The 110,033-nt window shown below is 49.3% G+C and carries 90 protein-coding genes, 1 tRNA gene and 3 pseudogenes; 60 read left to right on the forward strand and 34 right to left on the reverse strand.

All coding sequences use genetic code 11. The annotated features are described in order from the left end of the window. Nucleotides 1-230 precede the first annotated feature (230 nt). The gene (locus tag WC959_07745; protein MFA5689025.1) at nucleotides 231-479 is read right to left on the reverse strand and encodes a hypothetical protein; all 249 of its coding nucleotides are present in this window, start codon (nucleotides 477-479) and stop codon (nucleotides 231-233) included. 637 nt (nucleotides 480-1,116) lie between these two features. Beyond that, entirely contained in the window at nucleotides 1,117-2,223 is a 1,107-nt protein-coding gene (gene asd, locus WC959_07750) for an aspartate-semialdehyde dehydrogenase (GenBank protein MFA5689026.1), read from the reverse strand. A gap of 74 nt (nucleotides 2,224-2,297) precedes the next feature. Between asd and WC959_07755 the strand changes: the two genes are divergently transcribed. From WC959_07755 to tilS, 4 genes are all read left to right on the forward strand, one after another. Further along, nucleotides 2,298-3,173, forward strand: coding sequence for a CPBP family intramembrane glutamic endopeptidase (locus WC959_07755; protein MFA5689027.1), 876 nt, complete (start codon nucleotides 2,298-2,300; stop codon nucleotides 3,171-3,173). A gap of 97 nt (nucleotides 3,174-3,270) precedes the next feature. Beyond that, nucleotides 3,271-4,233, forward strand: coding sequence for an ROK family protein (locus tag WC959_07760; GenBank protein MFA5689028.1), 963 nt, complete (start codon nucleotides 3,271-3,273; stop codon nucleotides 4,231-4,233). A 35-nt stretch (nucleotides 4,234-4,268) separates the two neighbouring features. Further along, nucleotides 4,269-5,540, forward strand: a complete 1,272-nt coding sequence (gene serS / locus WC959_07765; GenBank protein ID MFA5689029.1) for a serine--tRNA ligase — start codon at nucleotides 4,269-4,271, stop codon at nucleotides 5,538-5,540. Nucleotides 5,541-5,616: 76 nt separating this feature from the next. After that, on the forward strand, nucleotides 5,617-6,855 hold the full coding sequence (tilS, locus tag WC959_07770) for a tRNA lysidine(34) synthetase TilS (protein MFA5689030.1): 1,239 nt from the start codon (nucleotides 5,617-5,619) through the stop codon (nucleotides 6,853-6,855). Nucleotides 6,856-6,918: 63 nt separating this feature from the next. Here tilS and WC959_07775 read toward each other — a convergent pair whose 3' ends face one another. Both WC959_07775 and WC959_07780 read right to left on the reverse strand, forming a co-directional pair. Further along, nucleotides 6,919-8,142, reverse strand: a complete 1,224-nt coding sequence (locus WC959_07775) for a DUF1015 family protein (GenBank protein ID MFA5689031.1) — start codon at nucleotides 8,140-8,142, stop codon at nucleotides 6,919-6,921. A gap of 70 nt (nucleotides 8,143-8,212) precedes the next feature. Further along, nucleotides 8,213-9,505, reverse strand: a complete 1,293-nt coding sequence (locus WC959_07780) for a class II aldolase/adducin family protein (GenBank protein MFA5689032.1) — start codon at nucleotides 9,503-9,505, stop codon at nucleotides 8,213-8,215. Between the two features lie 181 nt (nucleotides 9,506-9,686). Here WC959_07780 and WC959_07785 point away from each other — a divergent pair, with 181 nt between their 5' ends. From WC959_07785 to WC959_07845, 13 genes are all read left to right on the forward strand, one after another. Then, nucleotides 9,687-10,442, forward strand: a complete 756-nt coding sequence (locus WC959_07785) for a DeoR/GlpR family DNA-binding transcription regulator (GenBank protein MFA5689033.1) — start codon at nucleotides 9,687-9,689, stop codon at nucleotides 10,440-10,442. 140 nt (nucleotides 10,443-10,582) lie between these two features. Beyond that, nucleotides 10,583-11,965, forward strand: a complete 1,383-nt coding sequence (locus tag WC959_07790; protein ID MFA5689034.1) for a dihydrolipoamide acetyltransferase family protein — start codon at nucleotides 10,583-10,585, stop codon at nucleotides 11,963-11,965. Between the two features lie 82 nt (nucleotides 11,966-12,047). Beyond that, nucleotides 12,048-13,397, forward strand: coding sequence for a dihydrolipoyl dehydrogenase (gene lpdA / locus WC959_07795; GenBank protein ID MFA5689035.1), 1,350 nt, complete (start codon nucleotides 12,048-12,050; stop codon nucleotides 13,395-13,397). A gap of 31 nt (nucleotides 13,398-13,428) precedes the next feature. Then, nucleotides 13,429-13,803 carry a four helix bundle protein gene (locus WC959_07800; GenBank protein ID MFA5689036.1) on the forward strand — a complete coding sequence of 125 codons (375 nt, stop codon included), beginning with the start codon at nucleotides 13,429-13,431 and terminating at the stop codon, nucleotides 13,801-13,803. Nucleotides 13,804-13,845: 42 nt separating this feature from the next. Next, nucleotides 13,846-16,299 carry a thiamine pyrophosphate-dependent enzyme gene (locus WC959_07805; protein MFA5689037.1) on the forward strand — a complete coding sequence of 818 codons (2,454 nt, stop codon included), beginning with the start codon at nucleotides 13,846-13,848 and terminating at the stop codon, nucleotides 16,297-16,299. Nucleotides 16,300-16,376: 77 nt separating this feature from the next. After that, a complete protein-coding gene (locus tag WC959_07810; protein MFA5689038.1) occupies nucleotides 16,377-17,672 on the forward strand; it encodes a PHP domain-containing protein in 1,296 nt (431 codons plus the stop codon). 80 nt (nucleotides 17,673-17,752) lie between these two features. Next, entirely contained in the window at nucleotides 17,753-18,832 is a 1,080-nt protein-coding gene (locus tag WC959_07815; GenBank protein ID MFA5689039.1) for an SDR family NAD(P)-dependent oxidoreductase, read from the forward strand. 210 nt (nucleotides 18,833-19,042) lie between these two features. Further along, nucleotides 19,043-20,314, forward strand: coding sequence for a zinc-binding dehydrogenase (locus WC959_07820; GenBank protein MFA5689040.1), 1,272 nt, complete (start codon nucleotides 19,043-19,045; stop codon nucleotides 20,312-20,314). A gap of 60 nt (nucleotides 20,315-20,374) precedes the next feature. Next, nucleotides 20,375-20,989 (forward strand): inorganic pyrophosphatase, encoded by a 615-nt coding sequence (locus tag WC959_07825; protein ID MFA5689041.1) that lies wholly within the window; start codon nucleotides 20,375-20,377, stop codon nucleotides 20,987-20,989. A 371-nt stretch (nucleotides 20,990-21,360) separates the two neighbouring features. After that, nucleotides 21,361-22,962, forward strand: a complete 1,602-nt coding sequence (cimA, locus tag WC959_07830; GenBank protein MFA5689042.1) for a citramalate synthase — start codon at nucleotides 21,361-21,363, stop codon at nucleotides 22,960-22,962. Nucleotides 22,963-23,070: 108 nt separating this feature from the next. Next, nucleotides 23,071-25,746, forward strand: coding sequence for a valine--tRNA ligase (locus WC959_07835; protein ID MFA5689043.1), 2,676 nt, complete (start codon nucleotides 23,071-23,073; stop codon nucleotides 25,744-25,746). Nucleotides 25,747-25,858: 112 nt separating this feature from the next. Further along, nucleotides 25,859-26,740, forward strand: coding sequence for a lipoyl synthase (gene lipA / locus WC959_07840; protein MFA5689044.1), 882 nt, complete (start codon nucleotides 25,859-25,861; stop codon nucleotides 26,738-26,740). A 5-nt stretch (nucleotides 26,741-26,745) separates the two neighbouring features. After that, on the forward strand, nucleotides 26,746-27,489 hold the full coding sequence (locus WC959_07845; protein ID MFA5689045.1) for a glycosyltransferase family 2 protein: 744 nt from the start codon (nucleotides 26,746-26,748) through the stop codon (nucleotides 27,487-27,489). 45 nt (nucleotides 27,490-27,534) lie between these two features. Here WC959_07845 and WC959_07850 read toward each other — a convergent pair whose 3' ends face one another. Beyond that, on the reverse strand, nucleotides 27,535-28,449 hold the full coding sequence (locus WC959_07850; protein MFA5689046.1) for a DUF368 domain-containing protein: 915 nt from the start codon (nucleotides 28,447-28,449) through the stop codon (nucleotides 27,535-27,537). 30 nt (nucleotides 28,450-28,479) lie between these two features. Between WC959_07850 and WC959_07855 the strand changes: the two genes are divergently transcribed. From WC959_07855 to WC959_07915, 13 genes are all read left to right on the forward strand, one after another. After that, complete coding sequence (locus WC959_07855; protein ID MFA5689047.1) at nucleotides 28,480-28,821, forward strand: NifU family protein; 342 nt, start codon at nucleotides 28,480-28,482, stop codon at nucleotides 28,819-28,821. A gap of 45 nt (nucleotides 28,822-28,866) precedes the next feature. Continuing rightward, nucleotides 28,867-30,231, forward strand: coding sequence for an argininosuccinate lyase (gene argH, locus WC959_07860; GenBank protein MFA5689048.1), 1,365 nt, complete (start codon nucleotides 28,867-28,869; stop codon nucleotides 30,229-30,231). Nucleotides 30,232-30,850: 619 nt separating this feature from the next. Next, nucleotides 30,851-32,023 (forward strand): right-handed parallel beta-helix repeat-containing protein, encoded by a 1,173-nt coding sequence (locus tag WC959_07865; protein ID MFA5689049.1) that lies wholly within the window; start codon nucleotides 30,851-30,853, stop codon nucleotides 32,021-32,023. Nucleotides 32,024-32,171: 148 nt separating this feature from the next. Beyond that, entirely contained in the window at nucleotides 32,172-33,197 is a 1,026-nt protein-coding gene (locus WC959_07870) for a hypothetical protein (GenBank protein ID MFA5689050.1), read from the forward strand. Nucleotides 33,198-33,618: 421 nt separating this feature from the next. Continuing rightward, nucleotides 33,619-33,834, forward strand: a complete 216-nt coding sequence (locus WC959_07875; GenBank protein ID MFA5689051.1) for a hypothetical protein — start codon at nucleotides 33,619-33,621, stop codon at nucleotides 33,832-33,834. Then, the gene (rpmJ, locus tag WC959_07880) at nucleotides 33,831-33,947 is read left to right on the forward strand and encodes a 50S ribosomal protein L36 (protein ID MFA5689052.1); all 117 of its coding nucleotides are present in this window, start codon (nucleotides 33,831-33,833) and stop codon (nucleotides 33,945-33,947) included. Before WC959_07875 ends, rpmJ begins: the two co-directional genes overlap by 4 nt. Before the next feature lie 17 nt (nucleotides 33,948-33,964). Beyond that, the gene (rpsM, locus tag WC959_07885) at nucleotides 33,965-34,366 is read left to right on the forward strand and encodes a 30S ribosomal protein S13 (GenBank protein MFA5689053.1); all 402 of its coding nucleotides are present in this window, start codon (nucleotides 33,965-33,967) and stop codon (nucleotides 34,364-34,366) included. A 215-nt stretch (nucleotides 34,367-34,581) separates the two neighbouring features. After that, nucleotides 34,582-34,944, forward strand: a complete 363-nt coding sequence (gene rpsK / locus WC959_07890) for a 30S ribosomal protein S11 (GenBank protein MFA5689054.1) — start codon at nucleotides 34,582-34,584, stop codon at nucleotides 34,942-34,944. Nucleotides 34,945-35,027: 83 nt separating this feature from the next. Then, nucleotides 35,028-36,008: a DNA-directed RNA polymerase subunit alpha gene (locus WC959_07895; GenBank protein ID MFA5689055.1), complete on the forward strand. Its 981-nt coding sequence runs from the start codon at nucleotides 35,028-35,030 to the stop codon at nucleotides 36,006-36,008. An 18-nt stretch (nucleotides 36,009-36,026) separates the two neighbouring features. Then, nucleotides 36,027-36,407: a 50S ribosomal protein L17 gene (gene rplQ, locus WC959_07900; GenBank protein ID MFA5689056.1), complete on the forward strand. Its 381-nt coding sequence runs from the start codon at nucleotides 36,027-36,029 to the stop codon at nucleotides 36,405-36,407. A 96-nt stretch (nucleotides 36,408-36,503) separates the two neighbouring features. Next, nucleotides 36,504-37,481, forward strand: a complete 978-nt coding sequence (gene pta, locus WC959_07905; GenBank protein ID MFA5689057.1) for a phosphate acetyltransferase — start codon at nucleotides 36,504-36,506, stop codon at nucleotides 37,479-37,481. Nucleotides 37,482-37,498: 17 nt separating this feature from the next. Beyond that, nucleotides 37,499-38,710, forward strand: coding sequence for an acetate kinase (locus WC959_07910; GenBank protein ID MFA5689058.1), 1,212 nt, complete (start codon nucleotides 37,499-37,501; stop codon nucleotides 38,708-38,710). After that, nucleotides 38,710-39,321: an exonuclease domain-containing protein gene (locus tag WC959_07915; protein ID MFA5689059.1), complete on the forward strand. Its 612-nt coding sequence runs from the start codon at nucleotides 38,710-38,712 to the stop codon at nucleotides 39,319-39,321. Before WC959_07910 ends, WC959_07915 begins: the two co-directional genes overlap by 1 nt. Before the next feature lie 36 nt (nucleotides 39,322-39,357). On the opposite strand, the gene WC959_07920 is transcribed toward WC959_07915, so the two are convergent. Together WC959_07920 and thyX are read right to left on the reverse strand one after the other, a co-directional pair. Beyond that, nucleotides 39,358-40,065 carry a hypothetical protein gene (locus WC959_07920; protein ID MFA5689060.1) on the reverse strand — a complete coding sequence of 236 codons (708 nt, stop codon included), beginning with the start codon at nucleotides 40,063-40,065 and terminating at the stop codon, nucleotides 39,358-39,360. Nucleotides 40,066-40,163: 98 nt separating this feature from the next. Further along, nucleotides 40,164-40,997 carry an FAD-dependent thymidylate synthase gene (thyX, locus tag WC959_07925; GenBank protein ID MFA5689061.1) on the reverse strand — a complete coding sequence of 278 codons (834 nt, stop codon included), beginning with the start codon at nucleotides 40,995-40,997 and terminating at the stop codon, nucleotides 40,164-40,166. A gap of 142 nt (nucleotides 40,998-41,139) precedes the next feature. On the opposite strand from thyX, the gene WC959_07930 reads away from it, so the two are divergent. After that, the gene (locus tag WC959_07930; protein ID MFA5689062.1) at nucleotides 41,140-42,309 is read left to right on the forward strand and encodes an aldolase catalytic domain-containing protein; all 1,170 of its coding nucleotides are present in this window, start codon (nucleotides 41,140-41,142) and stop codon (nucleotides 42,307-42,309) included. A gap of 277 nt (nucleotides 42,310-42,586) precedes the next feature. Here the strand turns inward: WC959_07930 and clpX are convergent, their stop codons facing one another. The 3 genes from clpX to tig are packed head-to-tail and all read right to left on the reverse strand — an operon-like array spanning nucleotide 42,587 to nucleotide 45,770. Beyond that, a complete protein-coding gene (gene clpX, locus WC959_07935; protein ID MFA5689063.1) occupies nucleotides 42,587-43,822 on the reverse strand; it encodes an ATP-dependent Clp protease ATP-binding subunit ClpX in 1,236 nt (411 codons plus the stop codon). Nucleotides 43,823-43,865: 43 nt separating this feature from the next. Continuing rightward, the gene (gene clpP / locus WC959_07940; protein ID MFA5689064.1) at nucleotides 43,866-44,465 is read right to left on the reverse strand and encodes an ATP-dependent Clp endopeptidase proteolytic subunit ClpP; all 600 of its coding nucleotides are present in this window, start codon (nucleotides 44,463-44,465) and stop codon (nucleotides 43,866-43,868) included. 9 nt (nucleotides 44,466-44,474) lie between these two features. Next, nucleotides 44,475-45,770 carry a trigger factor gene (tig, locus tag WC959_07945; GenBank protein ID MFA5689065.1) on the reverse strand — a complete coding sequence of 432 codons (1,296 nt, stop codon included), beginning with the start codon at nucleotides 45,768-45,770 and terminating at the stop codon, nucleotides 44,475-44,477. 644 nt (nucleotides 45,771-46,414) lie between these two features. Here tig and WC959_07950 point away from each other — a divergent pair. The 3 genes from WC959_07950 to WC959_07960 all read left to right on the forward strand — a co-directional run bounded on the left by WC959_07950 (nucleotide 46,415) and on the right by WC959_07960 (nucleotide 48,354). Then, nucleotides 46,415-47,011 (forward strand): MotA/TolQ/ExbB proton channel family protein, encoded by a 597-nt coding sequence (locus tag WC959_07950; GenBank protein MFA5689066.1) that lies wholly within the window; start codon nucleotides 46,415-46,417, stop codon nucleotides 47,009-47,011. A 185-nt stretch (nucleotides 47,012-47,196) separates the two neighbouring features. Then, nucleotides 47,197-47,601, forward strand: a complete 405-nt coding sequence (locus WC959_07955) for a biopolymer transporter ExbD (GenBank protein ID MFA5689067.1) — start codon at nucleotides 47,197-47,199, stop codon at nucleotides 47,599-47,601. 18 nt (nucleotides 47,602-47,619) lie between these two features. After that, a complete protein-coding gene (locus WC959_07960) occupies nucleotides 47,620-48,354 on the forward strand; it encodes an energy transducer TonB (protein ID MFA5689068.1) in 735 nt (244 codons plus the stop codon). Here WC959_07960 and WC959_07965 read toward each other — a convergent pair. The 11 genes from WC959_07965 to purD all read right to left on the reverse strand — a co-directional run bounded on the left by WC959_07965 (nucleotide 48,341) and on the right by purD (nucleotide 64,609). Further along, the gene (locus WC959_07965; GenBank protein MFA5689069.1) at nucleotides 48,341-50,554 is read right to left on the reverse strand and encodes an NADP-dependent isocitrate dehydrogenase; all 2,214 of its coding nucleotides are present in this window, start codon (nucleotides 50,552-50,554) and stop codon (nucleotides 48,341-48,343) included. The genes WC959_07960 and WC959_07965 overlap by 14 nt on opposite strands. A gap of 280 nt (nucleotides 50,555-50,834) precedes the next feature. Beyond that, a complete protein-coding gene (gene rpiB / locus WC959_07970) occupies nucleotides 50,835-52,520 on the reverse strand; it encodes a ribose 5-phosphate isomerase B (protein MFA5689070.1) in 1,686 nt (561 codons plus the stop codon). Nucleotides 52,521-52,523: 3 nt separating this feature from the next. Next, nucleotides 52,524-52,982: a low molecular weight protein arginine phosphatase gene (locus WC959_07975; protein ID MFA5689071.1), complete on the reverse strand. Its 459-nt coding sequence runs from the start codon at nucleotides 52,980-52,982 to the stop codon at nucleotides 52,524-52,526. A gap of 111 nt (nucleotides 52,983-53,093) precedes the next feature. Continuing rightward, the gene (locus WC959_07980) at nucleotides 53,094-53,801 is read right to left on the reverse strand and encodes a SprT family zinc-dependent metalloprotease (protein ID MFA5689072.1); all 708 of its coding nucleotides are present in this window, start codon (nucleotides 53,799-53,801) and stop codon (nucleotides 53,094-53,096) included. Further along, nucleotides 53,802-56,891, reverse strand: coding sequence for a type I restriction endonuclease subunit R (locus WC959_07985; protein MFA5689073.1), 3,090 nt, complete (start codon nucleotides 56,889-56,891; stop codon nucleotides 53,802-53,804). After that, nucleotides 56,878-57,933 (reverse strand): virulence RhuM family protein, encoded by a 1,056-nt coding sequence (locus tag WC959_07990; GenBank protein MFA5689074.1) that lies wholly within the window; start codon nucleotides 57,931-57,933, stop codon nucleotides 56,878-56,880. Before WC959_07990 ends, WC959_07985 begins: the two co-directional genes overlap by 14 nt. Further along, entirely contained in the window at nucleotides 57,917-59,695 is a 1,779-nt protein-coding gene (locus WC959_07995) for a restriction endonuclease subunit S (protein ID MFA5689075.1), read from the reverse strand. Before WC959_07995 ends, WC959_07990 begins: the two co-directional genes overlap by 17 nt. Next, nucleotides 59,689-62,133, reverse strand: coding sequence for a class I SAM-dependent DNA methyltransferase (locus tag WC959_08000; protein MFA5689076.1), 2,445 nt, complete (start codon nucleotides 62,131-62,133; stop codon nucleotides 59,689-59,691). Before WC959_08000 ends, WC959_07995 begins: the two co-directional genes overlap by 7 nt. A 3-nt stretch (nucleotides 62,134-62,136) precedes the next feature. After that, complete coding sequence (locus WC959_08005) at nucleotides 62,137-62,763, reverse strand: L-threonylcarbamoyladenylate synthase (protein ID MFA5689077.1); 627 nt, start codon at nucleotides 62,761-62,763, stop codon at nucleotides 62,137-62,139. Between the two features lie 53 nt (nucleotides 62,764-62,816). After that, nucleotides 62,817-63,341, reverse strand: a complete 525-nt coding sequence (gene purE, locus WC959_08010) for a 5-(carboxyamino)imidazole ribonucleotide mutase (protein MFA5689078.1) — start codon at nucleotides 63,339-63,341, stop codon at nucleotides 62,817-62,819. Between the two features lie 2 nt (nucleotides 63,342-63,343). Beyond that, nucleotides 63,344-64,609 carry a phosphoribosylamine--glycine ligase gene (gene purD, locus WC959_08015; protein ID MFA5689079.1) on the reverse strand — a complete coding sequence of 422 codons (1,266 nt, stop codon included), beginning with the start codon at nucleotides 64,607-64,609 and terminating at the stop codon, nucleotides 63,344-63,346. Nucleotides 64,610-65,097: 488 nt separating this feature from the next. Between purD and WC959_08020 the strand changes: the two genes are divergently transcribed. Together WC959_08020 and WC959_08025 are read left to right on the forward strand one after the other, a co-directional pair. Beyond that, nucleotides 65,098-65,172 (forward strand) — tRNA-Thr (locus WC959_08020). Between the two features lie 302 nt (nucleotides 65,173-65,474). Next, nucleotides 65,475-65,810, forward strand: a complete 336-nt coding sequence (locus tag WC959_08025) for a toxin-antitoxin system HicB family antitoxin (protein MFA5689080.1) — start codon at nucleotides 65,475-65,477, stop codon at nucleotides 65,808-65,810. Between the two features lie 15 nt (nucleotides 65,811-65,825). Here WC959_08025 and WC959_08030 read toward each other — a convergent pair whose 3' ends face one another. Then, a complete protein-coding gene (locus WC959_08030) occupies nucleotides 65,826-66,164 on the reverse strand; it encodes a hypothetical protein (GenBank protein ID MFA5689081.1) in 339 nt (112 codons plus the stop codon). Between the two features lie 235 nt (nucleotides 66,165-66,399). On the opposite strand from WC959_08030, the gene WC959_08035 reads away from it, so the two are divergent. The 7 genes from WC959_08035 to aroQ all read left to right on the forward strand — a co-directional run bounded on the left by WC959_08035 (nucleotide 66,400) and on the right by aroQ (nucleotide 74,217). Beyond that, entirely contained in the window at nucleotides 66,400-67,251 is an 852-nt protein-coding gene (locus tag WC959_08035) for a patatin-like phospholipase family protein (GenBank protein ID MFA5689082.1), read from the forward strand. Between the two features lie 74 nt (nucleotides 67,252-67,325). Then, nucleotides 67,326-68,537: a tryptophan synthase subunit beta gene (gene trpB / locus WC959_08040; protein ID MFA5689083.1), complete on the forward strand. Its 1,212-nt coding sequence runs from the start codon at nucleotides 67,326-67,328 to the stop codon at nucleotides 68,535-68,537. Nucleotides 68,538-69,062: 525 nt separating this feature from the next. Continuing rightward, nucleotides 69,063-69,578, forward strand: coding sequence for an alpha-L-rhamnosidase C-terminal domain-containing protein (locus WC959_08045; protein MFA5689084.1), 516 nt, complete (start codon nucleotides 69,063-69,065; stop codon nucleotides 69,576-69,578). A 13-nt stretch (nucleotides 69,579-69,591) separates the two neighbouring features. Continuing rightward, a complete protein-coding gene (locus tag WC959_08050; protein ID MFA5689085.1) occupies nucleotides 69,592-72,246 on the forward strand; it encodes a beta-galactosidase in 2,655 nt (884 codons plus the stop codon). A 335-nt stretch (nucleotides 72,247-72,581) separates the two neighbouring features. Beyond that, nucleotides 72,582-73,001 (forward strand): Gfo/Idh/MocA family oxidoreductase, encoded by a 420-nt coding sequence (locus WC959_08055; GenBank protein MFA5689086.1) that lies wholly within the window; start codon nucleotides 72,582-72,584, stop codon nucleotides 72,999-73,001. Further along, the gene (locus tag WC959_08060) at nucleotides 72,998-73,201 is read left to right on the forward strand and encodes a hypothetical protein (protein ID MFA5689087.1); all 204 of its coding nucleotides are present in this window, start codon (nucleotides 72,998-73,000) and stop codon (nucleotides 73,199-73,201) included. Before WC959_08055 ends, WC959_08060 begins: the two co-directional genes overlap by 4 nt. 560 nt (nucleotides 73,202-73,761) lie before the next feature. Beyond that, on the forward strand, nucleotides 73,762-74,217 hold the full coding sequence (gene aroQ, locus WC959_08065) for a type II 3-dehydroquinate dehydratase (GenBank protein MFA5689088.1): 456 nt from the start codon (nucleotides 73,762-73,764) through the stop codon (nucleotides 74,215-74,217). Between the two features lie 287 nt (nucleotides 74,218-74,504). Here aroQ and WC959_08070 read toward each other — a convergent pair whose 3' ends face one another. From WC959_08070 to WC959_08080, 3 genes are all read right to left on the reverse strand, one after another. Then, nucleotides 74,505-74,804, reverse strand: coding sequence for a 4-fold beta flower protein (locus WC959_08070; GenBank protein ID MFA5689089.1), 300 nt, complete (start codon nucleotides 74,802-74,804; stop codon nucleotides 74,505-74,507). Nucleotides 74,805-74,910: 106 nt separating this feature from the next. Next, nucleotides 74,911-76,593, reverse strand: a complete 1,683-nt coding sequence (gene recN, locus WC959_08075; protein ID MFA5689090.1) for a DNA repair protein RecN — start codon at nucleotides 76,591-76,593, stop codon at nucleotides 74,911-74,913. Between the two features lie 258 nt (nucleotides 76,594-76,851). Continuing rightward, the gene (locus tag WC959_08080) at nucleotides 76,852-77,043 is read right to left on the reverse strand and encodes a type II toxin-antitoxin system HicB family antitoxin (GenBank protein MFA5689091.1); all 192 of its coding nucleotides are present in this window, start codon (nucleotides 77,041-77,043) and stop codon (nucleotides 76,852-76,854) included. A 152-nt stretch (nucleotides 77,044-77,195) separates the two neighbouring features. Between WC959_08080 and WC959_08085 the strand changes: the two genes are divergently transcribed. Beyond that, the gene (locus tag WC959_08085) at nucleotides 77,196-78,932 is read left to right on the forward strand and encodes a carbon starvation CstA family protein (protein MFA5689092.1); all 1,737 of its coding nucleotides are present in this window, start codon (nucleotides 77,196-77,198) and stop codon (nucleotides 78,930-78,932) included. A gap of 22 nt (nucleotides 78,933-78,954) precedes the next feature. On the opposite strand, the gene WC959_08090 is transcribed toward WC959_08085, so the two are convergent. From WC959_08090 to WC959_08105, 4 genes are all read right to left on the reverse strand, one after another. Next, entirely contained in the window at nucleotides 78,955-79,890 is a 936-nt protein-coding gene (locus WC959_08090; protein MFA5689093.1) for an endonuclease/exonuclease/phosphatase family protein, read from the reverse strand. Nucleotides 79,891-79,893: 3 nt separating this feature from the next. Further along, nucleotides 79,894-82,080 (reverse strand): ATP-dependent RecD-like DNA helicase, encoded by a 2,187-nt coding sequence (locus WC959_08095; GenBank protein ID MFA5689094.1) that lies wholly within the window; start codon nucleotides 82,078-82,080, stop codon nucleotides 79,894-79,896. 650 nt (nucleotides 82,081-82,730) lie between these two features. Continuing rightward, complete coding sequence (locus tag WC959_08100; protein MFA5689095.1) at nucleotides 82,731-83,777, reverse strand: SH3 domain-containing protein; 1,047 nt, start codon at nucleotides 83,775-83,777, stop codon at nucleotides 82,731-82,733. Beyond that, nucleotides 83,774-84,565 (reverse strand): TatD family hydrolase, encoded by a 792-nt coding sequence (locus WC959_08105; GenBank protein MFA5689096.1) that lies wholly within the window; start codon nucleotides 84,563-84,565, stop codon nucleotides 83,774-83,776. Before WC959_08105 ends, WC959_08100 begins: the two co-directional genes overlap by 4 nt. A gap of 98 nt (nucleotides 84,566-84,663) precedes the next feature. Between WC959_08105 and WC959_08110 the strand changes: the two genes are divergently transcribed. The 4 genes and pseudogenes from WC959_08110 to WC959_08125 all read left to right on the forward strand — a co-directional run bounded on the left by WC959_08110 (nucleotide 84,664) and on the right by WC959_08125 (nucleotide 89,663). Further along, nucleotides 84,664-85,584 (forward strand): PfkB family carbohydrate kinase, encoded by a 921-nt coding sequence (locus WC959_08110; GenBank protein ID MFA5689097.1) that lies wholly within the window; start codon nucleotides 84,664-84,666, stop codon nucleotides 85,582-85,584. 56 nt (nucleotides 85,585-85,640) lie between these two features. Next, a complete protein-coding gene (locus tag WC959_08115; GenBank protein ID MFA5689098.1) occupies nucleotides 85,641-87,410 on the forward strand; it encodes a TIGR01212 family radical SAM protein in 1,770 nt (589 codons plus the stop codon). A gap of 97 nt (nucleotides 87,411-87,507) precedes the next feature. After that, nucleotides 87,508-89,256, forward strand: coding sequence for a glycosyltransferase family 39 protein (locus WC959_08120; protein ID MFA5689099.1), 1,749 nt, complete (start codon nucleotides 87,508-87,510; stop codon nucleotides 89,254-89,256). Beyond that, nucleotides 89,256-89,663, forward strand: a pseudogene (locus WC959_08125) (glycosyltransferase). Before WC959_08120 ends, WC959_08125 begins: the two are co-directional and overlap by 1 nt. A 332-nt stretch (nucleotides 89,664-89,995) precedes the next feature. Here the strand turns inward: WC959_08125 and WC959_08130 are convergent. Further along, nucleotides 89,996-91,017: pseudogene (locus WC959_08130) on the reverse strand (IS481 family transposase). Between the two features lie 113 nt (nucleotides 91,018-91,130). Here WC959_08130 and WC959_08135 point away from each other — a divergent pair. Further along, a complete protein-coding gene (locus tag WC959_08135; protein ID MFA5689100.1) occupies nucleotides 91,131-91,385 on the forward strand; it encodes a hypothetical protein in 255 nt (84 codons plus the stop codon). 111 nt (nucleotides 91,386-91,496) lie between these two features. Here the strand turns inward: WC959_08135 and WC959_08140 are convergent. Both WC959_08140 and WC959_08145 read right to left on the reverse strand, forming a co-directional pair. After that, nucleotides 91,497-91,811, reverse strand: a pseudogene (locus WC959_08140) (IS1595 family transposase). A gap of 155 nt (nucleotides 91,812-91,966) precedes the next feature. After that, a complete protein-coding gene (locus WC959_08145; GenBank protein ID MFA5689101.1) occupies nucleotides 91,967-92,971 on the reverse strand; it encodes a LacI family DNA-binding transcriptional regulator in 1,005 nt (334 codons plus the stop codon). 113 nt (nucleotides 92,972-93,084) lie between these two features. Between WC959_08145 and WC959_08150 the strand changes: the two genes are divergently transcribed. The 7 genes from WC959_08150 (at nucleotide 93,085) to WC959_08180 (ending at nucleotide 105,263) form a co-directional block, all read left to right on the forward strand. Then, a complete protein-coding gene (locus tag WC959_08150; GenBank protein ID MFA5689102.1) occupies nucleotides 93,085-95,412 on the forward strand; it encodes a glycoside hydrolase N-terminal domain-containing protein in 2,328 nt (775 codons plus the stop codon). Beyond that, a complete protein-coding gene (locus WC959_08155) occupies nucleotides 95,399-96,790 on the forward strand; it encodes a sulfatase-like hydrolase/transferase (protein MFA5689103.1) in 1,392 nt (463 codons plus the stop codon). Before WC959_08150 ends, WC959_08155 begins: the two co-directional genes overlap by 14 nt. Before the next feature lie 11 nt (nucleotides 96,791-96,801). Further along, nucleotides 96,802-98,142, forward strand: coding sequence for an MFS transporter (locus WC959_08160; protein MFA5689104.1), 1,341 nt, complete (start codon nucleotides 96,802-96,804; stop codon nucleotides 98,140-98,142). A 641-nt stretch (nucleotides 98,143-98,783) separates the two neighbouring features. Continuing rightward, on the forward strand, nucleotides 98,784-100,460 hold the full coding sequence (locus tag WC959_08165; protein MFA5689105.1) for a right-handed parallel beta-helix repeat-containing protein: 1,677 nt from the start codon (nucleotides 98,784-98,786) through the stop codon (nucleotides 100,458-100,460). A gap of 69 nt (nucleotides 100,461-100,529) precedes the next feature. Further along, complete coding sequence (locus WC959_08170; protein ID MFA5689106.1) at nucleotides 100,530-101,939, forward strand: sulfatase-like hydrolase/transferase; 1,410 nt, start codon at nucleotides 100,530-100,532, stop codon at nucleotides 101,937-101,939. A 203-nt stretch (nucleotides 101,940-102,142) separates the two neighbouring features. Next, on the forward strand, nucleotides 102,143-103,987 hold the full coding sequence (locus WC959_08175) for a sialidase family protein (protein MFA5689107.1): 1,845 nt from the start codon (nucleotides 102,143-102,145) through the stop codon (nucleotides 103,985-103,987). Nucleotides 103,988-104,408: 421 nt separating this feature from the next. Further along, nucleotides 104,409-105,263, forward strand: a complete 855-nt coding sequence (locus WC959_08180; protein ID MFA5689108.1) for a hypothetical protein — start codon at nucleotides 104,409-104,411, stop codon at nucleotides 105,261-105,263. On the opposite strand, the gene WC959_08185 is transcribed toward WC959_08180, so the two are convergent. Beyond that, nucleotides 105,256-105,492, reverse strand: coding sequence for a hypothetical protein (locus WC959_08185; GenBank protein ID MFA5689109.1), 237 nt, complete (start codon nucleotides 105,490-105,492; stop codon nucleotides 105,256-105,258). The two genes, WC959_08180 and WC959_08185, sit on opposite strands and share 8 nt — an antisense overlap. A 118-nt stretch (nucleotides 105,493-105,610) precedes the next feature. Here WC959_08185 and WC959_08190 point away from each other — a divergent pair, with 118 nt between their 5' ends. The 3 genes from WC959_08190 to WC959_08200 all read left to right on the forward strand — a co-directional run bounded on the left by WC959_08190 (nucleotide 105,611) and on the right by WC959_08200 (nucleotide 108,714). Next, nucleotides 105,611-106,144, forward strand: a complete 534-nt coding sequence (locus tag WC959_08190; GenBank protein MFA5689110.1) for a hypothetical protein — start codon at nucleotides 105,611-105,613, stop codon at nucleotides 106,142-106,144. A 121-nt stretch (nucleotides 106,145-106,265) separates the two neighbouring features. After that, a complete protein-coding gene (locus tag WC959_08195; protein ID MFA5689111.1) occupies nucleotides 106,266-107,177 on the forward strand; it encodes a PEP-CTERM sorting domain-containing protein in 912 nt (303 codons plus the stop codon). A 337-nt stretch (nucleotides 107,178-107,514) separates the two neighbouring features. Continuing rightward, a complete protein-coding gene (locus tag WC959_08200) occupies nucleotides 107,515-108,714 on the forward strand; it encodes an acetylxylan esterase (GenBank protein MFA5689112.1) in 1,200 nt (399 codons plus the stop codon). 11 nt (nucleotides 108,715-108,725) lie between these two features. On the opposite strand, the gene WC959_08205 is transcribed toward WC959_08200, so the two are convergent. Continuing rightward, nucleotides 108,726-109,064, reverse strand: a complete 339-nt coding sequence (locus WC959_08205; GenBank protein ID MFA5689113.1) for an FCD domain-containing protein — start codon at nucleotides 109,062-109,064, stop codon at nucleotides 108,726-108,728. A gap of 80 nt (nucleotides 109,065-109,144) precedes the next feature. Between WC959_08205 and WC959_08210 the strand changes: the two genes are divergently transcribed. After that, the coding region (locus WC959_08210) for an IS481 family transposase (protein ID MFA5689114.1) at nucleotides 109,145-110,033 on the forward strand (889 nt) is incomplete at its 3' end.

The raw sequence follows: 110,033 nt of genomic DNA on the forward strand, positions 1-110,033 counted from the left end.
ACGCGCTGAAAGAGGAGTATAACACACTGGACCCGTTCGATCTCAACCGGCGGATCGAAAAGCAATTACGCCGCATGGAAGAACTGAAAAAACAGGCCGGGAAAACCGCCGCTTGACAAACCATAACAAAAGAACTACCCCATGCCCGTCAACGATCAAAAATCAGCACCCCTTCGGTGTCTTTTTTATATGAGGCAATACGAATGAAAATCAACCAAATTATACTGAATTTAAGCAAAAATTAACTGATTCGGATTCCATTGCTGCTGCTGCCACAGCTTGCGAGCGTGCTTTACATCATTACGAAATTGCTCTTTGGCGTGCAACGTTTTTTTTAATCTCAACCTCAGCCGGTCAAGCTGGTACCATAAGGCGTTGATTCCAATCCGGATTCCCAGGACATCCTTGCACCGGCGCTGCATCTCTTTGAGCGTCAAGTCCGGTTGTTTGCTAATCCTTTTTCTGTAATGTCCGCTCATGCTCGGTTAGTCGTGAACGGCGATAGCCGCCGCGCTGCTTCGACTTAACCGAACCCGTCTGCTGATACTGCTTCCAGTATCGTTCAACCGTACGTACAGAAACTTGAAACCAGTGCGCTGTTGCACCTATTTTTTCTGGCGGCAATAATCCGTTTCTTTAACGGCAGATGATACGTTTGTGTTGTCATTACAGCACCATGACAAATCGTCCTGTACGTCAAATTAAATCAAAAACGCTCTAGAAACATTGTTTGATTGTATCAGCCACGATCCGATCTAACAGTCAACCCTGTCAGAATCGCGATTTTTATCAGGCCGCCGGCGGTACGATTTCTTCCTTTCTATTCAACGCATCGATTTTTCTAACTCAGATTTCTTTTCAATAACGTACAAAAAATTTCGCATAATTGAAAAGAGGTTTTGTTGTGACGCTCGTGAAGTTCGTACGTATGGAAGCACGGGCATCTGAGTCATGTATAGCCGGAAAGGTTCAGCAACAAGACCGGTTGGCTGACGCGACAGACTCACGGGTACCGCAACGAAACCTGTATGCATCTGAAAATCTACGACCAGCCTGATCTCTCAACTTAAAGGCAACTCAGAGATGCTCTTCGATGATAAACCAAAAATATTGTAATTATTTTTCCCGCAGAATACGCAGCATTCGGCGCAGCGGTTCGGCAGCACCCCAGAGAAGCTGATCGCCGACAGTAAATACCGTTAAATATTCCGGTCCCATATTCATTTTACGGATGCGCCCGACCGGCACGGTCAACGTACCGGAAACTGCCGCCGGCGTGAGTCCGGCAAGTGTTTCTTCGCGTGTGTTATCGATAATGTTCACCCACTGATTATCGTTACGGATAATTTCTGTCACATCTTCAACAGAAACATCTTTTGTCAGTTTGATCGTTAGCGCCTGACTGTGGCAGCGCATTGCGCCGATGCGCACACAAAGTCCGTCGATCGGAATCGGTATCACGGTTTGTAGAATTTTATTTGTTTCCGCAAAACCTTTCCACTCTTCACGCGTCTGTCCGTCGTCAACCGGTTTGTCGATCCATGGAATCAGCGATCCGGCGAGCGGTGCGCCGAAAAATTTGGTTTGAATTTTATCGCTGCGCAGGCTGGCGGTTACTTTCCGGTCGATGTCGAGAATTGCCGCCGCCGGATTTGCCAGATCTGCTGTAACAGCCTGATGCAGCGTACCCATTTGAGAAAGCAGTTCGCGCATATTATTTGCACCGGCGCCGGACGCCGCCTGATATGTCATCGAAGAAATCCATTCGATCAGTTCCGCTTTAAACAGTCCGCCGATTGCCATCAGCATTAAACTCACGGTGCAGTTGCCGCCGATAAAATCTTTTTTTCCGGCGGCGATGGCTTTATCAATGACCGGACGGTTTACCGGGTCAAGCACGATGACGGCATCGTCAGTCATACGCAATGATGATGCCGCATCAATCCAAAAACCGTTCCAGCCGGCAGCACGCAATCTGCCGTGGATTTCGCCGGTATAATCGCCGCCCTGGCAAGTGAGAATCACATCCATCGCTGCAAGTGCATCAATATGATAAGCATCTTGCAGAATCGAAGCGCCCTGACCGACATCCGGTGCGGCCTGTCCGGTTTGCGACGTAGAGAAAAACACCGGCTCAATGCCGTCAAAATCCTTTTCCGTCAGCATCCGTTCCATCAGAACTGAGCCGACCATACCGCGCCATCCGATTAAACCAACTTTCATCTGCCTCTCCTGAAAATAAAAGAGAGGTACGATATTTGATTTAAAACAATCATGCAAGCGGCTACTGTGTTCTGATGATGAAACTACCGCTAATGATTGCCGACCTTTTTTCGCCGTCCGGACTGTTCGGCGATTTTAACCTGCAAACGCCGGGTATGATCGCGGCCGGCGTTATTTTTCTGGTTCTGCTCATCACCGGTATTATCGCATGGGTGGTCGTCATGAAGGCAGCGCGCCGGAATCCGGCGGACTGGCAGGAGCTCGCACGCCGGATTGCAGAGCGGTCGCTGAGGTTTTGGATTATTTTTCTGCTCGTCCTTTTGCTCGCCGGACTGTTTTTTGCGATGACATTTATTTACAGACATTATTTCGCAGAAAGAACGCCGGGGCCGCGCGCCATACTGGTTCAGGCGGCTGTATTTCATCTACCGTTTTTGCTGCTGCTGCCGGTGATCCTTAAATTTTCCGGCGCCGGGAAATTTTTTGGCGGCAGATCGCCGAAATTCATTTTTGCCGGAATTCTGTTTTATCTCGCTATGCTGCCGCCGCTCTGGCTGTTCAACATGATGTATCAAGTGATTCTTTATTTCTTAGGGCAGGACATTTCCTTGCAGGACATCACCGTGATGCTTGCGGCGGATGCGGTGTGGCCGGTGCGTGTACTGCTTTTCTTGTCCGCCATCATCATCGCGCCGGTATTTGAAGAAGTCATTTTCCGCGGCATCCTGCTGCCGGTGGCAATCCGCTATACCGGCAAATGGCTCGGAATCATTTTAATTTCACTGATCTTCGGCGCGCTGCATTTTCATCTGCCGTCATTCGGCGCGCTTGTGCTGCTCTCCGTTGCGCTCAGCCTTGCCGCTGTTCGCACCGGCTCGCTGCTCGTACCGATCACAATGCACGCGGTCTTCAACGGAATAACAATGATTCTGCTGATGATTATTTCATAGCGAGAGGAACGGAGCCGCATTATATGCTTTCCGCTTTAAGTTTTTCCAGCGAACATGATAGAAACTGGCGCTTTGTTTTCTTTAGAGGAGATGGACGATGAATTTTTTAGGCATTGATATCGGCGGCACAAAAATCGCGCTGTCGATCGGTAACGAAAATGGCGGGATTATTGCGAGTCAGCGTATTCCGACCGATCCGCACAATGCGCTGGCAACGCTGAACTGCGCCGCCGAAGTGATCGAAACCATTTTAAACGACGCCGGTTTAACCGCCGACCAGATCGAAACGATTGGAATCACCTCGCCGGGACCGATGTCGTCCAGAGAACGGATGATGTTTGAAACGCCGAATATGAAAGGCTGGACAAATTTTCGCATCGGCGACTTCTTCGAAAATAAATTCCGCCGCCCGACTTTTATGCAGAACGATGCTAACGGCGCCGGGATTGCCGAATATCTTTTCGGCGCATGCAAAGGTCTCGATCTCATTTATCTCACTATGAGCACCGGCATCGGCGCCGGCATTATGATCGACGGCAAAGTCCTTGCCGGCCCGAACGATCTTGGCGGTGAAGTCGGACACAATACGCTTGATATAAACGGCCCGCAGTGCGGCTGCGGGAAATTCGGCTGCTGGGAAGCATTTTGCGGCGGACGGAGATTTGCCGAAGAAATTCGCAACGATATTCTCGCGAACAACATTCAAACCGCAATTCTCAATGAAGCCGGTGGCCATCCGGAATGCATCAGCATGAAAGAAATTTGCAACGCTGTTCGCAAAGGCGATGAGTACGCGTTAAAACGCTGGGACGTATTCATCGAAAAAATGGCGCAGGCCGTTGGCATTCTGCTGCAGACGCTCAATCCGCGCGCGATTGTGATGGGCACTGTCGCCATTCATGACGGCGACCTGTTTTTACCGCAAATGATGGAGCGCCTGCCGAAATATGCGTGGCAGGGCGCCATCGATGTCTGCCGTATCGAAGCCAGTGCGCTCAAAAATATAGGCGAACTTGCCGCGCTCGCCGTTGCACTCGACGGCTGCAACCATTTAAAGTAGGGTATGCGTTCTCGCCTTAAATAAGGATAAAATCAATGTTAGACATCAAACTCATCCGCGAAAATCCGGACGCCCTGAAACAGGCGCTCACTAACCGTAATGCTGAAGCCGATATCGCCGGACTGCTCGAATTTGACCGCATGCGTCGCGCCGCCATCACCGAAGCCGAAGAGCTGAAGCAGCAGCGTAACGATGTATCCAAAAAAATCGGCGCGCTGATGAAAGACGGCAGAAAAGACGAAGCCGCCGCTGCAAAAGAAGACGTACGAAAAACCGGAGACCGCATTGCAGAGCTCGACGAACAGGTGCGCGAACTTGATGCAAAAATTCTCGGTATACTGCTCTTGATTCCGAACATGCCGCTGCCTAGCGTGCCGGCTGGAAAAGATGAAACCGCTAATCCGGTGCTTCGTAGCCGGGGCGAAAAAAAGAAGTTTGATTTTCAAATCAAGCCTCACTGGGATATCGCCGCCGATCTGAAACTCGCCGATTTTGAACGCGGCGCCAAAGTCGCCGGTTCCGGCTTCCCGCTGTACACCGGTCAGGGCGCCAAACTCCAGCGCGCGCTGGTGCAATTCATGCTCGATGTTCACACAACCGAACACGGTTACACCGAAGTGGAGCCGCCGTTTTTTTGTAATAGCGATGCAATGACCGGTACCGGTCAACTGCCGAAATTTGCCGAAGACATGTACCACATTCAGCTCGATGGACTGTATCCGGTGCCGACTGCCGAAGTTCCGGTAACCAATATTTATCGCGACGAAATTATTGATGCTGAACTGCCGCTGAAATTAACGGCATACACGCCGTGTTTCCGGCGCGAAGCCGGTGCTGCCGGGCGCGATACTCGCGGACTGTTGCGCCTGCATCAGTTCGATAAAGTGGAAATGGTCAACTTCGTTAATCCCGGCGAATCTGAAAAGCAGCACGAAATACTCGTCGGTGAAGCCGAAGCCATTCTGCAGAAACTTGGCTTACACTATCGCGTTATCGAACTCTGCACCGGTGATCTCGGCTTTAGCGCCGCCAAATGTTACGACATCGAACTTTGGGCGCCGGGCGTTGAAAAATGGCTCGAAGTCTCGTCCGTCAGCAACTTTTGGGACTATCAGGCGCGCCGCGCGCGCATCCGCTGCCGTGATGCAAACGGCAAAGCGCAGTTCGCACACACACTCAACGGGTCCGGTGTTGCACTGCCGCGACTCGTTGTTGCGCTGCTTGAAAATAATCAGAACGCCGACGGCACCGTTACAGTTCCGGCGCCGCTTCGTCCGTATATGGGCGGTCTGGAAAAATTAGGATAAGCACCACTCATCTTCACTGATTTTCACTAATAAATTGTTAGTGCCGATTCATGTGAATTAGTGGTTAGATCATTCTGTGAGCCTGATTGAAAAAGTCGAATCCATTATTAAGCGGGAAAATTTAATTCCGGCGAATGCAAAACTCGTTGCCGGAATTTCCGGCGGCGCGGATTCCGTGGCACTGCTGCACATTCTCTGCCGGCTCGGTTACTCACCGGCGGCCGCGCATTTGAATCATGGTATTCGCGGAGCCGATGCTGATGCCGACGAAATGTTTGTGAAGAGACTCTGCCGGAAGCTCGATGTGGAGTACATTGCCAGAAAAGTGGATGTTCCGGTGCGGGCAAAAGAGAAAAAGATCTCAGTCGAAATGGCGGCGCGCGAAGCGCGCCATGAATTATTCGGTGAATTTTCCGGCGCACGAATTGCACTGGCGCATCATGCCGATGATCAGCTGGAAACATTTTTTCTGCGCGCCGCGCGCGGCGCCGGTGCCGGCGGACTCGGCGGTATGCGGTTTATTCAAAATATCGATGACGTAACATTAATCCGGCCTTTGCTCGAATTCCGGCGCGCCGGAATTATTGAATGGCTGCAAAACGAAAAAATCGAATGGCGCGAAGATGCGACGAATATCGACGATTCAATTCCGCGTAATTTTGTACGGCATAAAATTTTACCGGCGTTCAGTGAATTGAATCCGCGCGCCGCCGAAAATTTGTTGCGGACCATGTCAATTCTGCGCGAGGAAGAAGATAAAACACCGGCGGCATTGCAGCGCCGGACAATCCGTGACTGGCTGATTGAAAACGGTATTGCGCCGGATTTCGCAACTGTTGAAAAAATTATTCAATTTTCCGCCGGCGCGTCCGGAACAAAATTTCTCGATATTAACGGTGTTCGATTAGTGAATGAATACGGCGCATTGAAAGTAGACGCGACGCCCTCGTCGCGTCACGCGTGCAAAGAACGCGACGAGGGCGTCGCGTCTACTTTCCAGATCCGCATCAAAGAATCCACCGGAATTCTGCGCGGAAAATGGTGTGCGTCAGTTTCACTGGAAAAAATCGGTGCCAATGAAATGATCATTCGCACGCCGCGCGCCGGCGACCGGATGAATCCGTACGGCATGTCCGGCGCAAAAAAATTGCAGGATATTTTTACCGATTTAAAAATTCCAAGACTCCGGCGCACAAACTGGCCGCTGGTTGAGTGTGCCGGAGAAATTATCTGGCTGCCGGGGTATCGCATTGCACGCGGCTGGGAACTTTCATCCAATTCTGAACCGGCATTACATTTTTTTGCAGAGCAATAGAGAATTTTGACCGGATAGCAGGATTTTTATCCGGGAGTCTAGTCCTTTTATCCTGTCTAAAATTTAGTCCAGCGTATTGACCAAAAATCCGGAGCGGAGTTTCGGTTCGAACCAGGTGCTTTTCGGCGGCATGAGCAGTCCGGCGTCGGCGACGGCCATGAGCTGATCAAGTGTAGTCGGGTAAAGCGAAAATGCGATAACAGCTTCGCCGGAGTCGACGCGATGCTCAAGCCCGGCAGTTCCGTGAATTCCGCCGATAAAGTCGATGCGGTCGCTTTCGCGCGGATCGTCGATGTTAAGCAGCGGCGCGAGAACGCGATCCTGCAGAATGCTGACGTCGAGCGATGCCACCGGATCGTTCGGGAGCGCGGCTTTCGGTTCGAGCAAATACCATTTTCCGGCGATGTACATGCTGACGGCACCGGGACCGTCCGGCACTTTCTGTTCGGCTTTTGTGACGGTGAATGCTTTTTCAAGCGCGGCGAAAAACTCATCTTCCGTTTTTCCGGCGAGATCAAACACCACGCGGTTGTACGGCAGAATTTTTAACTGCCCCGCCGGAAAGATTACGCTGAGGAACCAGTTGTACGGTTCATCGCCGGTGTGATCCGGATTGGCGGCGCGACGCTGACGTCCAACGCTGACGGCGCTGGCGGAACGATGATGTCCGTCCGCAACGTAGAACGCCGGAATCTTACTGAATGCTTCAATGAGTGGCGCAGTGTTTTCAATCTTCCAGATCTTGTGAATGATCTCGTCCGGTGCGGTGATGTTGTAGAGCGGTTCAGCAGCGGCGATGCCGGCCATCATACCGGTTATTGTTTCATCATCGCGATAGGTTAGAAAAACCGGACCGGTGTTGGCGTTCACTTCGTCGACGTGGCGCGTGCGGTCCTGTTCTTTTACCTTGCGCGTTTTTTCATGAATTTTAATCAGTCCGTTTTCATAGTCCTCTATATTACAGGTTGCCACGATGCCGTACTGCGTATGATTTCCCATCTGCTGGCTATAAAGATAGATGCATGGTGAGGTTTCGCGCCGCAGAAAACCGTTCGTTTTGAGGTTTTCAAAATTTTCCTTGGCTTTCGCATAAACAGCGCCGGAATACGGATCTGTGTTTTCCGGCAGATCAATTTCGGAACGGACAACGTGCAGGAACGACAGCGGCCTGCCTTCCGCCAGTTTGTGCGCCTGTTTTGTATCGACCACATCATATGGAACCGATGCAATTTCTCCGGCCTTTGTGTTATCCGCCGGCCGCCATGCCTTGAAAGGATTAATTCTCATGCGGCGCAGTGTAGCGGACTGCCGGGAAAAATAAACGCCAACCTGAAAAATTTATAATCACAGTGTGATGTTAATCCATATGAAATGCTTTGCGCAGGTCGGCGATGATTCCTGCGTTCATCGGAACAGTGCCGCCGATGGGTTTGCTGTTGAGAATGGCTTCAGCTGAACTTTCGAGAACTTCGAGTTTATCAAATGCGCCGAGGACATCTTCGCTGACCACCATCACACCGTTGTTGCACAGCACTGACGCCGGCGTTTCCGGCGTTAAGGTTGCGGTGAGTCTGGCATAGTCGTTAAATGAAGTTTCGAACGGCAGCAGCTGGACGTCGCGCACGAAAATATAACTTTCCGGAATGGTGCGCGTATCAATGGTTTCGTTGCAGAGAGAAAAGGCCATACAGTTGACGGGGTAGGCATTGATAACGGCGTTGATTTCGGGGTGTGCGTCATAAATTGCCTGATGTGCACGTACAGCCCGGCTCGGACGTTTGCCGAATTCTTTTTTGCCTTTGCGGATCATTACGGGATCTTCCGGTTCAATGACGCGCCGGTCGAGCGGGTGAGGCGTAATCAGAAATGAGTCGTTGTCGATGCGCGCCGAAAAACTGCCGGTGCTGCTGGTAAGCAGGCGTTGCTGATATCCGCGCCGGATAAAGCGCGCGAGTTCGCAACGCAGTTCTTTTTCGCGAATGCTCATGCGATCAACGCTGTATTCAAATGGTTCCAGCTTGGTATAACTTTTTTCCTGCAGCTGGAGCTGTGCATCGCTCAGTGTTTGCGGCGTACCGAGCAGATTGGCTTTAATTTGGATTTTGCAGCAGAGTTCCAGTGTTTCAAACCGCTGGAAAGCGTCCTGCAGATTTTCTCCGCCGCAGCAAACGCCATGATTCTCAAGTATCACGCTGTCAAAACCTTCTTTAAATTTTCCGGCAATCTTTGCTCCCAGGTCGGCGCTGCCGGGGATTCCGTATGGTGCAAAGCCGACGAGTCCGTTGGTGTTCCATGCTTCGGGAAACGATTTGGTCTCCGGCACAACATGCGCACAGCTGAATGCCACGAGCGCCATCGGGTGTGCGTGTACAACGGCGCGGATATCCGGCCGTACTTCGTAAATGGCTTTATGAAATGGAAATTCGGATGAGGGCGGATGGCGGCCTTCGATCGTTCCGTTTTTACGGACACAGACAATATCCGCCGGCGTAAGCCGGCCTTTATCAACGCGCGCCGGCGTAATCCAGATATCGCCATTTTCGTCGATAATCGAAAGATTTCCTCCAGACGTTGTGGTCATTTTATATTGATAAATCCGGTCGAGCGTCATGGCCAGTTCTTCGCGCGGGTGCATGAATTCATATTTCACGGGGATCTCCTTGCTTGTAATTGCCGGTCAAGAGTAGTCCTGTTCGATAAATCTGCAATCAAATTAAATGTTCGGTGCGAAAAGAAAGAAACGCATAAAAACACAAAATAGGTGTTGAAATAAAAGTAAATCAATGATTAAGTGAAAGAATAAAGAAACAGAAACGAAAGTAGAGAGTGGCGTGGCGGCGATCTTACCAGAGCGCAAAAAACAGATTCTTGATCTGCTGGCAGATGACAGTGAGATCAGTGTAACAGAGCTGGCGGAACGTTTCGGCGTGACGGCGGTAACGGTGCGCGCGGATCTGGCGTCGCTTGAAGAAGAGGGTTTTATTGTACGCACGCACGGTGGTGCAATGCCGGCGTTTCATCCGAAAATCATCGAGCGCATGCGCGCGAAAAAGGAGATTAAAGCAGCCATTGCGAAAGCGGCGGTGCAGCTGATTGATGACGGTGATACGGTGATCATCAGTGCCGGTACAACGACTGCACTCATTCCAAAATATCTGCTCGGCAAACGCGATATTCATATCGTCACAAATAATACGCTGCTGCTTACCTATGCGCGTGCCAATCCGCAGCTGCGCGTCACGCTCGTCGGCGGGGAATTCCGTCCGGCGGAAGAGGGCATCGTCGGACCGCTAGCGATGCAGGCGGTGGAACAGTTTCATGTGGCGAAAGCGTTTGTCGGTATCGACGGCGCATCGGCGAAACAGGGTTTTACGGCAAACAGTATCGAGAGTGCTGACTTCGTGCGCAAAATGGCGGGACAGGCTGACCGCGTTTATGCCGTCGGTGAATCCAGTAAGTTTAACAACGCCGGTTTTGCAAAAATTTTACCATTTAGCGGCGTCGATGCACTCATAACTGATGCATTCCTGCACGCCAGATTTGAACAAAGTTTTACAGATATGAACGTGAAGGTCATTAAGGCGTAAGGACCGCAGAACACTGAATAACGAATTGCGAATTATAAAGTAACAGATTAATTTTTAAACCGTGAAACAACGCTGACTTAACGCGAATAAAAATTATAAATTGGCAACCGTAAATCGGAAATGCCGAAAAGGAGAATATTATGGCTACAGAAGTTTTAATGCCGCGACAGGGGCAGTCCGTTGAATCCTGCATCATCATCGGCTGGCACGTGAAAGAGGGCGACGCAGTGAAAGCCGGTCAGCCGCTCTGCGAAGTGGAAACCGATAAAGCGACGTTTGAAGTTGAGGCGCCGGTGGACGGGACCGTGCTCGGGATTTTTTATCCGGCGGACGCCGATGTTCCGGTGCTGAAAGTGATCGCCGCCATCGGCGAAGCAGGCGAAGATATTTCCGGACTGCGTCCGGAAGAACCGCAGAATGCCGAACAAAAAACTGCAGAACCGCAGAACAATGAACAAGGGATGTCGAATGATGAAGTGAAGAAAACTTCTGCGATTGGAAACTCTGGATTCGATATTCAAACTTCCGCCGGCAGCGCCGGCGCCGGCGTTTCGCCGCGCGCGCGCAATCTGGCAGTAGAGAAAGGTGTTGATGCATCCGTTCTCGCCGGCTCCGGCCCGGATGGACGGATTATTGAACGCGATGTGCTGGCGGCACTGGACGGTAAAGCGGTGCTATCTCCGGCGGCAAAAACAAAAGTTGCCGCCGGCGGCGCGTTTGCTCCGGCGAGCGGAAGCGGCATCGGCGGGCGCGTTCTGTCGAGCGATCTTTCCGACGTTGCTCCGGAAAATATTGCCGGCGCGATCGCCGAGCTCGATTTCCCCGGCACAACTGAAACAGTTCCGGTAAAAGGCATTCGCAAAATTGTTGCCGAACGGATGCTGGCGTCGCTGCAGAACACGGCGCAGTTAACTATGAACGCATCGGCGGATGCCCGCCCGATGCTCGATTTCCGCGCGCGCTGCAAAGCTGCACCGGAGACCGCCGGCGTCGGCGGGGTCACCATTAACGACATTATTCTGTTTGCCGTCGCGCGCACGCTGCCGGAATTTGCGGAACTCAACTCTCACTGGCTTGGCGATAAAATGGTTCGCTTTGCGGACGTTCATCTCGGCGTCGCGGTTGATACGCCGCGCGGCCTGATGGTGCCGGTCATCCGTTTTGCCAGCCGCTTAACATTGAAGCAGATTTCCGCCGAGGCCAAACGTCTTGCCGTTGCGGCGATTGAAGGCACAATTGATCCGGACGCACTGACCGGCGGAACCTTTACGGTGACGAATCTCGGCGCCGCCGGAATTGAAAGTTTTACGCCGGTGCTGAACGCGCCGGAGGTTGGAATTCTCGGCGTCTGCAGTATTCAGCCGAAGCCGGTGATGAAGAAAGACGGTGGCGTGGAATTTATTCCGCACATCGGATTGTCGCTGACGTTTGACCATTGCGCGGCGGACGGCGCTCCGGCGGCGAAATTCCTCGCCGCACTGCGCAAGAATATCGCGGCATTTGATGTGTTGCTGGTGAGATGAACCGCAGAAGACTGAACAAGGGACTCCAGCTTTAGAAGCTCAGTATTCCTTGTTCAGTGTCTGAAATTCAAAGAGAAAATTTATGAATGAAACATTTGATATCATAATCATCGGCGCCGGCCCTGGTGGATATGTGATGGCGGAGCGTGCGGGACATCGCGGTAAAAAAGTTCTGCTGATTGAAAAGGAAAACCTCGGCGGTGTCTGCCTGAACTGCGGCTGTATTCCAACCAAAACATTGTTGAATTCGGCAAAGCATTTTGTGCATGCGAAAGAAGCGCCGGAGTTTGGCGTGACGACCGGCGCTGTGAAATTCGATCTCGCTAAAGCGATGGTGTGGAAAACGGATGTGATTAAAACGCTGCGCGCCGGCATTGCAGCGATGATGAAAAAAAATAAGGTGACCGTGGTGACCGGCGCGGCGGAGTTTCTCGGCGCGCGCAGCGTGAAAGTCGGCGATACCGTTTATGAAGGCGCAAATATTGTGATCGCTACCGGATCGTCGCCGTTTGTTCCGCCGATCCCCGGTGCGGATCAGCCGCATGTAATGACAAGCACGGGAATTCTGGACATTGAAAAACTGCCGGAAACGCTGACAGTAATCGGCGGCGGCGTGATCGGCGTGGAGTTTGCCAGCTTTTTCAGCAGCCTCGGTGTGAAGGTGGATGTCATCGAAATGCTCGATGAAATTATTCCGTTTATGGATCGCAAGCAGGCGGTGGAATTCCGCCGCGCTCTAAAAGGTAAAATAACTTTTAATCTCGGATGTACAGTGACGGCGATTGACGGTCATACGGTCAAGTTCACGGAAAAGTCCGGTACAGAAAAATCGATTCAGGCGGATATCGTTTTAATGTCCGTCGGTCGCGTACCGAATCTCTCCGGCAACGGTTTTGAAAAGGCCGGGCTCGATTTTGACCGGCGAGGAATCAAGGTTGACGAACAGATGCGCACGAATCTGCCGGATGTATATGCAATCGGCGATGTTACCGGACTTTCACAGCTTGCGCATTCGGCGACGCGAATGGGTGAAGTTGCGTTGAATACAATTTGCGGCGAAAAAGACCGCTTCCGTAAAAATGCAATTCCATGGGCAGTGTATTCGATGCCGGAAGTCGCCGGATGCGGTTTAACCGAAGTCCAGGCGAAAGAGGCGGGGTATAATGTAAAAACGGCATCGCTGCCGCTGACGATGAGCGGCCGGTTTTTAGCAGAGAACGGCAAGCGCGGTCCCGGTTCGGTGAAGGTCGTGAAAGATGCGGACACGGATGTAGTGCTCGGTGTACATATGGTTGGCGCCGGTGTTTCGGAAATGATTTACGGCGCGGCGGTGATGATTGAAGCCGAACTGCGTGCGCAAGATATTCAGCAGATTGTTTTCCCGCATCCGACGGTCGGGGAAGTGATCCGCGATACGATGTTTCAGTTTTAAGAACCGCAGAATGTCGAACAAGGAATATTGAATGTCGAAAGACAGAAAATTTGACCTGGAAGACCGGCTGATTGATTTTGCGACCCGTTGCATCAACGTGTCGGAATCGCTGTCGGGATCCCGCGCCGGAATTCATCTTTCAGATCAACTTGTTCGCAGCGGAACATCTCCGGCGTTAAATTACGGCGAAGCGCAGGCTGCTGAATCGCACAAAGATTTTGTTCACAAAATGAAAGTCTGCCTGAAGGAACTGCGTGAATCATTAGTTTGTTTGAAGATTATTGTAAAAGCCGGTTTGTCGAGTGAAGAACGGTTAGCACCGTTGATTAAGGAGACCGATGAGCTGGTTGCAATTTTTGTTTCCAGTATAAAAACAGCAAAAAATAAAAATAAGGAAATTTCGTAATTCGAAATTCCTTGTTCGATATTCGAAATTGAAAGGGGTTCCATGCCAAAAAGTCAGATTGTTGATCCGAAAGAAGTTCGCAAAGCCGGTGAAATTACATTCACGCCGATTCCGGTGAATCAGTATAAACCGGATTTTAAAAAGGAAACGAAAAAGTACGGTACCGACCGGCTGAAGAAGATGTATTATGACATGCTGATTCTGCGTGAGTTTGAAACGATGCTGAATCTGATTAAAACGCAGGGTGCGTATGAAGGGATTGAATATAATCATCCGGGTCCGGCGCATCTTTCGATCGGTCAGGAAGCGGCGGCGGTCGGTCAGGCGGTGCATCTCGATACCGACGATTATATTTTCGGTTCGCACCGTTCACACGGTGAAATTCTGGCGAAATGTCTATCCGCTGTGTACCAGCTCGACGATGCAGCGCTGACAAAAATTATGGATGAGTTTTTTGCCGGTGAAACCGTGAACGTTGTGAAAGACGGCTCACAGAAATCAGTAAAAGAACTCGCTGAAGATTTTGTACTCTACGGGACGCTCGCCGAAATTTTTGCACGCCGCACCGGATTCAATCGCGGACTCGGCGGTTCGATGCACGCATTTTTTATTCCGTTCGGGTCAATGCCGAATAACGCAATTGTCGGCGGCTCAGGCGATATTTCAGTTGGTTCGGCACTGTTCAAACTGATCAACAGAAAACCGGGCATCGTGATTGCAAATATCGGCGATGCATCACTCGGCTGCGGTCCGGTATGGGAAGGTTTCTGGATGGCGGCGATGGATCAGTACCGCAAACTGTGGGGCAAGGATTTCGGTGCTCCGCCGGTGCTGTTCAACATCATGAACAATCACTACGGCATGGGCGGGCAAACCCGCGGCGAGACGATGGGATATGATAAACTCGCGCGCATCGGCGCCGGAATTAATCCGGAACAGATGCACGCTGAGCGCGTTGACGGATACAACCCGCTTGCCGTTGCCGACGCTACAGAACGGCAGAAAAAAACGCTGCTTGCCGGCAAAGGTCCGGCGCTGCTTGATGTGGTAACGTACCGCATTTCCGGCCACTCTCCGTCTGACGCTTCTTCCTATCGCACGAAAGAGGAAGTGGAACTCTGGGAAGCGAATGACTGTGTGAAACTGTTCCGTGAATATCTCGTCAGCAGCGGTGCATTCACTGAAAGCGAAGCGGATGAACTGAAAGCAAAGGTTGTTGCAAAAATTACAAAAACGCTAAAGCTTGCAACGGATGTGAATGTGTCGCCGTACAGCAGCGTCAACATGATTGAAGATGTGATGTTCTCGAATCTGAAAATTGAAAAGATGGAAGAGCGCACGCCGGACGTGCTGATGCCGCTGGAAGAAAATCCGCGCGTACAGCAATTGAAACGCAAAGAGCGCTTTGCGTTTGATGTGAACGGGAAACCGCACTCTGCGAATAAACTGTATACTTATCGCGACGGAATTTTTGAAGCGATGATTCACCGCTTTTACACCGATCCGACTTTCGTGGCATATGGCGAAGAAAACCGTGACTGGGGCGGTGCGTTTGCCTGTTATCGCGGGCTGACAGAATCTATCCCGTATCACCGTCTTTTTAACTCACCGATTTCAGAAGGCGCGATTGTCGGTTCCGCATGCGGCTACGCGATGAGCGGCGGCCGTGTCTGCGTCGAGCTGATGTATTGCGATTTTATGGGACGCGCCGGCGACGAAATTTTCAACCAGATTTCCAAATGGCAGTCAATGTCCGCCGGCATTCTGAAAATGCCGCTGGTATTGCGGATTTCTGTCGGCAATAAATACGGCGCGCAGCATTCACAGGACTGGACGGCGATGGTGAATCACATTCCGGGACTGAAAGTGTATTATCCGGCGACAACATACGATGCCAAAGGCATGCTGAACCTTGCACTGTCCGGCACCGATCCGGTGATCTTTTTTGAATCGCAGAAAACTTACGGCATCGGCGAAATGTTTGAAACCGGCGGCGTGCCGGAAGGGTATTATGAAACGCCGGAAGGCGAGCCGGCAGTGCGCCGCGCCGGAAAAGATGTGACCATTATAACCGTCGGACCGGTGTTGTATTCCGGTTTGAAAGCGGCGGATATACTGCAAGAAAAATATAATCTTGAAGCGGAAGTGATCGACCTGCGTTTTGTAAATCCGCTGAATTATAACACGCTCATTGAGTCGGTGAAGAAAACCGGCCGCGTTGTGCTGGCTTCTGATGCAGTAGAACGCGGCAGCGCGCTGCACAACATCGCGAACAATCTGGCGCAGTTCTGCTTTGATTATCTCGATGCACCGCCGGTTGTGATCGGCGCGAAAAACTGGATTTCACCGGCGGCAGAAATGGAAACGGATTATTATCCACAGCCCGACTGGATGATCGACGCAATTCATCAGCGCGTTCTGCCGTTGCCGGGACACTCCGTGCAGCATAACTACACTAGCGGCGAAATGCTGCGCATTGCGAAGAAAGGTGTTTAAGAACCGTAGAATATCGAACAAGGAGTTTCGAAATGCGGAGTTCCTTGTTCGGGGTTCGAAATTCTAAAAGAGGACTCATGAGCTTAAATTCCAAATCAGTTGACGAGCGTTTAGCTGTGGTGCGCGCCCTGGGCGAATCTGTGAAAGCCGGAGTGAAGCAGACGGAAGAGGTAAATAATCACGTTCATACGATTTATTCATTCAGTCCGTACTCGCCAAGCGAAGCAGCTGTAAAAGCAGCACAAGCGGGTTTGCAGACTGTCGGCATTATGGATCACGATTCCGTTGCCGGTTGCGCTGAAATGCTGGAAGCATGTAAAGCAGTGAATATCGCCAGCACCGCCGGCTGTGAAATCCGTGTGAATATGGACGGTACGCTGGTTGCAGGACGCAAGACGAATAATCCGGATGAATCGAATATCAGTTATATTGCGCTGCACGGAATTCCGCGCCCGCAGTTCGCGTCAGTGCAGAAATTTCTGCAGCCGATTCATACCGCGCGCATTGCGCGCGACCGTAAAGAAGTTGAAAAGCTGAATGAAATTCTCACTGCGCGTGGTGCACCGGTGTTGGATTTTGACCGTGATGTCGCAGCAATTTCTGAAGCGGCGAACGGCGGTTCGATTACGGAGCGTCACATTCTGTATGCACTGTCGCTGAAACTGATTGCTATGTTCGGCAAAGGTGCGCCGCTGATTCAGTTCATTGAATCGCAAATGCAGATTTTGCTGCCGGAAAAATTAAAAACGCTGCTGAACGACGAAACGAATCCGCATTATGCATACGATCTGCTCGGCGTGTTTAAATCGGCGCTGGTTCCGCTGTTTTTCATTCCATCCGGCAACGACGAATGTATTAACGTGCGCGACGCGGTGAATTTTGCAAACCGCATCGGTGCAATTCCGGCATACGCCTATCTCGGTGATGTCGGCGAGTCGCCGACCGGCGACAAAAAAGCTGAAAAATTTGAAGACGATTATCTCGACGAGTTGATTCCTGAGCTGAAAAAAATCGGCTTTAAAGCAGTGACGTATATGCCGCCCCGCAACACGAAAGAGCAGCTGCTGCGGTTGCAGAAACTTTGTCGAGAAAATGAGCTGATGGAGATTTCCGGTGTGGATGTCAACAGTTCGCGGCAGTCGTTTAACTGTCCGGAATTGCTGGAGCCGGAATTCCGGCACTTGATTACGGCAGCATGGGCGCTGATCGCGCACGAAAAGCTGGCGGCAGAAAATCCGGCGCTGGCGCTGTTCAGCCTCGAAAATCCGCTCGCCGGAAAACCGTTACAGGAACGCATTGAAATTTATGCTGACATCGGTAAACGGATTGATCATAAACATCCGGAAAGCGCTGTAACATTAATTGATTTTTAATTAACCGAAAAAGAACGCAAAGAACGCAAAAATGATCCGTTTATATCCGTGTAATCCGCGATAAAAAACGAGGAGCAAAAATGAATCGTAAAATTTTAGAAATGGCACTACTGCTGCGCGGGCTGTCGTTTGACGGCGAGAAGGGCGATATTGTTGTGTTTAAAGCGCCGCTTGATCGGGCGGATCTCATTTGCCGTGCAGATGAACTCGCTGAAAAATTTAAACCGGACATGCGATCAGTTATCGTCGAGGATATCGGCGGGTTTCTGCTCGGTGAAGATTATGATGCAGCGGCGAACGGCGCTGAAAATCCGGAGAAAGTGACGGGCCGGGCCGGTGTGGTGAATAATAAAGTTTGCGTGGTTACCGGCGGTGCGCAGGGTTTCGGCGAAAGTATTGTACGTGAACTGATTGCCGCCGGTGCGATTGTATTTATCGCGGATATGAATGTTGCCGGTGCCAAAAAGCTGGCGGCGGAATTAAATTCCGTCGCAGAGAAAACGGTGGCATTTGGCGCGGCGGTGAATGTGACGGATGAGGCGTCAGTGAAAGCGATGGTGGATGAGGTCGTTTTAACCGCCGGCGGCATAGACCTGTTTATCAGCAACGCCGGCGTTTTGAAAGCCGGCAGTGTGAAGGAAATGTCGTTGAAAGATTTTAAATTTGTGGCGGATGTCAATTACACCGGCTTCTTCCTTTGCACCAAATACGCCGCGCCGGTGATGGCGGCGATGAATGCGGCAAGCGGGAAATATTACACTGATATTATTACGGTGAGTTCAAAGTCGGCGCTTGCAGGTTCGAATAAAAATGGCGCATATGCCGGGTCAAAATTCGGGACGATCGGGCTGGTGCAGAGTTTTGCGAAGGAGCTGGTGAACGATAATATCAAGGTGAATGCAGTCTGTCCCGGAAACTTTTTTGACGGTCCGCTGTGGAGCGATCCGGAACGCGGCTTGTTTGTGCAGTACTTAAATGCGGGCAAGGTTCCCGGCGCAACAACAGTGGCGGACATAAAACGGTTTTATGAAGCGCAGGTGCCGATGAATCGCGGTTGTGACGGCAGTGATGTAACAAAAGCGATTCTGTATGCGGTTGAACAAAAATATGAAACCGGCCAGGCCATTCCAGTGACCGGCGGTCAGGTGATGTTGAATTGATTGTTTGACCGGATAACAGGATGTTCGGGATAAAAAATATCCAGTAGTAAATCAAATAGTGGATTATTTAACGGTAACGGGAAAACCTGCAGAATTAATTTTGAATTTTTCGGGAAAAAAGGTGAGATGAAACGTAAAGTAAGAGATTAAAAAACATTGGATTAACCGGTGAATATCCTGTTATCCTGTCAAAAAATAAGGAGTTAATTTATGAAGACAAAAGCAGTGCGTTTATACGGCGAAAATGATTTACGGTTAGAAGAGTTTGAGCTTCCAGCAATTAAGGAGTCGGAAATCCTGGCAAAGGTGGTTTCGGACAGCCTTTGCATGTCATCATATAAGGCAGCAGTACAGGGCGCAAAACATAAACGTGTACCGGATAATGTGGCTGAAAATCCGATTATTATTGGACACGAATTCTGCGGTGAGCTGATTGAAGTCGGCGCAAAATGGACTGACCAGTTTAAACCCGGACAGAAATTTACAATTCAAACAGCGCTGGCAGATGAAAATGGGCCGATCGGTGTTTTATCGGCGCCGGGATATTCATATCAGTATGTCGGCGGCAATGCACAGTATGTGATTATTCCGGAAGAGGTGATGAAAAATAATTGTCTGCTGCCGTACAGCGGTGATGCGTTTTATCTCGGTTCTCTTTCTGAGCCGATGTCATGCATTGTCGGGGCGTATCATGCAAATTATCATATTAAACCCGGAACATACGTTCATAACATGGGCATCAAAAAAGACGGAAGCTGCGCGATTCTTGCCGGAGTCGGTCCGATGGGGCTGGGTGCGATTGATTATGCGATTCATTGCGACCGGAAGCCGGCGCTGCTGGTTGTGACTGATATTGACACTGCGCGACTGGCACGCGCAGAGTCACTCTTTTCCGTCGAAGATGCGGCGAAAAACGGGGTGAAGCTGATCTATGTGAATACGGCGGAAGAGGACAAAGGTGTCGATTATTTAAAATCGCTTACGCCGGATGGCGGCGGTTTTGACGATGTATTTGTGTATGCTCCGGTGCGGTCGCTGGTGGAACAGGCGGATAAAATTCTCGGATTTGACGGCTGTCTGAATTTCTTTGCCGGTCCGACGAATCCAGAATTTGTTGCTGAATTTAATTTTTACAATGTTCATTATGCCGCAACTCACATTGTGGGAACCAGTGGCGGGAATAAAGATGACATGATTGAATCGCTGCAGATGATGGGCGCCGGACGACTCAACCCGTCGGCCATGATCACACACGTCGGCGGACTTGATGCCGTGGCAGAAACGACGCTGAATCTGCCGAATATTCCCGGCGGGAAAAAACTGATCTACACGGGCATCAGCATGCCGCTTACGGCGCTCAGTGACTTTGCAAAGAAGGACTGTCCGCTGTGCGGGGAACTGGCAAGGATTGTTGAAAAACACAATGGTCTGTGGAGCCCTGAAGCGGAGAAATATCTGCTGGAAAATGCGCCGGCCATCTAGGTATTGACGATTTCGGATTGCCGATTTAAACAACCGGCAACAAATAACCAACAACGGAATATGTCTTTCCCGAAAACATTTTATCACTGGCGTCCGCATCCATGGCACGGTCTGGATTGCGGCAGTAACGCGCCGGTGGTGGTGAATGCGTATATTGAAATGACGCCTTTTGATTCGGTGAAATATGAAGTGGATAAAACCACCGGATATCTGCGTGTCGACCGTCCGCAGTTGACATCATCAATGCCGCCGACGCTGTACGGATTTATTCCGCGCACCTATTGCGGCATGCGTGTGCAGCAGCTTTCGCCGTCATCTGAAAAAGGCGACGGCGATCCGCTCGACATTTGCGTGATCACCGAGCGCCCGATTAACCGTGGTGAAGTGATTTTGCGCGCACGCATTATCGGCGGTGTGCAAATGATTGATGGCGGCGAAGCAGACGACAAAATTATTGCCGTACTGCACGAAGACCGTTTCTGGGCGAATGTAAATGATCTTGATCAGGTCCCTCAGATTCTGCGTGACCGCCTGCAACATTATTTTGAAACCTATAAGCTTACACCGGGCGGTGAAACCAATGTACAGATCAAAGAACTCTATAACGCTGAACGCGCCCGTACCGTTGTTGAAGCAGCCCGTGCTGATTATACCGAAATGTACGGCGGATACTAATGGATCAAAAACGCCAACCGTCTACCGGTGTTACAAAAATATCCCTTCTCCCTGAAGGATTTACTGTGCACATTTTCCGCCGGTGAAAGATGTAAAAGTGATGGTTACAAATCGACAAGGCTATTGACAGTGCCGGTTTTTTGGGTAGATTACACAGCCATGAACCTGAAACACGACAGAATATTTTTTGCGCCGGCGAATGCCGCCGGTGTTTTCTGCGTGCCTGTAACTGCTGTTATTTGCCAGATTATCAGCATTCAAATTATTATTTCTTAACAAAACTCCGTCGGTATCTTTATGAATTTTCCACCGGACGGGAGTTTGATTCCGGCCGGCCCTTGTGTACTATAACTAATTCGAAAGTGAACAAAATGAATGCAAAAAGAGTAACCGTATATGACACCACACTGCGTGACGGCGCACAGGCGGAGGGGGTCTCGTTTTCTGCCGCGGCCAAGGTTCAGATTGCAAAACGTCTGGATGATTTCGGCGTGGCGTATATTGAGGGCGGCTTTGCAGCGTCAAACCCGAAGGATATGGAGTTTTTCCGGCTGATAAAAAATGAAAAACTGAACCATGCTAAAATTGCGGCATTTGGGTCAACGCGCCGCGCCAATGTTGCGCCGGAAAATGACACCGGGCTGAAGGCGCTGCTGGAGGCGGATACGCCGGTGTGTACAATTTTCGGAAAAAGCTGGCTGCTGCATGTAACAGAGGTTTTGCAGACGACGCCTGAGGAAAACCTGGAAATGATCCGGTCGAGTGTGCGGTTTTTAAAAGAGCGCGGCAAAGAGGTGATTTTTGACGCCGAGCATTTTTTTGACGGGTATAAGGATGATCCGGAATATGCGCTGGCCGCGCTGAATGCGGCGGCAGATGCCGGTGCGGATTGTTTGTGCCTGTGCGAAACAAACGGCGGCACACTGCCGCACGAGGTTGAGGCGATTACAGCGGCAGTAGTGAAACAGTTTAAAACACCGGTGGGAATTCACACGCATAATGACAGTGAATGCGGTGTGGCCAATGCGCTGGTGGCGGTGCGTGCCGGTGCGGTTCAGGTTCAGGGGACAATGAACGGGATCGGCGAGCGCGTTGGAAACTGTAATTTAATCTCGGTGATTTCGAATCTGATGCTGAAAATGGGCTATGCGTGTCTGCCGGAAAAATCAAATCTGAAGCGGTTGCGTGCGCTGTCGCACTTTATTTATGAGCAGGCAAATATGCGGCCGTATACGAAACAGGCGTTTGTCGGCGACAGCGCGTTTGCACATAAAGCGGGCATGCATGTAGATGGTGTACGCAAGGTGGCGCACAGCTTTGAACATGTAAACCCGGAGGCGGTGGGTAACCAGCGCCGGATTTTGATTTCAGAACTTTCCGGCGCAAGCAACATAATTCTCAAAGCGATTGAAATGGGAATCAATGTGGATCGCAAGTCGCCGGAAATCCGCGAAGTGCTGAAGCAGCTGGAGCAGATGGAAAAAGAGGGCTACGAATATGAATCCGCCGATGCATCGTTTCAGATGTTAGTGAAGAAAGTGCTGAAGAAGCACAAGTCGTTTTTCGATTTCGAAAGCTTCACGGTGATAGTGGATAAGCAGGACGCGCGACCGGGCTGCCGCTCAGAGGCAACGGTGCGGTTGCGCGTGAACGGCGAGAGTGTTTCGACGATGGGAACCGGTGACGGTCCGGTGGACGCACTTGACCACGCGCTGCGCGATGCACTGGTAAATTTTTATCCGGCAATTGCCGGTGTTGTACTGACAGATTATTCGGTACGTATTCTCGATCCGGAAGAGGCCACGGCCGCGAAAACGCGCGTACTGATTGAGTCGAGCGACGGCGAAAAAACGTGGGGTACGGTCGGTGTTTCAGATAATATTATTGAAGCCTCGTGGGAGGCGCTGGTTGACAGTGTTGAGTATAAGCTTTTCCTGGAAGAAGAGAAAGTGAAGAACGGAGCACCGGAATGACGGGTTGTGAAATACTCGCGATGATGGGATATTGTTTCCGGGGATTCCCCTTGCTTCACGACTCCGGTCTTTCGCGATTTCACCATTTCAGTGCTCTCCGGAGTTAATATGAATAAACTGTCTAAAACCTATGAAGCCGCCAGTGTCGAAAATAAGTGGTACGCCGCATGGCTGGAAAGCGGAGCGTTTCACGCTGATGTGAATTCGACGCAGCCGCCGTGGAGCATTGTGATTCCGCCGCCGAATGTCACCGGAATTCTGCACATGGGACACGCGCTGAACAATACGATTCAGGATGTGCTGACGCGCTGGCACCGCATGCAGGGATACAATGCGCTGTGGGTTCCCGGTACCGATCACGCCGGCATTGCAACGCAGAATGTGGTAGAGCGCAAGCTCGCGCAAGAAGGCAGAAGCCGCTACGACTTCACGCGCGAAGAATTTATTGCGCGGGTCTGGGAATGGAAAGAGCAGTACGGCAACACGATTGTAAATCAACTCAAAAAACTCGGTGCATCGTGCGACTGGGACCGCGAGCGTTTTACGATGGATGAGGGTCTGAACAAAGCGGTGCTCGAAGTATTCTGCCGGCTGTATGAAAAAGGGCTGATCTATCGCGGCAACCGGATTATTAACTGGTGCCCGCGCTGTGCTACCGCGCTTTCTGACGAAGAAAGCGAGCACGTTGAAAGCGAAGGTGCGTTGTATTACATCCGTTACGCGCTGAAAAAAGGTAAAGGTAAAGTGACCGTGGCAACGACGCGTCCGGAAACGTTGCTTGGTGACGTTGCGGTGGCTGTCAGTCCGCGAGATCAACGTTATTCCGATTTAATCGGCAAAGCATTACTTCTGCCGGTGCTCGGCCGTGAAATTCCGGTCGTTGCTGATGAGTTTGTTGATCCGGCATTCGGTACCGGTTGCGTGAAAGTTACACCGGCGCACGATCCGAATGATTTTGATATCGGACAGCGCCACAACCTGCAGCCGGTTAATGTGATGAATCCGGATGGTACAATGAATGCAGAGGCCGGGCCGTACGCCGGCCTGGATCGTTTTGAATGCCGGAAACGGCTCATCGAAGATTTACGGTACGGCGGCGTACTTGAAAAAATTGAAAAGCACATGCACTCAGTCGGGCACTGCTACCGCTGTTCAACGGTAGTCGAGCCGCGCCTGTCACCGCAATGGTTTGTGGATATGAAACCGCTGGCAAAACCGGCGATTGAGGCAGTGCGCAGCGGCCGCGTAAAGTTTGTGCCGGAACGCTGGACAAAAGTTTATCTCGAATGGATGGAAAATATTCGCGACTGGTGCATTTCGCGCCAGATCTGGTGGGGACACCGCATCCCGGTGTTCTACTGCGATGCGTGCAATCATCAGTGGGTCGCCAAAGAAAGCCCGGCGGCGTGTCCGAAATGCAGTTCCAATAAAATCCGGCAGGATGAAGATGTACTCGATACGTGGTTTTCATCGGCGCTCTGGCCGTTCAGCGTTTTCGGCTGGCCGGATCAAACGGAAGATTTAAAACGTTTTTATCCGACAAACACGCTCGTCACTGCACCGGATATCATCTTTTTCTGGGTCGCGCGTATGGTGATGACGGGGCTTGAGTTCATGGGCGAGGTGCCGTTTGATACCGTGTATATTCACGGCATCGTGCGCGACGAGCAGGGACGTAAAATGAGCAAAAGTCTCGGCAACTCGATTGATCCGATCAGCGTGATTGACAAATACAGCGCCGACGCACTGCGGTTCAGTTTAATGATGCTCACCGCCACCGGGCAGGACGTATACATCAGCGATGAGAAATTTGAAGTCGGGCGCAACTTCTGCACCAAAATCTGGAATGCCGCGCGTTTTATGCAGATGAATGCGACATCCGAAGCAGTGATTGATCCGGTACAAATCGATTTCAACATCATAGAGCTGAGTTCCGACGATCAGCACATCCTCTCTAAGCTGAGCGAAGCAATTCGTAACACCACCGGTCATCTTGAGCGCTACCGGTTTAACGATGCTGCGCTGTCGATGTATGATTTCATGTGGCATCACTATTGCGACTGGTATGTTGAATATTCAAAAGGCGTGTTCCGCAGCAGTGATGCCAAACGCAAACAGGACGTTGAGCAGGTGATGCATTATGTATTCTCCACTGCGCTGCGTCTGCTGCATCCGTTCATTCCATTTATCACCGAAGAACTGTGGCATGGCATGGGCTACAATGTTTCCGTTGACTCTATTCAGGTTGCCGAGTGGCCGCATGCGCTTTCGTATGAAACGCTGAAAACGTGGGGCATTGACAGCGCGACGGTGAACTATGTGGATGCAAAGCACGATCTGATTCGCGTTGGCCGTACACTGCGCAGTGATTATACTCTGACGCCGAAACAGCTGGCAAAATTTTATATTCGTCCGGCACAGGATCGCATCGGCAAACGTCTAATTGAAGACATTCAATCTGTTGCCGGACTGCTCGGCGCAGAGAGCATTGACGTCGATCGCGACTTTATACCGGCCGGCGCAATGCCCAGTGGAATCAGCCAGCTTGGAACCGTGTATATGTCTATTGAAGGACTGATTGACACGGACGCCGAAATTGCAAAACTGAAAAAACAGCTCGAAACAGTAGAGAACGGTATCAGTGGAATCACCAAAAAACTTTCCAACGAAAATTTTGTCAGCAAAGCGCCGGCGGAGATTGTCGCCGGCGAGGAAAAACGCAAAACCGAACTGATCGAAAAGCGTGAAAAACTGCAAAAGCTGCTTGAAACACTTTCAGCCTAAAAAATTAAATTGCGAATGAACATGCATGGGATGTAGACACGACCCTCTGCAGCAGTTACGCAAGAGCAGGATATTTTTTAAACAGGAAACCGCAAAGGACGCGAAGAAATAAATGAGCGGCACAGCACAATCCGGAAAACTGAAACCGAAAGTGCAGCGGCTGCCGGAATGGATGCGGCGCCCGATTGCGACGGATCAGAATTATCCGGATGTCAGCAGGCTTTTATCCAGTCTGCAGTTGAATACGGTTTGCGCGAGTGCGAAGTGTCCGAACCGGCACGAATGCTGGAATCGCGGTACGGCAACGGTGATGATTCTCGGCAATACCTGTACGCGTAACTGCCGGTTTTGCAACGTGAATACCGGCCGGCCGGACCCGGTTGATCCGGACGAGCCGGCGCGCGTAGCGGAAGCAGCACAGCGTTTAAATTTACGGCATGTTGTAGTTACGAGTGTAACGCGTGACGATCTGCCGGACGGCGGCGCATCCGCATTTGCGGCGACGATTCGCGCGGTGAAAGAGCGGCTTGCCGGTGTATCGGTCGAAGTGCTGACTCCGGATTTTATCGAGCATCTGGATATTGTTTTAGATGCGGCACCGGATGTATTTAATCACAATCTCGAAACGGTGAAACGCCTGCAGGCGGAAATCCGTCCGCAGGCCGGCTATGAGCGGTCGCTGGCGACGCTGCGTAAGGCCGCGGAGCGGGGCGGATGCCATGTAAAATCCGGTTTGATGCTTGGCCTGGGAGAAACGGATGATGAAGTTTTCGAATGCCTGTGCGATCTGTATGCCGCCGGAGTTCGGCTGTTAACGCTGGGGCAGTATCTGGCGCCGACGCGCGGGCATCATCCCGTTGACCGGTTTATTTCACCGGCACAGTTTGATGTATTTGCGGCAGCGGCGCGAAAAATGGGCTTTAAAGGTGTTGCCGCCGGGCCGCTGGTGCGTTCATCATACCGGGCAGACGAACTGATTGAGCGCGACGGGTAAGGAAAATGCCGATTATTGCACAGTATAAAAAGGTGAACCGCATCGCAGTGCTGCTACCGGCATTTAATGAAGAGCTGACGGTCGGCGGAATTGTTGCACAGGCGAAGCGGTATATTCCGGACGTGATTGTAATTGATGACGCCTCGACGGATGCCACGGTACGTCAGGCTGAATCCGCCGGCGCAACCGTTGTCCGCCGGAAAAGTAACGGCGGCAAAGGCGCCGCACTGGTGGAAGGCTTTAAATATATTCTGGCACAGAACTTCGACGCCGTCATAGCGATGGATGCCGACGGCTTTCATGACCCGCACGAAATTCCCAAATTTCTGGAAACCTATCATCGTACGCACCTGCCCGTGCTGATCGGCAACCGTATGGCGGATGCGCGTCATACACTGTCGACCATCCGCCGGTGGACGGTGCAGTTAATGAGCTACAGCCTCGACCGGTTTCTGAATGTGTATATACCCGATCCGCCGTGCGGGTTCCGGTTTTACCGGTGCGATGTGCTGCCGTTTCTGCTGGAAGAATCCACCCTGCCGTCGGAATTTGAGACACTGATTAATGTTGCCGCGCGCCGGATCGGCACCGGTTCCGTGCGTATTTCGCGCCGGATTCGCAAGCACAAAAGTTTTATCTCGCCGCTCCGCGACCTCGTCCGGTTTGCACGCGTGCTGTTCCGTTATTATCAGCGGCGGCGCAGACTGCGCAACAGTGCTCGCGTGAAGCTGGTCCGGGAAGAAGTTTGAGCAGCCGCCGGACAACGCCGGTTTTTGACATTCAGACTATTCCTCTTATCCCTTTTCTTTCTGCGCGCTGAAAGTTTCAAGCAGCGAAAGAGTGATAACTCCGGCAATCATCATCGCAATCGCGATGGCAGTTTCCATCTCCGCCGGCGGCAGGAAATAATCGTAGCCGATTACTTTTTCTTTCACATTTCCGGCGGTTTTAAAGACCTGTGTAATTTCACTTTTCCACGGCCATAGAATACAGAGCGATCCAAAAATAAATCCGGTAAGCAGTGAAATGGTTGCGTCGTGGAATTTCTTTAAAATCCAGCCGAGAAAGTGTGAAAACGCCAGCAATCCGATTGCAGCGCCGGCAGCAACCGGAATCAGAATTTCAAGCCGCAGGTTCACTACCGCATCAATCATGATCAGCTGATAGTTCCCCATCAGCAGCAGCACATATGAGCCGGACAGTCCCGGCAGAATCATACTGCAAATAGCAATGATGCCGCAGAGAAACAGATAAAAAACGGACGCGTTTTCTTCCGCCGGCGGCAAAAATGCGATGGATGCCGCAGCGGCGGTTCCGGCGGCAAAAAAAATAATTACACCGGCGGAAATCCGGCGGACTTTGTTCATCACAAAAAAAACAGAGGCGAGAATCAGTCCGAAGAAAAATGACCAGACATACAGTTCATAGTTTTCAAACAGATAGCTCAGCACGCGGGCAAATACTAAAATACCGATAAAAATTCCGGCGCCGACTGCGCTGAGAAACCAGAAATTAATGTGGTTCAGCAGCGCTTTAATTTTTCCGGTGAGGAGCAGTTTCAGCGCGGTAAGATCAAACGAGCGCAGCGATTGAATCAGTTTTTCAAAAATTCCGGTGAGCAGGGCAATCGTTCCGCCGGAAACGCCGGGGATAACATTGGCGGCACCCATCAGCATGCCTTTAACTGCATTAATAATAAACTCACTCATAAATCCCTTTCCAGTTCATACGGAAAACCGGTGACGCTAGTTGGTGCGGTGGAAAAAGTCAATGTAGCTGTTGTCAGGGTTCCATTGATGCGTTACATTCACCGCAAATTCAAAGGAGTGTTTATGACCGATCATGAAATTCTCGATGCCTCTGAAAAGCTTTTTGCTGAAGAAATCAATCCGGCGCTCGCTACACACGGCGGCGGCGCAACCATTGCCACCGTGAAAAACGGCAGAGTGTATGTCGAACTGCAGGGCGGGTGCCGCGGCTGTATGGGTGCGCGCATGACCATGAAGAATGGAATCGAACGCCTGCTGAAAGAAAAAATCCCGGCAGTCATTGAGGTAATCGACGCCACAAATCACGGGTAATCGCTGTTATGTTGACTGTCGGTCTGAACGCCGGATAAACACCTTATGAAAATACAAAAAACGACAGTGGGTGCAATTGATTCAGATGTGCTGGCGTTTACGGCAGGACGCGATATTGAACTGGATATGAACCTGATTGCGGCGGACTGCATCGGTACGGCGGCGCATGTGACCATGCTTTCAAAAATGAAAGTTAAACCGGCGCTGATTACGGAGGCGGAACGCAAAAAAGTGATCGGGGAATTGAATGAGGTGTTACGAACCGCCGCCGCTGGAAAATTTAAAATCCGGCTGGCAGATCAGGATGTACACCTTGCGGTGGAGCGCACGCTGACGGAAAAACTCGGAGATCTCGGTAAAAAAATTCATACAGCCCGCAGCCGTAACGATCAGGTCGCGGTGGATTTGCGTTTATATTCGCGTGAACAGATTTTAAATGCACTGGAAGAGGCGGCGGCGCTGATTGCGGCGCTGCTGACGTTCGCCAGGAAAAACGAAACGGTGCCGATGGTCGGCCGGACGCACATGCAGCCGGGTATGCCGTCGTCGGTCGGGCTGTGGGCGGCGGCACACGCTGAAAGTCTGCTGGATGATTGTGCACTGCTGGTGAGTGCCTACGAATTGAACGATCAGTGTCCGCTTGGCTCGGCAGCGAGTTACGGCGTGCCGCTGCCGATTGATCGTGAACTTACGGCCGGGCTGCTCGGATTCAGCCGTGCGACGCATACGGTACTGTATGCGAATAACAGTCGCGGCAAGCTGGAAAGCATCATTCTCGGCGCGATGAGCCAGGTGATGCTGTCGCTGTCACGTCTGGCGCAGGACCTGATGATTTTTACGATGCCGGAATTTAACTATTTTACACTGCCTGATGGACTGACCACCGGCAGCAGCATTATGCCGCAGAAAAAAAATCCGGATGTGATCGAGCTGGTGCGTGCCCGTGCATCGCGCGTGAAAGCGTGCGAGCTGGCGGTGTACGATTTGATTAAAGCCTCACCCGGCGGTTACAACCGTGATCTGCAGGAGGCAAAAGAACCGTTCATGGAGGGTATTGCCACCACGCGCGCATGCCTGCGTGTGCTTGCACCGTTTGTGCAGGCAATCAAAGTGAACAAAAAAGCGCTGCTCGCCGGATTTTCGCCGGATGTGTTTGCTACCGACCGCGCGCTCAAACTGGTGGCTGACGGTATGCCGTTCCGCGATGCGTATCATCATGTAAAAAATAATCTTGGCGAACTGGTGAATGTAAATCCGGTTGATGCCATCCAGCAGAAAATACATCTCGGTGCGCCGCTCGGCATTAAGTGGAGCCTGTTGAAAGACCGCATGAAAGCTGTGAACGAAACGGTGCGCGAAGAACGCCGGTCGATTCGCGCTGCGATTAAAAAACTGATGACTGTAAAGTAAAAGCGGTATATTTGTTTTTCGGTGCCGGCAATTCACCTTCCACCGCTCTTTACTATCCCCGCCGGCGGTAATGCGGCAGATTGTAAAAGCAGGTGTCCGGTTAGAGTTTTTGTTTCATGCCGCTGCTGCCTGATTGGATCGTTCTTCAGCGGTCTCAAAATTCAATAATTTTTACGGGCAGGTGTTGAGCCCTGTTTCGATTTCCTGGATCATTTTTTACTGATTCGCCCCAGCCTGTCCCCTTTCGGAAAGGCAGTCTCCATAATATTTCGACATTTGTTGTGAGGCTCTCCATTCTCTGCCGTCTTATGCTGCCCTCGGCTCTAATTCATAAAGCCGTTCCATGTTCAGGCAGCGCCGTGTACCCCATTGGGTTCCGGCGATATGCCGCAACCATGTCGCGACCAGCATCAGTGCCGATTGGCCGTCCGGGAAGCTGCCCGCCACCCGGGCGCATCGGCGGCTCTCTTTTCAATTGTGCAAAACTTTTTGTACATTATCAGGTTTACTTTTCTTTCTCCCCCCGCGTATAATGTACAGTTTAGCATTACGAAATGATAGCGTTGCGAAGGGTGTAGTAATGTTGAAGCGTATGGGACACTCATAGGAGCAGTTTATAATGATGGCACGTATCTTTAAAAATGATCTGCAGCGGATACTCGCAGCCAGTACTTTGCTGGTGATGTCCGCCGCGCAGGCGTGGGCTGGCAATACCGTTCAAGTTCTATCAGGTGACTCTATTCAGGCGGCAATCGACCTGGCAGCACCTGGCGATACAATCGAGGTGGCCGCTGGCACCTATACTGAACTCATCACAATTGACAAGCAGGACCTGACACTTAAGGCGGTTGGCGCGGCGGTGATCACTTTCCCCACGGTTGCCAATGATAAGTCGGTCGTGACGATTACGGCCAGCGGGGTGGTCTTGGACGGATTTGAGATCACGACCGAGGCTGGTAATAAGGTGGTCGGCCTGATTGTGTCGGCGGCGACTGTCAGCGTGCGCAATGTAACGATTCATGATTTTGTGGGTGCTCTGATTCGCCCCAATGGTGCGCATAATCTGTTAATCGAGAACTGCACGCTCTACAACGGCAAGGACAGAAGTATTTATGGCAATGCCAAAAGCGATAATGTGACCATTAAAGGGTGCTATCTGGCGGACACCGTGGGGATTCAGATCAGGGCAGGTAACAACTGGACATTCGACGGCAACTACATTGCCGGACGCCACATCTGGGACGAGAATGTCAAATTCCCCTTCCAGAGTGCCTCGTATGGCGTGGCACTGGACGCAGGCAGTGGTCACACAGCAGTGAATAACGTAATCGTCGGTATTTCTGAAGTAGGGATTAAGGTTGAAGTTGCCAACTGTACGATTATCAACAACACGATCGCCTTTTGCCACGACTGGAAATCCTCCTATAGTTATCCGATGGTCGACCAGCCGCACAACGCTGGCAATGGCTTTGCCATCCGCTTCAAAAATGTCACGGGAGCGGTTGTCCGCAACAACAACCTCGCCTACAACTATCGCGGAATCGGGATTAACCCGGGGGCTGTGGGACCGGACGCTGCATCTGTCATTGCCTTTAATAATGTTTTTGGCGGCGAGTATGCGGGGTTGGAGGCACTGGGCTATACTGCGGGGGTGGACTGGGTGAATGAAAAGGAACCGGCCGACGGCTTTGACTGGGACCCTGGACTGGCGAGCATTAATTCTGCGTGGCAGGCCGGTCAGGCCGGTAATATCAGCGCGGATCCCAAACTGGTCTCGCTCTTCCCCTATTAACCCGCGTCTGGGGCCGGTCAGCAGCTGTATCGATGCCGGCCAGGACAAAGGCAGTCTGACCGTCGATTTTGACGGCAACCCGCGTGTGCGGGACGGTTACCGGATCGGTGCAGAGAGTGTAGATATCGGGGCGTTTGAGGCTCCGTATATGATCCCTGAGATTGTCTATATTGATGGAGAGTTTGCATCGGGTAACCGCGCGGGACAGGTCGTGGGGTACAACGCCTTTACCACGATTCAGGCCGGAATTGATCTGGTGGCAACGGGTGGTGTCGTCCGTGTGGCCGCCGGCGATTACGAGGAAACGCTGACGGTGACGAAGCCACTGGCACTTTTATCGGAGTCGGGTGCGGAAAACACGGTGATTCGCAACACCTATATGGCGGATGTGGCGACGCTCAGTGTGCTGGCAGGTCCCGTACAGGTGGGTGATGAGGGGCAGGGTTTCACGCTTGTGGGGTTTGATTCCAGTGAGGCCGGGCAGGTAGCTGTGCAGGTCGGCAGTGAGGCCAGTGAAAGTACACGGATCAATTACAATCGCTTTTCTCGTGGCAGCGGGGCAGGCGTTAGCGCGGTTGTCAACCTGGGTGACAATGAATTGGATGCGGAGAAAAACTGGTTTGATGCGGAGAGTGGCCCCACACACAGTTCGAACCCTGATGGCCGCGGTGCAGCCGTGAGTGACTTTGTCAGATTCAACCCCTGGTATACAGATAGCGCCCTGACCCAGCTGTATGAGCCCGCGGACGGGAGCGAGCAGACAACCGCCCTCGGCACCCCGCTGGCCTGGCTGGAGCAGAATGGCATTGTTCCTCCTGCAGAGGGGCCTATGGATTGGGATGCGCTTGATCTGGAGGACAGTGATGGCGATGGCATTCCCAACTGGCAGGAGTATCGGGACGGTACAGATCCCAGGGATGCTGAATCTCTGCTCAAGTTTGTGACGATCGAGTGGTGCAACGATGACAAATTCTATCTGGAGTGGCTCGGCGGTACCAACGGCTTGGGCACACCGTACGACATCGAGTTCACACCCACCCTCAATCCGGCCAACTGGCAGCGGATTGGGCAGCGCGAGCGGGTCCAGGGAGTCCATGACTGGATGAGTCCCAGCCTCATGACAACCCCCAGTGGGTTCTTCCGCATTGCGACACCTCTCTCCGCAACCGAGTAATACCGCACCGGCAACGCCTCCATCTGAGGGCCGGTGGCGATGGCCGCGCGCAGCTCTTCCGCGAAGTCTTTGTCGCGGCTGAGGTCTTGTATGAGAGAACACGTCGAACCGGAAACGGTCTCCGTCAAACGCGGTTGAGCCGGTCCGGTTTATCCGCCGGTTCATTCCCAAAGACCGCCGGCTCGGGCGCATGAAAATCAATACCCTTCGGGAGATCGAAACGTGGATCAATACCTGTCCACGAAAACTATTGAATTCTGCAACCGCCGAAGAACGGTTTAATCAGGAAATGGCAGCATGAAACACAAAACTAAAACCGGACACTTGCGTTTACAATCTGCCCCGCCGGCGGTAATGTGAAAATCTTTTAATTTCATGCTTGTACGCTTTTCTGGCAGCTGTAAAGTGTATTGTTCTAAAAATGGGTGAAAGAGAGACTATTTTACTGGACGCACGGCTGGATGCTGTGATAGATAGTCACGCTTTTCGTGCCGTATTAGGTAATGGGCATATATTCACTGCCTATATCGCAGTACGGGACCGGGAAAAGAAACCTCCGGAAAGCGGCAGTGATGTGAAGGTGGAAATGTCGCCGTACAATATGAGTGCGGGGCGGATTATTATAGGTGATTTATGAAGGTTAAGGCATCAGTAAAAAAGATCAGTGCTGACGACAAGATTGTGCGTCGTAAAGGGCGCGTATATGTAATTAATAAACGCAATCCCCGGCACAAACAGCGTCAGGGCTAAGAAGGAGCAGTTAAATTATGCCTCGTATCATTGGTGTAGATATTCCTAATAAAAAGCGTCTTGAATACGCATTGACTTATATTTACGGACTCGGTCTGGTGAAATCACGCGAAGTGATCGACAAAGCCGGCCTTGATCCCGCTAAGCGGGCGGATGCATTGAGTGCTGATGAAATCAGCAGACTGACAACTGTACTTCGTACAGATTATATTATCGAAGGTGATTTGCGCCGCGAAACGGCTCAAAACATCCGCCGTCTGATTTCAATTAACAGCTATCGCGGCATCCGTCACCGCCGCGGTCTGCCGGTACGCGGACAGCGTACGAAAACGAATGCGCGTACACGTAAAGGTAAAGCCCGTACCGTTGGTGTAATTCGCGGTAAAGAAGCCCGTTCGGCGGCAAAAGCAGGAAAATAATTTTAGTATAGGATTGTGTTATGGCTGAAGAAACCAAACCCGTAGAAGAAGCTGTAGAAGCTGTAAAAACCGTGGAGGCTGTCGAAACTTCGGCAGTTGAAGCCGCTCCTGCCGTGGAAATCGCCGGCGAAGAAAAAGAAAAACCGGCAAAACAGAAAGATATTTTTACCCAGATCGAAGGCGATCAGGAAGAGGACAATAAACCGAAGCGCCGGATGAAAGGCGCCAAGAATGTTCCTTACGGGATTGCGTTCATTAAAACGACGTTTAATAATACGATCGTTTCTTTGACTGATATGAAAGGGCAGGTAATTTCGTGGAGCAGCGCCGGCCGGTGCGGATTCAAAGGTTCGCGTAAAAGCACCGCTTTCGCCGCCACTACCGTGGCGCAGGAAGCTGCGCGCGGTGCGATTGCTCACGGAATGAATGAAGTTGAAGTTCGTGTTCAGGGTCCGGGCGCCGGTCGTGAATCCGCTGTTCGGGCGATTCAGGCCGCCGGTCTGCGCGTTTCAGCAATTAAAGATACGACACCGGTTCCGCACAACGGATGCCGTCCGCGTAAACAGCGTCGTGTTTAAACAAAAATAAAAACACCATACGAGCCGGTTAATGCCCGGTTCTGGGAGGAATAGTTATGCCAATTAGATTAGGTCGTTTCGAAATGCCTAAACGGGTCGTGAAAGACGAAACCGTTTCCACTTCCACCTACGGAAGATTTACAGCAGACCCGTTTGAAGCCGGTTATGGTCGCACGATCGGAAACTCCATGCGCCGTGTACTGCTTTCATCGCTTGAAGGTACTGCGATTGCAAATGTTGAGATTGCCGGAGCGCCGCACGAGTTCTGCACTCTGCCGGGCGTAGTTGAGGACGTCACAAATATCGTGCTGAACCTGAAGAAAGTTCTTTTAAAATCTTATTCACGCAACCCGCAGCATCTTAAAATCAGTGTAAAAGGTCCGGGAGAGGTAACTGCAGCTGACATTCAGGTGAATGAGAATGTAGTAGTTCTGAATCCCGAGCATCATATTGCAACACTGGATGCCGGCGGCAAATTTGAAGCGGAAATTGAAACCCGCATCGGCCGCGGGTTCTGTCCGGCAGAAGGCAATAAACAGGAAGATCAGAAAATCGGCGTGATTCCGATTGATTCACTGTTTTCTCCGGTCACCCGTGTAAAATATGATGTGGAACGCAGCCGTGTTGGACGCCGAACGGACTACGATAAACTGATCATTGAGATCTGGACGGATGGGCGAGTGACGCCGGATGATGCATTGACTATGTCTGCTGCGATTCTGCGCCATCATCTCGATATCTTTGTCAGCTACGATAAAGACCTGATTGAATTTGAAGCCAGTGAAAAACAGATTGATATTGAGAAAGAGGAGCTCCGTAAGAAACTTAATATCAGTGTGAATGAAATTGAACTGAGTGTTCGTGCCGCCAACTGCCTGAACAATGCCAATATTACCACAGTGGGTGAGCTTGCGCAGAAGACGGAAGCGGAAATGCTCAAGTATCGTAACTTCGGCAAAAAGTCGCTGAATGAAATCAAGCAGAAGATACAGGAAATGGGTTTGTCGCTGGGCATGACGTTCGATGCGGATCTGCTGAAGCCGCCGGCCAAAGACGGTGAATAATTTAAAAATGAGGATATCATGAGGCACCTTAGAAAAACAAAACGGTTCGGGCGTACTACCGCACATCGCGATGCGATGCTTGCGAATCAGGTGTGCAGCCTGATTCTTGACCGGCGAATCAAGACAACGCTGCCGAAAGCGAAAGCGGCCCGTTCGCTGGCTGAAAAAATGGTTACGCTGGGCAAAGCAGGAACACTGGCGGCGCGCCGCCGCGCAGTAGCGGTGCTGAAAAATCAGATGGCAGTAAAAAAACTATTTGATGAAATCGCTCCGGGATTTGCCACACGCACCGGTGGCTATACACGGATTTCAAAACTCGGGCCACGCATGAGCGATGCTTCAGAGATCGCTATTCTCGAGTGGATGGCAGCAGAAGAGTCCTCTGTCATCGAAAAGTAAGTGGAGATTTGCTGTATGAAAAAACCTCTTAAGCCCAAAGCTTAGGGGGTTTTTAATTTTTACAAATAGACTTTTAAACATCGAAAGGGTTTGGAAATGAAGCGCAGTGCATTTATTGAAGCGGTGATCAAAACCGCGCAGGCAAATCCACGTACGATTGTGCTGCCGGAAGGCTCAGATGACCGCGTGGTCACCGCTGCCAATCAGATTATGGAAGAAAAAATTTCACGCATTGTGATTATTGGCGATGACTCATTGAAAACGCGCCTAAATCCCGGTGTTCAGGTGATCAATCCGGAAACATCAGATCGATTGAATGAATATGCCCGGACATTTTATGAAATGCGGAAATCCAAGGGCATTACGCCGGAACAGGCGATGCAAACAGTAAAAACGCCGAATTATTTCGGAATGATAATGGTGTACTCTGGTGCGGCCGCTGGTTTAGTTTCCGGTGCCGTGCATTCCACTGCCGACACAGTTCGCCCGGCGCTCCAGATTATTAAAGGTGCGCGTAAAGGCGGCATGGTTTCATCAATGTTCTTCATGGTTTGCAATGGTGTACCGTACGTGTTTTCAGATTGCGGTCTGGTCGAAAATCCGACCGAAGACGAACTGGCTCAGATTGCTGTACAAAGCGCACAGACGGCAAAGCAGTTTAATATTCCGGCGACGGTGGCAATGCTTTCGTATTCAACGAAAGGTTCGGCGAAAAATCCGCTGGTCGACAAGGTGGTAAATGCTACTGCAAAAGCAAAAATATTGATTGATACCGAACTTGCCGGACAGGGTATTAAACTTGACGGCGAGTTTCAATTAGATGCCGCGATCGTTCCGTCAGTTGGCCAGTCCAAAGCACCGGGCAGCGATGTTGCCGGTAATGCGCGTGTGCTGATTTTTCCGGATTTGAATGCCGGTAATATCGGTTACAAATTAACGCAGCGTCTTGGCGGAGCGGAAGCATACGGCCCGATCCTGCAAGGGTTGAAAAAGCCGGTGAATGATCTGTCACGCGGCTGCAGCGTTGAGGATATTGTCGGTGTCGCCGCAATTACTGTTGTACAATCCCTTTAATTTCAGGAGATAAAATTATGCCAAAAAAAGTTCTGGTTATTAATTCCGGTTCGTCGTCGATCAAATACAAATTGTATCAATCCACTGCAAAAAAAAATGGATTTAAAGTGCTTGCGCAGGGCGGAGCGGAGCGTATCAGAATTTCCGGTGCGAGTGTCGACTGTAAACGTCCGGACATGGAACGTGAACATCATTACATGGATCTGCCGGATCATAAGAAAGCGATCACGGCGATTTTTGAAATGTTGACAGATCCCGAAAAGGGACCGCTGAAAAGTCTGAGTGAACTTTCCGGAGTTGGCCATCGTGTGGTTCACGGCGGTGAAGATTTTACCGCGTCGGTCTTAATCGACGGTGATGTGGTTACAGCGATTCGTAAAAATTCGATTCTGGCACCGTTGCATAATCCGCCCAATTTAATGGGCATCCAGGCAATTTATGAACTTTATCCCGAAATGCCTCAGGTTGCCGTGTTTGATACAGCGATTCACCAGACCATGCCGCCGAAAGCGTATTTATATGGACTGCCGCGTGAGCAGTACACTGTACATAAAATCCGGCGTTACGGTTTCCACGGTACGTCACATGGGTACGTGGCCAAAAAAGCGGCACAGGAGTTGCAGAAACCGCTTGAAAAACTTAAAATTATTACCTGTCACCTTGGTAACGGCGATTCGATTACGGCGTTTAATAAAGGTGTGTCCATTGATACCTCAATGGGATTAACACCGCTTGCTGGAATTTTAATGGGGACACGTTCCGGTGATCTGGATCCGTATGTTCCGCTGCATATCATGCAGACGCAGGATCTGAACGTCGAACAGGCCGCAGCCATGATGAATAAACAGGGAGGACTGCTTGGCTTGTGCGGTTTCAGCGATATGCGCGATGTCTGTAGGGGTGCAGATGGCGGCGATTCAAACTGTATCGAAGCGCTGGAATTTTTTGTTTATGCCATTCAGAAGTATGTTGGCGCATATATTGCGGCACTGGATGGCGTTGATGCGATCGTGTTTACTGCCGGAATCGGCGAAAATGCTGCAATCATCAGAGAAAAAATCCTTGCGAATTTTGGTTATATCGGGTTGAAGCTTAATAAGCGCGCCAATGAAGCAAACAAAACGCTGATCAGCACTGCCGGATCAAAAGTTAAAGCGCTGGTGATTCATACGGATGAAGAGATGGTGATCGCTTCTGATACGTTCGAGATTTTGAATGCGAAAAAATAATGGGTAAAGCATCAACAGCATACGTTTGGTTTGATACAGAATTTACATCTTTAAATCTGGATGAAGCGCACATGCTTCAGGTTGCAGTGATGATTACCGATTGCAATCTAAAACGGATTACGCCGCCAGTAGAGGATTTAAAATTTTATATCCGCCTGCCGGACGGCCTGCCTGTCAGTGACTGGGTGGAAAAAAACCTGCCGGAGCTTGTGACACAATGCCGGTCACCGGCAGCGCTGCCGGCGGATGAGGTTGACCGGCAATTAACTGCGTATGTTGATCGCTGGTGCGGGACACCGCTTAAAACCATTCAGAAGCGCCCGATTCTGGCCGGCAACAGTGTGCATACAGACTGGATGCTGGCACGGAAATATTTCCCAACGTTTATTAACCGGCTGCATTATCGGCTGCTGGATGTATCGTCATTAAAAATCCAGTGGTTTGATGTTTTCGACGGGAAAGAGTTTGATAAGGAAAACGTGTCTATCGTAAAAAAATATTTTCCGGAAGCTGATCTGAAACGGATGCAGCGGCATGATGCATATTACGATATCATAGCGTCTGCTGCCGAGCTTGCCTACTATCGCAAAAAAATGAACCTCACTGTATAAAGTGAAGTTCATTTCGATCGTCATTCTTTTGATGGATTAATCCCCGCCGCCGTCTCCGAACTCTTCAGCAAAAATCTCTTCTTCTTCCTGAGTTTCTATTTGTTGCCCCATCAAGCAATACCATATGACATATCTGGCATCCGTCAGTTCGAAGTCAGCCGCCGGCAGCGGGACGACATGACGGTCAACTCCTTCAATAAAGCTTCCGTTTGGAGGAATTGCCACCGCCCGGCCATCGCCACCAATCTTATGCGACCATCCTTTAGGAATAGCAACAATACGTTCATCTGTGCCGACAACAGTGTCGCCTTCCGGAGGCACTGCGACGGCACGGCCATCTGTTCCATACACAACCGTCCAATCTTTCGGTACAGGAATATTTCTCTTGTCCGTTCCGCAGATAGTGTCCCCATCCGGGGGAATTGCTAAACCTCTGCCGTCACTTCCAACCTGAAATGTCCATCCCGGCGGAACGGGAATCAGCCGGTTGTCGTTTCCTTTGTCGGTTTTACCGCCCGGCGGAACAGCAACAATTCGTCCGTCTGTTCCCCTTTGAAATTTCCAGTCTTTCGGGATTGAAACAAGGCGCCCGTCAGGACCGCGCTCATCTTTGCCTTTCGGAGCAAGGGCAACTTCGCGGCCATCAGCACCGCGTTTATTTTTCCAGACAGCGGGAGCAGCAAATAAATTGAATGATGATATTGCAATCATGATTGTAAAAAAAATTAACGAACGCTGTCTCATAATCCTCTCCTATGGTTACTTGAGTGACAATATCTACACTAAATCAATACAATTCTGACTGGTGAGTCATATTTTGTAAATAGTAAAATCACATAGAATTATCCTGCATAAAAATTTAATTTTTTCTTAAAATCAGCCAGCCGGCGTCCTTCCATTGGATTCGGCTTTCCGTCAAGCAGTGCATGAATAGCGGCAATCTCGTCGCTGGAAAATTTTGCACCGTTCAGAATATGCCGTTCAAAAGATTCATAAGCCAGCGGACAAACAGCTTTAACAATCACTGCAATTGCACGTGCATATTCCTGAATTTCCCATTGAGAATGATGATCCATCCGCAATTTTAAAAAGTGCAGCATATTTTTTAAATCCATCTGCCAATACCATTCCGTATATAACGAAAGAGGCAGATTGATTCGTGCCAGTTCGCGTGCAATTCCGTCGTTTAAAATTTCGGAATAATTTTTGTAACAGGCTGATTGATCTTGTTCAAGTATTTTAAGAACTTTATCCTGCAGTTCCGGCGGCACAGAATCGTTTTCACGGCCCTGTTTATTGTCGGTGCTTTGCAAGCTGATTTGTTCGCGTGGCGGCAGATAAAATTCATCTGTCATGACACTGTAACGGCCGGAAATTTCATTCAACCGGGCGGTGCGGTGGCGAATCCATTGCCGCGCGACAAAAATTGGCATCTTGCAGTGCAACTCAAAAATAACGTGTTCGAATGGTGATGTGTGTTCATTTCTCAACAGGTAATCAATCAGCCCGGCATCTTCCCTGACTGTTTTAGTGCCTTCACCGTAAGAAACACGGGCTGTTTGAACAATCCGCGCATCACCGCCCATATAATCAACCAGCCTGACGAATCCCTTATCCAGCACTGGAATCTTTTGATCAAGAAGCGCTTCCGCTTCGGGGACAATAATATGTGCCATAAATATAGAACTCCTGATGAAATAATTTGCAGATATTATGTTAAACGAGGAGATGATTCAATATTTATCAGATAAAGGTTGCTTTCGTAAATCATCAAGCGCATCATAGGCGCATCATAAAAATTAAATTAAGGTGATGTGAATGGATAGATTTAAAGGAACAGGCATCAGAAATTTAAAAATGCGCGGCGGTATCTATTACTGGCGCCAGCGAATAGAAGGTGTTCAGTATTCGGAATCACTTCAGACGACAGATTTAAACGAAGCGATCTCCCGCATGAAAGAAAGGAGTGCGGCTATGAAAAGTGAAACAGCAGTGAAAGAACGAAAAACAGCAAAACAAAAAAAAGATAAAAGCAGCGAATGGGTAGATTACTGGCCGCAGTTGAAAGTGCTGGATTGTACAATCCGTGACGGTGGATTGATGAATAAGCATCAATTCAGCGACGATTTTGTGCGGGGAATTTATCATGCTCTTGTTAATGCCGGTGTAGATTATATGGAAATCGGCTATAAAGCGGATAAACAACTGTTTGATCCCTCTGAATACGGGATCTGGAAATGCTGTGATGAAGACAGCCTGAACCGTTTTTTTGAGAAAGAAGCGCCGGAAATTAAAATCAGTGTGATGGCCGATGTCGGGCGTACGGTTGAAAGTGATATCGTGCCGGCAGAAAAAAGTGTCATAGATCTCGTGCGCGTCGCCTGCTACATCAACCAGATTCCGGCAGCACTGGACATGGTGAAAGATGCAAAAGATAAAGGATATGAGGTTTCGGTAAATCTGATGGCGATTTCAACGGTGCCGGAATTTAAACTGAATAAAGGACTGGAGCTGATCGGGAAAAGTGAGGCTGATATGGTTTACCTGGTCGACAGTTTCGGCTCCCTTTACTTTGAACAGATCGATGATCTGATGCGCCGGTATCTGTCCGCTATGGAAGGCGGCAAACAGGTCGGAATTCATGCCCACAACAATCAGCAGCTGGCGTATTCAAATACGATTTTCGCGGCGATTCACGGTGCGACAATGCTTGATTCAACCATTGACGGACTGGGGCGCGGTGCCGGAAACTGTCCCACCGAACTGTTGCTGGGATTTCTGCGCAATCCAAAATTCAAATTGCGTCCGGTTATCGAAGCGGTTGAAAAATGGACGCTGCCGTTGAAAGAAACTGTTGATTGGGGATACAGCATTCCATATATGGTTACCGGACAGATTAATCAGCATCCGCGCGCGGCCATGAAACTGCGCGAAAGCAGTGAAAAAAACGAACTTATAAAATTTTATGACGAAATCACCACGATATAAAATTTAGATTTTTTAACACAGAATAGAGCTCCCCGTGACGAATCGCGGGGAGTTTTCTGTTATTAACCACCTGATTTCCATAAATAGCCTGTCATGCGGCACCGGGGTGGTATCTTGATCGAAAATCAGTCCGGCACAGATACAATTTACCGGCACAGTGAAGCCGGCGGTGATGGCGCGACAGTGACGGACTGGTGTTCAGACGCATCCGTCAGTCTCCAGTCTGAAAATTAAATTTTCTGGTGACCGTGAATGCAACAGGGGATTGCTGCGTCTGCTATGCAGATTTTTTCTTTTTTGTGCGGAGCTCGATGGGATGTGTGCGGCCTTCGACAACATCTTTAGTGATGCGGCAATGCGTAATATCGTCGCGCTGCGGAACTTCATACATGACGTCGAGCATAAGATGTTCGAGAATTGCGCGGAGTCCGCGCGCACCGGTTTTCCGTTTCAGTGCCATTTGTGCGAGCGCACGCAGTGCATCGTCATCAAAGTCCAGTTCTACACCATCCATAGCGAGCAGCTTTTTATACTGCTTAATCATGGAGTTTTTCGGCTGAGTGAGAATGTGCACAAGATCGTCTTCGGTAAGTTCCTGCAGTTGAACTGTGAGCGGCAGACGTCCAATGAATTCCGGAATGAGTCCGAATTTCAATAAATCTTCCGGCTCTATGTCCATTGTCTGCGGGCGCCACTCTTCCGGTGCCGCATTGGTCATTGCGCTGAAGCCGAGCATTTTATTTTCGGTGCGGCGCTTGATGATCTCCTCAATGCCGACAAATGCGCCGCCAACAATGAAAAGGATGTTGCTCGTATCGAGCTTGATGTATTGCTCCTGCGGATGCTTGCGGCCGCCTTTCGGCGGGATGCTGGCAACGGTGCCCTCAATAATTTTCAACAGTGCCTGCTGTACGCCTTCGCCGGAAACATCGCGCGTGATCGAAACATTATCAGTTTTGCGTCCGATTTTATCAATTTCATCAATGTAAATAATGCCGCGTTCAGCGCGTTTTGTATCAAAGTCGGAGTTCTGCAGCAGAGAAAGCAGGATGCTTTCAACATCTTCGCCGACGTAGCCGGCTTCGGTCACAGTGGTGGCATCCGTGATGGCATACGGGACATCGAGAATACGCGCAAGTGTTTTGGCGAGCAGCGTTTTGCCGGAACCGGTCGGACCGACGAGCAGCACATTACTTTTCTCAAGCTCAACGCCGTCATCCTGCGCCGTCGTATCTGTCATGCGTTTATAATGATTATGTACTGCAACGGAAAGTACGCGCTTGGCATTTTCCTGTCCGATGACATATTCATCCAGCCGAGCTTTAATTTCATGCGGTTTGAGCAGTTTAATTTCTTTTGCCGGCGGCGGCTGTTTGGCCTGCTGGGCGAAAATATTGCCGCACAGATCAACACAGCTGTTGCAAATATTAATGCCATCCGGGCCGTGAATCAGCGGCGTATTTTTCGACTCTGCTTGTCCGCAGAATGCACAGATGGATTTCGTTTTACTCATTGATTTTGTTAATTGAACCGGTTCCAGGAGCCGGTATTACACATTACATCTGTTTTGACACAACGGCGTCGATCAATCCGTATTTTACCGCCTCCTCAGCGGACATAAAGAAATCGCGGTCCGTATCTTTTTCAACAGTCTTCAACGGTTTGCCGGAATGTTCGGCGATAATTTCGTTGAGCCGGCGTTTCATGCGCAGAATTTCTTTCGTCTGAATTTCTATGTCCGTTGCCTGTCCCTGCGATCCGCCAAGCGGCTGATGGATCATAATGCGTGCATTCGGCAGTGCATAGCGCCGGCCTTTCGTGCCGGCGGTGAGCAGCACTGCACCCATACTGGAAGCCTGGCCGATGCAATAGGTAGTGATCGGACATTTTAAAAACTGCATCGTATCATAAATTGCCATGCCGGCCGTTACGACGCCGCCGGGGGAATTAATGTACATACTTATTTCTTTCTCCGCATCTTCGCTCTGCAAAAACAGAAGCTGCGCAACCACCAGATTGCTGATATCATCATTGATCGCCGTGCCGAGAAAAATGATGCGCTCTTTAAGCAGGCGTGAATAAATATCGTACGAACGCTCACCGCGTCCGGTCTGTTCGATCACAATAGGAATCAGCATCGAAGCTTTTTCGTCCATGATGTCTCCTTATTTTACTTTTGCATTTGCGAGCAGATGGTCGAGCACTTTGCCGAAACGGATCTGGTCGCGCACGTCTTCAAGCTGGTCATCTTTTTCGAGCTGCTTGCGGTATTCCGCCGCATCGCGGCGCTGACGAACTGCCATTCGTACGATTTCGTCGGAAACCTCCTGATCGGCAACATGAATATTTTCAGCATCGGCTATTGTCATCGTGATGTAACGCAGTTTCACCTGTTCATCGGCTTTGCCTTCCGCTTCTTTCAACAGCTCATCGCGCTTTTCCTCCACCTGCTCGCGCGACATACCGTTCATCAGGCGCTGCCGTGTTATATCATAAACCAGCATACGTGTCTGCTGCTTTACATCCGATTCCGGTACATCCAGTTTTGTTTTTTTCAGCAGGAATTCACAAACTTCATTCTGCCGGCGCGCGTTTTCGCGACTCTGTGCCGCTTCTTCAAGATGCGCACGAATATTCTTGCGCAGTTCGTCCTCGTTCGCAACGCGGATGCGGTTGAAAAATTCTTCATTCAGTTCCGGCAGCCTGGTTTCGCGCATACCGGTCACCTCAACCGTGTATTCCGCTTTTTTGCCGGCAAGTTCTTTTACAATAAAGTCCGCCGGAAACTTTACGGGGACCTCTTTTTTGTCTCCGATTTCCGATTTAATCAGTGCTTTACCCATGCCCGGCAGGAACGATTCATCGTTACAGGTAATCCAGTAGCCGGTGCCGCGCCCCATGCCTTTAGCTGTCGGGATAACATCTTCCAGCGGCTTACCGTCAATCGCTGCCTCATAGGAAACCTGCACCATATCGCCTTGATCGGCGGCACGGCCGGTAATGTCTTCAAACGTTGCGTGCTGCCGGCGGATACTTTCCAGCATTTCATTAACCTGCCGCTCTGTCACATCCGTGCTTTCCGCTTTTAAGGGAATGCCCTGATATTTTGGCAGTTTAAACTCCGGCGGCACATCAATGGTGACTTCAAACTCCAGCGGTCGACCTTCTTCCAGCTTCGGTTCGCTGGCATCCACCACCGCAACCACTTTAATATTCTCCTGCTCCAGTGCCTCATGGTAAAATTTCGGTATTGCGCGATCCTTTAAATCTTCGGCAATTTCCTTGGCATAGCGCCTTTCAACCAGTGCCTTCGGTGCACGGCCTTTACGAAATCCGGGAACGGCAGCGCCTTTAGCGTACCAGTTCAGCAGCTCGGCGCGTTCTGCGGCAACACGTTCTGCCGGAACTGTAATCTTCAGCAGTTCGCGGCACGGCCCGATATTCTTCTTAGCAACCTTCATCAAAATTCTCCTGATTTACAGAAACGTAAAAACAGGAAAGACTATGGGATGCCGCCGGTTTGGTCAAGCAGTCCGGTATTTCAAAACCGGACTGAAATATGCGCACCGGATTTTACAGATTGAAGTCACCGTGGAACGGCAGCGTAGTCGATAAAAATGGCAGGCTGCTCTGTGCCGGTAAGCATTGTTTTTACAAAATTCCCATTCGTACGGCGGACAGTCGCGCCGTCCGGCGGCGTTTTTATTGCGAACAGTAAATTAAAAACGGAAGCCGTTCTAACTGAAATTCAACTCGCCGGTACATTCGTCACAGTTGTCTCCCGTTACGATAGCGAACGGGGCTACTCCTGCAGAATTCTCGACCTCGTTAAAGTTATCGCTAAGACGGTATCTTTAAGATGAATATTGTGTACCGCAATCGTCCGCGCCAGCAATGATCCTTCGGCGGTTGAATCAATAATTACTCCGTTTTCAACGGCGACAATTTCAACAGCGCATGTACGGCTGCGGTATCCGGTGGATCAGGGTTGATGGCGGCGAATATTATCTTTTAAATTTACCATGGAGCGCACGAAGGTTCTGGTAAAATGAGGAGTTGAATCCCGTCTTGTGAAGGGCGTATGCTCTCAAGTTTGGAGAATAATATGTTTACTGCGGTATATGATAAAATCGGTCCGTCCGGCGCAGCGATTGCGGTGCTGGCGTTTGCAGCGGTGTATCTTTTTTTCTATGGTGTGATTTATCTACTATGGGTGCCGCGCGGATATCGTAGATTTTTTACAGCGTTGAACCAGCCCGATCCGGTAGACGAAAAACTGGCGGCGCGCAATCCGCTCAGTACGGTGCTGTGGACGACGCTTTCAAATAAACCTTTACGCGCGGAAATCCAGGATGAGGTGCAATATCTTTTTCAACGGAGTTTCAGTTCAATTTATGTGGCGCTGACAAGTTTACGACTGATTTCGGTGATGTCACCTCTGCTCGGACTGCTCGGAACGGTGCTCGGAATTTCGCGCGTATTCCACGCAATGTCACTGACGGCGGCGGCGGATAATTCCGTGCTCGCCGGTGGCATTTGGGAAGCGCTGATAACAACGATTATGGGGTTGACGGTTGCACTGCCGACACTGCTGGCTTATTATCTGCTGCGCCTGCGTGTGCGGGCGCTGATGATTGATTGTATCGAAGATATTCGTCATCTTATGGCAAAAGGGGAAGCGTCAGCTCAAACTGAGAACTAAAAGTATGCTGAGAAAATTAGAGCCACAGAAATGTATAAAAATCACACAATTATCGAGTCGGTTTTCAGAGCTGGAATAAAAATTGACTCTAAGAGCCAACGCTATGCTTTACTTCCTCTTTCGCAAAAACTCACGCTCATTCACGGTTACGATGAAAATAATACCTAATTTAAATTTTCACCATTATGTTTGACGATTTTTCATTAAATAATGAACCAGACGATGGAATTGATCTAACACCGCTGATTGATATGGTTTTCATTCTGCTGGTTTTCTTTTTCATTTCTTCCTCATTCATTCGTCCATCAATGCCGGTAAATCTGGCAAAAGCGGCGTCGGCGTCTGCAGTGGCAGAACGTAAAGAGCAACTTGTTTTTACAATTGATGCCGCCGGAGGAATTTTTCACGCCGGCATTCAAATTGAACGTTCTGAAATTCCCGTATTGATCAGTGCGAGTCCTGAGCTTGGCATCAATCTGTTTGTCGACCGCGCCGCGCCGTTCGGTGCGTTTCTGGCGGTGGTAGATGAGGCGCGTCAGTTGAATCGTGAAGATATTTCAATCACAACGCTGCCGGCAGACGGAAAGTAAAATTAACCGCGAATTCATGTGAAGGAACGCAAAGACAAAACAGACGTGACAGGGATGTCGCGTCCTGAAAAAGCGGAAGCAGCGCCAGGGGGAGGTCGCGGTTGTGTTATTCAGCGCAACTGTCAATTGCTGGCTCTGTTGTTAACCTGCCTTACATTTTTTTTTGGCGGAGTTCTGGTTTATTTGTGGCATCGGAATTTGCCGAAAAACACTCCGGCGCAGTTCAGTCTGCCGGCGGTAAAAATAAGTTTTACGCAAATTGAATTGCAGGCGGCGCCGGAAGTTTTGACGAACGAAGAACCGCCGGTGCCGGAAGTTTTGACAGAAGAAGAACTGCTGCCGCCGGAACCGGAAACAGAAATTTCACTGCAAGAGCTTCCGTCGGAAGCTGAGAACAACTCGGTTCAGGAATCGGTGGAATCGAACGCGCAAATTACGCAGGAGGCCGCCGCGCCGGAAATCGCGACGGTGCCGGCCGATGCGCTGATCATGTGGGTCCAGGGATTGATTGAAAAAGAAAAATATTATCCGGCAGTGATGGAGCGCGAAGGGCGTACAGGGCGGTTCAGTTTAACTGTAAGAATCTCTGAAGAGGGCAGAATCACAGCAACAGACATTACCGGCGGGCACGGACATTCCATGTTAAAAAACGCACTGAACCGAATGATTTCACAACTGCCCGGCAAAGAGTTCGGGCAGCCTCTGCCGACGGCGAAAACGCTGTATTTTGAATTTGAATTCAATCTCGAATAATGCGTTCCAGTGCGGTGTTAAACGTTTTGCTCGGGCGCATCGCTGCAGAAGTTAATTTTTTATCAGGGCGGTAATAGCCGCCGATATTAACGGGTTGACCCTGCACGGAATTTAATTCGCCGGTAATTTTCTGTTCGTTGCGTTTTAATGCGTTTGCAAGCGGTATAAATTTATTTTTCAGTGCAATATCTTTATCCTGTGCCGCGAGTGCTTCAGCCCAGTAGAGTGCGAGATAGAAGTGACTGCCGCGGTTATCGAGTCCACCGAGTTTGCGTACCGGCGATTTATTTTCCATAAGAAATTTTGTATTCGCGGTATCGAGTGTTTCAGCAAGCACCTGTGCTTTCGGATTTTTAAAAACAATGGCAAGGTGTTCCAGTGAAACGCTGAGTGCGAGAAATTCACCAAGCGAATCCCAGCGCAGATAGTTTTCGTTTAAAAACTGCTGCACGTGTTTCGGTGCGGAACCGCCGGCGCCGGTTTCAAAAAGGCCGCCGCCGTTCATAAGCGGAACAATGGAGAGCATTTTTGCGCTGGTGCCGAGTTCGAGAATCGGGAAAAGGTCGGTGAGATAATCGCGCAGCACGTTACCGGTAACGGAAATGGTATCAAGTCCCGCTTTGGCGCGCTCAAGTGTAACGCGTGTGGCTTCGACCGGCGCAAGAATACGGAGATCTATTCCGGCGGTGTCGTGGTCTTCCAAATACATTTTAACTTTTTTGATAAGCTGTGCATCGTGTGCACGGTTGGGATCAAGCCAGAAAATTGCCGGTGTGCCGGTGATACGCGCACGGGTAACGGCAAGTTTAACCCAGTCGCGAACCGGCGCATCTTTAGTTTGGCATGCGCGCCAGATGTCACCGGCCTCAACCTTATGTTCCATTAAAAGTTTTCCGGCAGTATCAATCACACGCACAGTTCCCGCTGCCGGAATTTCAAACGTTTTATCGTGCGAGCCGTACTCTTCGGCTTTTTGTGCCATGAGTCCGACGTTCGGAATGGTGCCCATGGTGACTGGATCAAACGCGCCGTTCGTTTTACAGAAGTTAATGGTTTCGGCATAAACGCCGGCGTAACTGCGGTCGGGAATAATAAAGTTGGTGTCCTGCTGTCTGCCGGTTTTATTCCACATTTTCCCGGATGCACGGATGGCAGCCGGCATGGATGCATCAATAATAATGTCGCTCGGCACATGCAGATTCGTGACACCCCTGGCGGAATCAACCATGGCGATATCCGGTGAGGATTCATAAACGGCATTCAAATCTGCTTCAATTTCCGCTTGTTGTTCCGGCGGCAGCGCGGCAATTTTTGCATAAAGATCGCCGAGCCCGTTGCGTGTGTCTACACCAAGTTTTTTTAAAATTCCGGTGTGTTTTTTAAAAACCGATGCGAAGAAAACATTAACGCAGTGTCCGAAAATAATCGGGTCGGACACTTTCATCATCGTAGCTTTTAAGTGCACTGAAAAAAGAAGGCCGGCGTTTTTTGCAATATCGATCTGTTCAGCAAAAAACTGATCAAGTGCTTTAACACTCATGAACGTTCCATCAAACACTTCACCGGTTTGCAATGTCAGCTTTTCTTTAAGCATAATCACATCGCCGGAATCGCTGATCAGTTCAATTTTTACCGTGGTTGCTTCGGAAACAGTCACTGATTTTTCATTACCATAAAAATCACCGGCAGACATGCTGGAGACAATGGATTTTGATTCCGGCGACCATGTCCCCATGTGATGCGGATTATTCCGGGCATACTGTTTTACGGCGGCGGCAGCACGGCGGTCGGAATTTCCTTCGCGCAGTACCGGATTGACGGCGCTGCCTTTAATTCTGTCGTAGCGCGCCTGAGCTGCCGGATCTTCATAATCGGGCAGGGCAAATCCTTGTGATTGCAGTTCGGCAATACACGCTTTCAGTTGCGGAACGGATGCAGAAATATTCGGCAGTTTAATAATGTTTGCTTCGGGATTCAGCGTCAGTGCGCCGAGTTTGGCGAGATCATCAGCAACGCGCTGTTCCTCAGTAAGAAAATCAGGGAACGCGGCGAGGACCCGTCTGGCAAGCGAAATGTCGCACGGTTCAACAGGGATTCCGGCAGCACCGGTAAACGTCTGAACGATCGGCAACAACGAGTGTGTGGCGAGTGCCGGGGCTTCATCGGTGAGTGTATAAAAAATTCTACCGTTATTATTCACAAGGGTTTTGCTCCAGGAGTAAAAACAAACTATCTATGGGAAAGGCGGCGAGATGTCAATAAAACGGATGATTCATTCCGTGCCGGAATATTTAGCAAGCATATCAATTCACGGATTAAATTTTATCATTCAAGCACCATGAATAAGGGTAGGCAGGAATACCCGCCCACATTTATCGGCGCTCGCAGGCGCAGGAGCCGGCGGTTTTTTGCCGGATAGAACCGAAAACACACCGGCTCAAGAGTGATTAGCGTATCTATCTGAGATCGCAAAAGTCCGGTTAGAACAATGGAAACTGATCTGAAAACGCGATGACTTCGGTGCGCAGTTCAGCCAGGTGCTTTTCGTTTTCGATATTTTCGGTAACGGCTTTGAAGAATTTAGCGATCTGTACCATATCTGCTTCTTTCATGCCGCGCGTGGTGACTGCCGGCGTGCCGAGGCGTACACCGGAAGTAACAAACGGGCTTTTCTTATCGAACGGGATGCCGTTTTTATTTGCAGTGATCGACGCTTTGTCCAGTGCATTCGCGACGTCCTTACCGGTGAACCCTGCGGCGCTGACGTCGACAAGTATCATGTGATTATCCGTGCCGCCGGAAACAATACGGAAGCCGTTTGTTTGCATTGCTTCGGAAAGAGCTTTAGCATTTTTCACAACCTGCTGCTGGTAAATCGTAAATTCCGGCGTGAGCGCTTCACCGAGTGCGACGGCTTTGGCGGCGATGACGTGCATAAGGGGTCCGCCCTGCAGGCCGGGGAAAATCTGCCGGTCGATGTCCGCTGCAAATTTTTCTTTGCAGAGGATCATGCCGCCGCGCGGACCACGCAGTGTTTTATGCGTGGTCGTCGTCACAAAATCGGCATCCGGCACCGGGCTGGGGTGACAACCGGCAGCGATGAGTCCGGCGATGTGTGCCATATCGACCGTTAAATAAGCGCCAACGGAATCGGCGATTTTGCGCAGCCGCTTAAAATCGATGATGCGCGAATAGGCACTCGCACCGGCGACAACCATACGCGGTTTATGTTTTTCGGCAAGGCGCTGCACGTCATCGTAATCAATCTGCTCGGTATCTTTGTGAACACCGTAAGGAATGATATTGAAAAACCGGCCGGAAAAATTCATCGGATGACCGTGCGTTAAATGTCCGCCTTCCGCGAGGCTCATGGCCAGAATCGTATCGCCGGGTTCGAGTACGGAAAAATAGGCGGCCATGTTGGCGGAGCTGCCGCAATGCGGTTGAACGTTCACGTGTTCGGCACCAAAAAGCTCTTTTGCACGGTCGATGGCAGTCTGTTCGGCGATATCGACACATTCACAACCGTTATACCACCGTTTTTTCGGATACCCTTCAGCATACTTATTGGTCATGCGCGAGCCCTGTGCTTCACGTACTGCCAGCGAAACAATATTTTCAGATGCGATGAGCTCGATGTTATGTTTCTGGCGCACATCTTCTTCACGCATAGCTTTATAAATTTCCGGATCGGAGTCATACAGCGCTCCGGCATCGTTGCAGGTCGTTTTTCCGTACGCCTTGATTTTATTCACGCGGCGCTCATGGCGTCCGCCTTCCTCCGGTTTATTGCTCAGCCACGCTTCGAGAATTTGAAATGAAACATCATCCGGCACATTATGTGCACCGAGGCAGAGGATATTTGAGGCATTATGGATACGCGTCAGTTTCGCCATCTCCGGCGTCACACACACCGCTGCGCGCACGCGCCGGAATTTATTCGCCGTGATACTCATGCCGATTCCCGTATTGCAGATCAAAATCCCCTGATCTGCATCGCCGGTGGAAACCTTGTCAGCAACCTGTGCTGCGTAATCCGGATAGTCGACAGAATCCGTTGTAAACGACCCGACATCGTCAATTTCGATATTTCTATTTTTCAGAATTTCAACGAGCTTTTTCTTTAGTTCAACGCCGCCGTGATCTGAACCAATTGCGATCTTCATCAGTTATTTCCTCTCTTCCAGCATGTAAATAATTAAATCGGGCAGGGCGGCATCAATTTCATCGCGCACATGCCGGTATACACCGAGCGCCTCACCTGCCGGGTCATCAATATCAGCCGCCAATTCTGCTGAGCCGAACGATTTAAGCAAGAAAACTTTTCCGGAGCTTTGCGGTGCCAACTGCAGAATTGAATCGAGGTGACCGCGCGTCATCGCAATCAGCAGGTCGGCGCCGGAAATCAGCTTTTCCGTTAGCGGCTGCGACCGGTGCGCTGAAATATCGATACCCTTTTCTTTTAATGCCGCAACCGCATTAGGACTCACCGGGAAACCGGCGCCGGCAAATACACCGGCTGACGCAATCCGCCAGCCGTTTTCCGGCGGCAGCAGTTTTTTCATTAAACCTTCCGCCATCGGGCTCCGGCATGTATTTCCTGTGCAGACAAAAATAAGTTTTTTCATTTAAAGGTTTTTAGTCATTTATTATTTTGATTTTTTTATAAAAAATTTTATTTTTTATTAAGCAACATTACTATTTTCGTTCATTGAAACCGAAGTTGATGCAACAGGCGTTTATCTCTTGGCTTGGTAAAAATAGTCGAGAGTTTGGCCGTTCAATGTTATTCTGATCTCTTTCCACATCGGCATGTATCTATCCATCAATGCAATAAATTTTTCATCGTGTTTTTTTTCGATAAAATGAACCAATTCATGGAGTATGACATATTCAAGGCACTCCGGTGTTTTCTTGGCAAGCTGCAGATTTAACCATATTTTCCCTGTTTTTGTATTGCACGTTCCCCAGCGGGTCGTCATGTATTTTGTTTGCCATCCTGATACTTTCACTCCTGTAATTTTTTCCCATTTAGGCAGGAGTTGTTCAACTTTCGCTTTTAGCAATTCTCGATACCACTCGCGTACAAAGTTCTTATGCTGTTCGACGCTGCTTTCTTTGCGGACGGTTAAAATCGCTTTATCACCGGATAATACTAACGAGTTTTTGGTACCGTACTCCGTTTGAAGATAGTATTGCTTGCCCCAGACATAAAGGGTTTCGCCGGAAACATACTCACGTTCCGATTGGCGCGGCTGGTTGTCGAATTTGGTGATCTGTTTCTTAATCCAGCTGGTTTTTGTTCGCACGAAGCGTTCTACCGCCGCATCGCTCATTGAGAGCGGAACCGATACCGTTACATGCCCATCCGGCGGCTTGACGTAAAGATGCATATTTTTAATATTTTTCTTGTGCACCTCTATTAGTATGCCGGAAACGTTCAGCACTTAATATTCTCCTTGTTCTACAACGATATTGTAGACACGCTCAACCTCATTTGTATCATTTAAAACCTGATACAAGGCCTGCTTAATTCTGCGTTCTTTAAATTCATTGTGACGGAAGTCTGCCTGTCTGCTGCTCTGGACAGCCTCATCAATAGCAAGAGCCAGCTGCTCGTCTTCGTCACAATTATCGTAGAAAGCCCGTAATGCCCCGCTGCGGCGGATACTGTCTGGATAGCGGGCATTGTTTTCGGGCGTTTCCGTGTTCTTAACCAGTTCGATATACTTTTCGAGCAGTTGTTCGTAAGCAATCGCACCCTCACGCCGCGCCTTTATCAATTCGTCAAGGATGGCCGACATCTTCTCATAATACTTCGGATTGATGAGAATTTTTTCGACTACCTTTTTGCGAATGTTGTTTTCAATCGCCTCAGCGACAGCTTCTTTGCCTTTGCCGCCTAGTTTCTCACCTTGTGCCTGCACAAAGTCGAGTAGAGTGAAATCATCGAATTCACCGATTTTACGGCTATCATCGGCTTTGATGTAGGTATCAATCAGGCGGCGCATATCCGCCTCATACGATTTGAGGTCGATAAAGTCACCGCTGGCATTGCCGATAATTTCTTTCAACGCAATGTAAAAGGTGACTTTCTTATCAACTTCCGACAGCTCGATTGGCGTATATCCGGCTTCGATCATTTCGCCTTTAATTTCCGCATAGGCACGAACGAGACGGTTCACCAGTTTGTACAGCTTTTCGCGGCTGCGAGAACATGATTCATCATCGATACCGCCCACTCCGTCTTCGCCGCAAAAGTAATAAATATAATCAATTTCAGATCTGGGTACAGGAACGCCGCCGCAGAGGTCGTCCAGTTCTTCCAGCGTCAGGTTGAGGTATTTTTTTGCTTCTTCCAGCCGGTCTTTTATCAGGCCTTCTATGTCCTCGGCAGCATATCCCTCGAATGCACCTGATGTGTATTTGTTAATGGCATTCGCTAAACTGCCGAATAATTGCTTATAGTCCACGATATAGCCGAAATCTTTTTCTTCGCCATCTAAGCGGTTGACGCGACAGATGGCTTGGAACAGACCGTGGTCGTGCATGGACTTGTCGATATATAGAAAAGTGCAGGGCGGTGCGTCAAAGCCTGTCAACAGCTTGTCTACCACAATGAGCAATTTCATCTGTGCCGGTTCTGTGACAAATTTACGTTTCGCTTCGGATTCAAAGTCTTCTACGCTTTGTCCATTAAGCATTTTTTTATAAACTTCGTATTTCTCAAATTCCTCTGCATCTTCGGCTTCGGTGCGGAGATTACTTTCAAGCGGTACAAACGAGGTCACAATAGCGCATTGCCTGAAACCTCTCGTTTGGAATATCTCATAATACTTACAGGCGGAGTAAATCGAATCTGCCACAAGCATTGCGTTTCCATTCCCGTCTGCGAGACGGTTTTTGATGTCAAAGTCGGCGATAATGTCCTCGGCAATAATTTCAAGCCGTTTGCGGGAGGAGTAGACCTTCTGCATATTGCCCCATTTTGACTTGAGTTTCGCTTTGGCGGCGTCATTCAGCCCGCGGGTTTTGGCATCAAAGTAAGCGTCAATTTTATCTTGTTGTGTAACAATTTGTTCAATATCGCGGGCTTCATAGCGCAGGTCGAGAACAACGCCATCGGCTACGGCCTCGTCATACTTATAGGTGTGGATATATCCCGGCGAAAAAACCTCAATACTTGTTTTTCTGTCTTTGACGAGTAGCGGCGTGCCGGTGAAACCAATAAAGATAGCAGTCGGTAAAATTTCTTTCATTGCTTCGTGTAAAAGGCCGCTTTGCGTTCGATGACATTCATCCACAAACACAACAAAATTGCCTTTGGCCTTAAAATTCACCGGTAGAGCGACCTTTAACTCTTTTATAAATTGCTCGACCGACTTTTTTGCTTGGAGTTCACTGGCTTCGGAGTTTGTGCGAACGCCGAATTTGAAAATCAGCGAACAGATAAGTCTCTTGTCGGTTTTGTCCAGCTTATCTACAAGATCAGCGCAGGAGGATGTTCTGTAAACCTGTTCGTCGACTCCCTTGTAGACCTTCTCCATTTGATCATCCAGTTCGTCGCGGTCGGTGACAATAAGAACGCGTGCGGTGGGATTGGTTGCCAGTATCCACTTGGAGAGCCACACCATCGTCAGCGTTTTGCCGCTGCCTTGGGTGTGCCAGATAATACCACCTTGTTTTCTGTCCAGTTTAGTTTGGGCTTTTTTGATGCCAAAATACTGATTATGGCGGCAGACCTTTTTCACGCCTTTGTCGAATACGACAAAGTTGTGGACAAGATCGAGAAAACGCCGTTTTTGGAACATGCTGAACAACTGCCAGTCCAGTTTATCAGGAAGCGAGACACACGTCTCATTAATATCTATTGAAACATCATCAAGTGGCTGCGCCGTTGTATTAACGGCATCGTTTTTCCATTCGAGATAATATTTTTCCGGTGTTTCAATTGTACCGAAACGCAACCCTTCGCTGGAATTGCCCGCCATCACGAATTGAATGGTCGTGAAAAACGGCCTATTAAAATGCTCATTCTGGTTTGAGAGGTTTTGCCGTATGCCTTGCGAAACAGAAACAGTGGACTTCTTCAATTCGATTACCGCTACGGCGATGCCGTTGATGTAAATCACAAGGTCAGGCCGGCGTTCAGAATTGTTCTTAATTGTCACCTCTTCAGCGATGGCAAACTCGTTATTCCGGGGATGCTCCCAGTCGATAAAGTACACGGTCTTTTCCGGTTCGCCGGAATTTTTTTTGATTTTTGCGCCATATTTTAGAAGCGAATAAACATCCTGATTGGCTTTGTATAAACCCTGTTGCAGGTTGCCTGCCGTTTTTTGGAGTTCAAAGACCGCTTTCTCCGCGAGGCTCATGCTGTAGCCGCGACCGGTAAGATTTGCCGTCAGTTTATCGGCATCAATATTGCTGTTTATTCTGTCGCGCCGGTCGCCGTAATAGGTGTATCCCAACGTATTCTGAAACAGCTTAATGACGCGTGCTTGAGTTTTACGCTCAGCTTCGTTAATCTTCGGCATGGTTATTGTCCTCCCCGCCGGACTTCTTCAAGCATCCGAGTTTTTTGACAGCCCGGTCAAAATCACTTTCAAACCGCTTCATTTCCCGTTCACGATAAATTTCAAATTCTCTTTCGGCCTTTTCAATAGCCTTTTTATGCGAAATACGTCCCGTATCTTGTAATACTTTGCGGCGCAGGGCAATAATCTGATTGTCCAGCGCGGAAATCCAATCAGCCATTGCCATGGGCTGCTGTTCCAATGCCTGAAACTCCGCATAGTCCAAAAATTGAGAAACGAGCAGATTCAGCCGGGTAAGTTCAATCTTAGACAAATAATTTTTGGCAATTTTTACATCATCCTTTGTGATGTAATCTCCCTTAAAATTCGTCATACCCACGAAAGGTTTATCTCTGTATACGCGGTCATGAATGAGTTCTGCAGCGGTATGAGAATGCACCGCAAAATGCAGTTTGTTCTGGACCGTGGCAAAGAAGCTTTTTGTCATATCCGAACGGGGATCATAGTCGATCGCGGTGGCATAAATATCTGTGACCTGTTGATAAAAATTCCGCTCCGATGAACGGATGTCACGGATACGCTGGAGCAGTTCGCGGAAATACCGGCTGCCGCCCTGTTTCAGTCGCTCATCATCCAGAGCAAACCCTTTTTGAATATATTCATGCAATCGTTGGGTCGCCCAGCGGCGGAAACGGGTGGCGACCTGCGACTGTACCCGGTAGCCGATAGCGATAATCATATCAAGGTTGTAATGATCGATATTCCGCTTTACCTGCCGTTGCCCCTCCGTGCGAACTAACAAGAATTTCTTGTAAGTTGACTCCGGCAGTAATTCGCCGTCAGCATAAATATTCTTAATATGCTGATCGATATTCTGCTGTGTCGTATCATAAATCTCAGCAATTTGAAGCTGGGGCAGCCATATATCCTCGCCGGAGAAACGTACGGACACCTTAGTGATGCCGTTTTCATCCTGATAAAGGATAATTTTGTTCTCTGACTTATCCATTATGGCTTGCTTCTTTCTATCCAAAAAGTTCATTGCTCCATTTGATGGCGCGGGCGATATTGGTGTCAGAAAAAATTTCCCGCTTCAACTTTGCTTTCCATTCTTGACTGGCTTGAATTATTGCCTTTACAGTATTCACAGTTACCGGTTTGCCTGCTTCCCTCAACTCAACCCTCGCCATATCCACTGTTGTCAGAAGTTCTAACTCATCCCGGCGATTCTTGATGTACTTGAACTGTTCCAGCCATTTCAAAGGGTTGCTGCCATGCCATTCTATAAAATATCTTTTTGCCTGGTCAATATTCTCTCCCGCAAGCATCGCTTGATATGTCGTACCTTTATAGATCGCTTTTTTTGTCGTGATATATCTGTTCGTTTTCGCAATCGGTAATGCGGTTTTATATTTCAACTCCGCATTATAGGGACCCGCCGCTAATTTATGATAGCCCATGGCAACACCCTCCATGTGACGATGTAGCAAATAGGGAAGTTTTTGTGCATAAAACGGAGTCAGCGGATATTTTTCCGTTGCATACAACTCTGTGACAACGCCAAGAATTACAGCATTTTCTATCGCTTTATTATGCCCTTTAGACGATTGCTCTGCGGGTTTTGCTTTCGGTAATTTAATAATCTTCGGAGCGCTAATTGTTTCAGCGGCATCGTTCTGCTTCACAAGGCGGATTCTGCCAGTGAGCAGTTCGCTCATCATGCCTTGCTTGATGTACTTTGCTTTGTTCAGCTTTGCGGTGAGCGCGTCGATTCCTGCATCCATGTCGGAGAGGACTTCAGCGATGGCGGTTTGCTCTTTCTTATCATCAGGACAATATACTTCAAATTTCTCTATGATTCCTGCCGATAAACTTGGAACGCCCGAGGCTTCATTTAGATTCGCCCAATCTATAGTGCAAAAAAGATAATACAGATACTTGGAGTTTTTTGATTCATCAATAATCGTATAAAAAAGCGTGTCAATGGTCCAGAATGGCACATCCATGTACTGCGGCTTGTCGATTGTTCCTTTTCGACCAATCAAAACAGATGGCCGATTATACAGGAAGGTGTTCGTTCTACCTATTTCACCGCTAGTTGCTAATATTGGATATTTACCTCCAGCAACTTCAATTTCCTGCTGATTCTTGCCATGCCCAATTTTTAGAACTTTGCTTAATGGTTCTTCCACCCATTCCCCGCTGAATCCCGGCAAGCGGCGCTTGCCTGTGAGCAGTTCCTGCATTGCACCTTGTTTGAGAGTGCGTTTCTTGGCTATCAGCTTCTCGAGCGCGGCGCTGTATGCGTCCGTGTCCGACAGCGCGGTTGCAATGGCGCGTTGTTCGTCTTTATCAGGTGGAGTCAGAATCTCAATATTTCCAAGAGCAGTTTTTGAAATTTCTAAAAAAGTAGAACCAGAAGCCCATTCTATCATTTTAGACTTCATAGGCTGAATTGCATAATAAAGCCATTCGTTGTCTGTATTATCGAAACATACAAGATTCTTAAAACCTTGATTCGTTGCAGTTGGCTGTGCTGCTATGGCTAATTCGCCAATGGTTGCACGGGTGCAGAGCAGGAGTGTTCCTGTCGGCAAAAGAACCGCCGCACTGTTTGCAAGACCTTTTTCTGTAATTTTCCGTTCCGACGAGGATAAATATTTGGTTTTTTGTCTCGTAATATCGGTTGGGGAAATCCAAACAATACTGCCATCCCAGTATTCGCTGATAACCGTGCTCGGTGTTCCTCCGCTAATAATGTTTGCCAATTTTTGAATTGGCTTTGAAGTCCATTCCTTCACCATTTATATCCCATCCTTTCCAGATGAGATTTCACCTTGTTTTCAAGCTCAGCAACATCAACCTCAAGTTGTGGCATTGTCTTTTCGTAGCGGTCAGCGAGCTCCGTCACCCGCTCGGAAATACGGTGGCTCACTGCCGTGTAAAGCGCATACACGCCGGTAATAAGTGAACGGTACCACTTGCGGTTTAAGAGCAGTTCCATGCACTCATCATCCGACAGTCCGGCATATTGGTCGCGAGCTTTTTTATCGAGAGCGGCACGAAGACCTTTGACCATTTTTGTACCCTCGTCAACTCGCGTCATTAAATTTTGCAGCTTTTGCAAAATCGCCTTGTCTTCGGTATCAAGCTCTTTGTCTTTCAGCCGTTTTTTCAGCCCCGCTTTATCGAGATTGCCATTGTCCTTCAGCACTTTACCGATGATGAAATCTTCTTCGGCGTTTTCAAGCATTTCATCCAGTTCTGCCTGCGCGGTCGCGATAATCGTATCCGCATTATCAACGGCTTTCTGTTCGTCGGAAAAAAACATTTCTATAATCAGGTTTTTCGGCACGAGTTTGCCGTCCCACCCGGTTTCTACAGTTTTCTTTACCTTAGTTTTCTTGTTTTCAGTCGTTTTGGTGAGCACCTCGATATTCCGCACAGCCTTATAGCCGTCCTGTACGACAAGATACATATCGTCGGACATGGTTTCGTTCCAATAAGACAGCAGCACCTCGTAAGCATCATATTTGTCTACGAGCGTCACAGGTGTAAATTCTTCGATAATTTTTTCGGCAATTTCTGCAATCAGCAGTTTCGGCTTTGTCTTGCTGTTAATGTTGCGCAGCCTGCTGTCAACTTTCTTTACCCACTGTTCAAAGGCGCGTTCCACTTTATCGGCGTATGCGGAAAAATCACGCTCGCCATAGATAGTATCCCGAATGGTGCCTTTTTCCACAGCAAGGGAATAAAAGCCCTTGCGTAACGGATTGAACAACTCTTCTCGCAGCCTTGGAAATGTTTTCCAGTAAAGCGACAGGCTTTCCACATCGCCGGAAGGTATGCCGCCGTTCAAGTGACCATCTATATTTTGGATATCCTCGACCGCTCCGCTGTCAATGTAACGGGGAATATTGAGGTTGTAAGCGTTCTTTTTTCTTATTTCCGCGAAAGGTACAAAACGAGCATATTTCGGATCGGTCTTTGTCTTTGGATTATCCACAAGATGATTGAAAACCGTGGTGATTTTATAAACATCCCGTTCGCGCAGGCGGTTCTTATTGCCGTCTTTGATGAAGTCGCGGCTTGCGTCGATCATGATAGTGCCGGTGCGTTCGTCGGAATTTTTCTTATCGATGACGATGATACAGGCAGGAATGCCTGTGCCGTAGAAAAGGTTGGATGGCAGGCCGATGATGCCTTTAATCAGGCCGCGATCAATAAGCGACCGGCGGATCGTCGCTTCGGCATTACCGCGAAATAAAACACCGTGAGGCAGAATAACCGCCGCCTTGCCATTACGTTTCAGGGACTTGATGATGTGCAGAAGCCACGCAAAATCACCGTTTTTCTGCGGTGGACGGTCTCCGTAACCATCAAAGCGTCCGTATTCTTTCAGGCCATGCGTCCAGTTCTTGTCTGAAAACGGAGGATTGACCACAGCAAAATCGAATTGACGGATCGCGCTGTCGTCGTTTGGATTCATATATTGCGGGTCGGAGAATGCACTGTACCCGCCCTTGATTTCAGCGGTTGCACGATTATGCAAAACCAGGTTCATGCGGGCAAGGCCGGCTGTTGTACTCTCTTTTTCCTGCCCATAAATCGCCACATCAACGGGCGCGGCTTCGGCGGCTCGAATCAAAAGTGAACCTGAACCGCATGCCGGATCATACAGAGTAATGTCGTTGCCGCGGGCATGTTCGATACCTACGACCTTGGCAAGAATTCTCGATACCTCGGCAGGGGTATAAAACTGCCCCTTACTCTTGCCGCTTTCGGTAGCAAAGTTTCGCATCAGATATTCATAAGCATCACCGATAATATCATCGCCATCGGCCCGGTTTTTAGAAAAATCTGGCATTTGGTCACGGAAAATGCCGAGCAGTTCGGAGAGTTTGTCGACCATCTCCTTGCCTTTGCCCAGTTTGTCTCCATCGTTAAAATGCGCGTTATCTATAACTCCTCGGAGATTGTTGGCTTCGGCAAGTTTGGCGATGATTTTATCCATCTCTTCACCGATGTTCTTGTTGCCAATAAGCGCAAGCATATCATCAAAGCTCCCGCCTTTGGGAACATCAATCTCGCCGTAAGTAACGCCTTTAAATTTATCTGAGACATACTTAACGAACAGTAGCGTCAGAATGTAATCCTTGTATTGCGAACTATCCATACCGCCGCGCAAGCTGTCGCAACTCGCCCACAGGCTGGAATACAGTTCACTTTTTTTTACCGCCATTAGCTATCTCTCCCTTGTATATAAATCATACTTTTCGTTGAAGCATACACGCATCAATTGTTCCTCAGATATTGCACCGGCACGCAGAATTTCTACACCGTTTCCGGTGCACCGGACAACCGTGCTTGGAATTTTTCCCGTCGTCGTTCCAGCGTCGAGAAACAGTGCAACGTGCTCGCTTAATGTTTCGAACGCTTCCTGCACCGTAACTGCATCTGCGCCGCCGCTTTTATTCGCACTCGTCAATGCAACCGGACGACCGAACTCGCGCGCGATTGCCAGCGGCACCGCGTGCGCCGGAACGCGAAAACCGGTATTTCCTTCCGGTGTTTCTAAAATAATGGTTAGCGGCCCCGGCCAATATTTTCCGGCGAGTTTTTCGGCGGCTTCAGTAAAAACTGCACCCGAATTTTTTACCTGTTCAATTCCGGCGGCGAGACGTGCAACCGGTTTGCCGCGTTCGCGTTCTTTGGCAGTGTAAAGTTTTTCGATAAATTCCGGCGCACAGGCAATCCCGTAAACCGTCTCCGTCGGGATCACAATCAGATGTCCGGCGCTCAGCAGTTCGCATGTGCGCCGGATAATGTCCGGCGCCGGATTTTTCGAATCAATTTTAACAACTCGATTCATTAAATATTTCTCACGAATAACACGAATCACGAATCTGGGAAAAATTATTCATGTTATTCGCGGGCGATTCTTAAATTATTCAATTTCTTTTGCAGTTCGGCATCGGATGCGAGTACTTCATCACGTATATCTTTTTTAAACTGTGTCAGCTTACCGGCGAGTGATTCATTGGTAAGCGCCAGCATCTGCACTGCCAGAATGGCGGCATTCACCGCACCGGCTTTGCCGATAGCCATCGTTGCGACCGGAACGCCGCGCGGCATCTGCACCGTGGACAGCAGCGAATCCATGCCATCCAGTGACCATGCCGGCATCGGAATGCCGATCACCGGCAGCGTTGTGTGTCCGGCGAGAACACCGGCGAGATGCGCCGCACCGCCGGCGGCGCCGATAATCACCTTAAACCCGTTCGCTTTTGCATTCTTTGCAAACTCGCACGCTTCGTGCGGCGTACGGTGTGCCGACATCACCTTCACGTCTGCATCTACGCTGAATTTTTTCAACGTCTGAAAACAAAGCTCGACCACATCCCAGTCACTCGAACTCCCCATTACAATAGCAACCTGTTTGTCAGCCATGATTAACTCCTTTCCAATTCACGGTGAGCGATATCATTACGGTAAAACGCATTTTTCCATGAAATTTTTTTGACAGCGTCGTAGGTATTGTCGACCGCCTCGCGCAACGTTTTGCCGAGCGCGGTGATGCCAAGCACGCGTCCGCCGGCGGTGACAACCTTGTCGTCTTGCAACGCCGTTCCGGCATGAAAAACCACAGCGGTTTCGCCGGCGCTAGCGATGCCGGCAATTTCATCGCCTTTCGGATAGTCGCCGGGATAGCCGTCTGCCGCCATGACGACGCATACAGAATGCTCCGGCTTCCATTTTACCAAATCTTCGGAAAGTGTGCCGTCGATGCACGCCTCGAGTGCCGGAATAATATCGCCGTCCCAGCGCGCGAGTACGGCTTGCGTTTCCGGATCGCCGAAGCGGCAGTTAAATTCAATGACGCTCGGCTGGCCGTTATCAATCATCAGTCCGGCATACAGCACGCCTTTATAAGTGATGCCGCGCTTTTTCAGTTCGGCGAGCGTACGGCCGTACACTTCGGTGCGGACTTTTTCAAGCACCGCTGCGGTGGCAACCGGCGCCGGTGAATAGGCGCCCATGCCGCCGGTATTCGGTCCGCAATCACCGTCAAACGCACGTTTGTGATCCTGTGACGACGCAAGCATAACGACATGCTCGCCGTCGATCAGCGCGAGAATCGAGGCTTCTTCACCGGGCAGAAAATCTTCAATGACTATTTGATTCCCGGCATCGCCGAACGCTCCGCCGAGCGCATCACGAATGGCTGTTTCCGCCTGTTCAGCGGTTTCGGCGACAGTGACGCCTTTGCCGGCGGCAAGTCCGTCGGCCTTAATCACAACCGGAGCGCCGCGTTCACGGACATACGCATACGCTTCGTCGGCATTCGTAAACACCGCGCTCGCCGCCGTTGGAACGCCGGCGGTCTGCATGATTTCTTTCGCAAATTGTTTGCTGCCTTCCAATGCGGCGGCGGCTTTGCACGGACCGAATACACGGAACCCGCTTGCTTCCAGTGCATCCGTTATACCGGCACAGAGCGGGGCTTCGGGCCCGACGATGGTTAAATCCGGTTGATGCGCTTCCGCCCATGCGACAATACCGTCGATATCTGTAGCGGAAAGCGGCAGATTGGTGCCAAGTTCTGCTGTGCCGGCGTTGCCGGGTGCACAGAAAATTTCGGGCGCACGCGAATCATTTTTTAATTTCCAGCACAGCGCATGCTCACGGCCGCCGTTACCAATCACCAAAACCTTCATCCCCTAATCCTTTCAACAAGATCGTACATTTAGCCCGAAAATCCGCCGGCGGACAAGCCAATCGTATCTTATGCCGCCGGTTATTATGTATACGATTCATAGAGATTATTTCAATTTATCAGTACTCTATTTTTACTGGGGAAAGAAGTCCGGTAGCGTTTTCAATGGATAAATCGTTACGAAGAATCAGAGGATACCGGATTTATTTGTTGTCGTTGCGGCATTGCGCGCGTCCGACTCTGCGTAAATGGAGACCACGGTATCCTTCACATAGCCTTGAAGGTTGAAAGAGCTGAAGCATAGGCGTCCACATAACCCCCTGCCTTCAGGACAGGGATCATGAGTAGCTCATTTTTGAGTTGCGCGGAAAACGTAATCCCGGGATTGAGCGCATTGAAAGCGAATGAAAACAGCTTCACGAATTTTCTCTGTCCAGATTTAGCAGTTGACTTTCAATTCATTTATCACAGAATCCGCAGCTCATTTTTGCCGGCGTAGCTCAGTGGTAGAGCAGCTGATTTGTAATCAGCTGGTCGGGGGTTCGAATCCCTCCGCCGGCTCCAGTTTAAAGGCAATTTCGTTCAGTAATGACAGAGGTTTCGTGAAGCATTGCCCTTTTAACTCCAGTTTTAAAAACTACTGATATTCGGTGCTCAAAAGCGAGATTTATTGGTCGCGGCGGGAAAGGCTCTCACCGGAATTTTCAACATTCATCCGGTGCCGGATTTGCCGGCACACGGTGTGGAACGGATTTAGAAATACTGCGCGTAGAGGGTTTTGAGCCGGTTTTAGCGGCCCACCGTCTTAAGATGCGAAGCCGTATCAGGAAAAAGGCGTCCGTGAAATAATCAATGAGGTGAAGAGAATGAAATTAAGAGACCGGTATATAAAACTTGTTGAATGGTCGCCGGAAGATGGTTGCTATGCAGGAACCAGCCTCGGGCTTTTTTCCGGCGGCATTCATGGAAAAAATGAAGTCGAAGTATATCGCAAGCTCTGTGAAATGATTGATGAGTGGATTGAAATCTACCAGCAAGACCGCCAAAAACTGCCGCCGGCGACGGTTAAAAACTATTCCGGAAAATTTCTGCTGCGAACCGGCACAGGATTGCATAAGGCTATTGCTGTGCGGGCGATGGAGAGCGGGAAAAGTCTCAACGAGTTCTGCGTTGACGCACTCGAAGAAACTGTTCTGTCATAACCTGTACTACATCCATCACGGCGTCAGGCTTTCCTCTCCCGTATGAACCAACCGCCGAAATTCAAGGATGGTTTTTTCTAACTCCCCGCGAATTTCAATCGGTGTCTTGCCGGCGAGTATCGGCGGGAGTTCGTCTAGAAACGATTTATCCAAAAGCTGCAGCGCCGATGTAACACAAGCCGTCCATGTGGTTCTAACTTCCTCAACCAGGCAATACTCCCCGCGCTTCACCGCGTTTTTAAATTCGCGCTCTTCACAGCCTTGAACAGCTCGCGGGCATACCAATATGCGCCCAACGTTCGATAAGCTGCGCGCTGTGCGCTTCTGTGCGTCCCCAGACCACAGGAATGTCATACCGCGCCTCAAAGGCGTAGAGGCTGTGTAGAATCACTTGGTTGCTGGTTCGAGCCCAGCCGCCGGAGCCACTTTAAAATCAGATCAATATCACTCACGATTAACAAAGTTTCTGTTCATTCATATCCGGAGCGCAATGAGTGCCGAAAATGATTGTATGAAACTGTGCTTATACATTTTAGAGATTTTAAATCTCTATGATTCCAATCATCCGCTAATTCAATAGTCTACCGTGATGAGAAAATGGTTTAAACGGAAACCAAAAACGATCGGGCTGGCGCTGGGCGGCGGCGGAGCGCGAGGACTGGCGCATGTTCACGTGCTTGAAGTGCTGGACGAATTGAATATCCGTCCGTACCGGATTGCCGGGACAAGTATCGGTGCGGTGATCGGCGCATTTTATGCATCCGGCAAAACCGGTGCCGAAATTCGTGAAATCATACAACAATGGGCCGTGCCGCATCCGGGGAAACACAAATATTTAAAACGCTACGATCTGTATCACTGGGCGGCGAAACTTGATCCGGCGTTCAGTCGCGGTGGACTGTTTAGAGGCGATAAAATTATGTATTTTATATCAGATTCAATTTCCTGCGAAACCTTTGAGGAGTTGCAAATTCCGCTTTATTTAACGGCAACAGATTATGCTGACGGTTCTCAGGTGGTGATGAGTTCCGGCGATCTTTTTTCAGCACTGCGCGCCAGCATGGCGATTCCCTGTGTGTTTACGCCGGAGGAGCGCGGCGGCCGTATTCTCATAGATGGCGGTGTCGTGAACCCGCTGCCGTACGATCTGCTGCAGGACGAATGCGATATTGTCATTGCGGTTGATGCCGGTGGCGTACGCGATGTGGATGAAAATCATCGTCCCGGATTCTGGGATACCGCCATCAGCAGTTTTGAAATTATGCAGGACGCACTGGTGCAGACACGGTTGCACTGCAATCCGCCGGATATTTATTTGCATCTCGATGTACGCAATACCGGTCTGCTCGAATTTTATAAAGCGATGGAGATTTATCACGGCGCCGCCGGCGTTCGTGAACGGTTTCGTGTAAAGCTGAAGACCCTTTTATCTGCCGGTTAATTTTTAGTCTACTCCGCTTGCCCGGCGGCACAAATTGCCGTAAACTTTGCACGTTCTGAAAATAAGGATAAACCATGAAGAAGGATTACAGCAATTATCTGAACACGATGCCTGATGCCGACGGAAACTTTGGAGAATACGGCGGCGCATTTATTCCGCCGGCACTCGCAGCGCAGATGCAAGAAATTTACGCCGCCTATTTGAAAATCAGTCAGAATGCCCGTTTTATTGAAGAGCTCCGGTTCATTCGTAAACATTTTCAAGGGCGCCCGACACCGGTGTATTATGCCGAACGGCTCTCAGAGCTGTGCGGCGGTGCACAGATTTATTTGAAGCGCGAGGATTTGAATCATACCGGTGCGCACAAGCTTAACCATTGCATGGGCGAGGCGCTGCTGGCCAAATACATCGGCAAGAAAAAACTGATTGCCGAAACCGGCGCCGGACAGCATGGAGTTGCGCTTGCCACCGCGGCGGCCTATTTCGGACTTGAATGCGAAATTCACATGGGTGAAGTTGACATTGCCAAAGAGCACCCGAATGTTACGCGCATGAAACTGCTCGGTGCGACCGTGGTGCCGGTTTCGCATGGTCTCAAAACGCTCAAGGAAGCCGTGGACTCTGCTTTTAAAGCGTATCTCGCCGATCCGGTAAATTCGATTTACTGCATCGGTTCCGTTGTCGGTCCGCATCCGTTTCCGCTCATGGTGCGCGATTTTCAACTTGTCGTCGGTGCCGAGGCGCGCGAACAGTTTATCGAACTTACCGGCCATCTGCCGGATCTCATTGCCGCATGTGTCGGCGGCGGCAGTAATGCGATTGGAATTTTTTCCGGCTTCATCAACGATCCTGTGGAATTATGGGGAGTTGAACCGCTGGGCCGCGGTCCGGCATACGGCGATCACGCCGCCAGCGCCACGTATGGCAAACCCGGCATTATTCACGGATTTAAATGCTATCTGCTGCAGGACGGGCAGGGCGAACCGGCGCCGGTATATTCCATTGCGAGCGGACTCGATTATCCCGGTGTCGGACCTGAGCACTGCTATTTAAAAGACTCCGGGCGTGTGAATTATGCCACGATTGATGATAAAGAGTGCATACACGCATTCTTTACGCTCTGCCGCACCGAAGGCATCATTCCGGCACTCGAAAGCGCCCACGCCGTCGCCTTTGCTATGAAAAAAGCCAAAGAGATGAAACACGGCTCCATCCTCGTTAATCTCTCCGGCCGCGGTGACAAAGACCTCGATTTTATTGTCGAAAATTACGGCTACGGCGATTAACAGGCAGTTTTGCCGTCTGAATTAAAAATCACATTCCGGCGGAATTCCCCTGGAATTTTTTTACCGGAACATTGCAGGCTGCGTGTCCTCATGCGACGTTTTTTTATGTTAAGATACGCACAACAAATAACCGCAACAATGCTACATCATCCATGCCGATATTTTTTCCAGAGCGTTTTAAATTGAAGTATAGTTACAAGAGGTAACCCAACCTTGCCGTATCTGCAGCGGTAACACTCTTCAATGCGGTTTGGATTGCCTGGAGCAGTGCCTCTCCCGTACGCGCCTTCAGTGTTCGCAGGATCTATTCCACTTTACTCCACATCTTCTCGATGGGATTGAGATCAGGGCTGTATGGTGACAGGAAGTTCACCGCGGCACCGGTCTGACGAATCAGTTCCAATGCAATTCACAAAAATCTAACAAAAGTGTCTTCATGGATTTGCTGTAAAACAAAGATACATATCAGGCTATACTTTTATAACCCGCAACCAGAAAACCCCGGTCTTTTAAGACCGGGAATGAATGGTACCCAGACTTCGGACCGCCTTGGCAGGACGGAGCGATTATGCAGAAGACCACGAGCCATGGGCTTTAGCCCTTGGAGTGGTTCACTTTCTTGTCCGTGCGCTGGAAGATTCCGGCGAGTACAACCGCTTCCCTGAACTGCTCGGTCGCTGGCAGGAGATGGTCGACGGCGGATTCAGTACGTGGGCGGAAGACATCACCTATTGGCGCTCGCTCTGCCATGCATGGAGCGCATTCCCGCTGATTGAATTTCTGCGCGGCGTTCTCGGCGTGAAACCGGATGCGCCCGGTTTTGCGCGGATACTGATTCAGCCGAACACCGCCGGCCGCTCCTCTGCCCGGGGCTTCGTACCGACACCGCACGGTCCGGTTCATGTTTCGTGGACTGCCGGCGCTGACGGGTTCCGGCTGTCGGTTCAAACACCGGTGGAAATTCCGGTGAGAATCATTCTTCCGGACGGAACAGAACACTCACCGGAAAATAGAAATGCGGAATTGTCCTGTGAGTTGTAACCGTTAAATAATTATGAAAAAAAATATTATTCTGGTTTATATGCTCTCTTGCGGAATAACATTGTCCGATCAGAAAATCCCTTTAGCTTCTGCGTGGGAATCGCGGGGCCTGCCCGTGGCGGCAGTAAAGCAAAGCAGCGCTGAAATTAAAATAACACTGGACCAGCCGCGCCCGCCGGCGCAGTTGTTCCAGCGGATTCAAAGTTCATTTAAAGACGGCGATCTGATCCGGTTTTCGGCGGACGTGGAAACAGTTAACGCAAAAGATGACACCGGGAATACAGCTCCGCCGCCGTACGATTTAAATCTGAATCATAAGCACATCTGCCTGCTCATTGCACAATACGACGGACAGAACCGCGCCGTCACAATCAACGGATCGCTGCGGATTCTCGGTACGAATAAACATCGGCTGGAAGTTGAAGTTCCGATACAGCAGAACATAAAATTGCTGGAACTCCGGCTGCAGGCATCGTCCGTAACAGGCACAATCTATTTCCGGAATATGCGGCTGGAAAAAGTTACCCCGCCGGCGTTTCAGGAAATTCCAGCGGCCGCCGTCCGTATGAATGAAAACGGTGCGTGCTACTGGGAAATTGACGGCGCTGTTCAGCCGCCGGTCATGTATTTTGGCAACAATCAGTTTAACCGCGATCATCTGATTCTTGCAGAAATGGAAAAAGCGGCGAAGGCCGGCGTTACCGTATTCTCATTTAATCTGTATATGCCGGCGTTACTTGCTAATAATGAACAGCTCGGAATTATTGAGCGGTTCATGAAAGATTTTCCGGATGCGTATTTTATTCCGCGCGTCTGGCTCGGGCCGGGCAGCGCGTGGCAGCGGAGTTTTCCGGAAGAGCTGATGGTGTATTCCGGCGGACGTATCGGAACTTATGCCGCAGCTTCATCTGAACGCTGGGAGGAGTTTACAGAGTTTAATCTGAAAGAACTGATCAAACTCATCCGGCGCTCGCCGTACGCCAAACAGTTTGCCGGATTAAAGCTGACGTATTATCAAACCGGCGAATGGATCTACTGGGAACCGGATACATCTGCCGGTTACGGCGAAGTCATACGGCAGGGTTTCATCCGCTGGCTCAAGAACCGTTACGGCACATTGGATGCGCTGAATACAGCCTGGAACACAAAACTCAATCGCTTGAATGATATTACCATTCCAACAGAAGAAGAGCGTAACACCGGTGATGCTGGCGATTTCCGTGATCTGAAAAAACATCAGAACATCAGCGATTTTTCGTGGTTTTATAATACAGCGCCGGCGCGGAATATCTGCCGATTAGCCAAAATTGTAAAAGAAGAAACCGCCGGCAAAAGCCTCGCGGCAACATTTTACGGCTATCTTTTTGAAAGCGCCTGGAATGAAGTCTGGCCGCAGCAGACCGGCCACCTCGGCATGGAACTGCTCTATCAATCGCCGGATCTTGACATTATCGGTGCGCCCTATTCATACCATTCCATCGGACGCGGATTCGGGCTGCCCATTGATATGCACGGCCCCTTTAACGGCGCGCCGGCCGCTGGGAAAATGGTCATGATTGAAGAGGATACGTTCACTCATCTGGCAACCAATCCCCAGAAACTAGGCGGAGAAATCATCGCGCCCGGCTATCGGAGCCGTACAACGAATCTCACCGAAACACTCGCCGTACTTCGAAGAAATCTCGGCACAACCGCCGCACAGAATCAGTTATTAATCTGGCAGAATCTTTTTAGTGAAGGCCGTTTTAATCATCAGGATTTATGGGATATGTATAAGCCCCACCTTTCCTGGTTGAAAGATTCAGCGCAAACTGCGCCGGCGTTTAATCCGCAGGTTGCTGTGCTTGCAGACCCTGAAGCAGTGACATATCTGAAAACAAAAGCCTACGGCATCACCGAGCGCTGGCTCTATCAGATGCGCTTCTTTTTAAATCGCGTCGATGTCTCCACCGGATATTACAATCAGTCAGAACTCGCAACCCTGTCCGACTCCGTTCGCTGCATCATTCTCCTCACTCCCTGGAATCTTTCTGATGCGCAAAAAGAAATCCTGCGTACGCGTTTCATGAAAAATAACCGTACCATTATTTTCTGCGGCATTACTGATCTGAATGATCCGTCCGGATTCTGCGGTATACAATTGTCCATGAATAATAAAACTATGCTGCCGGCATCGAAAACCGACGACGGCGTTCTCTTCGGCGGCAGACAATACGGACTGCAAGGGAAACAGCCGGTGCAGCAGTATCTGACTGTCACCGATCGCAGCGCGCGCGTTTTCGCCCGGTATGCCTCCACCGGCGAACCGTCCTGCGCCGTGAAAAAAATGGGCAACTGGACCTCTGTTTATCTCGGCTCTTCCGGCCTGCCGCCGGCGTTATGGCGCAATCTGTTTAAAAATGCCGGCTGCCATCTGTATCTCGAAGACAGCGATTTTTCAACGGATTTTGACCGCCCTGACTTCGTCCAGGCCAACGATCATTTCATCATGATTCAATCCGCAATCGGCGGAACAAAACGCATCCGGTTTCCGGAAACCGCTCCTTTTATTTACCGGTTCGATGGAGAAAAACCGGAGCTTGCCGGAAAAAATTGTGATGCTTTGCGCATTACATTGAAGCCCGGTGTACCGGCATATTTCATTATCAGTAACAATCCGGATTTGTAACGATACCTGCAATTTCAGCCGTTCAAGGCTGCTGAAGATAATTCCGCACGTCAGCGGCGTATTCTGCGAGACCGTGCTGGGCGGTACGCAAGCATGGGAACGCGTTGTCGAATGGGCGGAAGGAAATTATCCCGATACCTGATATATATGCATCAGATTACCGGGGAAAGGGCGGAAGAATATCTTGCAGATTTAAACGGCAGCAATGTCAAGTTGTCGATGTATCATCGTTACCTCGTACTTTGGGCAGATCGTAAAAGCGAGTGCCTGGCTGGATGTGAAGAAGTTTCTACCGGAATAAATCCTTCTTTGTCGAAATCTGTCGCAGAATATATATTACAGAGCATCGCTGCCCGTTTTTGAATAAATGGGAGGAATGGAATAAGTTTTCAGAATATTCCGGCGGTACAATGGTTGAAAAATGCTGTCATTATTTTGACCTGTTTAATCTGATGGCAGAATCTGAACCGGTCAAAGTATATGCGTCGGGGGCACAGGATGTAAACACCGGCTTTGAATATGACGGGAAACAGTCTGATATCATAGATAATGCATTTGCAATTATTGATTATGCAAATGGAATTCGTGCCTGTCTGAATCTCTGCATGTTTATGTTCTGCGGCGGATTAAAAGAGCAGGTGATTGTAAATGGAGACAAAGCCAGCCTGTATACAACCGATCATCCGGAAAATAAACTCGAAATCAAAACGACGGGTCGCGCGCCGGCACGTTATACGTTGAAGCTCCGGATGTGATCACGAAAACCGGTGCACATAGCGGGTCAACATATTACGAATACGTTGAGTTTTACAAAGCGGTTTGTTCTAATATTCAACCGCCGGTAACGGCGTATGATGGATTTCTTACCGTTGCGGTTGGCGCGGCAGTCGAAGAATCTGTCCGTACCGGCATACCGGTATACATGGAAGACATTCTTGCCAGAGTGCGGCAATAAGCATGCCTGTCTATGGTGTTTGTATAAAAAACAGAGATCAACATTTATGCAAAACGGGTTTCTGATCCGGTCGACCGCTCGCTCAAAAAATACCGGTGGTTGATGATGTTGAGTAACTCGACCGGAATATTGCCGGCGGGCGGATTTATAATTGCGCTATGTAAAGCATCGCCGCTATTAACGTTGCCAAAAGGCACATCCGCAGTGTAAAACCGATAGCACCATGTATTTGTTTGAGAGCACCTATAGTGCTTAATGTACTACGTTGACGCCGCCTGTTGTTCCGTTAGAAATGTCGTTGCCGCGCTGTTTGTATTGTAAATTATAATGACTTGATTCGCTGTAGCAATAGTGTCGTATTCGCCATCTGCAACCAAATGGTGTATCTAGCATCCGTTTTGTTAATGGCGGCTTGAATTGACTTAAACGCATTTCCCCGGTGTTCATCTCTGCTTGATCGTATATTTATCATGAGGAAAATTCTTCAAATTGATGATGCAACCGGATGCGATGGAAAAAATTATTCGCACTATAATTTTTTCGTATGATATAACCCGTGTATGAAAACGTTTAAAATACTTGTACTGGATGGTCCAAATCTCAATCTGCTCGGCACGCGCGAACCGGAAATTTACGGTGCAGAAACACTTCAATCTATTCATGATGAGATGGTTGCATTTGCAGAAAAAAGCGGCGGTATCACTCTCGAATTCCGGCAGAGTAACGCAGAGAGCGATTTGATCACTTGGATTGGCGATGCGCGTGGAAAATTTGACGGCATAGTCATCAATCCAGCGGCTTTTACTCACACCAGTCTGGGGATTGCCGATGCTCTCAAAGCCGTTGCCGATGCTGTTCCGGCGATAGAAGTGCATCTGAGTAACACCCACGCGCGCGAAGAAATCCGGCACAAAAGTCTTACTGCGTCCGCCTGCATCGGGCAGATCATGGGTTTTAAAGGCTACAGCTATATTCTCGCGCTTCAGGCGCTGTGCAAGATTTTGACTGCCTCATAGTTCCGCGATTTGAATACAAAAACGCGAATGAAATGGGTAGAGAGGCTGGCAGTCCCTTTCCATTCGTAATTCATCTGAAAATAATTTTTAACGCCAGAATACAGCGGAAAAGACAATATCGACCAAATTTCCATTGTTTACTCAGTTTTTCAATCAATACAGCCCTGGAGAAAAAATAATTTAAGAGAAATATCAGACCATTCATTACTGAAAAACGGACGAAAAGGCGCGAATTCTTTAAAGCTTTTAAATGGTTTGAATTGCTTGAAGCTTTTAAATGGTTCAAATTAAGTGTATGCGATGGCATCTTTTGTTGCTCCAACCGCTTTCCCTTGATGATCGCGGATGATTCCTTTTACAAACCAACCAAGATGTTTCCCGTTAAATCCATAAACATGGAATCCTCCGGCAGAATCTTTACAGAGGTATGCAACAGGTTTTCCTGACCAAAAATAGATTGTCAATTCTTCTGCGATATATGCTGTTGCGGTTCCTTTCGAGTCAAACAAAGATATCTCATCACTATCAAACGCAAGGCAAATAAAAGGAATAGATACGGTCAAGATGATCGAGTATAAGTATTTCATAACTGATAGCCTTTATTTCGTTTCTACTAAATCTAAAAGTGCATCAAATCTGCAAGAAGGGACTTCAGACGCTTCAACTAATTCTGCTGTCGGTGAAGGAATTATTTCATTCATGAATTTTATCTTGGTTTTTATTTTCCAACAGTTCTGCCGCATGACGAAGTGTAACGTTGGTTGAATCTTTGCCGCCGAGCATACGGGCCACCTCTTCAGTGCGGGCATCACCGGTAAGCCGGGATATTTTTGTAAAGGTGCGTCCGGCGCAAACCTGTTTTGAAACGGCAAAGTGGACTTTGCCGCAAACCGCAACCTGCGGCAAATGAGTGATGGCGATGAGTTGATGCGTTGTCCCGACTTGCGCCAGTTTATCTCCAACGGCATTGGCAATTTCTCCGCCGACGTTGGCATCGATTTCATCAAAAACGAGCAGCGGAATCCTGTCGTGTTTTGCCAGCACCGCTTTCACCGCGAGCATGACGCGTGAAATTTCGCCGCTGGATGCAATCGCGCGCAGCGGGCGCATCGCTTCGCCGGCGTTCGGTGCGAAGCCGAATTCAATTGTATCCATGCCGGATGCCGCCGGTTCGGCATCAGCAAGCTGAACTTCAAACTGTCCGTGTTCAAAGCCGAGATCGCGCAGCTCGCCGGTGATTGCAGCGGCAAGTTGAGCGGCGACAGCAGTGCGTTTTTTACGCAGGGCCATTCCGGCGCATTTGGTTTCGTTGAGTGCGCCGGCGCACTCGTTTTCAATCGCCGCGCGCTGTTCGTCCCGGCTGGTCCAATCCGTCAGCTTTTCTTTCCAGCCGGCGAGCTGTTCGAGAATTCCGGCAACATCCGGTGCATATTTGCGTTTTAAACTGCGATAGAGAGCGAGGCGTTCATTCAAAAATTGCAGGCGCTCCGGTCCGGCTTCAATATCTTCCACTGCACTTTGAATGACGCCGGAAATTTCCTGCACGGTGCGCACGGCGCTTTCGAGTTCTTCCGCCCACGTTGCGGCGTCGGGCAGATATTTGGCGAGCTGTACGCAGGCTTTGCGCGCGGCGGAGAGTCCCTCAAATGCGGAATATTCCGCTTCGGTTAAGCCGGCAACGGCGGTCTGCGCGAGTTCCAGAATATTCTGCGCATTGGCGCTTTGTTCGTGTTCCTGCGCAACGCTCTGTTCGTCGTCTTCAGAAATTTTTGCATCTTCGACCTCTTTGATTTTCCAGGCGAGCAGATCGATCTGTTCCTGAATTCCGGCGTTATCGGCGGTAGACAGTCCCGCGAGCCGCCGGTTGAGCAATTGAAACGCTGCATATTTTTCGCGATAGGCGGCACACTCGTTTTCGAGTTTGCCGAAGGCGTCGAGGATATCCATTTGGGCGTCGGTGCGCAGCAGCGACTGATGATCGTACGGACCGTGCATGTCCACGAGAGAGTCGCCGAGAGCCTTGAGAACCGGCAGCGTTACCGGCGAGTCGTTGACGAGATTTTTTGATCCGTTATCGGTGATTGTGCGCCGGATAATCAAGATGCCGGCATCGCATGGCGGCAGTCCGTACCCGGCAAGCGTAAAGTTCACATCCGCCGGATCGGCGAGTTCAAACACCGCTTCAATACTGCACGCGGTTTCACCGGTGCGGATCATACTTTTGTCGGCGCGTTCACCGATCAGCAGGCGCAGTGCACCGATCAGCAGTGATTTTCCGGCGCCGGTTTCGCCGGTAATGACATTCAGTCCGTTTTCAAAATCGACTGCAACGCTGTCAACCAGCGCAAGATTACGGATGTTCAAACGGCTAAGCATGTTGCCGGATATTTCCAGTTTCCGGCGCGGCTCGCAAGTGGGAAGCGGTGCAAATGAAAATTAAAACAAATACAGATTGCAGTTACCGGGAGGTTAATTCGCGGATAATGTGCCGCGCGAGATGTTCGTTGATTTCACGGTGGCGTGGCACTGGTTGACAGATTCCGGTTTTAGAATTGCAATACCAGTCATGCTTCCCGCCGTGCCGCAATAAATTGCATCCGGCTTTCTCTAGCTTTTTGATGAGTTCGCGTCGTTTCATGCAATCTGAAGTTTGCCGACGCGACGCGGCGATGGGATGGATCCGGAATCCAAATCGTGATAAATGTCACGCAGATTTTCTTTCAACTCATTAAGAGTTTTTCCTTGAGTCATATAAGACGGAAATTCTTCAAGATATCCAAGCCATACGGCATTTTCCTGCCAATAAATATAGTTCTGACTTTTCATGCGGAAAAGATATCTCTTTATTCATGGCAATACAACGCTGATTTTTTGGTCGCACCGTGCTAATCAATCTAAAATCTGTAATATCTCTTCCGCTCTTGCCTCATCGCCGGAAATGCCGTTATTGTCAGCACCGGTTTGTCGGAGGGATGTTTATGCTGTTCGCTGTATTTTTTTCAGGCTGCATTCTGTTTGCGCTGGCGTACCGTTTTTACGGCCGGTTTCTATCGAAAGAAATGGATCTGGATGACGGCCGTCCGACGCCGGCGAATACAATGCGCGATGGTGTCGATTATGTTGCATCGCCTGACCCAGTGCTGTTCGGTCATCATTTCAGTACCATCGCCGGCGCCGGACCGATTCTCGGTCCGATTATTGCGGCGCTCGCTTTCGGCTGGGTTCCGGCGGTACTGTGGATCGTCATCGGCACCATTCTGATCGGCGGCGTACATGATTTTTCAGTGATGGTTGCGAGCATCCGTAATTGCGGGCGGTCGATCGGTCGCATCGGTCGCGATTTTCTCAGTCCGACAGCCTATTATCTTCTTTTGCTCTTTATTCTGCTGACGCTTATTTATGTGATCATCGTTTTTATGGATATCACGGCGGACACCTTCATTCCGTCTGCCGGTGCGGTTGCCGCCGGCGGCGAGCAGCTTGTGCACGAAATGCAGCAGGGCGGGGCGGTGGCTTCGGCATCCGTTATTTATGTTGCACTGGCGGTATTGTTCGGGCTGTGTATTTATAAACTGAAGCTTTCTGTAAAACTTGGATCCTTGATTTTTGTTCCGCTCGTATTTGCCGGATTATGGTTCGGCAGTATATTCCCCCTGACGGCGGATTTGATTCCGGCAGTCGCCGGATCGGTAAAAAATTTCTGGTCTATCATGCTCTGCATTTACTGTCTGTTCGCCGCAATGCTGCCGGTCTGGGTTCTGCTTCAGCCGCGCGACTATCTCGCATCGTTTCTACTGTACGCCTGCTTAACCGGCGGTGTTGCCGGACTGGTCGCCGCCGGAATTTCCGGCAATGCCGCTTTAAATTATCCGGCGTTTATCACGCTTTACGATGCCAACCTCGGCTGGATTTTTCCGGCGCTTTTCATTACCATCGCCTGCGGCGCGGTCAGCGGATTCCATTCCATTGTCGCATCCGGTACCTCGGCCAAACAGCTTAGCAAAGAACGCAGTGCTCTGCGCATCGGCTACGGTTCTATGCTCGTCGAAAGCGTCCTCGCGCTGCTCGCTGTTGCTACCGTCATGATCATCGCCGGCAGCGCACCGGCAGGTGAAACACCGGTGGTCACATTCGGTAAAGGGCTCGGGATATTCGGCGAAACGCTTGGAGTTCCGGCAGCATTCACACGCACGTTTGCTATGCTCGCTGTCAGCACATTTTTGTTAACCACACTTGATTCCTGCACGCGTCTCGCTCGCTTCCTGTTTGAAGAAATGACCGGTATCGGCAACAGCGTATTTAAACGCTTTATCTCCACCGTTACCGTACTGATTCTGCCGGTCATCATGATTTTTCAGAAATTCCCCGGTCCGGATGGAACTTCGATTCCGGCGTGGCAGGCGATCTGGCCGGTATTCGGCGCATGCAATCAACTGCTTGCTGCACTTGCGCTGCTCATCGTCTATCTCTGGCTGCGCCATTCCGGCAAACGCGCTGTCTATATTCTGCTGCCCATGATCTTTATGTTCATCACCACACTCACCGCACTCCTCCAAATGGCATGGAAAAATCTGATGGTGAAAGATGCCGGCGGTTTTGATGTTCGCTGGATCAGCGGCGGCGTCAGTCTGCTGCTCGCCGTTATCGCGATGATCGTACTCATTGACAGCGCACGCATGTATAAAAAACCGGCGCAGAATTCGCTCTCTTCATAGAGCAGGGGAGCGGCATTGTATTTTACAACGAAAAATCAACGATAAGCGGAAAATGATCGGAACCGGCCGGCAGACCGATTTGCCGCGTTTGAATTTTTATTTCCGGCGAATGCAACGCATGATCGAGCGGGATTTTGATAAATGGCACCGGCGCCGGCCAGGTCGGTTGAAATCCGAAACCCCGCATACTGTTTTTCAGTCCGCCGGTTTTCAGCAGATTTGAAAAGTGCGGTGACCACGGCGTGATATTTAAATCGCCGATCAGTAATACCGGCGTCTTCTGTGCCGCCGCCAGATGCGCGAGTTGAACCAACAGCCAATCGCGCAACACCGATAATTTTGCTCCCAGCGGCGGCGGCAGGTGCGTTCCGATTACAGCAACTTCACCGCGCGGCAAATGTATGTTTGCAACAACTGTTGGAATCCCGGCGTTGCCGGAATAAATAATTTTTTCATGTGAAAGCGGATATTTGCTGAGCAGTAAAATTCCCAGAAATCCGCTCTGCGGCTCGCCGATCCGGTAACTAAACTGTGCATTCAGCCGGGCATTTTTTTCATTTTGATCCGGCGTGACTTCCAGCAAAAGGAGGATATCCGGAGCGGCAGCCGTCACAGTTTCTAAAACAGCTTCTGCACTGCCGTTTGAGGCGTTTAGATTTATGAGCATGGCACGCGCAACCGGCGTGTTCACCGGCGCCGGTTTCCCGAAATAATATGGCAGCACAAATGCGTAGTTTAAACATGCAACAGCAATCGCGATGACTGCTGCGCGATATTTCCGCTGCCACAGCGTGATGAGAATGACTGCCAAACAGAGTTGAAAATACTGTACACGGAAATGAGAGAACAGATCAAGCAGCCAGGACCGTGCGCCGAAAAATCCGAACACTGTGGCCAGGGTAATGCTGATTAACATCAGCACGCAGATTTTATAAATCCATTCTGACAGCTTTTTCATAACTTATTTTTGACTTTGCAGCCGTTCTTTCAAAGTCGTTACGCGCTCGCGGGAATCGGCGCGGCTGACAGCGAGTCCCAGTGCCTGTTTGGTTCCAACCAGCACTGCAAATTTTTTTGCACGCGTTACAGCAGTATACAGCAGGCTGCGCTGCAGCATAATAAAATGCTGCGTATGCACCGGAATAATCACACACGGATATTCGCTGCCCTGCGATTTATGAATTGTAATTGCATATGCATGCACGAGCTCGTCGAGCTCACGGAACTCATATTTCACACGCCGCCCATCGACATCCACCACAATTTCACGCTGTTCGGGATCGATGGCTGCGATACGTCCGAGATCGCCGTTAAACACATCTTTGTCGTAATTATTTTCCGTCTGCATCACACGGTCGCCGGTGCGGAAAATGATGCCGAAACGCTCTACCTCATCGCCGCAGGGATTCAGCAATGCCTGCATCAGCTGATTTAAATTGCGTGCACCGAGTTCGCCTTTCTGCATCGGCGTAAGAATTTGAATGTCGTTCAGTGGATTAAATCCAAACCGTTTCGGAATCACCTCTTTAATCATGTGACTGATTACACCGAGCGCTTTTTTCGGAGCCTCGACGCCAATAAAATAAAGATCGGATGACTTATCTCCCTCCTCAGGAAATTCCGGCAGTCTGCCTTTATTAATATGATGCGCACCGGTGACAATCCGGCTTTCGGAAGCCTGCCGGAAAATTTCCGTCAGCTCAACCACCGGCACGGTGCGCGACGCAATCATATCACGCAGCACCCGGCCGGGGCCGACGGACGGAAGCTGATCTGCATCGCCGACAAAAATCACCGCGGCACGTTGCGGAATTGCCTGCAGCAGTTGATGCGCCAGTATTTGATCAATCATACTCGATTCATCGATGACAAACACATCACCTTCCAGCGGATTTTCTTCGTTAAACCGAAAACTACCGGTGCCGGGATTAAACTGCAGCAGCCGGTGAATGGTTTTAGCTTCAAGTCCGGTGGTTTCGCTCAGCCGTTTTGCGGCGCGTCCGGTCGGTGCGCATAGTGCAATGTGCAGTTTCTTCGCACGCAGAATTTGAATGATTGAATTGACGAGCGTGGTTTTGCCGACGCCGGGCCCGCCGGTAATCACCATGACTTTTGCCTGCAGAGCAAGTTTCAGAGCGGTGATTTGATTTTCCGACAGATCAATTTTATTTTTCTGCTGCACCCACGCAAGTGCCTTTTCGAAATCTATCGGCGGGAATGGATGCCTGCCGTAATTCAGTTCAATCAGTTTTTTTGAAAAATTCCATTCGGCAAAATAGAGTTTCGGCAGATAAATCAGTGTGCGTCCTTCGCGGTCTTCACTTTCGATTAACCGTTTTTCTTCAATCAGTTTTTGCATTGATTCACCGACGCGCTCCGGCGGAATGTCCAGAATCCCCACTGTCTCCGCCTGCAGGTCGCCGCGCGGGTATGCACAGTGTCCGCGTGTGGTGAGTTCCCGCAGCACATATTCAATTCCGGCGCGCGCGCGCAAATCAGAATCTTTGGCGATGCCAAGTTTTTGCGCGATGCCGTCGGCAATCAGAAACCCGATACCGCGAATGTCGCGTGCCAGGCAGTAGGGGTCGCGCTGGATGATTTCAATCGCGCGCTCACCGTAGGTTTTTTGAATCCGGAATGCGCGCGCAGTGCTGACTCCGTGGCTGAACAGAAAGCTCATGATTTCACGAATGCCTTTCTGTTCCGCCCACGCCGCACGAATAGCGGCACGCCGTCCCGGCCCGATGCCTTCTACTTTCAGCAGCTTCGCCGACGAATGTTCAATGACATGAAACACATCCCGGCCGAATGCGTTTACCAGTCGGTCGGCATATTCTTTGCCGATACCGCGAATCATGCCCGACGCAAGAAACTTTTTAATGCCTTCCACCGTATCCGGCTGTGACGTACGCATCGTTTCTGCTTTAAACTGCCGGCCGTATTGTTTATCAGTAATCCATTCCCCGTCTGCCGCCAGCCATTCGCCGGGATTCGCCGCTGAAATTGTACCGACCACTGTGACGAGATCTTTGTGTCCGCGGACTTTTACGCGCAAAACAGAATAACCGTTTTCTTCATTAGTGAAAACGACGCGCTCAATCTGTCCGTCGAGCCGTTTTTCATCATTCTGCCGTTGCTTCCCTGCCATAATTAATTAAACGCAGATTTTTCCGCGGAAAGACATAAAAATAAAATGCCGTATTACAAGGGCAAGGACAAGAAAACCGGAATGCAGTGAAAAATCCCCTTAGATTTCGCAGATGAACACAGATGTTTAACAAACTTCGCGATCTTAGCCGGTTACCTGTAGAACTTTTTAAACAAAACGATCGCGAAGTACGCTGGAGCATTTTAAATTAATGTATAGCCGCAAAAACGCGCAAAAATCGCAAAATAATTATGGGCCGAATGATTGATAAACCACGCATGAACACGAATGCAGTGCTTCATTGCCTCTTTGTAAAAAATCCGTGTATCCGGTGTATTTGCCGTTTTCACTGCCCGCCTTTGGCGAGCCTTTGCCGCTTTCGCTGCTTTTTTTCAGAAAGCCACTCTTCGAATCCAGCCTGTTCGCGCATGCATCGTTGTGGGGCAGACATTCTTGTCTGCCCTGCGCAGGCAGGAATGCCTGCGCCACATTTGCCGCTCCGCCGTGGACAGGCAAGCAACTGTGTTTTTTGTGGCTATAATTTTTCTCAATACGCTCTAAGAATTTGACCGCGGATTAAACTGAAACAGTCTGCGGTCGCCGAGGCCGGCGACCCTCCATTTGTATCTGCGTGAATCTGCGGATTAAACTTACTGCTCAAAGGTTTCGTTGCTCTCAAGCAGCTTATTCAGAATCTGAATCTTGGACGGAACAATCACCGGACGGATTACGCCCTCTGCCCAATAAATCTTTCCGCTCAGCATGACCGGCAGTTCAGAATAGGTTTTTAACTGTTTCACGTTGCCGCGCACATAACAGATCAGTTTCACAGTCTGTTCGCACCCCGGCTGAACAAGTTTATAGAGCAAGTCGCTTTCCGGCAGAAGAATTCCTGAATAGCTGCTCGCGATGCCCTGTTCTTTCGTCGTGTCCGCTTTCAGGCGAAGCGGAACCTTTTGCTCCATCGCGGCGATAATTTCTTCCACTACAGGTTCGTCAACCGGTGCTGTTACACCGCCGGAAGCAACGGGACAACCTGCTTTTTTTGAACAGGTCTCTTCACCAACACACTCTTCCGCCGGTTTTGCATCGCATGGTGCTTTCACCGGACAGGTTTCAGACTGCTTGCAGACTTCTGCCGGCGGCTCACAGGTTTCTTGGGCCGGCCGTTCTGCCGCAGCAACTGCCGTCACTGTTTCTTCAACAATAGCCGGTTCTTCAATTTCCACCGCAGCTTCCGCCGGTTCAACCGGTTCCGCCGGTGCCGTAATTTTAACATCTGTGTAACGGCGGCTGATCCAGACAGTTGCTTCCTGAACCGGTGCAATTTTCATCCACTCTGCAGTTGTTCCGCGTACCGCAACAGCCTGTCCCTTTTCCAGTACACCGACAATGCTGTGATTCAAACTCGGTCCGGAGCGGACGTTCAGGCGTGATGGAAGCACTTCGCTGTTTTCAAGAAACTCACGACTTACCCACAGATCGACACTGTCCGGCGGCACCACGCCAACCCACTCGGGATTGCCGTTATCTTTCAATATAAACTCATCGCCCTGCAGTGCGCGTTCCAGCAGCACTGCATTCGCATCCGGTTCAGCGCGCAGGCTTACGCGGTCAGCGGTAACTGTTACTGTTCCCTCATCCTGTGCCAGCAGCACGCCGGCGATCATGGTAAGTCCGATCAGAATTTTTTTCATTGTGTATTCTCCTGTAATCCAAACAGTGCGGCGGCATTGTCCGCAGTGATTTTCGCCAGCAATTCTACTGTACAGCCCCGCAGTTCGGCAAGGCGTTTTGCAGTTTCAACCGCAAACGCCGGTTCGCACCGCCTGCCGCGATGCGGTACCGGCGCCAGATAGGGTGAATCCGTTTCAAGCAGAAGCCGGTCCGCCGGGACAAATTTTACCACGTCGCGCAGCATATCCGCATTTGCAAACGTTACGATACCGCTGAAACTCAGATAAAAACCGAGATCCAGCAGCCGGCGCGCCGTTTCCCGGCCGCGCGTGAAACAGTGAACTACGCCGGCGCGCGCGGCATCGCCGCGGCGGAATTTTACATAATCCTCCAGCATTGCCGCCGTATCTTCATCGGCGTCGCGCGTATGCACGATTACCGGCTTTTGAATTGCGGCGGCCAGCTCCAGGCATTGTGCAAAAAGCGTTCGTTGCACCGGTGCTTTTTCAGGCGCATAAAAATAATCCAATCCGCATTCACCAACCGCTACCGTGTGCGGTTTTGAAAGAAGAAGTTTCAGTTCGGCGAAATCAACTTCCGCACCGGCGAGATAGCGGTCAAAACCGCCGGCGGCGAAGATTTGTTTTGGAAATTTTTCCGCCATCTGCTGTGCGCCGGCATTGGCTGCCGGCGATCCGCCGACAGCAAGCATTTTAGAAACGCCGGCGCGAGCCGCATTTGCCATAATTGCTTCCAGTGAACCATCCTGTATGAATTCATCAAAATGAACATGTGTGTCGAAAAACATAAAAGAAACGATAAAGAAATTCTGATTGCAGTCAATGTTCCACCGCGCCGGAAAATTATTCGTGAAAAAGTATATTCATTCATGTTTAACTTAGATTTATGAAAATTTTGTGTTGCGGATTTTTCCCGGCGCTGCAGCGCACGATCGAATACAGCTCGTTTCGCACCGGCGAGGTGAACCGCGCGAAAAAAGTGTCGGTTACGGCGAGCGGAAAGGTGGCGAATGTAGCGCGTGTCGTAAAACAGCTGGGCGGCGATCCGCTGCTGCTCAGCTTTATCGGCGGCGCCACCGGCGAAACAGTTAAACAGTTACTTGCTAAAGAACAGGTTGACTGCCGGTGGATTGCAACCGCGGCCGCAACACGAATCTGTCAAACGCTGCTTTCTGATGATTCCGATGAAATGACGGAACTGGTGGAAAATTCTGATTCTCTGAGCGCAGCGGAATGGAAGGCGCTGATCAAAGCATTTCAGTCCGTTGAAAATGAATTTGAGCAGATTATTATTTCCGGCACATTGCCGCCGCACGCACCGGAAACTGTTTACGCCGAACTGCTGGCGCATACCGCCGGAAGAAAAGTGCTCATCGACAGTCATGGCGCGCCGCTGCTCGCCACGCTTGAGCGCCGCCCGGCGATTGTAAAAATCAACGCCGAAGAATTATGTAAAACCATTCAACCGCCGGATGGTAAAATTAAAACCGCCGCCAAAGAACTGCTGGCGCGCGGCGCCGGCGCAGTGGGAATTACGCAAGGCGGCGATTGTGCACTGCTGTTTACGCCGGATGCGGAATACATATTTGAAATTCCGGCGATAGATGCGGTGAATCCAATCGGCAGCGGCGATTCCGTCAGCGCCGGGATGGCTTTTGCTCTCGCTAAAGGTTCATCGCTCGTCGAAGCGTTCATTTTCGGGCTCGCCTGCGGAACATCCAATGCAATGAATCTTGAGCCGGGTAAAATTAATCCCGAACAAATCGCATCACTTATCCCGGGAATTAAAACCACTGATTTTCATTAATGGGCACTGATTTTTATTTTCTATTTGTGAAGAATTAGTGTCGATTAGCAGTTGTGATGTTTACGGATTATAAAACATGGTCGAAGAAACGGTACGGGATGCCGCTGTTTCGAGTGCCGGTGGAAATTGCATCATCGTGTCCGCATGGACGTTGCGCGTTCTGTCCAGCGTCCGGCGCCAAAGCTCAGCAGATTCAAAAACAAGCCGCTCCGCTTGAACAGATCGAGGCGGCAATTAAATTTTCGAAACGCCGCTACCGCGCACAAAAAATGATGTTGTATGTTCAGGCGTTCACCGCAGATTTAACCGATCCGGCGCAGCAGCAGCAGATTTTAAAATGTCTAGTGAATTATAAATTTGAAGCGGTTAGCATCGGTACGCGTCCTGATTGTCTATCCAACGATGCATTAGAATTTTTGGAACGATTAAAATCATTCGGTGAAGTTTGGATTGAACTTGGAATTCAGACAACAAACGATGACACGTTGACACGGATGAACCGCGGGCATGACTGGCAGTGCAGTAAGGATGCGATTCTAAAATTAGCTGCATGCGGAGTTCAGGTTGCAGCACATGTGATCATCGGCCTGCCGGGTGAAAATTCCGATGACTGGAATCGCACCGCCGGAGAATTGGCGCAACTGCCGATCGCCGGAATTAAAATTCATAATCTGCATATCACCAAAGGCACCAGACTGGCTGAAGAATTTTCCAGCGCACCTTTTCCGCTGTTAAATCATTGGGAATATGCCGAAGCACTGCTGGAGTTTTTGCGCCGGATTCCGGCACATGTGCCGGTCATGCGGATTTTTACCGATACGCCGCAGGAAGAATTAATTGCACCGCAGTGGCATGTCGAAAAAGGGCAGTTCCTTGATTACGTTAGCCGGCAGATGATTATGCGGGACATCCGGCAGGGAGATTTGGATTGGAATAATGGAACAAAGGAATGTTGGAATGATGAAAATTTCGATAATCCATTATTCCACCATTCCAATATCCCAGTTCTCACAGACGATGGATCAATCACATTTTTCAGTACAGACTGGAAAGAGCATTACCACACAAAAACCGGCGCACGACTGGAAGCAGAGAAAAAGTTTGTTGAACCGTCAAAATTGAAAGAGCGGTTGAATTCCGGCGATGTGCATTTGCTGGATGTTTGTTTCGGGCTGGGAAACAATTCATTGGCGGCGGTTTCAGCGGGCAGAGGCGGCTCGATGAGCCGTCCGTGCGGCGCGCTCAGCGGGCACGCCCTGCCAAAGCTGAAAATCACCGCGCTGGAAATGGATAAACGGATTGTGCGTGCGGCGGCGAAAAATTTTATTCCGGAAAAATCCGATCCGGCGGACTGGCGGAAAATTCTTTCTGAGCTTTTGCAATTCAACAAATCGGAAATCGGAAATCATAAATTAGAAATTCTTTTCGGCGACGCACGGTGGCTGATTCAAAATCTGCCGGATCATTCGTTCGAAGTGATTTTTCACGATCCGTTTTCAAGTCAGCATTGCCCGGAGCTGTGGACAGTGGAATTTTTCCGGCAGCTTTTTCGCGTGCTGAAACCGGACGGCGTTCTGCTGACCTATTCATCCTCACTGCCGGTGCGCGGTGCGATGCACGAGGCCGGATTTTTTACCGCTGAAACTCTGCCCGGCAATCTGATGAGTAACGGAACGATTGCCGCAAAAACGATTGAGCCGCTTGCCGGTTTTCGAATTATTGAAAAAGAATATTCACGCCGGAGCACACCGTATTACGACCCGCATTTATGCGATACATCCAAAACCATTCTGCGCCGCCGGCAGGAAATGATTGAGAACCGGTAACAGCAAATTTATTTAACCGCGGATTGCGCGGTTAAAAATTACAAAAAAATAATCTGAGCCGCATCTGCTGGTAATTTTATCGGCGTAAATTCGCGGCATGAAAAATTCGTTCCGGTTTTTGAAGAGCGGCCTGCTTGTTATTGCCGTCATTCTGGTGTGCCGGTTGCTGTCACTGCCGCTGTATCCGCTGGTTGAGCCGTCGGAAGCGCGCTACGCCGCAATCTCAACACACATGGCGTTTTCCGGCGATTACACGGTACCGTGGATTTGGGTGGACGGCTGTCTGGTTCCGTTTCTCGGCAAACCGCCGTTATTTTTCTGGGCACAGGCAATTTCAATTTTTCTGTTTGGAATTAATGAATTTGCAGCGCGCCTGCCGTGCCTATTGTTCGGTGCACTATCCATCGGTGCAATGATTATTCTGCTCCGCCGTTTTGCCGGAAATTTTATTCCGGTGTTCGCCGGCGTGATTACCGCTTCGTCTGTTTTATTTCTGGTGATGGCGGGAACGGTGGCGGTGGATATGGCGCTGGTGTTCGGCGTAACGCTGGCTTCTTGTGCGTATTACTGCTGGCTGAAAAGTGAATCACGGCGCGTGATGTACGGCTTCAGTCTGTTAGTGTTCGCCGGACTCGCAATCACAGTGCTCGCCAAAGGACTCATCGGAATTGCACTGTTCGGCCTGCCGGTTTTTTTGTGGCATTTGATTTTCGGCGAATGGAAGCGAGTGTTTTTCCGGCACGCATGGCTCGGCGGCACACTTCTTTTTGCACTGCTTACGCTGCCGTGGTTTGTGTCGGTTCACCGCGCGCTGTACGCGATGGATCCGTCGTTTGATTTCCTGCATTATTTTTTTGTTGAAGAACATTTCCACCGGTTTGTATCGGAAGATTACACTGACTTATACGGCAACGGCCGGGTAAAACCGCGCGGCGCATCGATTCTGTTTATGTTTATCGCCACACTGCCGTGGTCGTTCATTCCGCTGTTCTGGCTGTTTAATCGGAGGCCGAAAAGATTGTGTGGCAGACATTCCTGTCTGCCATGCGCAGACAGGAATGTCTGCACCACATCCGTCACCAAAAATCTACTATGGGCGAACCGCGATGAAGTGTTTTTCCTGCTGCTTTGGCTTGTGCCGGTTTTGTTTTTCGCATTCGCGCGACAGATTTTAATCACCTATCTGCTGCCGGTGATTCCGGCGTTCGGAATCTGGATGGCACTGATGATTCATGCGCGGCAGAACGGTGAAGCACGTTCGCTGACGATTTATAAAACCGCCGCCGGATTAAGCGCCGGTGTTTTTCTGGCCATTGTTCTGCTGAGTCCGTTTCTGCCGGTGATTTTTTATAAAATGAATACTAAAAAAATTATTGCGGAAACATTGCGCGATACCCCCGATGCGGAAATTGTGGTGGCGATGAAGGGCCGGTTTTACTCGCCGTATTTTTATGCTTACCGGAATTTGTACAGCGGCCCGCATCCGGCGACCTGCCTGGTTAAATCAAATCAGAACACATTTTTTTCATTGCCGTGCGCGCAGAAAATGCCGACGCGAATTTCGACCGACCGGATTCAGGATTTAAAAACGTATACGGAATCGGTTACGAACACGACCGTCCGCGTAATTATCCGCACCGAAAACTTTGATCACTGTCTGCCGGAAACCGGCGCTCGCCGGTTTTCCGATAGTTGCTATTTTCGATTTATCCCTTCCGGCGACCGCTGCCGGCTCGAATATTGCGGCCCCAACAACGCGGAGTACGAGCGCCTCTACACGGAAGGGATTTTTTCTGTCATCCGTCCCATTCCTCAATCCGAACGTAAAGCAAAGGCAAATCCATAATGAATGTCAGCATTATTCTTCCGATGTATAATCCGCACCGCGGCTGGTGTGATGAATTAATTCAAAACACCGGCGCGGTGGAAAACGCTATCGGACATTTTGCCGCCGTAACTTACATTCTCGTTAACGACGGGTCACTGCCGGAAACCGTTGCGCCGGCGGATATTCAGAAACTGAAAAAATCTGTACCGAACCTGCATTATATTGAACGGACAAAAAATCAGGGCAAAGGTTATTCTGTGCGCGAAGGCATGTCGGCGGCAGACGACAGCACGTATTACATTTACACCGATTTTGATTTCCCATTCGGCGCGCAAAGTATTTTTGACACAATAAAGACACTGGAATCCGGCGTCGATGTTGTCGCCGGACGACGGAACGATTCATATCTGGAAGCATTGCAATGTTGTAAGCGTTACTGCCTTACACACACCGTTCGCATGATTAACCGTTCACTGCTGAATCTGAATGGACACGATGCGCAAGCCGGACTTAAAGGATTTAACTCACGCGGCCACGCGGTTTTTCTGAAAACAACAATTAACTCATTTCTGTTCGACACCGAATTTCTGGCGATGGTGAAATGCTGCCGGCTGAATCTGGCGGATGTTGAAGTTACACTGGCGGACGGCATCGCGATGTCGAAAAAACGGATGCGCGTTCTTGTTCGTGAGGGGCTGCATCTGACGTTTTTGTTCTGGCGTTCATTCTTTAAATTTAATTATGCGCTGAAAGGCATTCATGAAGAAATCCGCGACTCGATGTTTAGTCCCACAGTGTGGTGGAACGGATCAAACTTAAACCGATCCGGAGCAGAAGTCCAGATGTTGCAGATATATTCGTATGGCGTGAGGCCATGTAATGTTTTGAGCCGTTTGGCGAAATGATAGGCCATCAAAAAGATCTGTATGTGTTCTTTCAGCTGATCATGGGTTCCATAGTGATAACGCTTCACCGTTGCTTCTTTCAACGTCCGGTTCATCCGCTCTCAACCTGTCCGTTTGTCTAGGGATGGTTGGGTTTGGTCAGTCGGTGATCTACATTGTTTCGGGCGCAAGCCGGCTCAAAGGCATGTGCGCGAAAAAGACTCCCGCAATCCATTGCCTGCCTGATATCCGCTGTCGCGGATCGCCGGTTCCCCGGCGAGGTAAACCGGGTTCCGTTATCCGTTAATACGGTGTGGGCAGTATAAGGAACGGCCCGGATGAGCTCTTGAAGAAAGTTGGCGGCAATTCGCCGCGTTGCCTTTTCGTGAAGCTGAACAACAGTAAATTTTGACGTACGGTCAATGGCAACGAACATATACAACCTGCCTTCTTCCGTGCGGACCTCAGCGATGTCGATATGGAAAACCCCGATCGGACAGGTTTTGAATTTCCGTTTGCTCCGGGGATCTTTGGTATCCGGCAGCCGGCTAATTCCATGACGTTGGCAGCAACGATGCAGAGAGGAGCGTGTTAAATAAGGTATGGCGGTCTGCAAACTGTAAAGACAATCATCGAGAGGAAGCAGCGTATGCTGCCGAAAAGCGACACAGGCGGCTTCTTCCTCCTTGCTCAGCACCGTTGACTGGGGTTGTTTGGGTCCCATCGGGGCATCCTGTACTGTTGTGCGCTGTCGCCGTTTCGCTACGGTTTTCGGGTTAATACCGTGCCGGCGCGCCAGAACATTCAGGCTCTCTTGACGATGTTGTATCGTTCGACGCACCGCCTCAGTCGTTGTACTATCTGTCCCGTAATTTAGCCCTCCGGAGCTGGTTATACATCACTCCAGTACACTGTGGAACTAAACAGCTAATTTAATCCGTGTGGCACGCATTGACTGCGCCGGAATGCTGCCGGAATTGAAGCGCGCAAAGTTTACGGTGCTGTGCGATGTGGATAATCCGTTCTGCGGGGAAACCGGATCTGCTTCGCATGATCCGGCAGCATCGCAAATGGCTGGGGAAACAGATCCCGACCATGGAACATCAGATCGAAGAAACCATCCAAGCGGATGCGGAAATGAACCGGAAATCCGAACGCATCCAATCTGTTAAAAGGCTGGGACGGGTCTGCGCGGCGACGTTGCTGGCGGTACTGCCGGAAATCGGAACGCTAACGCACAATTTATATCCGTCTGGTAACTGAGAATCACCGCCCGAAAAAAGTCACCTTAACCGCCGTGATGAGAAAACTGCTGATCGCCGCGAACTCGGCGGTTAAAAATCCCAATTTTTTAGTTGCCTCATAACACTGTTGCTTGGTGTAGACCTTGCCACCGCGTTTCAAGATGCCAAAGACAGCGACCTTGCCGGCAGCTCCTCGACCACGCTTACCCTTGCGGACACCATCGAAACAACTCTCATCCAATTCAACCGCCCCATCGAACACTTCATGTTCTTTTTGCTCAAGGTGATGTGCAATTGCCTCACACAGTTTGCGGTAAAACAGGGCTGCACTGTTGGGCCGTATCCCCGGCAAATCCGCTGCCGATCGGGCTGTCACTTCCAGAACAAAATAGTCGAGCAGTCTTAACTGCTGTTTTCTTAATAACTTACAACGAGTTATCTTCATGCGACAAGCTTAGCATTCAAGCTTATCTACTACAGCCCTCATATTAATGCTGATGGTTTTGTGACCGTTACAGATCATAAAAAAGATCATACGAAGATAATCGGTATGTGTAAGATTATGATGAAGGAGCAGTACTACTGGATTGCGGCCGGTGATTACAAAGTCGCAATTGATTGACGATTAAGAATGTCTGCAGGGATGATCTTGTTTTGCCAGCGAAGTTTTGCCGGAGAATGCTGTATTCTTTTGAGCAGCAATTTTGCAGCAACATTTCCCAATTCAACAGGGTGTTGATCAAACGTGGAGAGAGGAGGGTTCAGGTACGGACCCATATCGAGATTTCCAAATCCTAAAATGGAAATATCCTTAGGAATTTTAAAACCGGATTTGAGAACTGTGTTATACAGGCCGGCAGCAAAAGAATCTTTAACACAGAACGCTGCTGTAATTTCAGGGTTGTTTTTCAGCGCCGCAAGCACATCATCATCGTGATATTCAAAATCGGTTTCGTTGATAACAGAAACTTCAACATCTTTTGTCTTGGAAGCAATACTTAAAAAGCCATCCCGGCGATCCCGTCCAGTGCTGACAATATCACCGGATGCCACCAAAAGGAATTTTCGATGTCCTTTTGACATAAGAAAGGTGGCGGCTTGCTGTCCTGCTTCAAAGTCATTGCTGCCTACGAAATCGCAATGAACCTTTTCGAGGTTGCGATCTATTGTGACGAGGGGAACACCTCGTTCAAAAACCTCCTTAAAGTAAATATCTGAAGCATCGTCATTAACAGGACGCAGAATTATTCCGTCAACGCGCAAGTCTAATAATCGCAGAAGTTGTTGATGTTCCTGCCGGATAGCCAGTTCGCCTAAATGCTGCTTAATCAGACTAAGCTGAATGCTGTACTCATGTTTAAGCAGAGTATCATGAATTCCAGCCAATACTTCTGTATAGAAACCAATATCTGCCGGAAAAATGACTCCAATATTCATGGTGCATCCGGTTTGAACCCCGCGGATTAAAAGATTAGGACGATATTTATGTCTGTTCGCAATCTGTCTGATTCGCTCGGCGGTGTCTTTCGCAACATGACCTGTTCCATTTAACGCGCGGGACGCAGTCATGATGGATATGCCGGCTTCCTGTGCAATAGCTTTCAAACTGATCTGCCTGTTGTTCATGAAGAATTGATACTATTATCCAAATGAAGTTGACAATTTAAAAACGATTGTTAATAGTAACAGAATTGCAATCTACCAAGGATGGAAATTTTGTGAATTCAACGTTTTTGAAATTTGAAACTGCGGCGCATACATGGCGTGATGCACTTCCCTGTGGTAATGGTGTTTTAGGGGCTCTTATTTTCGGACGGATTGTAAAAGAACGGATTTTGTTGAATCATGAAGCATTGTGGTCCAGAGGGAACACGCCGCCGGTTCCTGAAACGTCTGAATATCTGACTGAGCTTCGCTGCCTGCTGGAAGAAGGACGGTTTGCCGAGGCGGACCGATTTATTCCGTCTATATGGGAAAAAGAGGGGTTTACGGCAGACCCGGCGCATTTTATGCCTGGCCCGGATGTGCAGATTGAATATCACCCGGAGCATCCGTTTGAGCAATATTCAGCAACACTGGATTTAAGAACAGGCGAGGGAGTGGTTTGCTGGAAGGAAAATCGCTATAGACTGGATCGCCGTGCGTTTGTTTCTCGTGTTAACAATGTACTGGTGGTTCGATTTTCGACCGAAAATCCGGAAGGTCTGGATGTGTTGTTTTCGTTAGGGAAGCATGACCCGTTGGATTCTTGTGAATATGGAAATTTCGGGGGAATGGGCTGTCCGGAAACAAAGTTGATTTATAGCAAAAACGGGATGCATCTGAAAGCTGTTTCCGAAGATGGCACAGCCTATGATGCCGAGTTGAGAATTTATGGAACGGCACCTATTCCTGAAAAAAACGGACTGAGGGTCAAGGGCTGTATGTCGGTTACGGTTTTAGTGGGTCTGACTCCTTTATGTAATTCTCTACGGGTAATCAGGCCAAAATTTCCGGAATCGATCTGCTATGAAACGATGAGGAGTGCGCATGCGGCTCTGCATGCGGAATTGATGGACAGGGTGACGTTTTCGCTGTCACCGACGCCGGACGATTCAAACGAGCGAATGTTGCTGGATGCGATGCAGGGGCGGCTTTCTCATGCCTTGACGGAAAAACTGTTTTATTACGGACGTTATCTGTTGATAAGCAGTTCGAGTGGTCAGGCGGTCTATCCGGCGCACCTGCAGGGCATCTGGAACGGAGATTACAAACCGGCATGGACCTGCGGATTGTTTAATAATGAAAATGTGCAGATGAACTACTGGGCGGCCTTGGCTGGCAATCTGCATGAAGCTCTGCTTCCGATGTTTTATGCGTTTGAATCACTGACTGATCATTTTCGTGAAAATGCGCAACGCATGTACGGTTGTCGTGGTTTTCTCATTCCCCTGTTCATGAATCCACGTAGCGGACGGAAGCACAATCCTCAGCCACATGCGGTCTATTGGACTGCAGGAGGTGGTTGGATTTCGCAGCATTTTTACGATTATAGTCTTTATACCGGTGATGAGGAGTTTTTGAGAAAGAGGGCTTTACCATTCATGCAGGAGGCGGCCCAGTTCTATGAAGATTTTTTCAAAGAAGGAGCAAACGGCTTTTGGGTCAGTGCGCCATCGCAGTCGCCGGAAAATCATCCGTTAGGCAATTTTGTAGAATCGGGAAAGATTTGGGTTTGTGTGGATTCCACGATGGACTTTGCGGTCGCCAAGGAACTGTTTACAAACCTGATTGAAGCCTCTGTTCGTTTGGGAATAAATGAGGGGCATCTTCCGCGCTGGAAGGCATTTATTGAAAAAATTCCGCCATACCGGCTTAACGGAGACGGCGCAATTGCAGAGTGGATAGATCCTCGATTTTTGGATAACTATCATCATCGTCACATGTCGCATCTCTATGGATTGTTTCCTGGACGGGAAATCTGTCCGGTGCGTCGTCCGGACTTGTTTGCTGCCTGCCGCACTGCTGTCGAAAAACGACTGTTAATTGGAATTGAACAGCAAACCGGATGGTCCTTTGCGCACATGGCTGCGGTTTACGCCCGGTTGGGCAAGGGGAGCCGCTCACTTGAATGCATTCGTCTACTCGCTAGATCCTGTCTCGGTAAAAACTTCTTCACATATCACAATAGCGATCTGGAAATGGGGATTACTCAGTCGTTGATTCAGGGGATGCCCGCTCCGTTTCAGATTGATGCCAACCTCGGGATCACAGCGGCTGTTTTGGAGATGCTGCTCTTTTCCCGCCCCGGATTTATTCACCTGCTGCCTGCGCTGCCTGCGGAATGGACCGAAGGAACCGCGAGTGGCATTTGTGCCGTCGGAGGGGTGTCCGCTGATATCGAATGGAATCTGTCCGATGCCCGTGCACGGCTGACTGCAAAAAAAGAGACCGAACTTAGTGTGAAGTTCGAAGGCGATTTACAATTGGAGAAAATTCTTCTGAGACCGGATACACCGCTGACCCTAACTTTTAACCGGAAAGGAAAACTGAATGAAAGAGATTAAAACCGTTTTAACAGCAGGATTCGGAGCTGTACTCCCATACTTGTCTATACAGGCTGGAATTCAAAAGCCGAACTTTATTTTTCTTTTTGCGGATGATCTTGGCTGGGGAGATCTGGGTTGCTATGGCAACAGACAGATCAAAACACCGAACATCGATTCGTTGGCCCGCGAGGGGACGCTGTTCACTCAGGGATATGCGTCTGCATCAGTCTGCTCGCCAAGCCGGGCAGCCTGTTTGACTGGTTTATTTCCGGCTCGGGCCGATATTCACGGACATTTTGAGGCGTCGAAAAATGCAGCACGCGGTATGCCGGATTCTCTTAATCCGGAACTCCCGTTTTTGCCGCAAATATTGCAGTCCGCAGGTTACAAAACAGCTCACTTTGGGAAATGGCATCTTGGGATTGAAGATGCTTCTCTCTATGGATTTGATGTCGCCAAAACAACTAACGGAGGCGGCAAGGATCGCTATAAAATGCCTAACGGATTCGATTGTTTTTTTCGTGATTCCTCTGAAGTTTGTGTAAATGACAGTATAACGTTTCTGGAAGAAAATCACGCTCGGCCGTTTTATTTGCAGCTTTGGTTTCTTGAGCCGCACGCACCTAATCTGCCGCATGAACAGTTCATCAAACTTTATAAAGAACCGGGAGGCATTCCGGAGGAACTTATTATTCCCGATCCGCTTATTCGCTACAGGGCTGTTGTTTCAAATATGGATTATCATATTGGACGGTTAATGAAGAAATTGGACGAACTGGGATTGCGTGAAAATACCATCATTGTTCTGTTGAGCGACAATGGCCCTGAAGATCATCATATTTCAGGAAAAGCCAATACATTGGGAATGGGTGAGCCGGGCCCGTTCCGGGGGCGTAAACGCAGTTTGTATGAAGGCGGCGTGCGGGTGCCGTTTATTGTCCGCTGGCCGGGCGTAACGCCGGAGGGCAAAGTCGATAACGACAGCATCGTAGGCTGTATTGATCTATTTCCGACGTTTGCGGCACTGGCCGGTGTGGATATCTCCGGCATTGAACTGGATGGTCAGGATATTACACCCGCATTGCGCGGACAGCCGTTTGAGCGTACGAAACCGCTGCTGTGGGAGTGGCGCTATGAAATCAAAGGGTACACAGTCAATATCAGTCCGACTCATGCGGTTCGTCTCGGAAAGTGGAAATTTTATATAAATTGCGACGGTTCGCGAAAAGAACTTTATGATGTGCAGAATTCTCATCTGGAGACGGATAACCTGGCACGTCAATATCCGGAGATCGTAAGCCGAAAGGAGAAGATAATTATAGATTGGCGATCTACGATTCCCGAGTGGAGCGGAGATGCCGATGCCGGCAAACAAGATTATCCGTGGCCGGAGTAACGAGGAATTTGATGAAAAAACAAATACGAATAAATCCATGGAAATTTGTTCCGACCTCAACGATATTTGCGGCGTTAGTTTGGGGAACGGCACAAACAATTCCCGGCCTGCTTTTAAAAAGTATAAATGCACCGAACACGATCGTCGGGCTGACAAGTCTGCTCGGACTTCCCATTGCATTTCGTTTCATTTTCGGGCCGCTGGTGGACAGACGGGGAACCAAGCGTAACTGGACACTTAATCTGCAGAGTGTTCTTGCGGGAATGATGATGGGTCTGGCTGTGCTTTGCGGGTTTTCAGTGATCACGGATATGTCGGCGTGGCTGTTGCAGGTGCTGATGGTGCTGTTCGCCGGGTTGGCTATGATCAGTGCATTCAATGATCTTGGGTGGGGCGGATTTTTTCTTGCGGCGGTGGATGAGCGTGAAAAAGCGCTTTTTACCGGCATCAATGCAACTTGTGTACGGCTGGCCAATCTTTTTTCCTACGGTTTTATGGTATCACTGGCTGGTAAAATCGGCGCAAAGACAGGGGAAGTAATGGCGGGGTGGGCAGTATGTTTCGCCACTTTCGGGCTGATTCAAGCCGGTCTTATGATTTATCATCGATTTGTATATCCCTATCCGGTGCTGGATCGTCCGGTAAGTATTGTAGAGCGAAAGTCGTTTTTTAAAGTATTTGCCAACTTCTTTGACCAACCACGCCCGTGGGTGATTATTTCCTTTGTCTTTCTATATAGGTTGGGTGAGGGATTGCTGGCTCCCATGAAAGTCCCGTTTCTAATGGATCCTCCTGCAGCAGGAGGCTTGGGGCTGTCACTTGAGCAGATTGGTATAATGAATGGAATTTTTTCCATGATAGCCATGATGCTCGGCGGGATTTGGGGCGGGATCCTGGTGAAGAAATATGGATTACGTAAAACAATTTGGCCGTTTGCCTTTTTGCTGACTCTCCCGAATTTCGGTTTTGTCTGGCTGGCGTTATCGCCGGATTTTACAGAAATAAATGTGCTGGGAACGGCGATCAACCTATGGGCACAAGTTGCATTGTGCTTTGAATCATTCGGCTATGGAATGGGTTTTGCCTCTTTTGGGTTTCTGCATTGCGAGGCGTCACGGGGACCGTATCGCGCCACTTTTTTTGCGATGATGGGGGGAGTGATGTCGATCAGCTGGATTTTAGCAGGGAGTTTGAGTGGTTTTATTCAGACTCAGGTCGGCTATGTATGGCTTTTTCTGCTAAGTGTGATTTTTTCGATTCCGGGAATTGTGATCATTGCCTGGCTTCCGCTTAAGGAATTTGAAGAACGCGGGCGGCAGGAAGATGCGGCGCGTAAATTGTCGGAAGCTTAAAACAGAAAGGGATTATGAAAAATTCAGTAATCAGGATTAGGTTGATGTTGATTCTGCCAGTAGTTGTCGGGTTTGCAGTCTGGAGCAAGAGCGTTAATCATGATGAAATGATCACGCTTTATGTTGCGCCAAACGGGAGCGATGCTTTCACCGGGACAAGCGACAAGCCTTTTGCAACATTGGCACGTGCACGGGATGCCGTACGCGAAATAAAAAAAACTGAGCACAGTGACATAACCATTATACTTAGCGGCGGATATCACAGCATTTCCGAGACGCTGGTTTTTGGGCTGGAGGACAGTGCTGTTGATGGACAGATGATTACTTATAAAGCTGCGACAGATGAACAGCCTGTGCTGAGCGGCGGAACGATGTTGTCCGGCTGGCGGCGTACAGACCTGCCGGGCAACATTTGGGTGGCGGATTTTCCAAACGGTGCGAAAAATTGTCTGACACTGTACAGTGGTGAAATCCGCCTTCCGCGCGCGCGCGGCAAAAGTTTTACATCGACAAAAGAGTATAAACGAACCGAAATGTCAGGGCCGGTTACGGATACGATTGAATTTCCGCCCGGTGCAGTAAAAAATTACACCGATTTAAACTCTGCGGAAGTTGTAGTCCGTACCAGCGCGGCGTGGGCGATGAATATTTTACCGTTGCTTTCAGTGGATGAAGCGGCGGGAATTGCCAAAACGGCTCCGTGCAATTATGCGCTTGGACGTATTTTGAGCAGTCCTCCAACCTCTGATGATATGTGGGTGGAGAATGTGCTGGCCGAATTAGACTCTCCTGGAGAGTGGGTTTCGCATCCGGATGAGGGTAAAATTTATTATTGGCCTCTGACCGGCGGGGAACCTTCCAACGTGGTTTTCCCGATGGTCACGGAGATTGTAAGAGTAGAGGGGGTTATTGATTATGATGGACCCTCGGATATGCCTGTCAAAGGAATTCGTTTCGAAGGATTATCTTTTATGCATACAGACAGGATGGCGACGCCTGATAACATCAAGGGGAATGGACTTCAACATGGGTGGGATTATTTTGATTCGCCGAATGCAATGTTGCGTTTCAGAGGAGCAGAAAACTGTGAAGTAAAAAACTGCCGGTTTACAGCAGGAGGTGACAATGGAATCCGTCTGGATCTACATGCGCAAAACATTACGATTGAAAATTCGTTATTCTATCATCTTGGCGGTGCGGCCGCTGTGTTCTCCGGATACGGATTGGGTACAAAAGATGTTAATAAAAATAATGTATTTGTAAATAATCACGCTCACCATGTCAGCGAACTGAAAAAGGATCGACCGGCACTGTTTGTATGGCAGAGCGGCGGAAACCGGATTGAAAACAACCTGATCCATGATGTGCCTTATGTCGCAATTTCCGTTAGTTGCCGTGCAGCGATTGAGGGTACAGGGGAAGCGTATCTCAGCCGCAGGGAGAATGAGATTTCCGGCGATTATTCCAGAACCGCCGACTATGAAGGCTGGATGTCCCGTGAGGGTTTCTGGCATGGCCGTGATAACGTTGTCGTATCAAATGAAATATTTTCCGCAGTCGAAACTATTGCGGATGGCAATCCGGTTTATATTTCCGGTACAGCCGGGGGGAATGTTGTCCGGCAGAATTATATTCATGATTGCTGGTCATATAATGTGAATGCGGCAATCCGCTGTGATGATGATCAGCACGAAACACTGATTGCAGAAAATTTAATTGTTGATGTTGCCGGCAGTGCAAGCGCCATTGTGACAAAGGGGAAAAATAATATAATCAATAATATTTGCATTGATATTTATCGAAACGATAATGATTACCACGTCGGTTTACTGGCGCTTCGTTCCTATAAACCTGATGGAAGCTTAATCGAAAAAAATATTTTTATCTGCCCGGATCCTGAGCGAATTGTTGCTGTTATGGCGGGGAAAACCCGTCCGCAGATTGGCGGGGAGCAAATCGAATTAGCCGATTCGACATTACAAAAAAATATTTATTGGGCGCCGACCGACTCAATTTGGACAAAATACTATTTATTGGAAGCGCAGTTAAACGGAAGTGAAGAAAGCAGTCTTGTTATTGATCCACTATTAGCTGATGACTTTAGTTTCAAACCCGGATCTCCTGCATTGGAACTGGGAATTATTCCGGTAACAGCGGCAGGCAAGGGCGTTGATCGCTCTGTTTGGATGGATAATCCGGCAGCGATGTCACGAGCTGCTGCTAACGAGGGGCTTAATCGTGCAAGAGAGCAGGGGGCAAAGGTGAAAAAAACGATTCAATCGGGTTCTGCAGGTATTAACGATGAGGCAGATCGATAAAAGCATTAATGAAACGCCCGGGATGTTTCAGTTATAAAGTGAGTATTTAACCAGAAGAGGAGGTAATCTATGGAAGCAACCGTTGAAATCAATCAACCCTATATCGAAACAAATCAGCCGAATATTGTTTTTATTCTGACCGACCATTTCCGAAGGGATACGATCAGATCCGAGACAACACCAAATCTATCCCGTTTGGCGAGAGAGGGGGTCAATTTCCAGGCAGCATATACGGCATCGCCCCTTTGCCAGCCGGCACGCAATGCAATTATCGCCGGGAAATACAATTTTCAGACCGGTATTTGCGGCAATTCGTCGCCTCCGTTTAATGAAGTTTTGCGACATGACACGTTTATGTGGCATTTAAAACGTGGCGGGTATGCGACAGCGATGATCGGCAAACACCACTATATGGGGTTTCTCCCGGGAACGGATGCGGTTGAGTTGGCTCAAGAAGCTGTAAAAGATTATGGTTTTGATCATGTGGTGCAGGTTCTTGACGATTATGAAAACTGGAAAACCACAGATGCATATACACGGCATCTTGAATCAAAAGGGTTGCTTCAGCAGCTCCGTGATCGTTTTGCGAACTGGGATCATGGCAATCTGATTCATTGCTTCAGTGATGAAGGCGACACTGTGGACGGATTTGTCAGGAATCAGGCTTTGGCATATATTAAAGAGGCTTCGACCGATCAGCCATTCTATCTAAATGTCAGTTTTGTTGGGCCGCATCCGCCATACTGGTATCCAGCATCCTGTGAAACATATAAGCCGGAAGACATGCCGGTAACACCGCGTGACATACCGGCAGAAAGAGAGACTACAGCGTTTAACCGGGCGGCTTACATGAACCGATGTGCAGTGCTTGACCGTTATGTTGGTGATCTGGTTGCCGCACTCAAAGCAAAAGGAGTTTATGACAACACCCTGATTCTTTTTTCATCCGATCATGGAGATATGCTGGGAGAATTCGGCATTTGGGATAAACGGTATTTTTATGAACCCAGCGCAGGAATTCCTTTTATTTTATCGGGGTTCGGTATTTCCGGAGATAATCTTCATCGTGGGCGGCTGGATCGTTCTCTGGTCAGCAATCTTGACATCTACCCTACGTTTTTGGCTGCGGCAGGAATTGACATGCCGGAGAGTTCAAAAAGACCGGGGATTAATCTGCTGGCCAAACTGAACGGGAATGATCGTTTAAAGCGCCGCGCTGTCTTTTCCGAACTAGGGACAGCGGTTATGGTACGCACTGGCACCTGGAAGTTGGTATATGATCCGCAAGCCGGAGGTATCCAATATTTGTTTAATCTAGCCAACGATCCGAATGAAGAGACCAATCTGGCGAATCTTCCCGGTTATGAGGCTGTAAGCTTGGACCTGGTTTCTCTTATTTTAAATGAACGCATCCGGCTTACTCAGTATGCCCATCTGAAAGAAGAGCAGAGGGTAATGCGGATATCTGTAGGTTATTGATAAAATTCGAAAGGTATACGATTTCTTATGAAATCGGAATGGCGACGCTGAATCTCGAAATGCCGTCGCGCGTGCCACGCACGGTATATTCAGCGGATCGAAAAAGATGATCTACACTGAAATGAAACGTTGTATGAGCATCGGTAAAAACCGTTTGGCGGGTTCATGCGAAGTAAAAATTCTAATGAATAAAGGGATTTAAAATGAGTCAGAAAAAAATGAACTATGATACAAAAGATGCCTGTGTTTCGGATGGGATTATAAAAGAAATGTTAAAGGCTGATCAAGCAAGTGATTGGCGCCTGCTCAGTAATGGCTTTGAAATTCCGACACGGTCATATTCTGATCAGCCTTATCTTGTTCAAGCGGATGACGGAGCATTGGTTTGCGTACTGACAACGGGAGAAGGTCATGAAGGGCAGCAGGGACAGCATGTAACGGCATTAAGGAGTACCGATCATGGTCGAACATGGTCATCACCGGTTCCGGTTGAATCTCCTAAAAATCCGGAATCTTCTTATGCTGTTCTGCTTAAAGTCCCATCCGGTCGGATTTACTGTTTTTATAATTATAATGCGGATAATATCCGCGAAATAGAAACAGTCTTTCCCGGAAATCCCGTCACATACCGTGTGGATACGTTAGGGTATCATGTCTTTAAATATTCCGATGATCATGGGAAAAGCTGGTCAGAAAAATATTATAAAATCCCGATTCGGAAGACTGCGATAGACCGGCGGAATGTTCGTGGTGGCGATATTCAATTTATGTGGAATGTTGGAAAACCATTTATACGAAACGGCTCTGCCTATATTTCGATACATAAAGTTGGCGGATTTGGTGACGGATTCATGGTCAGTTCGGAAGGGTGGCTGCTCAGGAGTGAAAATATTTTAACAGAATCAGATCCCGGAAAAATAAACTGGGAAACGCTTCCCGATGGAGAGCAAGGGTTGAAGGCTCCTGACAGTGGAGGTCCCATTGCGGAGGAGCAAAGCTATGTTGTTCTGAGTGATGGGACAATTTATTGTGTGTACCGGACAATTGATGGTTATCCGGCAGAAAGTTACAGTCGGGATGAAGGGCGGACATGGAGCGCCCCGCAGTATAAATGCTACGCCGATGGCAGACGCATGAAAAATCCACGTGCCGCAAATTTTGTATGGAAATGTAAAAACGGTAAATATCTGTATTGGTTCCATAATCATGGCGGCCCTTTTATGTGCAATTCTGAGCCGGGCGCACCGTACGTTGTTCCATATGAAGATCGGAATCCTGTTTGGATTTCTGCAGGAATAGAAAAAGACGGTAATAGTGGAAAGTATATCGAGTGGTCGCAACCGGAAGTTTTATTTTACGACGATGATATTTTCATACGGGTCAGTTATCCTGATATGATTGAAATCAATGGGGATATGTATATTACCGAAACACAGAAAGATTTAGCGCGAATACACCGTGTAGACCGGATTTTTTTAAATAAATTATGGAAACAGTTTGATGGTTTAAAGCTGGATGATACAGATTGTATCCTTTCAGCCACTCAAGGCGGCTGTAAAGTAGATCTCCCCGAGCTCCCAAAATTCTTACAGCGTGATATGCGCAAAGCTGATCGGGGAACGGTGGATTTACGACAAGGATTTACACTTCTGATGGACTTTACAGTTCCTGAAGCCGGTACAGAAGAGATCCTTCTTGACAGTCGGACAGCAGGCGGGCGTGGATTATTGCTGAAATATTCAAATGAGAAAACGATTCAATTGATTATGAGTGATAATCAAACAAAAACATTTAATGATTTAGAAAAGGGAATGTTAATACCCGGCAAAACACACTTTTTAGCAATTATCGTTGATGGCGGTCCGAAAATTGTAAACTTCATTGTTAATGGAAAGTTTTGTGATGGCGGAGTACAGCGGCAATTCGGGTGGAGCCGATTCAGCCCTGATTTACGAGATGTTCAGGGACGATCAGAATTAACAATCCACAAAAATATTAAAAATTTAAAAATTTATAATAGAGCATTAATGGTCTGTGAAACTGTGTGATAAAATCATAAATCGTAAAGCCGGATATTCAAATTTATATGTAGCAATAAGGATAGGGTGTTGCGCCGTCGAGTGCTGTTGGCTTTTATCCGATAGCGGACGCTGCTCCTGCTCGTGAACGACAAATTAAACCTGGTTTTCAGCATGACCGAAAATACGCCCGCTTGGTTTTTAATTTTAATCAGGAGCGTTGGTTGTAATCGGATGACGCTCCGTTCCCTCGATCTCGGAAATAAAAAAGGCCGGAGAAATCCATATTCAGAAATATAAATAAAAATGAATTTTTACTTGTAAGAATAGTTTTTATTCGTATAGTTAATATTAACAAATGCAAGTTTATTTCAAATTTTAAATGCAATGAAAACAATGTAAGGCAGGGTCTCTAGAGAAGAACAGTATACAGAAAATTAAAGGAGGTATTATGAAAAAGGCGGTTAGTATTATTACGGTATCAGTTATCATTGCCGGCGGAACTGGATTTGCAAAAATTATAGCATCAGATTCTTTTTCCTCAGGGAATGTGTCCGGAGATTATACAGATAAAAAACCATTGGGTGATCCGGTAAATGCCCGTGTGCTTGAAGGCGTTACCGGATTCAAGAATAATACATGGGGATTATCAGCCAGCGGCACGATTACTATTCGAAAAGGAAAGGGACTTACACATGATGCGGTTCAAGGGCGGGCCGCAGACGGGTATTTACAAATTATACCTCCAGTTCAAAATGAAGGTGCAGCGATTTCGCGCAAAACACGTCGCGTGCTGTCACCGGCATTAACCGGCCCTGTTTTTTATATGAGCGGATTGATTAATATTGGATCATTACGACATCTCAACATAGGAGAAAAAGTGGCGATGGGAGTTTCCGATGCTGCTCAACTCGGCTGGGACGGAGTAAATGGAATTTTTATCGGCGCCATAAAAGATGATTCGGGAGATGTGTTTTATGCCGTATTTGCAGGGGAAAATACCTATAAATTAGGCGCTGCAGTTACGGCGGAACAGGCGTTTGAAACTCAAATGCTGATTGTGAGATGGGAGGCGGGATCCGCACGGCAAGGTGGTGTGTTAACTGCCTGGGTTGTTGCTCAGAATGATAAGACAGCAACTCAAATTTTAAACATCGAAAATGTGTCTGCCGGACGGATCTCTGATTATAAAAGCGTGATCGTGCAAGTCCATGGCGGATTGAATAAAACATATTCGACGGGAATAAAGATGGATGAATTCCGGCTCGGAAGCGAGTGGAATGATGTGACATCTGCTTCTAAATAAGGGCGGGTAAAATGAATCGAGTAAAATTGATTTCAGTGGCACTTTTTTGTGTTTGTTGCAGTCGCGCCGGGTTTTCCGTACTTCTTGCATCCGAATCGTTTTCATCAGCAGGATATCTTGATGCAGTAAATTTTGGTGCGACAAACCAGTACCGAACCAATACGATTGGAACTGTCGGATTTTCTTCTGCAAACAATGCTAATGCATATTGGATTGGATCTACAGCCAATGTGCAGCCGATTCATGCCGTGAATCTCTCTCATCCCGCTATTTCAGGCAGTGCTATGGCTGGCGGTGCAATTGTCCGTTCTCCGCGGGAAGATTTTGTGCGGCAATCTTCCCGGCGTTTGGCAAGCGAACCAGCCGGTACAACATTTTTTATGAGCGGACTTGTTTCAGTAAACGGGCCGTTAACTAATATGAAGAGCGGCGAGCAGGCATCAATGGGATTATCGGATCAATTTTCAAATACTGCATTTAACAGACGCGGATTCGGTCTGGGATTGTATCGTGATGAAGACAGTGTTTTTTTAGCTGCATTTGCAAATAATTCTGTTTTTAAGTTAGGAGATGCATTAACGGACGCTCAATTATCACAGGCGCATCATATCGTTTTAAAACTTGAAATCGGCGTTGGTGCAACCGATGCATTAACTGCATGGTATGCGGTATCTGGAACATCAGTTCTGATATCTGCCGGAAAATGGGAAAATCTGGATACTGCGGATAACGGCGCTGACATTTGTGTTTTCGGGCTCCAATCTCTTGGTGTGGGAAATACCGATCCGGCGGGAGTTGCATTTGATGAATGGCGGTTCGGTTCGACGATGAAAGATGTCACTGCCGGTGGTTTGTTACGATTGATAATAATTAATAATTAAATAAAAATTATTTTTGATAATATTAACAATAATCATTGACGAATGAGTTTAAATAATGATAGGTTTTCATCAGGATCTAAATACATGGGGTATTTAGAAAGTAAATTCACAAGGAGGAAATATGAAGAAGGGTATATGGGTCATTGTGTTTATATATGCAGCGCTGGCAGGGTATGTTTCAGCATCAATAATTGCATCAGAATCGTTTTTAACGGGTACTTTCGGATATAAGGACGGCATTGCAATTGCGAACACAAACAATGTTAGAAATAATATCCAAGGAAATACGGGATTCTCTTCGGCTAACTTTTGGAGTATTGGTTCTGCGCACTTTAAAACATTTACAAGCGGTTTAAATCATACGTTGCTTCAGGGTACTGCAAGTGATGGAAAGGTTGAAGCGTTAGTGGGTACCGACAATTTGACTCGCGCAATAAACAGACAGTTATCTTCTCCGCTGACCGGAACGGAATTTTTTATGAGCGGATTAGTTTCTGCAAACGGTTCAACGAGTGCAATCCTTACAAACAGTACTGTTGCTATGGGCTTAGGAACGAGTTTAACCAGCGCCAACAACTCTCCGATGCTGGCGACCGGATTTTTTCTGGGAATGACACGTGGAGCAGATGATAAAATCTATTTGTCAGCCTTTGTTAATGGCACTACACACAACTTAAAAGCACTGGAAAGTTCTGAGCTTGGTGGAACTCATATGATTATTCTCGGTCTAGAACTCAATGCATCAGGGAACGATACTTTGACCGCGTGGTATGCAATGGATGGCGCATCAGATATTACGCTGGCTGGATCATGGAGTGATTTCGACATTGACCTCTCCGATCTCGGTTGTTTCGGTTTCGCGTCATTAAGAGACGGTGGGACAGGAACTGGAACAGGGGTTTTATTCGATGAGTGGCGTTTTGGCTCTTCGATACTGGATGTTGTCTCTGTTCCTGAACCGGTAACGATTGGTATGGTTGGAATCGGAGCAATTCTCACAGTTTTTATACGCCGGCATTTTTCTGCTAAGTAAAAATATCTGTCTAGCGGGAAATCGCCTAGATTTCCCGCTATTTCTCAATTTTTTTGATTATCATAGGCTCTATGCCAGTCCTTTATGCGGTCGAAGACAGAACACCACGGCTAAAGCCGTGGTGTTCTGTCTTCGACCGCATAAAAAGTTGGTTTATAAAACCAACGCTACATACCTTTTCCCGTTTGCGAAAATTGCCGCTTCTCTGCCCGATGTTCGTCGGGCCGTTAGCCGCTCCGTCCGTCACGGCTTTCTTTCAAAAAGCCACTCTTCGATTCTCCGCTACATTCCGAATTGCGGTTAGACTAAAAATTAAAATGCTCTAAAAGGATAAACCATGACATCATTATTTGTTGCGCTCATGTTTTTTGCGACCGGAAACGTTCTTTCCGATTATACGGAGATGAAAGAAAAAATTCTTGCGCTCGGTTCTCTGACAAATGCGCCGGCGGTGCAGGATGCCGGAAAAACCTGCGGCGCAATGAAGGCGGTTTTTTTTGATTTGCTGCCGCTGAACGGAAAACCGGTAAAGGTGTTTGCGTGGGTCGGTGTGCCGGACGTTTCCGCAGGCAAAAAAGTTCCTGGCATTGTTCTTCTGCACGGCGGCGGCGGAACTGCATTTAAAGAGTGGGTTGAACTGTGGAATAGTCACGGTTTTGCCGCGATCGCCATCGCCACCGAAGGTCAGACGGATGAACCTAACGAAGAGGATTCGCGGTTGTGGAAGCGGCACGAATGGAGCGGACCGGCAAAAAAACAAACGTATGCCGACATAGATCGACCGCTTGAAGAGCAGTGGATCTATCACGCATCCACCGCAACGATTCTTGCAAACTCGCTGTTGCGTTCGCTGCCGGAGGTTGACGAAACGAATGTCGGTTTAATGGGGATTTCGTGGGGCGGAGTTTTAACAAGCACCGTAATGGGCATTGATTCCCGCTTTGCATTTGCCATTCCGGTGTACGGTTGCGGGCATCTTTTCGACAGCGAAAACAACTTCAGCGCTGCAATGCGCGATAATGAAATGTATAAAAATGTCTGGGATCCGATGGTGCGAATGAATCGCGCGACAATGCCGGCGCTCTGGCTTTCGTGGCCGGAAGATGCGTACTTTTCACCGATCAGTCAGGCGAAAACTTATCGCGCCATGACCGGAAAATATATGGTCTCGTTGATTCCGGGAATGGGTCACAGCCATCCGAAAGGCTGGAATCTGCCGGACAGCTATGTATTTGCAAAAAGCATTGTCGAAACCGGCCGGCCGTGGGGCGGAATGATTTCCGCCGGAGCAAATGGAAACCGTGCCGAAGTTATATTTCATTCCGATATTGCGCCGGAAAACGCACTGCTGGTTTCAACAACGGATGCCGGATTTACCGGTGACCGGAAATGGATTGAAACGCCGGCGGAATTCAAACAGAAAAACGGTAACTGGATTGCGACAGCAATTCTGCCGGAAAATACCACCACCGCGTGGTTCATCAATCTCGTTTGCAACGGATTAACGCTCAGTTCCGAATTTCAAACCGTTGATTAATTTAAAATGCTTTAAAGTACAGCGAGTTCGCTTTCCAGTCCGATCTGAATGTGTGCCTGTATTGCAGCGATCGCTTCTTCGGTGTTTCCGGCGGCAATAACTTGAATCAGACCGGTGTGATTCTGGTGAACCTCTGACGGTACAATCCACGAGCGAACGGCATTCAGCATCATTAAACTCGGATTTATGATCCGCTGCAGCATTTGCAGAAGTAAACGGCTGCCGGTGCATTCTGCAAGCGTAAGATGGAACTCATGGTGCAGGCGCGCAAATTCCGGCGAGGTTTTCTGGTCATGTTCAGCGGCGAGCCGGTCGAGCTGCTGAGCAATATCGAAGAGCCTGTTTTTTATCTCTTCCGGAAGTTTTCCACTAGCTGTTTAGTCCCACAGTGTAGTGGAGTGATTTATAATCAGCTCCGGAGGGATAAATTATGGGACAGATAGTACACGGATGCGTCCGTACGACTGAGGCGGTGCGTCGAACGATACAACATAGTCAAGAGAGCCTGAGTGTTCTGGCGCGCCGGCACGGTATTAACCCGAAAACCGTAGCGAAGTGGCGACAGCGCACAACAGTACAGGATGCCCCGATGGGACCCAAACAACCCCGGTCAACGGTGCTGAGCAAGGAGGAAGAAGCCGCCTGTGTCGCTTTTCGGCGGCACACACAGCTTCCGCTCAATGATTGTCTTTACAGTTTGCAGACCGCCATACCTCATTTAACACGCTCCTCTCTGCATCGTTGCTGCCAACGTCATGGGATTAGCCGGCTGCCGGATACTAAAGATCCCCGGAGCAAATGGAAATTCAAAACCTGTCCGATCGGGTTTTTCCATATCGACATCGCTGAGGTCCGCACGGAAGAAGGCAGGTTATATATGTTTGCTGCCGTTGACCGTACGTCAACGTTTACTTTTGTTCAGCTTCACGAAAAGGCAGCCCGGCGAATTGCCGCCGACTTTCTTCAAGAGCTCATCCGGGCCGTTCCTTATACTATCCACACCCTATTAACGGATAACGGAACCCGGTTTACCTCGCCGGGCAACCGGCGGTCTGCGACAGCGGATATCAAGCAGGCGATAAATTCTGGAAGTCTTTTTCGCGCACATGCCGTTGAGCCGGCTTGCGCCCGAAACAATACAGATCACCGGCTGACCAAACCCGACCATCCCTGGACCAACGGACAGGTTGAGCGGATGAACCGGACGTTGAAAGAGGCGACGGTGAAGCGTTATCACTATGGAACCCATGATCAGCTGAAAGAACACATACAGATCTTTTTGATGGCCTATCATTTCGCCAAACGGCTCAAAACATTAC

The organism is Kiritimatiellales bacterium (genome assembly GCA_041656295.1).
Classification (GTDB): Bacteria; Verrucomicrobiota; Kiritimatiellia; order Kiritimatiellales; family Tichowtungiaceae; genus Tichowtungia.

Coding starts and splice junctions, on each gene's coding strand:
- rpiB (MFA5689070.1), bottom strand. CDS start 52,520: ATGAAGATCGCAATTGGTTCAGATCACGGCGGCGTTGAACTAAAGAAA.
- WC959_08155 (MFA5689103.1), top strand. CDS start 95,399: ATGAAAGAGATTAAAACCGTTTTAACAGCAGGATTCGGAGCTGTACTC.
- WC959_07930 (MFA5689062.1), top strand. CDS start 41,140: ATGGATAGATTTAAAGGAACAGGCATCAGAAATTTAAAAATGCGCGGC.
- WC959_08005 (MFA5689077.1), bottom strand. CDS start 62,763: ATGAATCGAGTTGTTAAAATTGATTCGAAAAATCCGGCGCCGGACATT.
- WC959_08195 (MFA5689111.1), top strand. CDS start 106,266: ATGAAGAAGGGTATATGGGTCATTGTGTTTATATATGCAGCGCTGGCA.
- rpmJ (MFA5689052.1), top strand. CDS start 33,831: ATGAAGGTTAAGGCATCAGTAAAAAAGATCAGTGCTGACGACAAGATT.
- lipA (MFA5689044.1), top strand. CDS start 25,859: ATGAGCGGCACAGCACAATCCGGAAAACTGAAACCGAAAGTGCAGCGG.
- WC959_07915 (MFA5689059.1), top strand. CDS start 38,710: ATGGGTAAAGCATCAACAGCATACGTTTGGTTTGATACAGAATTTACA.
- rplQ (MFA5689056.1), top strand. CDS start 36,027: ATGAGGCACCTTAGAAAAACAAAACGGTTCGGGCGTACTACCGCACAT.
- WC959_07985 (MFA5689073.1), bottom strand. CDS start 56,891: ATGCCGAAGATTAACGAAGCTGAGCGTAAAACTCAAGCACGCGTCATT.
- WC959_08090 (MFA5689093.1), bottom strand. CDS start 79,890: ATGAAAAAGCTGTCAGAATGGATTTATAAAATCTGCGTGCTGATGTTA.
- WC959_07990 (MFA5689074.1), bottom strand. CDS start 57,933: ATGAACTTTTTGGATAGAAAGAAGCAAGCCATAATGGATAAGTCAGAG.
- WC959_07800 (MFA5689036.1), top strand. CDS start 13,429: ATGTCGAAAGACAGAAAATTTGACCTGGAAGACCGGCTGATTGATTTT.
- purE (MFA5689078.1), bottom strand. CDS start 63,341: ATGGCTGACAAACAGGTTGCTATTGTAATGGGGAGTTCGAGTGACTGG.
- clpP (MFA5689064.1), bottom strand. CDS start 44,465: ATGGACGAAAAAGCTTCGATGCTGATTCCTATTGTGATCGAACAGACC.
- WC959_08165 (MFA5689105.1), top strand. CDS start 98,784: ATGAATATTTTACCGTTGCTTTCAGTGGATGAAGCGGCGGGAATTGCC.
- WC959_08120 (MFA5689099.1), top strand. CDS start 87,508: ATGAAAAATTCGTTCCGGTTTTTGAAGAGCGGCCTGCTTGTTATTGCC.
- WC959_08025 (MFA5689080.1), top strand. CDS start 65,475: ATGAAATTAAGAGACCGGTATATAAAACTTGTTGAATGGTCGCCGGAA.
- WC959_08200 (MFA5689112.1), top strand. CDS start 107,515: ATGACATCATTATTTGTTGCGCTCATGTTTTTTGCGACCGGAAACGTT.
- WC959_08080 (MFA5689091.1), bottom strand. CDS start 77,043: ATGAAAAGTCAGAACTATATTTATTGGCAGGAAAATGCCGTATGGCTT.
- WC959_08115 (MFA5689098.1), top strand. CDS start 85,641: ATGTTTACGGATTATAAAACATGGTCGAAGAAACGGTACGGGATGCCG.
- asd (MFA5689026.1), bottom strand. CDS start 2,223: ATGAAAGTTGGTTTAATCGGATGGCGCGGTATGGTCGGCTCAGTTCTG.
- WC959_07825 (MFA5689041.1), top strand. CDS start 20,375: ATGTCTTTCCCGAAAACATTTTATCACTGGCGTCCGCATCCATGGCAC.
- WC959_07805 (MFA5689037.1), top strand. CDS start 13,846: ATGCCAAAAAGTCAGATTGTTGATCCGAAAGAAGTTCGCAAAGCCGGT.
- WC959_07745 (MFA5689025.1), bottom strand. CDS start 479: ATGAGCGGACATTACAGAAAAAGGATTAGCAAACAACCGGACTTGACG.
- WC959_08095 (MFA5689094.1), bottom strand. CDS start 82,080: ATGGCAGGGAAGCAACGGCAGAATGATGAAAAACGGCTCGACGGACAG.
- lpdA (MFA5689035.1), top strand. CDS start 12,048: ATGAATGAAACATTTGATATCATAATCATCGGCGCCGGCCCTGGTGGA.
- thyX (MFA5689061.1), bottom strand. CDS start 40,997: ATGGCACATATTATTGTCCCCGAAGCGGAAGCGCTTCTTGATCAAAAG.
- WC959_07755 (MFA5689027.1), top strand. CDS start 2,298: ATGATGAAACTACCGCTAATGATTGCCGACCTTTTTTCGCCGTCCGGA.
- WC959_07790 (MFA5689034.1), top strand. CDS start 10,583: ATGGCTACAGAAGTTTTAATGCCGCGACAGGGGCAGTCCGTTGAATCC.
- WC959_07920 (MFA5689060.1), bottom strand. CDS start 40,065: ATGAGACAGCGTTCGTTAATTTTTTTTACAATCATGATTGCAATATCA.
- argH (MFA5689048.1), top strand. CDS start 28,867: ATGAAAATACAAAAAACGACAGTGGGTGCAATTGATTCAGATGTGCTG.
- WC959_08030 (MFA5689081.1), bottom strand. CDS start 66,164: ATGACATTCCTGTGGTCTGGGGACGCACAGAAGCGCACAGCGCGCAGC.
- rpsM (MFA5689053.1), top strand. CDS start 33,965: ATGCCTCGTATCATTGGTGTAGATATTCCTAATAAAAAGCGTCTTGAA.
- WC959_07870 (MFA5689050.1), top strand. CDS start 32,172: ATGATCCCTGAGATTGTCTATATTGATGGAGAGTTTGCATCGGGTAAC.
- WC959_08180 (MFA5689108.1), top strand. CDS start 104,409: ATGAAAAAGGCGGTTAGTATTATTACGGTATCAGTTATCATTGCCGGC.
- WC959_08050 (MFA5689085.1), top strand. CDS start 69,592: ATGAAAAAAAATATTATTCTGGTTTATATGCTCTCTTGCGGAATAACA.
- WC959_08110 (MFA5689097.1), top strand. CDS start 84,664: ATGAAAATTTTGTGTTGCGGATTTTTCCCGGCGCTGCAGCGCACGATC.
- WC959_08045 (MFA5689084.1), top strand. CDS start 69,063: ATGGTACCCAGACTTCGGACCGCCTTGGCAGGACGGAGCGATTATGCA.
- WC959_07950 (MFA5689066.1), top strand. CDS start 46,415: ATGTTTACTGCGGTATATGATAAAATCGGTCCGTCCGGCGCAGCGATT.
- WC959_07875 (MFA5689051.1), top strand. CDS start 33,619: ATGGGTGAAAGAGAGACTATTTTACTGGACGCACGGCTGGATGCTGTG.
- WC959_07815 (MFA5689039.1), top strand. CDS start 17,753: ATGAATCGTAAAATTTTAGAAATGGCACTACTGCTGCGCGGGCTGTCG.
- WC959_07850 (MFA5689046.1), bottom strand. CDS start 28,449: ATGAGTGAGTTTATTATTAATGCAGTTAAAGGCATGCTGATGGGTGCC.
- WC959_08100 (MFA5689095.1), bottom strand. CDS start 83,777: ATGAAAAAAATTCTGATCGGACTTACCATGATCGCCGGCGTGCTGCTG.
- WC959_07760 (MFA5689028.1), top strand. CDS start 3,271: ATGAATTTTTTAGGCATTGATATCGGCGGCACAAAAATCGCGCTGTCG.
- WC959_08035 (MFA5689082.1), top strand. CDS start 66,400: ATGAGAAAATGGTTTAAACGGAAACCAAAAACGATCGGGCTGGCGCTG.
- rpsK (MFA5689054.1), top strand. CDS start 34,582: ATGAAAGGCGCCAAGAATGTTCCTTACGGGATTGCGTTCATTAAAACG.
- WC959_08175 (MFA5689107.1), top strand. CDS start 102,143: ATGAGTCAGAAAAAAATGAACTATGATACAAAAGATGCCTGTGTTTCG.
- WC959_08105 (MFA5689096.1), bottom strand. CDS start 84,565: ATGTTTTTCGACACACATGTTCATTTTGATGAATTCATACAGGATGGT.
- WC959_07865 (MFA5689049.1), top strand. CDS start 30,851: ATGATGGCACGTATCTTTAAAAATGATCTGCAGCGGATACTCGCAGCC.
- WC959_08135 (MFA5689100.1), top strand. CDS start 91,131: ATGTGGATAATCCGTTCTGCGGGGAAACCGGATCTGCTTCGCATGATC.
- WC959_07775 (MFA5689031.1), bottom strand. CDS start 8,142: ATGAGAATTAATCCTTTCAAGGCATGGCGGCCGGCGGATAACACAAAG.
- cimA (MFA5689042.1), top strand. CDS start 21,361: ATGAATGCAAAAAGAGTAACCGTATATGACACCACACTGCGTGACGGC.
- purD (MFA5689079.1), bottom strand. CDS start 64,609: ATGAAGGTTTTGGTGATTGGTAACGGCGGCCGTGAGCATGCGCTGTGC.
- recN (MFA5689090.1), bottom strand. CDS start 76,593: ATGCTTAGCCGTTTGAACATCCGTAATCTTGCGCTGGTTGACAGCGTT.
- pta (MFA5689057.1), top strand. CDS start 36,504: ATGAAGCGCAGTGCATTTATTGAAGCGGTGATCAAAACCGCGCAGGCA.
- WC959_07835 (MFA5689043.1), top strand. CDS start 23,071: ATGAATAAACTGTCTAAAACCTATGAAGCCGCCAGTGTCGAAAATAAG.
- WC959_07820 (MFA5689040.1), top strand. CDS start 19,043: ATGAAGACAAAAGCAGTGCGTTTATACGGCGAAAATGATTTACGGTTA.
- WC959_07895 (MFA5689055.1), top strand. CDS start 35,028: ATGCCTAAACGGGTCGTGAAAGACGAAACCGTTTCCACTTCCACCTAC.
- WC959_07910 (MFA5689058.1), top strand. CDS start 37,499: ATGCCAAAAAAAGTTCTGGTTATTAATTCCGGTTCGTCGTCGATCAAA.
- WC959_07995 (MFA5689075.1), bottom strand. CDS start 59,695: ATGGTGAAGGAATGGACTTCAAAGCCAATTCAAAAATTGGCAAACATT.
- WC959_08170 (MFA5689106.1), top strand. CDS start 100,530: ATGGAAGCAACCGTTGAAATCAATCAACCCTATATCGAAACAAATCAG.
- WC959_08085 (MFA5689092.1), top strand. CDS start 77,196: ATGCTGTTCGCTGTATTTTTTTCAGGCTGCATTCTGTTTGCGCTGGCG.
- WC959_07955 (MFA5689067.1), top strand. CDS start 47,197: ATGTTTGACGATTTTTCATTAAATAATGAACCAGACGATGGAATTGAT.
- serS (MFA5689029.1), top strand. CDS start 4,269: ATGTTAGACATCAAACTCATCCGCGAAAATCCGGACGCCCTGAAACAG.
- clpX (MFA5689063.1), bottom strand. CDS start 43,822: ATGAGTAAAACGAAATCCATCTGTGCATTCTGCGGACAAGCAGAGTCG.
- WC959_08160 (MFA5689104.1), top strand. CDS start 96,802: ATGAAAAAACAAATACGAATAAATCCATGGAAATTTGTTCCGACCTCA.
- aroQ (MFA5689088.1), top strand. CDS start 73,762: ATGAAAACGTTTAAAATACTTGTACTGGATGGTCCAAATCTCAATCTG.
- WC959_07810 (MFA5689038.1), top strand. CDS start 16,377: ATGAGCTTAAATTCCAAATCAGTTGACGAGCGTTTAGCTGTGGTGCGC.
- WC959_07845 (MFA5689045.1), top strand. CDS start 26,746: ATGCCGATTATTGCACAGTATAAAAAGGTGAACCGCATCGCAGTGCTG.
- tig (MFA5689065.1), bottom strand. CDS start 45,770: ATGAAGGTTGCTAAGAAGAATATCGGGCCGTGCCGCGAACTGCTGAAG.
- WC959_08070 (MFA5689089.1), bottom strand. CDS start 74,804: ATGAAATACTTATACTCGATCATCTTGACCGTATCTATTCCTTTTATT.
- trpB (MFA5689083.1), top strand. CDS start 67,326: ATGAAGAAGGATTACAGCAATTATCTGAACACGATGCCTGATGCCGAC.
- WC959_08000 (MFA5689076.1), bottom strand. CDS start 62,133: ATGGCGGTAAAAAAAAGTGAACTGTATTCCAGCCTGTGGGCGAGTTGC.
- WC959_07975 (MFA5689071.1), bottom strand. CDS start 52,982: ATGAAAAAACTTATTTTTGTCTGCACAGGAAATACATGCCGGAGCCCG.